The following is a 113,374-nucleotide window of genomic DNA, read 5'->3' as shown; positions in this document are numbered from 1 at the left end:
AACCGCTGCGCGGGACCCGCAACCACGTCAAGGAGCTGCTGGACCGCTGCCGCACGGCCGAGGACCTGCTCCGGGTGCTGTCCGGCGGGTAACTTTTCGATCACCATGGGTGAACGTCCGCCGAATGGGAATCATCCGGGGTGGCAGCGGGTGTTGGACAGGAAGCGCCACCGGCAAACCGGGAGCGGCAGTCGCACCTTGTGTATAGGGTCGGTGCAGCAAGCAACGACCCAACCGTGCCAGACGAATCGAGCGGGGTGAGGGAAATGGCGAGCAAGGACACCGGCGGCGGCCAGCAGCGGGCGAACCGCTCCTCCGAGGAGGTCGAGGAGCAGGCCGCGGAAAGCCAGAATTCCGAGGACCTCAAGGAGCGCCAGGAAAAGCTGAGCGACGACGTCGACGCGGTTCTGGACGAAATCGACGAGGTCCTCGAGTCGAATGCCGAGGATTTCGTTCGCGGATTCGTCCAGAAGGGCGGGCAATAGCCCGGTCCGGGCATTCCGAATTCACGGTCGCGACCGATCGGGGCGGCCGGGCGGCGAACACCGTCCGGCCGTCCGGCACCGGCCCCTCCACCCGTGGACAGTGATCGTCGGGCGGGTAGGGTGCGGGCAGCGCGCGCTTCAAGCTACCTGGAAGGAATCGTGTGGAAGCCAACACTCGTGGCACCGGGCGTCTACCGGCTGCCTTCCTGACCCCGGGGTCGTCCTCGTTCCTCGACTTCCTCGCCGAGCACAAGCCGGAGATGGTCCCCGGGCTCCGGGGGCTCCCCGAGGGCGTCGTGGTCGAGGCCCCGCACGGGACCACGCTGGTGGCCGCGATCTTCGACGGCGGCGTCGTGATCGCGGGTGACCGCCGGGCGACGATGGGCAACGTGATCGCCCAGCGGGACATGGAGAAGGTCTTCCCGGCCGACGAGTACAGCGCGGTCGGCATCGCCGGCACCGCCGGCCTCGCGGTCGAGATGGTCCGGCTGTTCCAGCTGGAGCTGGAGCACTACGAGAAGATCGAGGGCGCCACCCTCTCCCTGGAGGGCAAGGCCAACCGGCTCACCACCATGATCCGGGGCAACCTGGGCATGGCGATGCAGGGCCTCGCGGTGGTGCCGCTGTTCGCCGGCTACGACCTGGACCTCGGCCGCGGCCGGATCTTCAACTACGACGTCACCGGCGGGCGGTCCGAGGAGCGCGGCTTCGCCGCCACCGGCTCGGGCTCGGTCTTCGCCCGCGGCTCGCTGAAGAAGCTCTACCGCGACGGCCTGACGGCCGACCAGGCCGCCACCCTGGTCGTCCAGGCCCTGTACGACGCGGCGGACGACGACTCCGCCACCGGCGGCCCGGACCTCGCCCGGAAGATCTTCCCGATTGTCTCGCTGATCACCGAGGACGGCTTCCGCCGGCTCACCGACGCGGAGGTGACGGAGATCGTCGTCGCCATCACCGACGAGCGCCTGGACCGGCCCAACGGCCCGCAGGCCCCGCTGATCTAGCCATCACCTCACAGGAAAGGGGACGACCGCCGGTGTCGACACCGTTCTACGTCTCGCCCCAGCAGGCCATGGCGGACCGCGCGGAGTACGCCCGCAAGGGCATCGCGCGCGGCCGCAGCGTGGTCGTGCTCACCTACGCCGACGGCATCGTCTTCGTCGCGGAGAACACCTCCAGGGCGCTCCACAAGGTCTCCGAGATCTACGACAAGATCGCCTTCGCGGCGGTCGGCCGCTACAACGAGTTCGAGAACCTGCGCATCGGCGGCGTCCGCTACGCCGACCTGCGCGGCTACTCCTACGACCGGGCCGACGTCACGGCCCGCGGCCTGGCCAACGTGTACGCCCAGACCCTGGGCACCATCTTCTCCTCGGTCGGCGAGAAGCCGTACGAGGTCGAGCTGATCGTGGCCGAGGTCGGCCGCACCCCCGACAACGACCAGATCTACCGGCTCACGCCGGACGGTTCGGTCGTGGACGAGAAGAACTACGTGGTGGTCGGCGGCAACGCCGACTCGATCGGCAACTACCTGGGCCAGCGCCACCGCGCCGGCATCGGCCTCACCGAGGCGGTGAAGCTCGCCGTGGACTCGCTCGCCCGCGACCCCAACGGCGGCAGCCCGCGCGGCCTCACGCCGGAGCAGCTGGAGGTGGCGGTCCTCGACCGCCAGCGGTTCCAGCAGCGCAAGTTCAAGCGGATCCTGGGCAACCAGCTGGGCCGGCTGCTCGACGGGGACCAGTCCGCGGAAGCGGACGACGAGGACAACCCGGCGGACGGCACGCCGGTGTAGCAGTGCCTGTGGAGTCCCGGACGGCGGCCCCGCCGCCGTCGTCCGGGACTCCGGTGCCCCTGCGGCGGCCCAGTCGTCGTGGAGGCGGTTTCGGACAGCTCCGACAGAGAATGGAGTGCTCATGGACCGCCGGATTTTCGGGCTGGAGAACGAGTACGGCGTGACCTGCACGTTCCGCGGGCAGCGACGGCTGTCCCCGGACGAGGTGGCGCGGTACCTGTTCCGCCGGGTCGTCTCCTGGGGCCGCAGCAGCAACGTCTTCCTGCGCAACGGCGCCCGCCTCTACCTCGACGTCGGCTCCCACCCCGAGTACGCCACCCCCGAGTGCGACGACGTCGTCGAGCTGGTGACGCACGACAAGGCCGGTGAGCGCATCCTCGAGGGGCTCCTGGTGGACGCCGAGCGCCGGCTGCACGAGGAGGGCATCGCCGGGGACGTCTACCTCTTCAAGAACAACACCGACTCGGCCGGGAACTCCTACGGCTGCCACGAGAACTACTGCGTCGCCCGGCACGGGGAGTTCTCCCGGCTGGCCGACGTGCTGATCCCGTTCCTGGTCACCCGGCAGCTGATCTGCGGCGCGGGCAAGGTGCTCCAGACCCCGCGCGGCGCGGTGTTCTGCGTCAGCCAGCGGGCCGAGCACATCTGGGAGGGCGTCAGCTCCGCCACCACCCGCTCGCGCCCGATCATCAACACCCGGGACGAGCCGCACGCGGACGCCGAACGCTACCGCCGGCTGCACGTGATCGTCGGCGACTCCAACATGTCGGAGACCACGACGCTGCTCAAGGTCGGTTCCACCGACCTGGTGCTGCGGATGATCGAGGCCGGCGTGGTGATGCGCGACCTCACCCTGGAGAACCCGATCCGGGCGATCCGCGAGGTCAGCCACGACCTCACCGGCACCCACCAGGTGCGGCTCGCCAACGGCCGGGAGGCCAGCGCGCTGGACATCCAGGAGGAGTACTACACCAAGGCCCTGGAGTTCGCGGACCGCAAGGGCATCAACACCGGCACCGTCGCCCGGGTCCTCGACCTGTGGGGCCGCACCCTGGAGGCCGTCCGCAGCGAGCGGCTGGACGGGGTCGCCCAGGAGATCGACTGGATCATGAAGTACAAGCTCATCGAGCGCTACCGCGAGAAGCACCAGATGAGCATGTCCAACCCGCGGGTGGCGCAGATCGACCTCGCGTACCACGACATCCACCGCCGCCGCGGCCTGTTCTACCTGCTCCAGGGCAAGGGCCAGGCGCAGCGGGTGACCACCGACCTCAAGACCTTCGAGGCCAAGTCGATCCCGCCGCAGACCACCCGGGCCCGGCTGCGCGGGGACTTCATCCGGCGGGCCCAGGAGCAGCGCCGGGACTTCACGGTCGACTGGGTGCACCTGAAGCTGAACGACCAGGCGCAGCGCACGGTGCTGTGCAAGGACCCGTTCCGTTCGGTGGACGAGCGGGTGGAGAAGCTGATCGCGGGGATGTAGCCCCCGGCCGTGTGATCAAGGCGGCGACCGGCCCCGGTGGTGTCTACCGGGGCCGGACGCGTGCCGGGCATACGCTGTCCGTCGAGTCAGGAGAGCCGACTTCGACCGACAGTTAGGACCACCGTGCGCCGCACCGCCGGTTTGCTTCTCACCCTGCCGTTGCTGCTCGCGGTCGCCTGCAGCAGCTCGCCCAAGGCGGCGGGCCCGGTGACGCCGTCCGCGGCGAGCGCCGCCCCGACGGTGCCCGCGCCGGTCGGCGAGGCGTCACCGATGCCCACTCTTTCGGGTGGCGGGTTCGGCAGCAAGGCCACCATCACCATCCCCGAGGGCCAGCAGCCCGGCGGCCAGTTCGTGGTGAACACGGTCAGCGAGGGCGACCGGGCGACCGTCAACAAGGGCGACTGGGTGACGGTCAACTACACCGCCAGGGACTGGACCACCGCCAAGGACCTGCCCAGTTCGTACGACGCCAACGGCAAGCCGCAGCTCTACCAGGCCGGCAGCGGGCAGCTGGTGCCGGCGCTGGACCAGAGCGTGATCGGCAAGAAGGTGGGCAGCCGGCTGCTGGTGGTCGCGCCGCCGGCGGCGGCCTTCGGCGAGCAGGGCTCCACCCAGCTGGGCGTCAACAAGGGCGACACCGTGGTGTTCGTGCTGGACATCATGGAGAGCCTGCCGCCGGACTCCACGCTGACCGGGGCGATGGCCGAGCCGGCCGCGACGATGCCGCAGGTCAAGGACAACGGCAAGGCGCCGGCCACGATCACGATCCCGACCGGGCAGGCCGCGCCCACCGACCTCCAGCAGGCGGTGCTGGTCAAGGGCGAGGGCAAGCAGGTCAAGAGCGGGCAGACCCTGGTGGTGCAGTACACCGGGGTGCTCTGGGCCAACGGCCAGCAGTTCGACGCCTCCTGGACGCACGGCGGCGCGCAGGCGGTGCAGATCGGCACCGGCAGCGTGATCGAGGGCTGGGACAAGGGCCTGGTCGGGCAGAACGTCGGCAGCCGGGTCCTGCTGGTGGTGCCGCCGGCGCTCGGCTACCAGGACAAGGCGCAGGGCTCGGTTCCGGCGAACTCGACCCTGGTCTTCGTGATCGACATTCTCGAAGCGGTCTAGGAAGTCACCGGGGGGATTCCGTACGCTTGGGCGGACGCTCGTACAACGAAGCGTCCGCCCTCATCCTGAGCTGTCATACTGCCCACGCACTGTGGCAGGCGCCGCCCGGCGCCGAGGTCCGGGGCGGGCGGTGCGACGGCAGGCCGGCGTGCCCACGCCGGGCGCAGACCTGGAAGACCTCGTGGCGAGATGGATGGGGAGTCATGACTGAGAAGACGCCGAGCCCGGGCGGGGCCGGCACCGCGGCGAACGACAGCTCCGCGGGTGACCCGGCCGCCTCTCGTCCCGGCGGTCCGGTTGGCGGGGACCGCGAGTCGATCGTCGTCCCCCCGGCGATCCTGGCGCAGCAGGCGGGCTGGGCGCAGCCCGGCGAGGCGCCGCGCGCCGCGGGCGGGACCAAGACGGACGACGCCCCGCAGATCTTCGCCTCCAACGTGCGCAAGTCCGACACGTCGGAGGCCGGGTACGACGAGAACCCGCCCGGCGTCGGCAAGCTGGGCGTGATCCTCGGCACGGTGATCGCCCTGCTGCTGGTCGGCAGCGGCGTCACGCTGTACATGGTGAACAAGGACGGCTCCAAGGACAGCGCCGCGGCCAAGCCGGACGCGGCCAAGAGCGCGCCGCCCACGCCGACCGCCGACCCGGTGCCGCCGATCAAGGACAGCGCCAAGGTGCTGCCGACGGTCGCCGGCGACTTCGGCAAGAAGGCCGACATCCAGATCCCGGGCGAGGCCTCCGACGGCTCCTTCGTGGTGAAGGTGCTCACCGAGGGCACCGGCGCCAAGGTGGAGAAGAACTCCTGGGCCTCGGTGGACTACACCGCCAAGGACTGGAACACCGGCAAGGACATCCCGAGCTCGTACGACGCCAACGGGAAGCCGCAGATCTTCCAGGCCGGGACCGACTCGCTGATCCCGGCGCTGGACCAGGCCGTGATCGGCAAGAAGGCCGGCAGCCGGCTGCTGGTGGTGGCCCCGCCGGCCGCCGCGTTCGGCGCCCAGGGCAAGGCCGACATGTCGATCGGTCCCAAGGACGACCTGGTCTTCGTGATCGACATCCGCAACGCCAACGCGCCCGACGCCGTGGTGAGCGGTACCGTCACCCCGCCGCCCGCGGACTTCCCGCAGGTCAAGGACAACGGCAAGAAGCCGGCTGAGATCACCCCGGTCGCCGGGGCGAAGGACCCGACCGAGCTGAAGTCGCACGTCCTGATCAAGGGCACCGGGCCGAAGGTGGAGAAGGGCGAGAAGGTCGTCGTCCAGTACACCGGCGCGCTGTTCTCCAGCGGCAAGGTGTTCGACTCCTCGCTCAGCAAGGGCCAGGCGTTCACCTTCCCGGTCGGCGGCGGCCAGGTCATCCAGGGCTGGGACCAGGGCCTGGAGGGCCAGACCGTCGGCAGCCGGGTCGAGCTGGTGATCCCCGCCTCACTGGGCTACGGCGACAAGGGCCAGGGCGACATCCCGCCCGGTGCGACGCTGGTCTTCGTGGTGGACATCCTGGACGCCGGTCAGGGCTGATCCACTTTCGGGTGACAATGGTGCACGTGTGACCTTCGGGTCCGGCCGCGTGGCCGGTCCCCAACGGGCGGCGGGCGCCCGTACCGTGGTCCGGGACGAACGGACCGGGTGCGGGCGTCCGCCGCTTGGTCGTGACAGCAGAGCGAATGTGAGAAGAGGGACTGTGAGCGTCAACCTCAACGAGAAGCCCGAGATCGACTTCCCGATCGGCGACGCCCCGACGGAGCTGCAGATCCGCGACATCGTCGTGGGCGACGGCGCGGAGGCCAAGCCGGGCCAGAACGTCAGCGTCCGGTACGTCGGTGTGACCTTCGAGACCGGCGAGGAGTTCGACGCCAGCTGGAACCGGAGCCCCAACGAGTTCCGCTTCCCGCTGGGCGGCGGCCGGGTCATCAAGGGCTGGGACCAGGGCGTCGTCGGCATGAAGGTCGGCGGCCGCCGCGAGCTGACCATCCCGTCGCGTCTGGCGTACGGCGCCCAGTCGCCGACCTCGGCGATCCCGCCGCACTCGACCCTGATCTTCGTGGTCGACCTGCTGGCCGTCTGAGCCCGCTCGTGCCGTGGGCCGGACCCCTCCGGGGGCCCGGCCCACGGGCGTGTCCGGGGGCGTTCGGGGAGGCCGCTTTTGCCGTGCGTACCGCTACCGGTACGGTCGGTCCCGCCGGGTGGTGATCGCCCGGTTGGCGCACCCCGCGCGCGGCGCGGCACACCGGAAGGGTCAGCGATGGCGATCGCGAAGGCAGAGCGGCTGATGAATCTCGCCCTGTGCCTGATGAACACCAGACGTCCGCTCTCCAAGAAGGAGCTGCGGGAATCCATCGAGGCGTACCGCGAGGCCTGGCAGAACAGCAGCGAGGACGCCTTCAACCGGATGTTCGAGCGGGACAAGGACGACCTGCGCGAGCTCGGCCTGGTGATCGACGTGGACGAGAGCACCCTGGACGGCGAGCTCGGCTACCTGGCCCGCGCCGACCGCAACCGGCTGCCCGAGATCGCCCTGGACGCCGAGGAGGCGGCCGCGCTGACCCTGGCGGCCCGGGTCTGGCAGCAGGCCAAGATGTCCGGTGCGGCCAGCGGCGCCCTGCAGAAGCTGCGCGCGGCCGGGGTGCCGTTCGCCGAGGCCGAGGGCCGGACCGCCCTGGAGCCGCGCATCCCCGCCCGGGAGGCCGCGTTCGAGCCGCTGCTCACCGCCGCCCGGGACCGCCGTCCGGTCACCTTCGAGTACCGCAAGGCCGGTGCCGCCGCCGTCGAGCAGCGCAGCGTCGAGCCGTGGGCGCTGGAGTGCTGGCGCGGGCACTGGTACCTGGCCGGGTACGACCGCGACCGGGGCGACGCCCGGGTGTTCCGGCTCAGCCGGATCACCGGCCGGGTGAAGGCGAAGTCCGGGGCGTTCCTCGGCGCCGTGCCCGAGCACGTGGACGTCCGGGCCACCGTGGCGAAGTTCGCGGGCGAGGGGGCGACCGCCACCGCGACCGTCCGGGTCCGCCGGGGCGCCGGCTTCCCGCTGCGGACCAAGGCGCTGGGCAGCACCCGGGTGGACGAGCTGTGGGACGAGCTGGAGATCCCGTACGGCAACGGGCTCGGCGCGGACCTGGCCGAGTTCGGGCCGGACGTGCTGGTGCTCGGGCCGGAGGAGCTGCGGGCGGATGTGGTCGACCGGCTGCGGGCGGTCGCGGGTTTCGAAGGAGTGGGCGCGTGAGCAACGCCATCGACCAGACGCGACGGATGCTGTCGCTGGTCACCTACCTGCGCGAGCGGCCCGGGGCCGAGGTCGCCGAGGTGGCCCGGGCGTTCGGGATCAGCGAGCGCGAGCTGATCGCGGACCTCAACGTGCTGCCGATGTGCGGCACCAGCTTCCGCGGCGGCGACCTGCTCGACATCGACACCGACGGCGAGCGGATCTGGTGGCACAACGTCGACGACGTCGCCCAGCCGCTGCGGCTGGCCGCCGACGAGGCGACCGCGCTGCTGGTGGCCGCCCGCGCGGTGGCCGGACTGCCGGGCCTGCGGGCCGGGGACCGGGAGGCGCTCACCCGGGCCGTCGCCAAGATCGAGAACGCGGCGGGGGAGAGCGCCGAGGGCAGCGCCCGGGTCGGCGTGACCTTCGAGGCGGAGAGCCACGTCTTCGCCGACATCGACCGCGCGCTCAGCGAGGGCCGCCGGCTCTGGCTGCGCTACTACTCGCACGGGCGCGGCGGGATGACCGAGCGCGAGGTCGACCCGATCCGGCTGCTCACCGAGGGCCACACCTACCTCGAGGCCTGGTGCCGCACCTCCGAGGACCACCGGATGTTCCGGCTCGACCGGGTCGCCGAGATCCGCGTCCTGGACGTCCCGGCCGACCCGCCCCGGCGCGAGCCACGCGACCTGAGCGGCGGGCTGGTCAACCCGGCGGCGGACGACCCCGAGGTGGTCGTCGAGGTCTCCTCCGGCGGACGCTGGGTGGCCGAGTACTACACCCACGACCGGGCCGAGGAACTGCCCGACGGCGGGCTGCGGATCACCCTGCGCAGCGCCGACCCCTCCCAGCTGCGCCCGCTGGCGCTGCGGCTGGGCCGGGACGGCCGGATCGTCTCGCCGCCCGAGCTCGCCGAGCAGGCGCGCTCGGCCGCGCGGGAGGCGCTGGCCGCCTACGGGGAGGGGCGGGTCTGAGCGGTGGAACCCGGGACCAGATTCAAGGTGTACTGCTCCGAGTGCCGGGAGAAGGTGGAGCTCCCGGCCGAGGACTTCCGCCTGACCCTCGGTCGCACCCCGGCCCAGGCGCACTACAGCTTCGGCTGCCCGCGGTGCGGGGCGGCGGTGCGCAAGCCGGCCGGGGAGAAGATCGTCGAGGCGCTCACCGGGGCCGGGGTGCGCACCATGCGGCTCGTCCCGGCCGAGGGGTAGCACGCGTATAGGCTGGGGCGCATGTCCTGGATGCTCGTCGCCGCCGTCCTGCTCGCCACCGCGGGCCTGCTGGTCCTCGGGGTCCTCGCGATCCGGCTCTGGCTGGACGTGCGGGCGCTGGCCAAGGGCGTGGACGCGGCCTCGCGGGCGCTGGCCGCGGCGGCCGGGGACCTGGCGGACGCGGTGCCCGCCCAGGGCGCCCCGGCGGGGGAGCGGAGCGTCCCCGCCGCATAGCACGGTCGGGACCGCGGTGGTACGGGGGCTGCTGCGCGCGGGCGGGGGCGGGTTACGCTCTCAGTTGGCTCCTGAACCGTGTACCGGGGGCCGCTGTCCTGTTCGGGCGGCCGTCGTCGTGGCGTCATCCGCAGCGGTTACCATCCGCAGCGGACGGCCCGTCGGGCCGCCATGACTGAAGGTGGTCGCGCATGCGCATCTCGATGACCGCGATCGTGGTGATCGTGATCCTCGCCATCGTGCTGTTCGGAGCCAAGCGGCTCCCGGACCTGGCGCGCTCGCTGGGCAAGTCGATGCGGATCCTGAAGAGCGAGGCGCAGGCGATGCGCTCGGACGGCGAGTCCGAGCAGCCGTCCCGGCCCGCCCCGGCTCCGGCCCCGGTCGACGGTGCCGCGGCCAGGACCGTCCAGGCCGCTCCGGGAGCGTCGGCCACGGCCCGTCCGGTGACCGAGCCCGCCGCCGGGGCCTCCGCGCCCGACGGCGACCGCCCGCACTGAGCGCGGCGCACGTGAGGCACCTGACGCCCGCCGCGCACACCGTGTGCGCGGCGTTCGCGACCACGGAGGCCCGCCGACCGGCGGGCCCCGACGCACGAGTTGAGGACCGGGGTTGAGCAAGCTCTCCAAGGCGCCGAAGGCGTCAAAGGATCCTGAGGGGCGGATGGCCCTCGCCGACCACCTGAGGGAACTGCGCAACCGCGTGGTCAAGTCGGTCCTGGCGATCGTGCTGATCACCATCGTGGCGGCGGTCTACCACAAGCAGATCGAGGACTTCCTGCTGCAGCCGCTGCCGCGGTGCGAAACCCTGGAGCTGGCCAAGCACTACCACGGCAAGTGCGCCCAGGTCTCGAACATCGGTCTGACCGCCGGTTTCACCTGGATGCTGAAGGTGGCCCTGACGGCGGGCGTGGTCGGGACCGTGCCGATCTGGCTCTACCAGGTGTGGGCCTTCGTGGCGCCGGGCCTGCACAGGCACGAGAAGAAGTACACGGTCGTCTTCCTGATCTGCGGGACGCCGCTGTTCCTGGCCGGTGTGGCCGTGGCCATCCTGGTGCTGCCGACCACGGTCGACGTGCTGCTCTCGTTCACCCCGAACGACACCACGCCGATCCTGCCGCCCGAGGACTACTTCGACATCGCCACCCGGATGGTGCTGGTCTTCGGCCTGGCCTTCGAGTTCCCGCTGCTGCTGGTGATGCTGAACATGGTCGGCGTGGTCGGCGGCAAGCGGCTGCTGGGCTGGTGGCGCGGCATGGTCATGGGCATCACGGTGTTCGCGGCCTTCGCCACGCCGAGCGCCGACCCGCTGAGCATGCTGGCGCTGGCCGCGCCGATCTGGGCGCTGTACTTCATCGCGGTGGCGATCGCGATCTTCAACGACAAGCGCAAGGCGCGCCGCAACCCGGACGCCGGGCTGGACGACGAGGAGGCCTCGCACCTGGACCTCTCGGTGCAGCCGGTGGCCGGTGCGGAGTCCGTCCAGGCCTCGGCGGCCCCGGCGGCCGGTGCCTCGGTGCCGGCGTCCCGCCGCGAGGAGATGGACGACATCACCTGAGCCGGTAGGGCCTGAGGGAGCCCCGGTCCGCCGCTGCCGAGCGGTGGGCCGGGGCTTTCCGCTGGTCGGGGCGGTTCCGGGTTTCGGCGGGTGGTCTTGGCAGCTCGCATGGCATGTGACATATTACTGACGTGCTGAAGACCGAGACACCTCCCCTGGACGTGGTCGTGGTCGGCGCCGGTGTGGTCGGCGCCGCCTGCGCCTACTACGCCGCCCGCGCCGGGCTCGCCGTCGCCGTCGTGGACCGCGGGCCCGTGGCCGGCGGCACCACCGGCGCGGGCGAGGGCAACCTGCTGGTCTCCGACAAGGAGCCCGGCCCCGAACTCGACCTCGCCCTGCTCAGCACCCGGCTCTGGCGCGACCTCGCCGAGCGGCTCGGCCCGGCGATCGAGTACGAGCCCAAGGGCGGCGTGGTGGTCGCCTCCACCGCCGCCGGGCAGGACGCGCTGCGGGCCTTCGCCGACGGGCAGCGCGCCGTCGGGGTCGAGGCCGAGGAGGTGCCCGGCGAGCGGCTGCGCGAGCTGGAGCCGCACCTGGCCGAGGGCCTGGCCGGCGGCTTCCACTACCCGCAGGACGCCCAGGTCCAGCCCGCCCTCGCCGCCGCCCACCTGCTGCGCGAGGCCCGCCGGATGGGCGCCGAGCTGATCACCGGGGAGAGCGTCACCGCCGTCGACCGGGGCCCGGACGGCGCCGTGCGCGGCGTCCGGACCGACCGGCGGCACCTGGCCGCCCCCGCCGTGGTGAACGCGGCCGGCACCTGGGGCGGCGAGGTGGCCGCGCTGGCCGGGGTGCACCTGCCGGTGCTGCCCCGGCGCGGCTTCGTGCTGGTCACCGAGCCGCTGCCGCGGGTCGTGCGGCACAAGGTCTACGCCGCCGACTACGTGGCCAACGTGGCCAGCGGATCGGCCGGGCTGGAGACCTCCGCCGTGATCGAGGGCACCCCGGGCGGGCCGGTGCTGATCGGCGCCAGCCGGGAGCGGGTCGGCTTCGACCGCACGCTCTCCCAGGAGGTGCTGAGCCGGCTCGCCGCCCAGGCCGCCGCCCTCTTCCCGGTGCTCGCCGACGTCACCGTGCTGCGCGCCTACCGCGGCTTCCGCCCGTACCTGCCGGACCACCTGCCGGCCATCGGCGCGGACCCCCGGGTGCCCGGGCTGTACCACGCCTGCGGGCACGAGGGGGCCGGCATCGGGCTGGCCCCGGCGACCGGGCTGCTGATCAGCGAGCAGCTCACCGGCAAGCAGCCGGAGCTGGACCTCGCGCCGTTCCGGGCGGACCGCTTCCCGGCCGAGTGACGGCGTGACGGCCCGGCCGCCTGCGACCGAGGCCTGTGTGAGATTCCTTCCTGGACCCGTGAGATTGGAGAGGCCGCCGATGCGCCGCCGCACCCCCGCCGGGCTGGTCGAGGCCGAGCCCGGGCCCGCCCACCACATCGAGTTCGACGGGCGGCCCGTCCCCGCGCTGCCCGGGCAGTCGATCGCCGCCGCGCTCTGGGCCGACGGCGTGCTCGCCTGGCGCACCACCCGGGTCGGCGGGAAGCCGCGCGGGGCGTTCTGCGGGATCGGCGCCTGCTTCGACTGCCTGGCCACCGTGGACGGCCGCCCCAACCAGCGCACCTGCCTGCTCCCCGCCGAGCCCGGCACCACCGTCACCACCCAGGAGGGCCACGGCCGTGCCGACCTCGCCGTCTGAACCCCTCGACGCCCCGCCGTACGACCTCGTGGTGGTCGGCGCCGGCCCGGCCGGGCTGGCCGCCGCCGTCACCGCCGCCGACCTCGGGCTGCGCTGCGCCCTGCTGGACGGCGGGCAGAGCACCGGCGGGCAGTACTACCGCCACCCGGCGCCCGGCCTCGGCGCGGCCCGGCCGGACCGGCTGCACCACCACTGGTCCGCCTACACCGGGCTGGCCGACCGGCTCGACGCGCACGGGCGCGCCGGGCGGGCCGACTTCCGGGCCGGGCACCAGGTCTGGGCGCTGGAGCGCACCGGGGACGGCTTCGCGGTGCACGTCACCCGCGGACCGGAGAGCACCGACCGGGCCACCGTCCTGACCCGGTCGGTGCTGCTCGCCACCGGCGCGTACGAGCGGCAGCTGCCGTTCCCCGGCTGGACCCTGCCCGGGGTGGTCACCGCGGGCGGCGCCCAGGCCATGCTCAAGGCCGGCCTGGTGCTGCCCGGGAAGCGGATCGTGGTGGCCGGCAGCGGCCCGCTGCTGCTCGCGGCGGCCTCCTCGCTGGTCACCGCCGGGGCCGAGGTGCCCGCCGTGGTCGAGGCCACCGCCTACCTCGGGTACGCGCGGCGCCCCGGCGTGCTGGCGGCCGTCCCCGGCAAGCTGGTCGAGGGCGCCGGGCACGGCGGTGCGCTGCTGCGGCACGGCGTACGGCTGCGCCCGCGCAGCGCGGTGGTCGAGGCGCACGGGACGGACCGGGTCACCGGCGTCACGGTGGCCCGGCTGGACGCCGACTGGCGGCCGGTGCCCGGCACCGGGCGGCGGATCGACTGCGACGCGCTCGCCGTCGGCCACGGCCTGCTGCCGCAGATCGACCTGGCCACCGAGCTCGGCGCGCGGACCGTGACCGGGCCGGACGGCGCGGTCGCGCTGGAGGTCGACGCCCGGCTGCGCACCAGCGTGCCCGGCCTCTGGTCGGCGGGGGAGACCAACGGCGTCGGCGGCGCGGACCTCGCGCTCGCCGAGGGCGAGCTGGCCGCGCACGCGGTGGCCGGGGAGCGGCCCGAGGCCGCGCTGCTGCGCCGCCGCTCCCGGCTGCGGGCCTTCGCCGACCTGATGGCCGCCGCGCACCGGCCGGGCCCCGGCTGGACCGGCTGGCTGCGTCCGGACACCGACGTCTGCCGGTGCGAGGAGGTGCCGGTGGCGGCGATCCGGGAGGCCGTCGAGGACCTGGGCGCGGGCGATCCGCGCACCGTGAAGCTGCTCACCCGGGCCGGAATGGGCTGGTGCCAGGGCCGGATGTGCGGTCCGGCCGTGGCCTGCCTGGCCGGCCCGGGTGAGCCGGGGCCGGACCGGCGGCCGCTGGGCTGCCCGGTGCCGCTCTCCCAGCTGGCGGCGGGGCCGAACCCGGAGGCGTAGGGCGTGCCCGACCGCTCGCGTCGGGCGGGAACGGTCGGGCACGCCCCCGGGGTCCGTCGTCGAAGGACGGGCCGGGGACCTTGTCTCCGGCCCGTCCACTCTAGTAAAATGTCACACCTCATCAAGGAGCTCATGTGTCCATCACCCAGCACGACAGCACCCGTCCCTGGCGCGGCATCATGGTCGCCACCACGCTTCCGCTGCGCCCGGACCACTCCGTCGACTACGACGCCTACGCCGAGCACGTCCGCTGGCTGATCGACTCCGGCTGCGAGGGCGTCGTCCCCAACGGCTCGCTGGGCGAGTACCAGACGCTCACCGCCGAGGAGCGCGCCAAGGTCGTCGAGGTCGCCATCGAGGCGGCCGGCGACGGCTCCCGGGTGATGCCCGGCGTGGCCGCCTACGGCAGCGCCGAGTCCCGCCGCTGGGCCGAGCAGGCCGCCGAGGCCGGCGCCGGCTCCGTCCTGCTGCTGCCGCCGAACGCCTACCGGGCCGACCACGCCTCGGTGCGCGCCCACTACGCCGAGGTCGCCAAGGCCGGGCTGCCGATCGTGGCGTACAACAACCCGATCGACACCAAGGTCGACCTCGTCCCCACGCTGCTCGCCCAGCTGCACGCCGAGGGCTCGATCGTCGCGGTCAAGGAGTTCAGCGGCGACGTCCGCCGGGCGTACGAGATCGCCGAGCTGGCCCCCGGGCTGGACCTGCTGATCGGCGCCGACGACGTGCTGCTGGAGCTGGCGCTCGCGGGCGCGGTCGGCTGGATCGCCGGCTACCCGAACGCCCTGCCGGCCGCCTCGGTCGCGCTCTACGACGCCGCCGTCTCCAAGGACCTGGAGAACGCGCTGCCGCTGTACAAGTCGCTGCACTCGCTGCTGCGCTGGGACTCCAAGACCGAGTTCGTCCAGGCCATCAAGCTCTCGATGGACATCGCCGGGCGCCCCGGCGGCCCGGTGCGCGCCCCGCGCCTGCCGCTCGTCCCGGAGATCGAGGAGGCCGTCCGCGCGGCCACCGAGAAGGCGCTGGCCGACGGCCTGGTCTGACACCGGCGCGATCCCGGGCCTCCGGGCCGGCTGCGGCGGCAGTCGGCCCGGCCAACCCACCAACCATCCGAACCTGTACGGGAGTTGTGACCCATGCGCAGCCGCCACGTGTTCCACGCCGTCGACTCGCACACCGAGGGCATGCCGACCCGGGTGATCACCGGCGGCTTCGGCGTCATCCCCGGCGCCACCATGGCCGAGCGCCGGGTGCACTTCCAGGAGCACCTGGACCACTTCCGCACCCTGCTGATGTACGAGCCGCGCGGCCACGCCGCGATGAGCGGCGCGATCCTCCAGCCGCCGACCCGGCCGGACGCCGACTTCGGCGTGCTCTACATCGAGGTCTCCGGACTGCTGCCGATGTGCGGGCACGGCACCATCGGGGTCGCCACCGTACTGGTCGAGACCGGGATGGTCCCGGTGGTAGAGCCGGTCACCACCGTACGGCTGGACACCCCGGCCGGACTCGTGGTCGCCGAGGTGAAGGTCGAGGACGGCGCCGCCAAGGCGGTGACCATCCGCAACGTGCCCTCCTACTCCGTCGCCCTGGACCGCAAGATCGAGGTGCCCGGCTACGGCACGGTGACCTACGACCTCGCGTACGGCGGCAACTACTACGCCATCCTGCCGCTCGCCGAGTTCGGGCTGCCCTTCGAGCGCGAGCGCAAGCAGGAGATCCTGGACGCCGGCCTGGCCATGATGGACGCGATCAACGCGGGCCCGGACCGGCCGGTGCACCCGGAGAACCCGTCCATCCACAGCTGCCACCACGTCCAGCTGCTCGCCCCCGGCTCCACCGCCGAGCACTCCCGGCACGCGATGGCCATCCACCCCGGCTGGTTCGACCGCTCGCCCTGCGGCACCGGCACCTCGGCGCGGATGGCCCAGCTGCACGCGCGCGGCGAACTGCCGCTCGGGCGGGACTTCCGCAACGACTCCTTCATCGGGACCACCTTCACCGGGCGGCTGGTCGAGGAGACCGAGGTGGCCGGGCTGCCCGCGGTGGTGCCCACCGTCACCGGGCGGGCCTGGGTCACCGGCACCGCCCAGTACTTCCTCGACCCGAGCGACCCGTTCCCGGCGGGCTTCCTGCTCTGACCCCTCCTTCCTCCCCGTACCTCCCCCCGAAGGGCTGCTGGCCGTGACCATCACCTCGTACAACCCCGCCGACCCCGACGACCTCGTGGTCGCCGTCGAGGAGCCCGGCGCCGAGGCCGTGCGGGCCGCCGTCGGGCGGGCCCGGGCGGCGCAGGGCGACTGGCTCGCCGCCGGGGCGGGCGCCCGGTCGGCGGCGCTCGGCCGGATCGCGGACGCCGTGGAGGCGCACGCCCACGAGCTGGCCGCGCTGATCGTGCGCGAGGTCGGCAAGCCGCTGGCCGAGGCGCTCGGCGAGGTCGCCCGCACGGCGGCGATCTGGCGCTACTACGCGCAGGCGCCGTACGCGCCCTCCGGGGCGGTGCACGAGACCGCCGCCGGCCCCGGGCTGCTGTTCACCCGCCGCCGCCCGTACGGGGTCGCCGGGCTGATCGCGCCGTGGAACTTCCCGCTGGCGATCCCGACCTGGAAGGCCGCGCCGGCCCTCGCCGTCGGCAACGCGGTGGTGCTCAAGCCGGCCCCCGAGGCGACGGCCTGCGCGCTGCGGCTGGCGGAGCTGGCCGGGCTGCCCGAGGACGTGTTCACGGTGCTGCCCGGCGGGGCGGAGGAGGGCGCGGCGCTGGTCGACGCCGCCGACGTGGTCTCCTTCACCGGCTCGACCGGCGTCGGCCGGGCCGTGGTGCGGGCCGCGACCGACCGCGGGGTGCCGGTGCAGGCCGAACTCGGCGGGCTGAACGCCGCGCTGGTGCTGCCGGACGCCGACATCGCGCAGGCCGCCGGGCACATCGCCGCGGCCATCGCCGGGTACGCCGGGCAGAAGTGCACCGCCACCAGCCGGGTGATCGCGGTCGGCGCCGCGTACGAGCCGCTGCGCGAGGCGCTGGTCAAGGCGCTGGCGGCGGTCGACGACGCGGTCTGCGGGCCGGTGATCAACGCCGGTGCGCGGGAGCGGCTGACCGGGGCCGTCTCCTCGGCCGTCGAGGCCGGGGCGAGCGTGCTCACCGGCGGCGGGGTGCCCGAGCGGACCGGCTGGTACGTCGAGCCGACCCTGCTCGCCGAGGTGCCGGCCGAACACCCGCTGGCCCGCGAGGAGTTCTTCGGCCCGATCGCGGTGCTGCACGCCGCGGCCGACCTGGACGAGGCCATCGCGCTCGCCAACGACACCCCGCACAGCCTCTCCACCTCGGTGCACACCCGCAGCCTGGACGTGGCGCTGGCCGCCGCCGACCGGCTGGACGCGGGCATGATCCGGGTCAACGCGCCGTCCAGCGGCGTCGACTTCCACCTGCCCTTCGGCGGGGCCAAGGGCGCGAGCCACGGCGACCGCGAACAGGGCCAGGCCGCCCTGGACTTCTACACCGTCAGCCGGACCGTCAGCGTGCTGCCGGGCGGAGGTGCGCTCTGATGTTCGTACGGACGGTCGACTACCACACGGCCGGCGAGCCGTTCCGGATCGTGCTGGACGGCGTGCCCCCGATCCCCGGCGACACCGTCGCCGAGCGCCGGGCCATCGCGCTCGGCGCGGGCGGCAGCGCGACCGCGCCCCGGCCCAGCGCGCTGGACGAGGTCCGGCAGCTGCTCAGCCGGGAACCGCGCGGCCACGCCGGGATGTACGGCGGCTTCCTGGTCCCGCCGGACGACGACGAGGCGCACCTGGGTGTGCTGTTCTGGCACAAGGACGGCTACTCCACCGCCTGCGGACACGGCACCATCGCGCTCGGCGCCTGGGCGGTGGACTCCGGACTGGTGGCCGCCCCCGCGGACGGCGTGGCGCGGGTGCGGATCGACGTGCCGTCCGGCCGGGTCACCGCCCTGGTGCACCGCTCCGGCGGGCGGACCACCGGGGTGACCTTCCGCAACGTGCCCAGCCGGGTCACCGCGCTGAAGCTCCCGGTGGAGACCTCGCGCGGCACCGTGGAGGTCGCCGTGGCGCACTCCGGCGCCTGCTACGCCTCGGTGCCCGCGGCCGCCCTCGGGCTCGCCGTGGAGAAGCAGCAGCTGCCCGAACTCACCGCCGTGGGGCGGGAGATCAGGGCCGCGCTGGCCGGCTCGGAGGCGGTCGCGCACCCGACGGACGCCCGGCTGTCGGGCGTCTACGGGGTCATCCTCCACGACGAACTCCCCCCGGTGGACGGGGTGCTGAACCAGCGCAACGTCACCGTCTTCGCGGACGGCCAGATCGACCGTTCGCCCTGCGGCTCCGGCACCTCCGCCCGGCTCGCGGTGCTCGCCGCTGAGGGGCGGCTGGCCCCGGGCGAGCCGCTGCGGCACGAGTCGATCATCGGGACGGTCTTCAGCGGGCAGGTCCTCCCGGGCGGCGACCCGCAGGGCGAGGGCGTGGTCACCGAGGTCGGCGGGACGGCTTTCCGCACCGGCGAGCACGGCTTCGTGCTGGAGCCGGACGACGACCTGGGAGCGGGGTTCCTGCTGTGACCACCGTGCGTGCGACCGAAGCCGTGAAGCCAACCGAAGTGCCCGGCGCGGCGGTTGTGCCGCTCCAGTACGCCGTGCCGGGCACCGGCGGGGTCGGGCCCGCCGGGGCGGTGGGGGCGATCGAGCGGGTGCTGCTGGACGGGTTCGACCCGGAGGCGGCACCCGCCCGGTCGGCCGTACCGGTGCCCGCCGGCGAACTGCTGATGATGCCGGCCGCCGCCGGGCCGTACGCCGGCGTGAAGATCGCCGGGGTCGCGCCCGCCAACCCGTCGGCCGGACTGCCCCGGATCACCGGCAGCTACCTGCTGCTGGACGGGCCCACCCTCCAGCCGCTCGCCCTGCTGGACGGCGCCGCGCTCACCGCGCTGCGCACGCCCGCCGTCACCGCGGCCGCGCTGCGGCGGCTGGCCGTGCCGGAGGCCGAGCACCTGGTGCTGTTCGGCTCCGGGCCGCAGGCGTACGGGCACCTGGACGCCCTGCTCGCCGTCCGGCCGCTGCGCCGGCTCACCGTGGTGGCGCGCAACGCCGAACGGGCCGGGGCGCTGGCCGATTACGGGCGGAAGCTCGGGCTGGCGGCCGAGGTCGGCGACCCGCGCGCGGTCCGCGAGGCGGACCTGGTGGTCTGCTGCACCACCGCGCGCACCCCGCTGTTCGACGGCGCCCTGGTGCCCGCCCACGCGGCGGTGGCGGCGGTCGGCTCGCACGAGCCGGACGCCCGGGAGGTGGACGAACTGCTCGTCCAGCGCGCCGAGTTGTACGTCGAGGCGCGTACCGTCGCGGAGCGCGAGGCCGGGGACCTGCTGATGGCGGGCGTGGCCGGGCGGCAGCTGTGGAACCTCGCCGAACTGGTGCGCGGCGACGCGCTGGTGCCCGACGGGCGGCCGCGGTTCTTCAAGAGCGTCGGGATGGCCTGGCAGGACCTGGCCGTCGCGGCGGAGGTGTACCGGGCCGCTTCCTAGCGGTTCAGTCGCCCAGGAAGACGAGCCAACTGCCCGGGGTGGCGGCGCAGTTGGCGAGCAGGTTGCGCAGTTCGCGGACGGCCGCCCGCTGCTCCCCGGTGGTGCAGCGGGCGAGCAGGGCGGTGGCCTCCTCGAAGGCGGCGCCGGCGTCCTGCTCGTTGAACGGGGTGTCCCCGTACGGGTCGATCCGGCCGAGCCGGTGGCGGGTCGGATCGGTGTGCCGGGCCAGGGCGATGGTGAGGGCCTCGCCGGGGCTCGACAGGTGCAGCAACCTGGCGCTGGTGCGGCGGCCGCCGTTCGGGCGGCCGTCGTACAGCGCGATGTCGATCGACACGGCGTTACTCCTGGTGGTGGTCGGGAGTTGTGGAGCCGGAGCCGGTGCAGCGGGATGGGATCCCCCGCTGCACCGGCTCCTCACGTTTTCCGGACGTTTTCCGGCGGGCTCCCGGGCGGGCGGGCGGTTCGGTTCGGCGCGTCAGGTCCGGTTCCGCGCGTCAGGCCCGGTCGTCGGCGTAGGCGGTGAGCAGGCGGGCCAGGTGCTTGCCGGTGACCAGCAGCGGCTCCTCGCTGCGGGCGACCTGGGCGGCGAGCTCGGCGCCCTCCAGGGTGCTGATCACGGTGCCGGCCAGCTCGCGGGCGTCCTGCTCGCCGATGCCGGCGGCGAGCAGCCGTTCCGTCACGACGGCGCGCCAGTGGGCGAAGGCCTCGGCCACCGCCTCCTCGATCACCGGCACCCGGCCGATCGTCTCCAGGGCGGTGCTGGTGATCGGGCAGCCGTCCTGCCAGTCGGACGCGCGCAGTTCGGTGGCGAGCAGCCGGGTGCAGGCGGTCATCGCCTCGCCCAGGTCCGGTGAGGAGCCGAGCCCGGCGTGCAGCATGACGGCGAACTCCTCGTCCCCGTGCCGGATCGCCTCGGCGGCCAACTCCTGCTTGCCGCCCGGGAAGAAGTGGTAGACGGAGCCGAGGGTGGCCTCGGCCTCGCGGGAGATCTGCTTGATCCCGGTGCCCTCGTACCCCTGGCGCTGCAGCAGCCGGGAGGTGGCCCGGACGATCCGCTCCCGGGTGCCGGGCTTCGCTTCGGCCCGCGCGCCGTCCTTCGGTGCGGCCTTCGCCGGGGCCTTCACCGGGGCCTTCGCCGCGACCCTCGCGGCGGCCTTCGGGTCGGCCTGCGCGGGGGTCTTCTCGGGCGTCTTCACGGCGTGATCCTAGCCGAGATTCTGAGTAGAGCGTTCGTTCCAGTCCTGTGCTAGCGTCGGCTCCGGCGCTCTGGATAGAGCGTTCGTTCTAGGCATTCGTCCAGTGGAGGGGAACACGCATGTCCGTGGAGCAGCAGGCGAAGCGATCCGTGACGGTGATCGGGCTCGGCCCGATGGGGCAGGCCATGGCCCGGGCGTTCCTGGACGCCGGGTACGCCGTCACGGTGTGGAACCGCACGGCCGCACGGGCCGACGAACTCGTCGCCCGGGGCGCGCAGGCGGCGCCCAGCGCGGAGGCGGCGGTGGCGGCGAACGAACTGGTGGTGCTCAGCCTCACCGACTACGACGCCGTGTTCACCGTGCTGGAGTCGGTCGAGCCGGCGCTGAAGGGGAAGGTGGTCGCGAACCTCAGCTCGGACACCCCCGGGCGGGCCCGCGAGGCCGCCCGCTGGCTGGCCGAGCGCGGCGCCGGACACCTGACCGGCGGGGTGCAGGTGCCGCCGTCGGGCATCGGCAGCCCCGAGTCGTCCACCTTCTACAGCGGCCCGGTCGAGCTGTTCCGGCGGCACCGGGCCACCCTGGAGGTGCTCACCGCGGCCGACTACCGGGGCGACGACCCCGGGCTGGCCCAGCTGTACTACCAGATCCAGATGGACCTGTTCTGGTCCTCGATGGTCGGCTACCTGCACGCCACGGCGGTCGCCGAGGCCAACGGCATCACCGCCGAGGAGTTCCTGCCGTACGCCCTGCCCACCGCCGCGCTGCTGCCGCGGATGATCGAGTTCTACGCGCCGCGGATCACCGCCGGGGACCACCGCGGGGACGTCGACCGGCTGACGATGGCACTCGCGAGCATCGAGCACGTCCAGCACACCGCGGAGGACTCCGGGGTGGACGGCGCCCTGCCGGCCCTCCTCGCGGAGGCGGTCCGGCGGGGTGTGGCGGACGGGGACGGCGCGGCCAGCCTGAGCACCCTGGTGGGGCGGTTCCGCCGGGCGTAGCCCTCCGCAGGGGCCTCCGGGCGGACCTCCGTGCGGATCTTCGTACGGACCTCCCGGGCGGACCGGAAGATCGTGTGCCGTCGGCCGTTGTCACGGCCGACGGCCGCTGTCACCATGGCGTTCGGCAGGAAGAGGGGCCGGTGCGGCGGGTCGGTGACGGGTGTTCGAATCACTGGCTGTTGCGCACGCAACGTAACGTGACATTGTACGCTGGTGTTCTGCACCCACCCGGAGGAACACCATGGCCGACCTCAAGTCCCGCACCCTGATCTCCGTACAGGAGCGGCTTCGCGACCAGGTCGCGCACGCACTCCGGGCAGCCCTGATCTCCGGCGAACTGCGCCCCGGCGTCGTCTACTCCGCCCCCGCGCTCGCCGCCGACTTCGGCGTCTCCGCGACGCCCGTCCGCGAGGCCATGCTCGACCTCGCCCGCGAGGGCCTGGTCGAAGCCGTCCGCAACAAGGGCTTCCGGGTCACCGAGTTGACCGACCGCGACCTCGACGACTTCACCGAGATCCGCGCCCTGATCGAGGTCCCGACCGTCGGCCGGGTGGCGCGCACCGCCACCAAGGAGCAGCTGGAGCGGCTGCGCCCGCAGGCCGAGGCGATCGTCGCGGCGGCCCGCAAGCACGACCTGATCGGCTACCTGGAGGCCGACCGCCAGTTCCACCTCGACCTGCTGGGCCTGGCCGGCAACTCGCGGCTGGTCGAGGTCGTCGGCGACCTGCGCAAGCGCTCGCGGCTCTACGGCCTCAACCGGCTCGACGAGCGCGGCGAGCTGGTCTCCTCGGCGGAGGAGCACCTGGAGCTGCTCGACCTGCTGCTCGCCGGCGACGCGGCCGGGGCCGAGGCCTGCATGACCCGCCACCTCAGCCACGTCCGCTCCCTCTGGGCCGGCGAGGAGAAGCCCGCCGAACCGGAGCCCTCGGCGCTGCGCCTGCGGTCCCGCTAGGGGACTCGGCAGGAGTCAAACCGCCCGTTCGGGTGAAGAGTCCGGGTATGGACGGCGGCTTGGGGCCGACGGGCGGAGGATTCGCCTGTGCGGAACAGGGTGCTCGACATGGCAGAGGTCCTCTTCGATCGGTTTCCCGGGCACCGGGTCGAGGTGCTCGGCGGTGAGGTGGCCGTCGAGCCGCTGCCCGACGGGCGCCACGGCGAGATCCTCTCCGACGTGATGAAGGCCTGCTTCGAGGCCGGGCTGGAAGGCGGGGACACGGAAGTCCTCCAGCGGCTCGCGATCTGGCTGCCGACCGGGCCGGACGACTTCGCGATGCCGGATCTGTCGATCGTCGAGGCGGTGAGCGACGACCGGATGGTCACGTACAACTGCTACGACCCGAAGATCTTCCGCCTCGTCCTCGAAGTGACATCGGCGGCGTTGTGCAGTGACGTCACCAGGAAGCCCGCCGCCTACGCGCTGGCCGGGGTGCCGACCTACGTGGTCGTGGACCGGGTCGAGCAGCAGGTGCTGGTGCTGACCGATCCCGTGCGGGGCGAGTACCGGGAGCGGGTCGTACGCCGTCCCGGGCAGGTGGTCGGGTTGCCCGGGACGGCGGTGACGCTGCCGGTGTCGGAGCTGATCGCCTAGACCGCCGCCGGGAGGGTCAGCCGTCCGTCGTGGACCTCGGCGATCTGGTCGACGGCCGTCAGGTGGGTGCGGTCGTGGGTGACCAGGACGGTGGCGGTGGCCCGGCGGTGGGTGAGGTCGGTGATCAGGTCGAGGACGGCGGCGCCGCGTTCGTGGTCGAGGGCGCTGGTGGGTTCGTCGACCAGCAGGACGGTGGGGTCGTTCATCAGCGCGCGGGCGATGTTGACCCGCTGGCGCTGCCCGCCGGAGAGCTGGTGCGGCCGGCGGGCGGCCTGGTCGCGCAGGCCGACGGCGTCGAGGAGTTCCAGGGCGCGGGGGAGCGCGCCGCGCGGGGGGCGGCCGTCGAGGTGGGCCATCACCTGCAACTGCTCCACCGCGGTGAGCGAGGGCAGCAGGTTGGCCTGCTGGAAGACGATGCCGATCCTGGTGCGGCGCAGCGCGGTGAGGTCGGCCCGGCTGAGGCCCGCGGTGTCGGTGCCGTCGACGACGACCTGCCCGGAGTCCGGGGTGATCAGGGTGGCGGCGACCGCGAGCAGGCTGGACTTGCCGGAGCCGGAGGGGCCGACGACGGCGGTGAGCGTGCCCTTGGGGACGGTCAGCGAGACCTCGTCGAGTGCCGTGAGCCGGCCGTCGCCGTCAGGGTAGGTGAGGGTGATGCGGTCGAGGACGAGACTCATCGGGCGCTCCCGAGGGCGGTCAGCGGGTCGACGGAGGTGATCCGGCGGATGGACAGGGCCGCGCCGATCGCGCCGAGGGCGATCATGACGGCGGCGGGCAGCAGGACGGTCGGGGCGTCCAGGACGAAGGGGACGGCGGAGCCGATCAGCGCGCCGAAGCCGGACGCGATCGCGGTGCCGACGACCGTGCCGAGCAGCAGCAGGAGGACGGCCTGGCCGAGGGCGTCGCGCAGCAGGTAGCGGGTGGAGGCGCCGAGGGCCTTGAGGACGGCGATGTCGCCGCTGCGCTGGATCGTCCAGACGGTGAAGAACGCGCCGATCACCAGGGCCGAGATGGCGAACAGGAAGCCGCGCATCAGCTGGAGGGAGCCGTTCTCGGAGGTGTAGGAGCCGATCGCGGCGAGGGCGTCGTCGCGGGTGCGGGTCTCGGTGCCGTGGCGGGCGTCGGCGGCGGCCAGGTCGGCGCCCTTGGCGGTGTCGAGCGCGATGACGGTGGCGTGGCCGGCGCCGCCGGGGGCGGCCTGCTGCCAGTCGCCGAGGCTGGTCCAGATCACCGGGGTGTGGCTGTACGCGGCGTCGCCCTCGACGGCGGCGACCCGCAGCGGGTGGCCGGCCAGGGTGAAGTCGGCGCCGGGGGTGAGGCCGCCCAGGTTCTCGGCGGCGGTCTTGGACAGTACGGCCTGGCCGGGGGCGATCCGGCTGCCCTGCGGGGCGAGTGCGGAGCCGTCCGGGACGCCGAAGGCGGAGAGCGCGGCGGTGCGCTGTCCGGCGGCGGCCTTGGTGGTGGTGATGCCGATCGGCTGGGCGGAGGTGACGCCGGGCTCGCGGGCCCAGGCCTGCCACTGGTCGGGGGTGACCTGGGAGTCGGTGAAGGAGAGCTTCTGCCCGTCGGCCGGCTTGCCGAAGACCAGGTGGTCGGCGGGCAGGCCGGTGATCGCGGAGATGTTCTGCCGGCCGAGCCCGGCGGTCAGCCCGGACAGCAGGCCGACCAGCACGGTGATCAGCACGATGACGGTTCCCATCAGGGCGAACCGCCCCTTGGCGAACCTCAGGTCCCTCCAGGCGACGAACACGACGGGGCCTTCCTCTGGGCAGGTGGTTTCGACACTTCCACCGTCCTGGACGGGAGGGGTCCGGGGCATCGCGCCGGGGATTGCATCCTGGGCATCAAAGGGGAGAGCCCGAGTTCAACCTTTTGATTGATGCCGGGTGCCGGGCTAGGAACTTAGGCTGGACGGATGGCGACCGAACGATCCAGAACCACCCCCGTCGCCCGCGTCCTCCAGGTCTGCCTGCACCTGCTCGTGGCGGGCCTGCTCGCGCTCGCCGTCGCCCGGGCCGTCCTCGTCGACCGGGGCGGCGATCCGGCCGCCGTCGCCGCCGCGGCCACCGCGATGGCCGCCGTCTACACCGTCGGACCGCAGCTGGCCGCCGTGCGCCGCTCCCGGCGGGCGGCCGCGCTCTGGCTGGCGCTGCTCGGCGTCACCTGGGCGGGCGTACTGATCACCACCCAGGACGGCGTCTGGCTGGCCTTCCCGCTGTACTTCCTGGAGCTGCACCTGCTGGGGCGGCGCGGCGGGCTGGTCGCCGTCGGGCTGACCGCCGCCGCGTCGATCGCCGCGTGGTCCTGGCACCAGCACAGCTTCAGCTTCGCCGCCTCGATCGGGCCCGCGCTCGGCGCGGCCGTCGCCACCGCCACCGTGCTCGGCTACCAGGCGCTGTACCGGGAGAGCGAGGAGCGCCGCCGGCTGATCGACGAGCTGACCGCCGCCCGCGCCGACGCCGCCGCCGCCCACCACGCCGCCGGGGTGCTGGCCGAGCGGGAGCGGCTCGCCCGGGAGATCCACGACACCCTCGCACAGGGCCTCAGCTCCATCCAGCTGCTGCTGCGGGCCGCCCAGCGGGCCCTGCCGGAGCGCACCGAGACCGCCGCCGGGTACGTCGAGCAGGCGCGGCAGGCCGCCCAGGACAACCTGGACGAGGCCCGCCGGTTCGTCCGGGCGCTCACCCCGCCCGCGCTGGACGGCGACCCGCTGCCGGTCGCGCTGGAGCGGCTGTGCGCGACGACGACGGCGCAGAGCGGCCTGCCGGTGAAGCTGCACGTCTCCGGCGCCCCGGTCCGGCTGCCGGCCGCGGAGGAGGTCGCGCTGCTGCGGATCGCGCAGTCGGCGCTCGGCAACACCGTCCGGCACGCGGGGGCCGCGCGGGCCGAGGTGACACTCAGCTACATGGAGGGTGAGGTGGCACTGGACGTGTACGACGACGGGGCCGGGTTCGACCCGGCGGCGGTCGCCGGCCGCACCGGCGGGGACGGCGGCTTCGGGCTGCCGTCGATGCGGGCCCGGGCCCGGGCGCTCGGCGGCGGCTTCACGGTGGAGTCGGCGCCCGGGCAGGGCACGACGGTGGCGGTGCAGCTGCCGGTCACCCCGGAGGCCGGCCAGTGATCCGGCTGCTCATCGCCGACGACCACCCGGTGGTGCGGGCCGGGCTGCGGGCCGTGCTGGAGTGCGAACCGGACTTCGCCATCGTGGCGGAGGCGGCCACCGCCGAGCGGGCCGTCGAACTGGCGGCGGAGCCGGGCGTGGACGTGGTGCTGATGGACCTCCAGTTCGGGCCGGGATCGGCCATGAACGGGGCGCAGGCCACCGCGGCGATCACCGCCCGGGCGGGCGCGCCGCGGGTCCTGGTGGTCACCACGTACGACACCGACGCGGACACCCTGCCCGCCCTGGAGGCGGGCGCCACCGGCTACCTGCTGAAGGACGCGCCGCCGGAGGAGCTGGCCCAGGCCGTCCGGGCTGCCGCGGCGGGGCGCAGCGCGCTGGCGCCCAGCGTGGCGGACCGGCTGCTGGAGCGGATGCGGACGCCCGCGGCGGCGCTCAGCGCCCGGGAGACCGAGGTGCTGGGGCTGGTCGCGGACGGGCTGACCAACCAGCAGGTCAGTCAGCGGCTGCACCTGAGTCAGGCCACGGTGAAGTCCCATCTGGTGCACATCTACACCAAGTTGGGCGTGGACTCGCGCACGGCGGCGGTGCGCGAGGCACGGCGGCTGGGGCTGATCCGCTGAGCGTAGGGTGGGGGTGTTCCGTGCCCGTGGCAGTGTGAGGAGCGCCTGATGACCGTCCGTCTCGACGAGCTCGCCGTACCGGTGATCGCCGCCCCGATGGCGGGCGGGCCCTCGACGCCCGAACTGGCGGCGGCGGTGAACCGGGCCGGCGGGCTCGGATTCCTGGCCGGCGCCCTCAAGACCGCCCAGGCGATGGCCGAGCAGATCGCGGCGGTACGGAAGTCGACCGACCGGCCGTACGGGGTGAACCTCTTCGTGCCGGGCACGCCCGGGGACGCGGCGGCCGTCGCGGCGTACCGGGAGCGGCTGCGCCCCGAGGCCGAGCAGTGGGGCGTGAGCCTGCCGGAGGAGATCGGGCCGGACCGCGACGACTGGGAGGCCAAGCTCGCCCTCCTGCTCGCCGACCCGGTGCCGGTGCTCTCGTACACCTTCGGGCTGCCCACGGCCGAGGAGGCGGCGGCGGTGCGGGCGGTCGGCACGACCCAGGTCGCCACCGTCACCACGCCCGAGGAGGCGCGGGCGGCGCAGGCCCTCGGGATGGACGCGCTGTGCGTGCAGGGCCCGGAGGCGGGCGGCCACCGGGGCACCCACCGGGTGACGGACCGGCCCGGGGAGCAGCCGCTGCTCGAACTGCTGGCCGCCGTACGGGAGGTGACGGCGCTGCCGCTGATCGCCGCGGGCGGGCTCGGCGACGGCGCGGCCGTCGCGGCCGCGCTGTGGGCGGGGGCGGTGGCGGTGCAGTTGGGCACGGCGCTGCTGCGCTCGGACGAGTCCGGCGCCTCGGCCGCCCACCGGGCGGCGCTCGTCGAACTCCCGGAGACGGCCGTCACCCGCGCCTTCACCGGCCGCCCGGCCCGCGGCCTGCGCAACGGCTTCATCGACCGCCACGACCCGTACGCCCCGCCCGCCTACCCCGAGGTCCACCACCTCACCGCCCCCCTCCGCGCCGCCGCCGCCCGCCGCGGCGACACCGACGCCATGCACCTCTGGGCCGGCACCGCCCACCACCTGGCCCGCACCGGCCCGGCGGAGAGGATCGTCGCCGACCTGTGGCAGGCAGCGCGCGGGTAGCCGGTCGGGGGCGCGCAGGACTCGGCGTGTTGTCCCTCGCAGGGGTGGATTGAGCGGGAAAGCGCGCGGTAACGTATAAGGGCAAACTTAATTTGGTTCCATGTGGGAGATCACACTCATCGGTCCGGTGAACGACTGGTTCCTGGACATCGCTGTCAAGGACCCGGACACGGCCGACCAGATCGCCGACGCGATCGAGTTGCTCGCCAGGAGGGGGCCACTGCTCGGGCGCCCGCTGGTGGACCGGATTCATGGAAGCAGGTTGCACAACCTGAAGGAGCTCCGGCCCGGCTCGGCGGGGCGCTCCGAGGTTCGAATGCTCTTCGTCTTCGATGTCGAACGGGAGGCCGTCATCCTGGTCGCCGGCGACAAGAACGGGGAGTGGTCCCGGTGGTACGACATCAACATCCCGCTGGCGGAGGCTCGCTATGAGCAGTACGTCGAGGAGAAGGACAAGGGAGCGTGAGCATGACGAGCCGTAGTTGGACCGAGGTGTGGGCTGAGGCGCAGCGGATCAACCCCTGGTTGGCTTCGCCGGAGGCGGAGGCCGATCGGGCGCGGATCCGAAAGGAGAACCTGGCCCGGATCCGCGGCTACGAGCTGGCAGAGATGCGGAAGTCGGCCGACCTCACCCAGAAGGAGGTGGCGGAGCTGATGGGCGTGAGCCAGGCGCGGGTGTCGCAGATCGAGCACGGGCAGGTGGACAGCCTGGACAACCTGCGGGCGTATTCGGCGGCGATCGGCGGCGAGGTCGAGGTGATGATCCGGCGGGGGGAGCGGACGATCAAGGTGGCTTGACCGTCCGCTCCTGGCGGCCTCCTCAGGACAGCAGGGTCGCCATCCAGGACTCGACGTCGGTGGCGGTGCGGGGGAGGGCGCCGGACATCAGGTGGGCGCCGTCGGGGGTGATGACGAGGTCGTCCTCGATGCGGATGCCGAGGCCGCGGAGTTCGGCGGGGAGGGTCTCGTCGTCGGGCTGGAGGTAGAGGCCGGGTTCGACGGTGAGGACCATGCCCTCCTCCAGGGTGGCGTCGAGGTAGCGGTCGGCGCGGGACTTGGCGCAGTCGTGGTAGTCGAGGCCGAGCATGTGGCCGCTGCCGCAGAGGGTGTAGCGGCGGTAGAGGCCGTTGTCCTCGGCGAGGGCCTCTTCGGCGGAGACGGGCAGGACGCCCCAGTCGGCGAGGCCTTCGGCGATGACCCGCATGGCGGCGCGGTGGAAGTCGCGGAACCGCGCGCCCGGGCGGAGGGTGGCGATGCCGGCGCTCTGGGCGGCGAGGACGAGGTCGTAGGCCTGGCGCTGGATCGGGGTGAAGGTGCCGCTGAGCGGCAGGGTGCGGGTGATGTCGGCGGCGTAGAGGGTGTCGGTCTCGACGCCGGCGTCCAGCAGGAGGAGGGAGTTCGGGTCGAGGGCGCCGTCGTTGCGGATCCAGTGCAGGACGCAGGCGTGGGCGCCGGAGGCGGCGATGGTGGTGTAGGAGGTGCCGTTGCCCTCGGCGCGGGCGCGCAGGTCGAAGACGCCCTCGATCCAGCGTTCGCCGCGGTGGTGGCGCAGTGCGGTGGGCAGGGCCCGGACGACGTCCTCGAAGCCGGTGGTGGTGTGGTCGACGGCCAGTTGCAGCTGTCCGATCTCCCATTCGTCCTTGACCAGGCGCAACTCGGAGAGGACGGCGGCGAGTTCGCCGTCCCGCCGGCCGTCGGCGGGCCGTCCGGTGGCCTCGTCGACGAGCGGGTCGGTGCCGGCCAGGACCCGGGTGGGGGGCTGGGGGCCGGTGAGCAGTTTGCCGAGGTCGTCGAGGTGTTCGGTGCGTACGCCGGTGAGTCGGGCGGCTTCGGCGAGGTCGGGCCGGGAGCCGACCCAGAACTCGCCGTAGCGGCGGTCGCGGTAGAACTCGCCGCCGTCGCGCGGTGAGCGCGGGCGCAGGTAGAGGACGGGCTCGTGGCCTTCGGGGCCGGCCGGTTCGAGGACGAGGACGTGGTCGGCCTGGTCCTCGCCGGTGAGGCCGGTGAGCCAGACGTACGCGCTGTGCGGGCGGAAGCGGTAGTCGAGGTCGTTGCAGCGGACCTTGAGCCGGCCGGCCGGGACGATCAGCCGTTCGCCGGGGAAGGCGGCGGAGAGCCGGGCGCGGCGGCCGGGGAAGCGGTCGTGGCCGGGGACGCGCCGGTCGGCGGGGAGCGGGGTGGCGGCCCAGCTGGTGGCCATGAAGGAGGCGAGGGCGGGGGAGACCGGGAGGTCGTGGCTCCCGGTGTTGAGGCCGGTCGGGGGAAGGGTCACCGGTGAACTCCTTGGCGGGGCGGGGGAGATGCTGGCACGGACACAGCTCGGTAACGGGAGCCGTCACCTCTTGTGCAGTGCAATTTCACATTACTATGTTACGGGTCACACAGCGCAGCGGCCAGATCCGGCGGATCGGGCCCCCCACAGCGGAGTTGCAACATGACCAGGCGCACCCACGCCGCCCTCGCGGCGGCCCTCGCGGCGACCCTCACCCTCGGCCTCGGGGCCTGCTCCAACGACAAGAGTGACGGCGGCAGCGACGCCGCCCCCTCCGACGGCAAGGGCCCGGGCGCCGCGTCCGGCTCGGTCATCGGCGGCACCCCTGCCAAGGGCGGCACCCTCACCGTCCTGACCAACCAGGACTTCGCCCACCTCGACCCGGCCCGCAGCTGGGTGGTGCCGCACATGGACTTCGGCACCCGGCTGATCTACCGCACCCTGACCACCTTCAAGGCCGAGCCGGGCGCGGCGGGCAGCGAGATCGTCCCGGACCTCGCCACCGACCTCGGCAAGTCCTCCGACGGTGGCAAGGTGTGGACCTTCACCCTCAAGGACGGCCTCAAGTACGAGGACGGCTCGCCGATCAAAGCCGCCGACATCAAGTACAACGTCGAGCGGTCCTTCTCCCCGGACCTCACCGGCGGCCCCGACTACGCGATCCAGTACCTGGCCGGCGGCGAGAACTACAAGGGCCCGCTGAACGGCGAGCACCTGGCGAGCATCGAGACCCCGGACGACAAGACGATCGTCTTCCACCTGAAGCGCCCGGTCGCCGAGTTCTCCTCCACCGTCTCGCTGCCGACCTTCTCCCCGGTGCCGCAGTCCCAGGAGAAGGGCACCCAGTACGACGCCCGGCCGTTCTCCTCCGGCCCGTACAAGATCGAGACCTACGACCGCGGCAAGCAGCTGGTGCTGGTCCGCAACACCAACTGGGACCCGGCCACCGACACTGTCCGCAAGGCCTACCCGGACAAGGTCGTGGTCACCGAGGGCATCAAGGGCGGCCAGGCCGACGACCGGATCATCGCCAGCGACGGCGCCGACGCCAACGCGATCAACATGCCGTGGATGGCGCACGAGACCGTCGCCAAGGTGCTGCCCAAGCCGGACGTCAAGTCCCGCATGGCCGCCGAGGTCACCGGCTGTACCGACATGCTGTACATGAACACCTCCAAGGCCCCCTTTGACGACCCGAAGGTGCGCGAGGCGATGATGTGGGCGGTCGACCGCGAGGGGCAGGTGACGGCCTTCGGCGGCCCGGCGATGGCCGACGTGGCGACCTCCTACCTGCCGCCCTCGCTGACCGGCGGCGTCAAGTCCGACCCGCTGAAGGTCCCGGCGGCCGGTGACCCGGAGAAGGCCAAGAAGCTGCTCCAGGAGGCGGGCAAGAGCGACCTCAAGGTATCGCTCACCGTGTCGCTCGGCGACAAGAGCCGTGCCGAGGCGATCCAGCAGTCGCTGTCCAAGGCCGGCGTCCAGGTCACCATCAACACCACCGACCCGTCCGCCTTCCAGGACACCGTCGGCGACATCAAGAACGCCCCCGATCTGACCATCAGCGGCTGGTGCCCCGACTACCCCTCCGGTGCGACCTTCCTGCCGTTCCAGTTCGACGGCCGCACCATCAAGGAGAAGGGCAACCAGGGCAACCTGAGCCAGTTCAAGGACCAGGCCACGATGGACCGGATGGACCAGATCGCGGCCATGACGGACGTCAACGAGGCCAACAAGGCCTGGCAGCAGCTGGACCAGGACCTGGCGAAGAAGGCCCCGGCCGTCCCGCTGATCTGGCAGCGCCGCCCCCTGCTGGTCGGCACCAACGTGGCCGGCGCCTTCGGCAACCAGGGCTACGCCGGGATGCTCGACCTGGGTGCCATCGGCCTCAAGGACCCCGCCAAGGGCAAGTGAGGGGCCGGCAGCGATGAGTACCACCACTGAGCCCGCCGCCGTGGCCGACGCCACGGCGGGGGGCGCCAAGAAGAGTGCCGGGCGCGGGCCCTGGCGGCTGGTCTGGGACCAGCTGTGGGCCAAGGGCTCGGCCCGGTTCGGGCTGATCACCGTCGGCGTGCTGATCCTGGTCACGGCGCTGGCCGGACCGCTCAGCGCCCTCGGCGGCTGGACCCCGGAGGAGTTCGACAAGCGCGCCGTCGACCCGTACCTGGGCGGCGTGCCCCGGGGCGACTTCGGCGGCATCAGCGCCCGGCACTGGCTGGGCGTCGAGCCGGGCAGCGGCCGCGACCTGTTCGCCCGGGTGCTGCACGGCGGTCAGGTGTCCCTGCTGATCGCGTTCACCGCGACCGCCGTGGTCGTGATCGCCGGCACCCTGGCCGGCATCGCGGCGGGCTACTTCGGCGGGCGCGTCGACACCCTGCTGTCCCGGCTGATGGACCTCACGATGTCCTTCCCCTCGCTGATCTTCATGATCGCGATGATGTCGGTGGCCAAGGACGTCAACCGGATCCTGCTGATCACCCTGGTGATCGGGCTGTTCACCTGGCCCGGCATCGCCCGGGTGGTGCGCGGCCAGACCCTCTCGCTCAAGCACCGCGAGTACGTCGAGGCCGCCAAGGTCGGCGGGGCGCGCTCCTGGCGCATCCTCACCCGCGAGATCCTGCCGAACGTCTCCGGCCCGATCATCGCCTACACCACCCTGCTCGTCCCCGGCATGATCGCCACCGAGGCCGCGCTCAGCTACCTCGGCGTGGGCGTCCGCCCGCCGACCGCGTCCTGGGGCCAGATGATCGCCGAGAGCATCGTGCACTACGAGACCGACCCGACCTACTTCCTGATCCCGACCGCCTTCCTGTTCGTCGCCGTGCTCGCCTTCACCCTGCTCGGCGACGCGCTGCGCGACATCCTCGACCCCCGGGGAGGCCGGTCGTGATCCTCTACCTCGGCCGCCGGCTGCTCGGCGTGGCGGGCATCCTGCTCGCCATCTGCGCCATCACCTTCACCATCTTCTACCTGCTGCCCAACGACCCGGCAGCGGCCGCCTGCGGCAAGACCTGCAGCCCCGAGCGGCTCGCCGACGTCAAGTCGGCGATGGGCCTGGACAAGCCGGTCTGGGACCAGTTCCTCGCCTACCTCGGCGGCATCTTCGCCGGCCGCGACTACGGCTCCGGCCCCAGCGCGGTGCACTGCGGCTTCCCCTGCCTCGGCTACTCCTACGAGTACGGGCTGCCGGTCTGGGACCTGCTCACCGACCGGCTGCCGGTCTCCATCTCGCTGGCCCTCGGCGCGGCCGTGCTCTGGCTGGTCCTCGGCCTCGGCGCGGGCGTCACCTCGGCGCTGCGCAAGGGCAGGCCGATCGACAAGACCCTGATGGTGCTGTCCGTCGGCACCGCCTCGCTGCCGGTCTACTTCACCTCGATCATGCTGATCTGGGGCCTGGTCAGGACGGCCGGTGTGCTGCCCTACCCCTCGTACCACAAGTTCACCGAGAACCCCTTCGAATGGGGCTCCAACCTGCTGCTGCCGTGGATCGCGCTGGCCCTGCTGTACGCGGCCATGTACGCCCGGCAGAGCCGCAACTCGATGATCGAGGCGATGGCCGAGCCGTACATCCGCACCGCCCGGGCCAAGGGCCTGCCGCCGCGGACGGTCACCGTCAAGCACGGGCTGCGCTCCGGGATGACGCCGATCCTGACCATCTTCGGCATGGACCTCGGCGGCCTGCTGGCCGGCGCGGTCATCACCGAGTCGATCTTCGGTCTGCCCGGCGTCGGCCGGCTGTTCTACGACGGGCTGGCCCGTTCCGACCAGCCCGTGATCCTCGGCGTCACCCTGCTCGCGGCCTTCTTCATCGTCGCGGCGAACCTGCTGGTCGACCTGCTCTACGCGTTCGTCGACCCGAGAGTGAGGTACTGATGACCAGGCTGTTGGAGGTCGAGGACCTCAAGGTCGCCTTCGACACCCCGCGCGGCACCGTCCGCGCGGTGGACGGGATCTCCTTCGCCGTCGAGGCCGGTCGCACTCTCGGGCTGGTCGGCGAGTCGGGCAGCGGGAAGTCCGTCACCTCGCTCGCCGTCATGGGCCTGCACCGCGGCGCCGCCGTCACCGGCTCGATCCGGCTGAACGGGCAGGAGCTGAACGGGCTCGGGGAGCGGGAGCTGGGCACCGTCCGGGGCCGCCGGATCGCGATGATCTTCCAGGACCCGCTGTCCAGCCTGCACCCCTTCTACACCGTCGGGGAGCAGATCGCCGAGCACTACCGGGTGCACTTCAAGGCCAACCGCAAGGCCGGGCGGGCCAAGGCGGTGGAGATGCTGGCCGAGGTCGGCATCCCGGAGCCGGCCCGCCGGGTCGACGAGTACCCGCACCAGTTCTCCGGCGGCATGCGCCAGCGCGTCATGATCGCCATGGCGCTCGCCTGCGAGCCCGAGCTGCTGATCGCCGACGAGCCCACCACGGCGCTCGACGTCACCGTCCAGGCGCAGATCCTCGACCTGATCGCCCGGATCCAGCAGGAGCGCGGCCTCGGCGTCGTGATGATCACCCACGACCTCGGCGTGGTCGCCCGGGTCGCCCACGAGGTGCTGGTCATGTACGGCGGCCGGGCCGCCGAACAGGCCCCGGTGGACCGGCTGTTCGCGCAGCCCGCGCACCCGTACACGCGCGGCCTGCTGGACTCGCTGCCGCGCCTGGACGACACCGACGACGCCCCGCTGCGCGCCATCCCCGGCAGCCCGCCGTCGCTGATCGCCCCCGCCCCCGGCTGCTCCTTCGCCCCGCGCTGCGCCCGCACCACCGCGGCGTCCGCCGAGGAGCACTCCCGCTGCCTGGCCGAGCGCCCCGTGCTCGACCGGCTCGCCCCCGGCCACCAGGCCGCCTGCCACCTGCCGCTGGTGCCGGAAGGGGTGCTGTGATGACCACACCGTCGACGAAGGACGCGGCCGGACCGCTGCTGTCCGTACGGGACCTGGTGAAGACCTTCCCCGGCCGGCGGAGCCGCACCGGGCGCCCCGGTGCGCCGGTCCGGGCGGTGGACGGGGTGAGCTTCGACGTCGGGGCGGGCGAGACGCTCGGCCTGGTCGGCGAGTCCGGCTGCGGCAAGTCCACCACCGGGCGGATGATCGTCCGGCTGCTCGACCCGACCTCGGGCACCGTCACCTTCGACGGCACCGAGATCGGCGGGCTCTCCCAGGCCCGGCTGCGGCCGCACCGGCGCGACCTCCAGATGGTCTTCCAGGACCCGTACTCCTCGCTCAACCCCCGGCAGACGGTGGCCCGGATCATCTCCGAGCCGCTGCTCGTCCAGGGCGAGAGCGCGGCGGCCGCGCGCAAGCGGGCCGCCGAGCTGATGGAGCTGGTCGGGCTGATCCCCGAGCACCTGGACCGCTACCCGCACGAGTTCTCCGGCGGCCAGGCCCAGCGCATCGGCATCGCCCGCTCGCTGGCCACCTCGCCGCGGCTGGTGATCGCCGACGAGCCGGTGTCCGCGCTGGACGTCTCCATCCAGGCCCAGGTGGTCAACCTGATGGAGCGGCTCCAGCAGGAGCTCGGGCTGGCGTACGTGTTCATCGCGCACGACCTCTCGGTGGTCAAGCGGGTCTGCGACCGGGTCGCGGTGATGTACCTGGGCCGGATCGTGGAGATCGGCGACAAGGCCGAGGTGTACGGCAGCCCCGCGCACCCGTACACCAGGGCGCTGCTGTCCGCCGTCCCGCTGCCCGACCCGGAGGCGGAGCGCACCCGGGAGCGGATCGTGCTGCTCGGCGACCCGCCGAGCCCGGCCGACCCGCCGCCCGGCTGCACCTTCCACCCGCGCTGCCCGAAGGCCCAGGACCTGTGCCGGACCGAGCGGCCGCTGCTGCGGATCGCCGGGCCCGGCGAGCGGCAGGCGGCCTGCCACTTCCCGGAGGTCTGAGCCGCACAAGCCCCCGGTCGGACGCGGCGGGGAACCCTGCGAGGGCCGCGTCCGGCCGGGTTCCAACCCCTTCCCCGCCTACTCGTCGACGGCGTCCCACGCGTCGGCGGCGCCTCACTCATCGACGGCGTCTCACCCGTCGACGGCGTTTCACTCCTCGACGGGCAGCAGGCCCTCCTCCGGCAGCAGCCGGCGGGGGCCCGGCCCCTCGGCGGCCAGCTCGTCCCCCGGGTTGAGCACCCGGCAGCGGCGCAGCGACACGCAGCCGCAGCCGATGCAGCCGGTCAGCTCGTCCTCCAGCCGCTCCAGCTCGGCCCGGCGGGCGCGCAGCTGCTCGGCCCAGCGCCGGGAGATGCGCTCCCAGTCGTGCTTGCCGGGCATCCGGTCCTCGGGCAGGCCGGTGAAGACCTCGGCGACCTCGGAGAGCGGGATGCCGAGCCGCTTGGCGACCAGGATGAGCGAGATCCGGCGCAGCACGTGCCGCCGGTAGCGCCGCTGATTGCCGGCCGTGCGCTCGGAGGAGATCAGCCCCTGGTCCTCGTAGAAGCGCACCGCCGAGGTGGCGATCCCGGCCCGCCGGGCCACCTCCCCGACGCTCAGCAGGTCGACCGGCGCGGTGGTCATGGCGACTCCTCGGTTCCTTCGGCTTCCTTGACTTCAAGTTCCCTTGAAGTCCTAGCGTACCGGACGTGACCGAATCATCTGCTGTAGTGACCGACACCTCCCCTGCTGAGCAGGGCAGTTACGCACCGGAGTCGCAGTCCACCGGGGCCGCCGCCGGGTGGCGCGAACTCTTCTCCCGCCGGTACGCCGCCCCCGCCTCGATCCTGGCCGGCGGCGTCGCGCTGTACGCGATGAACCTCTACTTCACCGCCGCGCTGATGCCCTCGATCGTCGCCGACATCGGCGGCGAGCGGTACTACGCGTGGGTGGCCACCGGCTTCCTGATGGCCGCCGTGATCGCCTCGATGCTGGTAAGCCGGCTGCTGGAGCGCCTCGGCGCCGCCCGGGCCTACGTCCTGGGCTTCCTGGTCTTCGGCGCCGGCGCCGTGGTCAACGCGCTCAGCCCGTCGATGGCGGCGCTGATCCTCGGCCGGGTGGTGCAGGGCCTCGGCGGCGGTCTGGTGGCCGGGCTCGGCTACGCGGTGATCCGCAGCGCCCTGCCCGAGCGGCTGTGGACCCGCGCGGCCGGACTGGTCTCCGCGATGTGGGGCGTCGGCACCCTGGTCGGGCCGTCGCTGGGCGGGCTCTTCGCCCAGCTCGGCGCCTGGCGCGGGGCGTACGTCCTGCTGCTGGCCGCCGCGCTGGTGCTGGCGGTGCTGGCCCGCCGGGTGCTGCCCGGGCGCTCCGGCACGGGTCGGGGCGGCGGCCCGGTGCCGCTGCCCTCGCTGCTGCTGCTCACCCTGGCGGCGGCCGTCTTCAGCGTCAGCTCGACCGTGCCGTCCGGCTGGCCGACGGCGCTCTGCCTGCTCGCCGGACTGGCGCTGCTGGTGGGCTTCGCGGTGGTCGAGCGGCGCTCGGCGGCGACGGTGCTGCCGCGGCAGACCTACCGGCCCGGCAACCCCCTGAAGTGGCTCTACCTGACCGTCGCGGTGCTCTGCGCGGGCGTGGTGACGGAGAACTTCATCCCGCTGTTCGGCCAGCAGCTGGGCGGCCTCGGCCCGCTGGTGGCCGGCTTCCTCGGCGCCGCCACCTCGGCCGGCTGGACCGCCGCCCAGCTGTTCAGCGTCGGCATCGAGTCGGCCCGCGGCCGGGCCCTGGCGATCCGGGTCGCCCCGCTGGTGCTGGTCGGCGGCCTGCTGGCGTACGGGCTGTCGCAGACCGGGCACGCCTCCGGGCTCCGGGTGCTGCTCTGGGCGGTGGCGCTGTTCGCCGCCGGCACCGGGATAGGCCTGGCCTTCCCGCACCTGAGCGTGGCCGCGATGCGCAGCAGCAGCGACCCGGCCGAGGGCGGAAAGGCGGCCGCGGCGATCAACACCACCCAGCTGATCGCCTTCTCGGTGACCTCGGCGCTGGCCGGCACCCTGGTCAACCTGGGCGGGGACAGCCCGGTCGACTCGGCCCGGTACATGACCTTCGGGATCGCCGCGATCACCGTCCTGGGGGTGGTCACCGCCGCGCGCACCGCGCGCAGCCTGGGGCGCTGACCCCGGGTGCCCGGCCGGCCTCGGGCGCATGAGCAGGCCCCGGATCCCTTTTCGTCGGGGGGATCCGGGGCCCTTCACGTACCGGTCAGGAGGCCGGGCCCACCCGGACGGTGGTGATCCTGCCGCCCTGGGACTCCCGGACGACCTCGATCTTCGTGTTGGTGTCCGGCACCTTCACCGTCAGCTGCGGCGTGGCCGGGTCGCCGTACACCCCGGTGCGGTCGTTGAAGACCGGGACGGCCGGCTTCGACGGGATGCGCACCGCGACGCCGCCCTTGTGCAGGGTGAACGCCGTGGTCGGCTTGAGCGAGAAGGTCGCGTCGTAGGTCTGCGCCCGCCCGTTGACCAGCGTCCCGTCGGCGAAGCGGATCGGCGCCGGACGGGCGTCGATCGGCAGGATCAGCCCGCCGCCGGGGTGGTCCTTGGTGTTGTTGTCACCGTACGAGGTGTCCCACAGCCAGATCAGGACGCCCTCCTGGTACGGGTAGTTGTCCACCACGTTGGCCTTGCCCGCGACGCCGCTGTAGCCGAAGTTGTACGGGCCGGTCTTCAGGAACTCGCCGTAGCCGGTGTAGCGGCGGTTCTCGGCGAGGTACGCGCGCGGGTGCTGCTTGACGGCGGTGCGGCCGTCGATGACCGTGAAGCCGCCGGCCGTCCAGCCGTTCGCGCCGTTCTCGGCGCCGTCGGCGAACAGCACGGCGGCGCCGGCGGTGGCCTTGACGGCGTCCACCAGCACGCCCCGGCCGTGGGTGTTGCCGTCCGAGGTGACGTGGAAGCGCAGCCGGACCTGCTGGCCGAGGTAGCCGTCCAGCGGGATGTGCAGCTGCTTGTAGCTGCCGGAACTGCCGCTCAGGCCGGGGGTGTTGGCGCTGGTGTTGCCGATCGGGGCGCCGTCCACGGTGCCGCCGAGGGAGGTCCAGTGCTTGCCCTGGTCGGTGGAGGCCTCGACGGTCAGGAAGTCGTAGTCCTGCTCGGTGTCGTACCAGACCGCCGCGTCCAGGGCGGCCGGGCCGGCGGCGGTGCGCAGGTCGACGTCCCGGGCCAGGGAGTTGTCGAGGTTGTCGCCGGTGTCGCTCCACCACTGCCGGCCGCCCTCGTACGGGTCGGCGAGGTCGGTGCGGGTGGTGCCGTCCGGCAGGTGGACCAGGACGGCCTGGGCCTGGTCGGTGTTGTAGCTGCTCACCCCGAGCGCGTGGGTGGAGCGGGTGGCGGCCTGCGCCTCGTCGTAGTCGAGCCAGCCGAACTGCAGCTTGCTCCAGGCGTCGAGGTCGCCGGGGTAGCCGCCGGTGGTGTTCGGACCCTTGCCCAGGTAGGAGCCGGAGGACATCAGCGACCAGAAGTTGACGCTGTTGTCACCGCCGTTGGTGGGGTACAGGTCGGGCAGGCCGAGGTTGTGGCCGAACTCGTGGGCGAACAGGCCGACGCCGCTGTTCTCGCCCGCCTGGACGTAGTCGTAGACGTACAGGCCGGTGTCGCCGACGGGGGCGCCGCCGATCTTGTTGCCCTCCGGGCCGGTCTGCCCGGTCGCGTCCGGGAAGGTCCAACTGCGGTGCGCCCACAGCGCGTCGGCGCCCTGGGCGCCGCCGCCCCAGGTCTCGTCCACGCCCGCGTGCACCACGACGACGTTGTCCAGGTAGCCGTCCGGCTGGGCGAACTCGCCGTTCTTGTCGTGGTCGTAGCGGTCGTAGACGTCGTACTGGGCGAGCTGCGCCTTGATGTCGGCGGCGGAGCGGCCCTTGGCGACCTCGCCGTCGTACCAGGCCTTCACGGCGTCCCGGATGAACTCCTGGCCCTGGGTCCAGGCGCCGGAGCCCTGCGGGCCCTTGTTGCTGCCGTAGCGGGCCTCGTTGTACGGGACGGTGACCCAGTCGCTGACGGTGCCCTCGACGTCGTACCGGCCGGAGGACTGGGTGCGGTAGTAGTTGCGCATCGACACCGCGCCGGGCGTGTCGTCGAAGAACATCTTCTGGTAGTAGCCGCGGTCGAAGTCCTGTGACCACAGGGTGTGGTTGTCGTCCTTGCCCGGCTTGGGGATCTGGTTGTGGGCCGGGCCGGGGGTGCCGCCGTAGCGGGGCTGGCCGTTCCACTGGGTGGTGTTGTCGACCTGGTCGCCGAACTGGGCGAGGATCACGAAGACCTTGTCCGTGCGCTGGTGCGCGAGCTGGACGTAGTCGTTGCCGACCTTCACCTTCGCCGGGGCCCGCTTGCCGGCGGCCTTGGCGACGGTGCCCTTGTTGAGCTGCTCCAGGGCCTTGCCGCGCAGCGCCTGGCGCTCGCGCTCCTGGGGCGCGAGCGGGGCGGGCGGGGCCTCGGCGCCCTGTTGGGCGTCGGCGGACGCGGCGGCGAGGGTGGCGGGGGTCGGGGGTGCGGCCTGGGCGGGGGTGCCCAGCAGGGTGGCCGCTATCGCACTCGTGGTGAGTGCGGCGGCGAGGGCCGCGGACAGTCTGCGCAACTGACCGGTCCTTTCCGGGGGATGGGGGTGCCTCGGTCATCGGTAGGTGAAGCGCAGGTAATATTTCACATGTCACGGGTTACGTGAAAGAGGTGTGCGGCAAGCGGAAGGGCGCCGCACCCGGGGGTGCGGCGCCCTTCGACTGCCGGACCGGCGGCCGGCGGCCCGCCCGGACCGGGCGGAGGTCGCGCGGAGTGCCGCGATCCGGCCCCGACGCTGCTGCGGATCAGCCCAAGGAGGCCCGCAGGAAGGCGAGTTCGGCCTGGGCCAGCTGCTCCAGCAGCCCGCCCGGGGTCATGTGGGTGGCGCCGGGCAGCGGCAGCACGTTGTGCGGGCGGCCGGCCCGGGTGAGCGCCTGGGAGAGCAGCAGGGTGTGCGAGGGGTGGACGTTGTCGTCGGCCAGCCCGTGGATCAGCAGCAGCGGCCTGCTCAGACCGGGCGCGTCGGGGAGCAGGCAGTCGTCGGCGTACCCCTCCGGGTTCTCCTGCGGCAGGCCGAGGTAGCGCTCGGTGTACGCGGTGTCGTAGAGCCGGAAGTCGGTGGGCGGGGCGCCCGCGCAGGCGGCGTGGAAGACGTCCGGGCGGCGCAGCACGGCGAGCGCCGCGAAGTAGCCGCCGTACGACCAGCCGCGCACGCCGACCCGGCCGAGGTCGAGGTCCGGGTGCCGCTCGGCGAGCGCGTGCAGCGCGTCGACCTGGTCGTCCAGCGCCACCTGGGACATCCGCCGGAAGATGGTGCGGGAGAAGTCCGGGGAGACGAACGGGGTGCCGCCGTTGTCGACGGTGACCACCGCGAAGCCCTGGTCGGCCCACCACTGCTTGAGCTGCCAGCGGCGCGGCTCGGCGGCCACCGCCTGGTAGCCGGGCCCGCCGTAGACGTCCAGCAGGACGGGCAGCCGGGTGCCGGGGACGTGGCCGCGCGGGTACACCACGGCGCTGGGCAGGGCGCGTTCGGTGACCCGGGCGAGCCGCGGCTCCACCCGGTGGGGCAGCGGCTCGCTGAGGTCGGTGAGCGCCAGCTCGTGGCCGTCGCGGCTGATGACGCGCCGGACGCCGTCGGCGGTGGCCGAGGTGAGCAGCAGGGTGTCGGCGGCGGCGAGCGCCGAGTGCAGGCCGGGGCCGGAGGCAAGCGGCTCGGGTGCGCCGCCGTCCGGGTCGACCAGGTGGACGTACTGGTCGAACGGGTCGCCCTCGCCGGTCTCGCAGAGCAGCCGGCCGTGCAGCCGGCCGACGACCCGGCGGATCTGCAGGCCGGTGGTGTCCAGCGGCTTGCCGTCGAGCGCGAGGCCGCGGGCCTGCGGGGTGTCGTGGACGGTGAGCAGCCGGCCGTCGGCCAGCCGGGCGGGGGTGCCGGGCAGGTCGTCCACCCAGAACTCGTCGGTGGTGCGGGAGAGTTCGGCGGTGTCACCGGTGGCCGGGTCGGCGCTCAGCAGCAGCACGTTCTGCTGCAGGCGGTCGGCGACGGTGAGCAGCACCTCGTCGGTGGAGGCCCAGGAGGCGGCGCAGAGGTACGGGAACTCCTCGGTGTCCCAGCGCAGTCGGACCCGGGTGCCGTCGAGGCCGAGCACCCAGAGCTGGACGTCCGCGTTGGGGCCGCCGGCCTGCGGGTAGGCGAAGTCCTCGGGGGCCTCGCCGGGGTGCGCCGGGTCGGCGAAGTACCGCCGGGGGACGGCGGATTCGTCGACCCGGGCGGCCAGCAGCGCGCCGCCGTCCGGGCGCCACCAGTGGCCCCGGTGGCGGCCGAGCTCCTCGGCGGCGGCGAACTCGGCGACGCCCCAGCGGGCGCCGTCGGCGGGGGAGAGCGGTTCGAGGCCGGGGGTGACGTACAGGGCGTCCTCGGCGACGTAGGCGACGCGCTGTCCGGTGGCGTCCGGCCGGGGGTCGAACGCGGGCCCGGCGACCGGGAGTTCGTCGCTGGTGCCGGCGGTGGTGTCGGTGCGGAACAGCCGGCCGTCCAGGGTGAAGACGGCCGTGGCGAGGTCGGCGGTGGCGGCGTACGTGCCGATCCCGGCGGCGACCAGCCGGCTGCGCTCGCGCAGGCGGCGCTCGACGACGGGCAGGTCGTCGCGCCGGCCGGTGCGGCCGGGCAGCAGCGCGGCCGGGTCGGCGACCAGCCGCTCCTCGCCGGTGGCGGTGTCGAGCAGGTGGAGGCGGTCGACCGGATCCTCCGGACCGCTGGAGCGGAGGAGCAGCAGCCGGGTACCGTCCTCGGCGAAGGTGTACGCACGCGGCGCGCCGAAGGTGAACCGACCGGTACGGGCGCTGAGGGCAAGGAAGGCGTCGGTGATGGTCACGGCCCGATGGTGGTCGCGCGGTGTGTGTCCCGACCAGTAGTCTGTCATGTGAAATGTCACACACCAGTGTGCGCCAGTGAGCGGAGGAAACCGTGATCGAGGACCTGCGGACCGTCGAACCCCCGGCGCCACTGCCCGCCGCCGACGGGCTGTTCAGCGTGTCGCCGCGGACCGCGCACCTGAACCACGGCTCCTTCGGCGCCGTGCCCGTCCCCGTCCAGCGGGCGCAGGACCGGCTGCGCACCGAGCACGAGCAGGACCCGGACGGCTTCTTCGCCGACCTCCCGGCCCGGATCGCCGCCGCCCGCGCCCTGATCGCCGCCGAACTCGACACCGACCCGGACCGGCTCGCGCTCGTCTCCAACGTCACCGAGGCGGTCGCGATCGCCCTCGACAGCATCCCGTTCGCGCCCGGCGACCGGATCCTGGTCACCGACCACGGCTACGGCGCGGTGACCCAGGCCGCCGCCCGCAAGGCCGCCGAGACCGGCGCCGAACTCGTGGTGGCCCCCGTCCCGCTGGACGCCCCCGACGAGCAGGCCGTCCGGGAGGCGGTGCTCGCCGCCGTGGACGGCCGCACCACCGTCGCCGTCCTGGACCAGCTCACCTCGCCCACCGCCCGCCTGGTCGCCGGCCCGGCCCTGCTCGCCGACCTGCGCGCCCGCGGCGTGACCACCGTGGTGGACGGCGCCCACGCCCCCGGCATGCTGCCCGCCCCGATCGACCCGAACGCCGACTTCTGGTTCGGCAACCTGCACAAGTGGGCCTTCGCCCCGCGCGCCACCGGGGTGCTCGCCGTCCGCCCCGAGTGGACCGGCCGGGTGCGCCCGCTGGCACTGTCCTGGGAGCACGACAAGGGCTTCCCGGGCAACGTCGAGTGGCGCGGCACCTGCGACTACACGCCCTGGCTGGCCGCCCCGGCCGGCTTCGAGCTGCTGCGCGGCCTCGGCCACCCGGCGGTGGCCGCCCACAACACCGCCCTCGCCGCGTACGGCCGCCATGCGCTGACCGAGCGGGCCGGCCTGGCGCCGCTGCCCGCGACGCCCGGGGTGTGGATGCGCACCGTCCGGCTGCCGGCCGGGTACGGCGAGACCGAGCCGCAGGTGAAGGCGCTGATGGCCGAGGTGTGGCACCGGTTCGGCACCCGGATCGCCGTCCGCCCCTGGGCCGGCGGCGGGGTGCTGCGGGTCAGCGCGCAGCTGTACAACCGGCCGGAGGAGTACGAGCGGCTGGCGGACGGGCTGGCGGAGCTGCTGAAGGGCTAGGCGCGGCGGGTCTCCCCGGGCCGGTCCGGTCTTTCCCGGGCTTCCCCGGGTCGGTCCGGGCTCTCCTGGGTCGGCCCGGGGTCAGACCTCCAGCGCGAGTGCGATCTGGGTGAGCCGGTGGCGGGCCATCGCCAGGTTGGAGCGGCTGCGGTGGAGCGCGAGGAAGAGGAAGAGTCCGCGTGCCCCGGGCGCCGTGAGCGGCCGGACCAGGTGGTACTGGTGGGTCAGCGTGGTCAGGATGTCCTCGATCTCGACGTCGTGCAGGTTGAGCATCTCCATCGTGCGCATCTTGGCGCGGACCACGTCGGTGTTGCCCGCCGCGGCGACGTTCAGGTCCAGCTCGGCGCCGTCCCCCAGGGTGCCGAGGGCCATGCCGCTGCCGCAGTCGACCAGGGCGACGCCGATCGCGCCCTCGATCGCCATGGACTCCTTGAGGGACGTCTCCAGGTTCGCCATCGTGGCGGTCCTCCCGTGTCGTGGTGGCTGGGACGACGACGGTAGGGAGCCGTCACCGGCCTCCACCAGGAATGACCGGAGACGATCGGGCCTGACTCCGTCCCGATCACTTGAAGACATTTGCAACTATGGATCTGAGAGGGAACTGATCCCGGGAGTGTGCCGAGGGAGTGAATCCGTCGCACGGAAAAACGGTGCTATCGATGTCAGTCCACCCGGGTAACCTCTCGCTGAGATGCGAGATCACACCAATCACACCCGGACGGCGATGAACACCCCCGATCCAGAGCCCCAGGACGACCAGGAGCTCAGCCCCGCCGAGGCGTACGCGGCCAGCCGTCGCCGGGCGCAGGAGCAGGCCACCGCCCTGTACGGCTTCCAGCAGCTGTACGACTTCCCGCTGGACGACTTCCAGCTGGAGGCCTGCGAGACGCTGGAGGCCGGCTCCGGCGTCCTCGTCGCCGCCCCCACCGGCTCCGGGAAGACGATCGTCGGCGAGTTCGCCGTGCACCTGGCCCTGGCCGCGGGCCGCAAGTGCTTCTACACCACGCCGATCAAGGCGCTCTCCAACCAGAAGTACGGCGACCTGGTCAAGCGCTACGGCGCCGCCAAGGTCGGCCTGCTCACCGGCGACAACACCGTCAACGGCGACGCACCCGTGGTGGTCATGACCACCGAGGTGCTGCGCAACATGCTCTACGCGGGCTCCAGCACCCTCGACGGCCTCGGCTACGTCGTGATGGACGAGGTGCACTACCTCGCCGACCGCTTCCGCGGCGCCGTCTGGGAGGAGGTCATCATCCACCTCCCCGAGTCGGTCACCCTCGTCTCGCTCTCCGCGACCGTCTCCAACGCCGAGGAGTTCGGCGACTGGCTGGACACCGTGCGCGGCGGCACCAAGGTGATCGTCTCCGAGACCCGCCCCGTGCCGCTGTGGCAGCACGTGATGGCCGGCAACCGGATGTACGACCTGTTCGCCGACCCGGACCGCGACGGCCGCCCCAAGCACAGCCTGAAGAACCCCGGCAAGGCCGTCAACCCCGAACTGGTCCGGCTCGCCCGCTCCGAACTCGACCGCAACCCGCGCGACCGCTTCGGCCGCGGCCGGGGCCGCTCGATGCCCAACGGCCGTCCCGGCCGGGTCTGGACGCCGGGCCGGGTGGACGTCATCGACCGGCTCGACGCCGAGGGCCTGCTGCCCGCGATCACCTTCATCTTCAGCCGGGCCGGCTGCGAGGCCGCCGTCCAGCAGTGCCTCAGCTCCGGCCTGCGGCTCAACAAGGACTCCGACCGCGCCCTCGTCCGGGCGTTCGTCGAGGAGCGCTGCGCCGACATCCCCGACGAGGACCTGCACGTCCTCGGCTACTTCGAGTGGCTGGACGGGCTGGAGCGCGGCATCGCCGCCCACCACGCCGGGATGCTGCCCCGGTTCAAGGAGGTGGTCGAGGAGCTCTTCGTGAAGGGCCTGGTCAAGGCCGTCTTCGCGACCGAGACCCTGGCGCTCGGCATCAACATGCCCGCCCGCTCGGTGGTCATGGAGAAGCTGGTCAAGTGGAACGGCGAGACCCACGCCGACATCACCCCCGGCGAGTACACCCAGCTCACCGGCCGGGCCGGGCGGCGCGGCATCGACGTCGAGGGCCACGCCGTGGTCCTCTGGCAGCGCGGCCTCGACCCGGAGGCGCTGGCCGGCCTGGCCGGCACCCGCACCTACCCGCTGAAGTCCTCGTTCCGGCCCTCGTACAACATGGCCGTCAACCTGGTCTCCCAGTTCGGCCGGCACCGCTCGCGCGAGCTGCTGGAGACGTCCTTCGCCCAGTTCCAGGCGGACCGCTCGGTGGTCGGCATCGCCCGCCAGGTGCAGCGCAACGAGGAGGGGCTGGAGGGCTACCGCGAGTCGATGACCTGCCACCTCGGCGACTTCGACGCGTACATGGAGCTGCGCCGCAAGCTCAAGGACCGCGAGAACGAGATGGCCCGCGAGGGCAGCAGCCAGCGCCGCGCGGCCGCCGTCGAGTCCATCGAGCAGCTCAAGCCGGGCGACGTCATCCACGTGCCCACCGGCAAGTTCGCCGGCCTCGCCCTGGTCCTCGACCCGGGCCTGCCGCCGGTCAACCGCTCCGGCCGGGGCGGCCCGCGCCACCCCGACTACCAGGACGGCCCGCGCCCGGTGGTGCTCACCGCCGAGCGGCAGGTCAAGCGGCTCGCCATGATCGACTTCCCGCACCCGGTCGTCGCCGTCGACCGGCTGCGCATCCCCAAGTCCTTCAACCCGCGCAGCCCGCAGTCCCGGCGCGACCTCGCCTCGGCGCTGCGCACCAAGGCCGGCCACCTGGAGCCCGAGCGGTTCCGGCGCGGCCGCGCGGCCGCCGCCGACGACCCGGAGATCACCCGGCTGCGCACCGAACTGCGCCAGCACCCCTGCCACGGCTGCTCCGACCGCGAGGACCACGCCCGCTGGGCCGAGCGCTACCACCGGCTGCACCGCGACACCGAACTGCTGGAACGCCGGATGCGCTCGCGCACCCACACCATCGCCCGCACCTTCGACCGGGTCTGCGGGCTGCTCACCGACCTCGGCTACCTCAGCGGGGACACCGTCACCGACGACGGCAAGCGGCTCGGCCGGCTCTACGGCGAACTCGACCTGCTCGCCTCCGAGTGCATCCGCGAAGGCGTCTGGAGCGGCCTGGCCGCCGCCGAACTCGCCGCCTGCGCCTCGGCGCTGGTGTACGAGGCCCGCCAGGCCGACGACGCCGGCGCCCCCCGGGTGCCGGAGGGCGCGGCCAAGGAGGCGCTCGGCAAGATGGTCCGGATCTGGGGCCACCTCGACGCCCTGGAGGAGCAGCACCGGATCAACACCGCCGAGGGCGTCGGCCAGCGCGAGCCCGACCTGGGCTTCGCCTGGGTCGCCTACCGCTGGGCGCTCGGCCACAACCTCGACCAGGTCCTGCGCGACGCCGACATGCCGGCCGGCGACTTCGTCCGCTGGACCAAGCAGCTGATCGACGTCCTGGGCCAGATCCAGGACGCCGCGGGCGAGGACGTCGAACTCCGCAAGACCGCCCGCAAGGCCGTCGACGGCCTCCGCCGCGGCATCATCGCCTACTCCTCCGTCGGCTGACCGCAGCACCCCCGCAAGGGCCCGCCCGCTCACCCACCCGAGCGCGCGGGCCCTTCCGCTTTCCACCTCCCTGACGACGGGGGTGGGGAAGCGCCAGGCCGTCGGCCACCCCCACGCTCGCGCCGCTTCGGCGCCGCCGAAGCGGCAAGGAACCTGTGAGGGGTGCGTAGGAAATCGATACGGTCGACTTCCCGTGGAGACGAGGAACTCGACTGCCACGCTGAACCCCGGCGCCCCTCGCTCCACCCGAGCGAGGGCGCCGAACACCTCTCATGCCATTTCGAGGGCCGCTTTCACCGGGGGAGGCAGTTGGGTTGGTGGACAGCGCACACCAGCCCGGAGGGCGGCGCCGCGTCAGTTGAGCGTCTTGCTGTCGAATCCGTCGGCCAGGAGCCGCTGGTACGCATCATGAACCGTCTCCGGAACCTCCTGGGCAACGGCGAACCCGCGCCTCGGGTACTCGATCACCCGCTGGAGGTCGCCCACGAGGCTGTCGATCACGAGCTTGTCGTCGCCGATGCTCTTCACGTAGTCGTTCAGGCTCATCGGGGTCGAGGCGCACACCACCTCGGCCTCCGGCCACACCTTGCGGCATGTCGCGAACGCCCGGCGCTCCATGTACGGCATGGTCACGAGCAGCACCGACCGTGCCTCGATGCCGGCGGCCTCCAGGACGTCACGGGAGAACTGGATGTTCTGCCCGGTGTTGCGGGCGCGGGGCTCCTGGTGGATCGCATGCTCGGGGACCCCGAGGGCGATGGCGTGCTCAGTGAAGTGCACGGCCTCACCTCGGGGGAAGAGCTCCGGCCGGGACGGATTCGGCCCGCCCGTGAACACGATCCTCCGCACCAGGCCGTCCAGGTACAGGGCTGCCGTCTGGGCCGCCACTCCGAGGTCGTGGCAGCCCAGACCGATCGCCACATCGCACAGCCGCCGCTCGTGCCCCATCTGGTGGTATTCCCAGATCAGCGTGGCGTCCGCCCACTGTCGGTCGGTGATCTCGCGCTGCTGAGTGTCCGCCACGTTCTTCTCCTGCTCACTGAAGGCACCGTTCCCGCCGGAATCCGGACCGGATGCCTCGGATGCTCCTTCGCTGGTGGGTCGTACCGTACGTGTCCGCCAGCACCTCGGCCCTGTCCAGCAGGGCGAGCCCCTCCCCGGCAGTCGCGTGGTCGGTCAGACGGTGAAGGTGGGTGAAGCGCCAAGCCTTCGGCCATGGCGCTTCACCCGTCACCTTCCACCTCCTGTGCGGCTTCGGCTTCGCCTCGCCGCTGGGCCTCAACAGCGTTGCGCAGGAAGTCGGCCCAGTCGACTTCTCGTGGAGAAGAGACAGCCGACGCGAACGAGCCAATGCCGCCGGTCAGACCGTGGGCGGCGCCGGGGCGAAGTAGTCGCGGAGCATCTCGCTGGTCCACGTGGGTTGGCGGACTTCTCCCCGCGGGCCGAACTCCTCGAACCAGAGCTTCACTTCGAGGACCGGGGTGCCGTCGATGGCGTCCAGGTCCTCGACGTGCAGGTCCAGGCCGTCGACCTTCACGAGCCGACAGCGGGAGGAGCCGAGCCAGTTGATGCGCCGCATGTTCCGGTGGCCGAACACGCCGACCTCGGGCCATTCCGGATTGTCCCGGGGGCGGCGCGCACCGAAGTTCAGATCGGTCGGGTCGGTCCTGTGGAACCGGAAGATCACGTCGAGGTGGGAGAACTCCTCCAGCCCCTTCGTCGCGTCGAACGGAAACCTGTCGCCGTCGAGCCGGATGATGGCGCGCGTCCCTCCCCAGAAGTCGTCGGTCGGTTCCGTTCGACCTCCTACAACGTGCCCGAGCGCTTCCACGCTGAAGACGTCACTCATGTGTTTCCTCTCCTTGGAACGGACCGCGCTTGGGCGGCGGGTCAGATGGTGGCTGCCAAGTACTCGGCAGCGCGCCTGTCGACGGCGTCGATCGGTTTGCATGGCGTCGAGTGACTGGGATGAGATAGTGCGACCCTGGAGCGCTGCCCGGCCTTCACGAGGCTGAGGTGACCGAGAATGAGGAAGTTTTCCAGGGCGCGAGGCTGCGCTCGAAGCTCCTTGCCGCCCCTGAGGCGTGCAGTCCGGCAAGGATGATTCGCCAAGAGGCAGAGGGCGGAGGCATGTGATCCGGGCGAAGTGGTTGCGTCGGAACTCGTTGGCCCGAACCGGGGCCTGGTCAGAGGATGTTCCATTCGAGCCGGTCGTGTCCGGACCGCAGCCCTTGGATGCGGTGTCGTACCTCCGCGATCGTCGGGCTTCCGGCTGAGGCCCGCTTGGCGTTCGTGGTGATCATCCGCAGTTCACGGAGCGAGCACAGGGCGGGGTAGCCCTGCCACGACGTCACGTCGAATCCGTAGGCATCGGCGAACTCCTGATAGTGGGCGCGGCCGTAGCCGAAGCGGCGACAGTGGATCTCGACGGTGACGAGGTCGAGTTCCGGCTGCCCGAAGCAGGCGGTGTCCCAATCGCACAGGACTGCGGAATCCTCGTGGTGGAGCGCGTTCCGGTGCTGAGGGTCCCCCTGTGACAACCCCGGCGGCAGGACGTAGCGGACCTGGCGAAGCGCGTCCTCCAGCTCGGTCAGCCGCCGTTCGAGGTAGGCGACATCGTTCGCCGGCAATGCGGTGGTCTTCGCGATCGACCGCCTGATGGCACCGGCTGTGTCGACGGGACGGACATCGAAGGGAGGTAGTGGAAGCTCATGAAGCATGCGGAGGGGAACAGCAAGATGCGCCGCCGGGACGGGACGGTCGGGCTGGGGCAGGTGGTGCCAGAACGTCACGGCATGCCCGTCGACCACAACCGGTTGCTTCATCGGCAGCAGTTCGACGGTGGGGAAGTTCTTGCTGGTGAGCCACTGAACGAGCCGGACGGTACGGCGGACGCTCTCCAAGGGTGTGCCCGCCCTCGCGATCTTGGCGACCGCCCCGGCGGCCGGCAGCGTGTAGACGGCGTTGGTATGGCCGCGCAGCATCACGGCTCCGGTCGGGTCGAGCCCGACCTGGTCGCACGCGGCGTTGAGGATTGTGACGACCTCGGCTTCGGCGAACCCGCCGACCCGGACAACCGGAACACTCATACCTGTCAGGCTGACGGGCAGGGGAAGCATCTGTCACGTCCCGCCGGACGGAAGCGCCAGGAGTTCGCCGAGTTCCCGGGCTGCGCGAGGCCTCGCCTCCTTCGGCGTTATCTTGATGACATCCGCCGCGCGGGTGCCGAGGATCTGCGTACGGTGGTCACCGGGCACCGCCAGGTAGGTGTCCCGGGCCAACTAGCAGGCCTCGGACACGCTCCGCTGCCGAACCAGACACATGGCCTGCTCCAAGCGCAGCAGCGCCGGGTCGATACCGGTGTGGTCGGGGTAGAGGCGCAGAGCCTCCTCCTGGGCACGGCCGGCCTGCACCGTGTCGCCGAGCGCGGTGAAGGCGCCCGACAAATAGAGCTGGAGCCGCCGATAGGGGAACGCCCAGGCATCGTCCTCCAGGGCTGCCTGCCGACTGCGTTCGAACAGCCCGCGGGCTTGTGCGATCGACGCGCGGGCGCCGTCCTCGTCTCCCTGGCGAGCCTTGATCCGGGCTTCCGCGGCGGCGGCGAACGCTCCTGTCGCGGACGGCCGCCCGCGGTTGAGGAGCACAGCCTCGTGGGCAAGGGCTGCTGCCTCGGTCAGAGGCCCGTAGTAGAACGGCAGCATTGCTGCTTGCACTCGCACTCGTGTGCGCAGTTCGCGGTTGCCGCTGTCGTCGGCTGCTGACTTCCCGGTCCCGTACCAGTCCCGGGCCTGCTCCTTTCGTCCCAGCTTCATCAGGGCGTCCGCGGTCAGAGTGGACAGCACGGCGATCATCTCGGACAGACGCACCTGGACGAGCGCCGGCTGCCGCTCTTCGGAGTACTGCCGGACTTCCTCCAGGGTTGTCAGCAGCCGTGCCAGCATCACCATCGGGGGGTCGGACACGTAGTCCCGTCGCAGCGTGAGGAGCTTCCCGTCCAGGGACTCCAGCTCCCCGGTGGTGAGCGTCGTGCTCGCCAGCGTGCGTTCGATGGCGCGCCGGTGTGCGCGGGCCACAGCATCGAACGGGTCGCTCACGTCAGGCGACCCGGGTGCGGCCGCACGTTCGGTCACCGGAACATCGGGTGCGACGGGCGGCGTGAACACGGTCACAGGCGAGCACACATCCGCCCGGTAGCCACCGGAAAGTCCCAGTCCTTGCGCATCGGTCCGGTAGAGGCGACACAGAAGGTCGATGGTCTGAGCCCGCGGCATCCGAGCGCTCCGCTCCCACGCGCCCAGCTGCTCGGCGTCCGGATTCGGACGGTCGAGCGCCAACCCATCGCACAGGGCGATCAGTTCGCTGACGGCACGAGCTCGTGTCCACCCCCGGGCGAAGCGGTGAGCACGGAGGCGCGTAACGCCACAGCACTCAACGATCGCAGCCACCGCCATGTCGATCGTCCAGCCGTTCACCAAGGCACGGGCCCTGGTACTCGCTGCGCAGGACGGCTTGTGACCCACGCCCCACCTCCACTATCGCCGAGCGACAGCCTAGTCGCCCGGGGTCACTGACTGACCGTCAAAACCAGTAACTCATTGCCGGTTTGCATCACCGCTGGCGTCAAAGCAGTGAGTCCGGCTCGTAACGGCAACTTCTTCCGCTTGCCCCTCGACTCTGACGCGGCGAGTCTCTGTGGACACGCGATGGCCACCACTCGCCACCCCCGCCAATGACCCGGGAACACTTGCCCATGTCCAGCCAGGAGGAACAGCCATGCACCGTGTCCTGGAGGTCAAAGCCAAGGTCACAACCGCGTCCCTCGGCGCGATCCGCAACCTGTTGTCCGAGGAGGTCGCGAGAGCCGGCATCGTCCTCGACGAGTCCCGGGCGTACGCGCTCCGCGTGTGTTCGTCGGAGTTCGTCGACAACGCGATCAAGCACGCCGCCGGTCAAGGCCCTGACCGTGAAGCCGTGTTGTTGATCGAAGTGGGCGTCGACCGGGAGCGCGGCCGTTTGCGGACCACAGTGACGGACCCGAGCGTGGTCGAAGCGGCGATGAACAGCAGCGTCGACGACCTCGAGGCGACCAGTGGCCGCGGACTGGTGGTCGTCGACGGTTACGCGGACGACATCGGATGGCACCAGCGGATCGACCTTCAGGGGCGGCCCACCGGCTGGTCCGTCTGGTTCGAACTCGACGTGGAACCGGCGACCTTCGGCCAGGCCACCGCCGCTGAGGCGGAAGTGCAGCCGAAGGCCGTCGTGCGGCCCCCCGAGCGTTGCCTGATGGTCGGCCCCGGGCACGCACCCGGGAATACGCCGAGGCCGAACCGACCGGCACAACGGCCTGGGGAACGCACCGTCGTGCCGACGGCCGCGAGCCGACGTCTCCACGGGCCGGGCCGGGCCGCCACTCCCGTCCACCCTTCCACTCCGTACCCGAGGACTGCTCCATGAGCGTCGGAACGCGAACCAGAAAGCTGCTCAAGACCATCAGCCCCGCCCGCAGACTGGACATCGCGGCCTCCTACGAGGCCCTGACGCAGGCCTGCGTGGCCACCGGCGACGACCCCGCGAAAGCCGAACTGCTCAGCGACAGCCCGAACCACCTGTGGTCGCTCGGCTCGCGCTCGCGCGCACTCGCCATCGTCCACCCGGACGTGGACGAGGCCTGGGCGCTCATCAAGGGCGCGCAGTTCCTCCGGGAGCACCTGCTCCCCGTCACCTCCGCCTACTACACCGAGGTCCGCGCGGCCGTCGACGGCCAGGCCGTGACCTTCTGGCAGGACCCAGGGAAGCCGAGCACCGACACGTCCCTCTCCGCGTGGGTGACCGCCCTCACCCACCGCATCGACCCCGGGACGGCTCCGTGGCTGCGGGAGCACGACCCGTTCGCCCACCTGCTGGACGGCTTGGACGACGCGCCGCTGGACGAGTCCGCCCGCCGGTTCCTGCGCGAACGCGCCGCCCAACTGCGAGAAGAGTGGGACTACCTCGACTGGCCGACACCGGAAACCGTCGTCCTCGGCGCCCTCGGCATGGTCCCCTGCCATGACGACGGAGTCCACGTCGGACTCCTGCTGCGCCGCCCGCTCCGACGCGGCCACCGCGAGTGGGACCTGGTCGCCGCCCGCTGGCGCTCCGAACTGCTCACCGGCCCGCGTCAGGACCACCGGACCTACGCCGACACCTACCTCTCCTACGAGCGGGAGGATCGGCTCCCGGACCACCCCTACATCGGAGCCTGGTCCGGCTACCAGGTCGTACGCGACATCGTTGTCCTCACCGCGGCGATGAACACGGTCCGCCGCGCCCATCTCGACGCCAACATCCGCCAGGAGGCCGCCCACCGCCTCGCGTGCCTGCGCGGCGCCCACTCGGTCCCGTGGAACTGGGGGCCGCGATGAGGACGCTGCGGCCCCTGCGCCGCCACCGACCTGATCCCGCAGGTCTCCGCCTGGCCGGCACCCCTCAGCGGAGAGGCGCCGGTGCACTCATGCCGGATGACCGACACCGAGCACCACACGCTCTATCGAAACTTCCCCGCCACCGGCGTGATCGGTCTCCTGTCCGAGCGCCGCTGAAATGTGCCGGGCCCCACGCCCCGGCGCCGACGGGATCCCGGTCGAACCGGCCCCGGCACCCGCCCGGAGTTGGCAAGCTGGGGCGGCCACTTCGGCACCCGAGGCAAGGAGCGTCCCGTGCACACCGTCCTGACGACCGACCACCCCGCCTGGCAGGAGAACCCCACCACCGGCCACCGGCAGCGCCCCCTGCGCACCGCCGACGGCCGCTGGCTGGCCACCCTCACCCCCGACGGCCTCGACCTGGCCTGCGTGGACGGCACGGAGGACACCAAGCCCGCCCTCGTCACCACCGACCCGGCGTCGCTGCCCGGCACGGTCCCGGCCGCCCTCCTCACCGGCCTGCACGGTCTCGGGCCGAGCGTGCGCGTGGCCAACCCGTGGCTGTGGGACGCGATCACCACCGCCGTCCTGCGCCAGGTCGTCCGCGCTGACCAGGCCCGCCGCCTCTACCGCGGCTGGTGCGCGACCCACGGCACCGCTCTGCCGGGCACCGACCCAGCCCTCCGCACCGCCCCGACGCCCGAAACCGTCCTCGCCCTGACCGACGAGCAGTTCGCCGCCGTCGGCACCACGTTCCACCGCACCGCCCTGCGCGCGGCCGCCGGCGCCTACCAGGAGCACCGCACCCGCTGGGAGCAGCTGGACGCCCCGGCCCTCGCCGCCGCGCTCGTCACCGTGCCGCGGATCGGGCCCTGGACGGCAGCCGCAGCGGCCGCCGACTTCACCGGCGACTTCTCCGTGTACCCGCACGCCGACCTCGCGGTCCGCACCTGGGCCGCCCGCATCGCCCCCGACCACCCCTGGCCCGCCGCCGACAAGCCGAAGAGGACCGAGGCCCTGTTCGGCGCGCACTGGCACCACCTGGCCGACGGAGAACCGCGCCACCTGCACACCCTCACCCTGTCGACACTCACCTGGGGGGCCCATGCCCGCACCGATCAGCTCGGAGGAACAGACCCGCACCGCCCGTGACCTGGTCGCCGGAGCCGACCCGCACCGCTCCCTCGACTGCCTGTTCGTCAACGCCCCGCTGCGCGACTACGGCCTGCGCCCGCGCGTCAACGACTACACACTGCCGGTCCTCGGCATGGGCTACATCGCCACCCACGCCGCCGCGCACGGCTTCAACGTCGGGATCCTGGACGCCGAGGCCCACGGACTCGGCGTCCGGCGCACCATCGACACCGTCAACGCGCTGCGGCCGCGCTGGGCCGCGTTCAACCTCCTCGCCCCGACCTACGAACTGACGGCGCGGATCGCCGCCGCCCTGGACCCGGTGATCGCGCTGATGGCCGGCGGCCACCACGCCAAGGCCGACCCGCGGCGCGTCCTGGACGACCCGCGCTTCGCCCGCCTGGAGGCCTTGGTGATCGGCGAGGGCGAGACCCGGGTCACCGCCCTGCTCGGCGACCTCCACCGGCGCCGCGAACTGCCGAAGGTGATGTGGCGCGACCGCCTGCTCGGCACCACCGCCCGCGGCATCCCGCAACGCGGCGACACCGCCCGCTGGCTCGCCCCCGACATCAACGCCCTCGCCCTCGACCGCCGCTTCCTCACCCAGGACCCGCACCGGGCAGCCGACGGCCGCATCGAGGCCAACCTGGTGTGCTCGCGCGGCTGCCCCTACGAATGCGGGTTCTGCGGCGCCGCCGCCTCCATGAACCCCGAGGTCAGCATCCGCACCCGCACCCCCGAGAACATCGTCGCCGAGATGCACCGGCTCCACGCCGACCTCGGCTGCACCGCCTTCCGCGCGGTGGACGACCTCTTCCTCGGCGCCCGCCGCGTCATCCACCCCGCCCTGGACGCCTTCGCCGCCGAACGCGTCGGCGAGAGGTACGTGTGGGACGCCACCGGCCGCATCAACGTCCTCGACCGCGAAAGCGACACCGTCCTGGAACGGCTGCGCGCCAACGGACTGCGCGAGGTCGCACTCGGCATCGAATCCGGCTCCGCCCGGGTCCTGGAGGCCATGGACAAGCGGATCACCCCCGCGATGACCCTCACCGTCGCCCGCCGCCTGCTGGAGAAGGGCATCGGCGTGAAGGGGTACTTCATCCTCGGCTACCCCGGCGAGACCAGGGACGACGCCCTCGCCACCCTCGCCCACATCCGCGCACTCTGGGCCCTGTCCGACCGCCTGCCCGGCACCTTCCGCGCCTCCGCGTTCACCTTCCGCCCCTACCCCGGATCACCCGTCTTCGCCGACCTCGTCCGCCAGGGCTGGGACCCCGAGGCCCTGCAGACCTACCAGGACGTCGACCTCACCGGACACGGCGCCGACGAGGCCATGCGCGACCGCGACGAGTTCAACTTCGCCACCGGCCAACAGTTCGGCCACGTCCCCCTCACCCAGCTGTACGACTGGCTCGCCGACATCTCCCGCGAACAGCACCACCGCAACACCGCCACCGCGGCCCGCCGGGAGGTGACCGCGTGAACGGCCTGCTGCTCACCGTGGACGGGCCCAGCGGCCTGGGCAAGTCCACCGCCGTCGCCGCCACCGCCCGCGCCCTGCGGGAGGCCGGACACACCGTCCACACCGCCACCGGCCCCTCCGCCACCCCCTACGGCCAGGCCGTGCGCGCGAGCGCCGCGACGATGCGCGGCCGCGCCCTCGCCCTGGCCGTCGCCGCCGACCGCCTCCACCAGCTCGACACCGACGTCCGCCCCCGCCGCGCCGCCGGCACCACCGTGCTGCTGGACCGCTACCTGCCCTCCACCCTCGTCCTCCAGCGCGCCGACGGTGTCGACACCGACTTCCTCCTCACCGTCAACCAGGGCGCCGACGTCCCCGACCTCGCCGTCCTCCTCACCGCCGACCCCGACACCGTGCAGCGCCGCCTCGCCCACCGCGGCACCCGCCACCGCTTCGAACTCGACGCCGCCGCCACCGCCCGCGAACTGCTGCTCTACCAGGAGGCCGTCCCCGTCCTCGAACGGCTCGGCTACCACCTCCACACCGTGGACACCACCCACCTGTCCCCCGAGCAGACCGCACAGGCCATCCTGGAAGCGGTACCGCACCGGACGATCAACACCAAAACCCCGTACGGCAGTTAGAGAGAACATGAGCACCAGCGACACCAGCCCCGCCACCGCGTCCGCCCCGCTCCCGATCGTGGACGTGCACGTCGTCCTGCGCACCCCGGACGGCAAGATCCTGCTCTCCCAGCGCGGCGGCCCCTACGGCTACGGCCAGTGGCACGCCCCCAGCGGCAAGCTTGACCCCGGCGAGAAGCCCGCCCACGGCGCCGCCCGCGAGCTGGCGGAGGAGACCGGCATCACGACCGACCCGGCCCGCCTCCGCCTCGCCTACACCGTCCTGCACCACCAGGACTCCGCGCCCCTGCGCCTCGGCCTGTTCTACCTCGCCACCGCGTGGCAGGGGGAGCCCGTCAACCGCGAGCCCGAGAAGTGCCTGGACCTGCGCTGGTTCGCCGAGGACGACCTGCCCGACGACCTGATCCCGTACCCCGCCGCAGGCATCCGCGGCGCCCTCACCGATCCCGGCGGCCTGGCGTACCACGGCTGGCCGGCCGCGTAGCGGTCGGCCGGTAGGGCAGGGGCCCGCGCGTTCGAGGCGAACGTGCGGGCCCCGGGGTGGAATCGGGGTCAGCGGGTGGCGAGGGATTCCAGGAGGCGGTCGAGGGAGGTGCCGAGGCCCCAGCGGGTGGAGAGTTCCTCCAGGGTCATGGGGTAGAGGGGTTCGCGGGGGAGGACCGGGTCGAAGTCCGGGAGGGGGGCGTCGGGGGCGACGCGGACGACGGTGGGGGCGACGTCGAGGTAGGCGGCGCCTTCGACGATGTTGCGGCGGCGGGCCGGGGTGAGCTTGGAGCCGAGGTCGAGGGCGGCGGCGCGGATGGCCGGGAGGTCGCCGTACTCGTTGATCAGTTGGGCGGCGGTCTTCTCGCCGATGCCCTTGACGCCGGGCAGGCCGTCGGACGGGTCCCCGCGCAGGGCGGCCATGTCGGCGTACTGGGCGCCGCGTACGCCGTACTTCTCCTGGAGCAGCGCGTCGTCGGTGACCTGGAGGTTGCCCATGCCCTTGACCGGGTAGAGCACGGTGATCCCGCGGGCGTCGTCGACCAGTTGGAAGAGGTCGCGGTCGCCGGTGACGATCTGCACCGGGCCGGTGGCGCGGGCGGTGAGGGTGCCGATCACGTCGTCCGCCTCGTAACCGGGGGAGCCGACCCGGGCGATGCCGAGGGCGTCCAGCACCTGCTCGATCACCGGGACCTGCGGGGCCAGGGTGTCGGGCACCTCCTCCTCGCCGTCCTCGGCGGCCTCGGCGACCCGGTGGGTCTTGTAGGAGGGGACGAGGTCGACCCGCCACTGCGGGCGCCAGTCGGCGTCCATGCAGGCGACCAGCTGGTCGGGCCGGTGGTCGTGGACCAGCCGGGCGATGAAGTCCAGCAGGCCGCGGACGGCGTTGACCGGCTCACCCTGCGGCGAGCGCAGGGTGTCCGGTACGCCGTAGTAGGCCCGGAAGTACAGGCTGGCGGAGTCGAGCAGCATCAGTCGCGGTGCGGTCACGTCTCAGATCATGCCGTACGGCGGTGACGGACCGCCGGTTCTCAGTGCTCGTGCGGTCCGGCGCGGTGGACCGGGCCGTGGGAGTCGGCGCAGTGCTCGGCGGCGGAGGAGGCGGCGGAGGCGCCGTTGGGGGCGGCGGTGGAGTCGGGCGGGGTGGCGATCTGCAGCAGCGCGCCGGCCTCGTCCTCGCCGACGTGGTCGACCTGGAGGGTGGAGTGGGTGATGCCGTACTCGTCCGAGAGCCGGCGCTGCAGGGAGCGCCGCACCGCGTGGCAGTCGCCGCCGGGGGTGACGAGGATGTGCGCGGACAGGGCGGGCTGGCCGGAGGTGATCTCCCAGATGTGCAGGTCGTGGATCTCCTCGACCAGCGGTTCCGTGACCATCCGGTCGGCGACGGCGTCCGGGTCGATCCCGGCCGGGGCGGCCTCCAGGAAGATCCGTCCGGAGTCCCGGACCAGCGCGATGCCGGCCTTGAGCATCAGTGCGACGACGATCAGCGAGGCGATGGCGTCGGCCCGGGCGAAGCCGGTGGTCAGTACGATCGCGCCGGCGACGGCGGTGGCGATGAAGGCGTACAGGTCGGTCAGGACGTGCTGGAAGGCGCCTTCGACGTTCAGCGAGCTGCGGTTGGCCTTGGACATGCACCAGGTGGCCGCGAGGTTGACGACGATCCCGATCAGCGCGGTGATCAGCACCAGCGAGCCGGTGACCTGCGGCGGCTCGAGCAGCCGGGTGACCGCCTCGTAGCCCAGCCAGGCCGACAGCACCAGCAGGGTGACCCCGTTGGCCTGCGCGGAGAGGATCTCGGCGCGCTTGAGGCCGTAGGTGTAGCCGCCCCGGGCCGGGCGGGCGGCGAGCCGCATGGCGATCAGCGCGAGCACGATCGAGGCGGCGTCGGTGAGCATGTGCGCCGCGTCCGAGATCAGGGCCAGGGACTGGGCGGCGAAGCCGACCACGACCTCGCCGGCCATGAAGACGACGATCAGGGCGAGGGCGCTGAGCAGCCAGCGGCGGTCCGCGTCGGCGGCGACGCCGTGCGAGTGGCCGCCGTGCCCTCCGGAGCCGTGGGAGTGCCCCCCGGAACCGTGCGCGTGCCCGCCCGAACCATGCGCGTGCCCCCCGGAGCCGTGCGAGTGGGAGGGCGAGTGCCTCTGGTCATGCGCATGATCATCGTGCGAGTGCTCGTGCCCGGCCATGGAAGTCCTCTCTGGGCGCACGGGTGGGAAAGGGGGCGCGATACGACCGCCCCGCAACCGAAGTGAACCGCAGAATCGACAAAGATCCAAAGGTTGTACTGGTGACCGTTGTCGTTCCCGTCCGGGCGGCCGGATCCGGCTCACTCCGCACCCGGCCGGTCTCCCGAACTCCCGTTCCCCCGCGCCCAGTTGATCTACCCCAGCGCCATCGCGTCGAGGACCGCCGCGGTGGCCGCCCGGACCAGGGCCCGCATCAGCCGCAGGTCGTCCCCCTGCTCCGGGTGCCACTGCACCCCGAGCGCGAACCCCGGCCCCTCCACCGCCTCCACCGTCCCGTCCGGTGCGTGGGCGCTCACCCGCAGGCCCGCCCCCACCCGGTCGACGGCCTGGTGGTGGAAGGTCGGCACCTCCAGCTCGCTCTCCGGCAGCAGCCCGCCCAGCAGCGTCCCCGGCACCGGCCGCACCAGGTGCGAGCCGTAGCACCCGGGCGAGCCGCCGTGCACGTCCACCGGCACCACGTCCGGCAGGTGCTGCACCAGCGTCCCGCCGCACACCACGTTCAGGACCTGCATCCCCCGGCAGACCGCCAGCAGCGGCATCCCCGCCGCCAGCGCCGACCGCAGCAGCGCGACCTCCCAGGCGTCCCGCTCCGGCGAGTCCACCTCCGTCGCCGGGTGGGCCGGCTCCCCGTAGTACGCCGGGTCGATGTCCGGCCCGCCCGCGATCACCAGGCCGTCCAGCCGGGCCAGCACCTCCGGGGCGCGCTCCGGGACGTCCGGCGGCAGCAGGACCGCGATCCCGCCGGAGTCCCGGACCTGCGCGGTGTACCGCTCGGGCAGCAGGGCCACCCGGCGGCCCCGCCAATCGCTCCAACTCGCGTCCACCAGGTAGGTGCTGACGCCGATCAAAGGCCTGCGATCCATGGCGCGCATTCTCCCCCCGGAGCACCTGATCCACCGTCAGCCACGCGCGTCGGCGCGCCACGGGCGCCCGACACCCACCCGCCCTCTTCCGCCCCGCGAGTCGCAGGCCGTACGGTTCGCTGTGACCGTTTGATCTCGAAGAGTGATCGAGGAGGAGGGTTCGGTATGTCCGAAACGCCCGAACGGGCCGCCGCGGGCTCGCCGCCCCGGCCGCCGCTGACCCTGGACCGGCTGCGCGCCCTGGTGGACACCGGCGAGGTGCACACCGTCGCGCTCGCCTTCACCGACATGCAGGGGCGCCTCCAGGGCAAGCGCTTCGCCGCCCGGTTCTTCCTCGACGAGGTGGCCGAGCACGGCGCCGAGGCCTGCGACTACCTGCTGGCCGTCGACGTCGACCTGAACACCGTGGACGGCTACGCCTTCTCCTCCTGGGCCACCGGCTACGGCGACTTCGCGATGCGCCCCGACCTCGGCACCCTGCGGCTGACCCCCTGGCAGCCCGGCACCGCCCAGGTCACCGCCGACCTCGCCCGGCACGGCGGCCACCCGGTGGACGCCGCCCCGCGCCAGCTGCTGCGCCGCCAGATCGCCCGGCTCGCCGAGTACGGTCTGGCCGCCGACATCGGCACCGAGCTGGAGTTCCTGGTCTTCCGCGACACCTACGAGCAGGCCTGGCTGGGCGGCTACCGCGGCCTGACCCCGGCGAACCTCTACAACGTGGACTACTCGATGCTGGGCACCGCCCGGGTCGAGCCGCTGCTGTCCCGGATCCGCACCGAGATGGCCGGCGCCGGCCTGGTGGTGGAGTCCGCCAAGGGCGAGTGCAACCTCGGCCAGCACGAGATCGCCTTCCGCTACGCCGACGCCCTCACCACCTGCGACCAGCACAGCGTCTACAAGACCGGCGCGAAGGAGATCGCCGCCCAACTCGGCTGCGCGCTCACCTTCATGGCCAAGTACGACGAGCGCGAGGGCAACAGCTGCCACATCCACCTCTCGCTGCGCGACGCCGTCGGCGCCCCCGCCTTCGCCGATCGGGACGGCCGGATGACCGACACCATGCGGCACTTCCTGGCCGGCCAGCTGGTCGCGCTGCGCGAGTTCAGCCTGCTGTACGCGCCGAACATCAACTCCTACAAGCGCTACCGCCCGGGCTCCTTCGCCCCGACCGCCGTCGCCTGGGGCCGGGACAACCGCACCTGCGCCTACCGGGTGGTCGGCCACGGCCCCGGCCTGCGGATGGAGAACCGGGTGCCGGGCGGCGACGTCAACCCGTACCTCGCGGTGGCCGGGATGATCGCGGCCGGCCTGCACGGGCTGCAGCGCAAGCTGGACCTGCCCGCGCCCTGCCTCGGCAACGCCTACGCGGTGGAGGAGTACGCGCGGGTGCCCGGCTCGCTGCGCGAGGCCGCCGGGCTCTGGGCGGACAGTGCACTGGCCCGCGAGGCCTTCGGCGACGACGTGGTCGAGCACTACCTGAACATGGCCCGGGTCGAGCAGTCCGCCTACGACGGGGCGGTCACCGACTGGGAGCGCTACCGATCCTTCGAACGGATGTGAGCCGTGACCGAGCCGAACGCGACCGCCGGGAGCAGCACGGTCCGCAACCCCGCCACCGGCGAGGTGCTCGCCACCGTCCCCGACACCACCCCCGAGCAGCTGGACGCGGCCGTCCGGCGGGCGGTGAAGGCCCAGGCCGGCTGGGCGGCGCTGGCCCCCGGTGAACGCGCCCGGCTGCTGCGCCGGTTCGCCGACCAGGTCGAGGTGCACGTCCCGGAGCTGGCCGCCCTGGAGGTGGCGGAGGCCGGCCACCTCCAGGCCAATGCCCGCTGGGAGGCCGGCAACGTCCGGGACCTGCTGGAGTACGCCGCCGGGGGAGTGGAACGGCTGACCGGCCGGCAGATCCCGGTCCCCGGCGGCCTGGACGTGACCTTCCACGAGCCGGTCGGCCTGGTCGGGGTGATCGCGCCGTGGAACTTCCCGATGCCGATCGCCGCCTGGGGCTTCGCCCCCGCCCTGGCGGCCGGCAACGCCGTCCTGCTCAAGCCCGCCGAGGCCACCCCGCTGACCGCTCTGCGGCTGGCCGAACTCGCCCTCGCGGCGGGCCTGCCCGAGGGCCTGTTCCAGACCGTCCCCGGCGCGGGCGCCACCACCGGACGGGCCCTGGTGGACCACCCGGCCGTCCGCAAGATCGTCTTCACCGGCTCGACCCTCGTCGGCAAGGAGGTCGCCGCCCGCTGCGCCGCCCGCGCCAAGCGGGTCACCCTGGAGCTCGGCGGCAAGAGCCCCAACATCGTCTTCGCCGACGCCGACCTGGCCCGCGCCGCCGACCCGCTCTCCTTCGCCGACAACAGCGGCCAGGACTGCTGCGCCCGCAGCCGGATCCTGGTCCAGCGCGAGGTGTACGAGGACTTCCTCGCCCTGCTGCTGCCCGCCGTCGACACCCTGCGCACCGGCGACCCGACCGACCCGCAGACCCAGCTCGGCCCGCTGATCTCGGCCGCCCAGGTCCGCCGGGTGGCCTCCTACCTCACCCCCGACCTGCCGGTGCTGGCCCGCGGCAAGGTCCCGGACGGGCCCGGCTACTGGTACCCGCCGACGGTGGTCGCCCCCGAGGACCCGGAGGTCCCGGCCGTCACCGAGGAGATCTTCGGACCGGTCGCCGCCGTCCTGCCGTTCACCGACGAGGCCGACGCGCTGCGGCTGGCCAACGCCACCCGCTACGGCCTGTCCGGCTCGATCTGGACCAGGGACGTCGGCCGCGCGCTGCGCCTGGCCCGGGGCGTACGGGCGGGCAACCTGTCGGTCAACTCGCACTCCTCGGTGCGCTACTGGACGCCCTTCGGCGGCTTCGGCGAGTCCGGGGTGGGCCGCGAGCTGGGGCCGGACGCGCTGCGTCACTTCACCGAGACCAAGAACGTCTTCATCCACAGCGAGGAGTGACAGCCCGATGAGCGAGAAGCACGCCGCGCCGGACGAGCCCGTCTGCCGACGGCTGGTCGGCCGCACCGCCGTGGTCACCGGCGCGGGCAGCGGGATCGGCCTGGCCGCCGCCCGCCGGCTCGCCTCGGAGGGCGCGAAGGTGGTCTGCGCCGACCTCGACGAGGAGACCGGGCGGGCCGCCGCCAAGGAGGTCGGCGGGCTGTTCGTGCACACCGACGTCACCGACCCGTACATGGTCGAGGCGCTGTTCGACGAGGCGTACGAGACCTGCGGCAGCGTGGACGTCGCGTTCAACAACGCGGGCATCTCGCCGCCCGAGGACGACTCGATCCTGACCACCGGCCTGGACGCCTGGCGCAGGGTCCAGGAGGTCAACCTGACCTCGGTCTACCTGTGCTGCAAGGCCGCGCTGCCGTACATGCGCCGGCACGGGCGGGGCTCGATCATCAACACCGCCAGCTTCGTGGCCCGGATGGGCGCGGCCACCTCGCAGATCTCCTACACCGCCTCCAAGGGCGGGGTGCTGGCGATGTCCCGCGAGCTGGGCGTGCAGTTCGCCCGGGAGGGCATCCGGGTCAACGCGCTCTCGCCGGGGCCGGTGGACACCCCGCTGCTGCGCGAGCTGTTCGCCAAGGACCCGGAGCGGGCCGCCCGCCGGCTGGTGCACATCCCGCTCGGCCGGTTCGCCCGGGCCGAGGAGATCGCCGCCGCGGTGGCCTTCCTGGCCAGCGACGACTCCTCGTTCATCACGGCGAGCGAGTTCCTGGTGGACGGCGGCATCTCCGGGGCGTACGTCACACCGCTGTAGCCGCCCGCGGGCTCGGCGGTCGGGCCGCACAAGGGCCGCACAAGGGCCGCAGCCGGGGTTCTCACCGGAATCTCATCGAAAACGGCGGGAATTCCGGGCCGCGCTGATTTCGCGTTTATCCGGCTGCCTTTAGATTCTCTACCGTGAGCGAGCAGATTCCCGCCGGGTGGTACCCGGACCCCAAGAACACCACCGGCGACCCGAGGCCGCAGCGGTGGTGGGACGGCAAGGGCTGGACGGCCGACACCCGGCCCGCACCCTCGGACGCCCCGGCACCGCAGGCTCCGGAGGCGGAGCCGACGGCCGCCGCGGCCCCGGGGCCGGGAGCGGCCGGGCAGACCACGGTGCTGGAGGGCGAGGTGCTGGAGAGCGGCCCGACCGTCCGCTACCCGGAGCCGCCGCCCTTCGGCGCCGCCTACGGCTCGCCCGCCGGGCCGCCGCGCAAGGCCCGGCGCAAGCCCTCGAAGCTGGTGCTGGCGACCACCGTCGCCGCCCTGCTCGGCCTGGCCGTCGGCGCGGGGGTCACCTACCTCGCGGTGGACGGCCACAGCGACCGCGCCCCGCGCAGCGCCCGCCCGGCGCCGCAGGGCGGCGGCTACGGCCCGTGGGGCGGCCTCCCGGGCTTCGGCGACCCCGGCAACGGCGGGGGCGGGGACAGCAAGGGCGGCAACGGGGGCAACGGCGGGAACGGCGGGAAGGGCGGCGGCGGGAACGGCAACGGCGGCGGCAAGACCCGCCCGAGCGCCGACCAGGCGATCGACGTGGTCAACAAGCTCACCCTGCCGGTCCCGGACGGCTGGGAGGCCGGCACCACCACCGACGGCTACGCCATGCTCAGCGTCGGCTCGTACACCTGCGTGGACGGCAAGAGCACCTGCTCCCTCGGCGGGGCCAACACCGGCCGGATCGACGGCGGCGGCACCGACGCCCAGGCGGCGGCCAAGGCCGACATCGCGGCGGCCGCCAAGGCCGCGTACGGCGACGTCACCGGGCACCAGGAGCTCAAGTCCGAGGCCGTGAAGGTCAACGGCCAGGACGGCTACCTGGTCCGCTGGAAGGTGGACGCGCCCAAGGGCAACAACGGCTACGTGCAGACCGTGGTCTTCCCGTCCGCCGACGGGAAGTCGCTGGTCTCGGTGCACTTCGGCTTCGACATCGCCGACAAGTCGCCGGACGTCGCGGTGATGGACACCATCGTCAAGGGCATCACCGACTACAAGGGCAAGCTGCCGACCATCCCGGGGCTGCCCGGCTCCGGCGGGTCCGGTGCGGGCGCCGGCGGCGCCGGGGGCACCACCACCTGAGCACCGCGCTCCTCACACGGCGGCGGCCCACCCGGGAGGGACCCCTCCCGGGTGGGCCGCCGCCGTTCGCTCGTACGCGGGGTGGTGCCGCGGGAACCGGGCCGGACGGGGGTGTGGCCGGCCCGGTCCCGCGCCCGGCGTCAGGAGTCGCGTCGAACAGCCTCGACGCGACGGCGCCGGAGCACCATGCCGGCCCAGCCGACGCTGATCGCGGCGGCACCCGCGAGCAGCAGCGGACCGGTGGCCGAGGTACCGCCCACGGCCGCCGAGGCGGTCGGGATCACCTGGCCGGCCGGGGAGTCCGGGTCCCCGCCGTGGCCGTGGTGGGCGACCGTGGACTTGGAGGCGTCGGCCGCGATCTGGGCGTCGCTGGGCGCGGCCGGGGCCTGGGCGGTGAGCGCCGACGCGGCGGTGGCGGAGGCGCCGAAGTCGACGTCGGAGCAGGCGTAGAAGGCCTCCGGGCTGTCGCTGCGCTGCCACACCGTGTACAGCACCTGGCGGCCGGTGCGCTGCGGCAGGGTGCCGGAGTAGCTGTAGGAGCCGTTGACGGCGTTGCGGTCGACCTGCACCTTGGCCACCGGGGTCGGGTCGAGGTCCGACCACTTCAGCGGCTTGGTGGGGTCGTAGCCCGCCTTGGTGATGTAGACGGTCTGGGTGCCGACGTGCGGCGCGGTGGTGCGGAACTGGAAGGTGAAGGCGCCGGACTTCACCGCGGTGGCCGGCCAGTCGGTGCGCGGCCAGTCCAGCGCCGCGTACTTGTCGCGGTTGGCCGAGCAGAGCTTGCCGTCCGGGATCAGCGCCTGGTGGTTGCCGTTGGCGTTGGCGATGTTGACCTCGTTCCAGTCGTACAGCGGCTGGGTGCCGCTCGCGGCGACGAGGTCCTTGCAGATCTGGGACACCGGGTGCTCGGGGCCCTCGGCGTAGCAGGCGGCGACCCGGCTCACGGGGTTGGTCATCGTGCCGTGGGCGCTGGCGGTGCCGGCGGTGGCACCGGCCACCGCGACGACCGCGGCGCCGATCACGCCGACGGACAGGGCACTTCGCTTGATGGACATGGGGTGGGGACTCCTTGACCGTCGTTCCGGGCGTGCGTGGGGGAACGGGCACGCCTGCCCGTTCGGGAGCCGCCGGCCCGGCGCGCGGCTCCCGGCCAGAGCGTAGGATTGGTCTGGACCAGAAGGCAATAGCCGCGCGTACTGTGCTTGTTGACGGACTGTAGGCCCCGGAGCAGGAGAAAGGCCCGACGGACGGCCGTGGTTAGCCGTTCCATCGGGCCCCGTTAAGGCTCCGGAAAGGTCAGTGCCGCATGTCGTGGATGATGCCGGCCTGGATCACGAGATCGCTGTTGACGGTCGAGCTGCCGCTGATGGTGTTGATGATGTAGGTCCCGCCGGGCGCCTTCTCGAACTGCCCGGGCAGGAACTCCCGGAGGATGTCGAAGAGTTCCTCGGCCGCCTGCGGGTTCGTCCGGAACAGCGCGCGCAGCCGGTTGCGAAGGGCGGCGGCCTGGTCGGCCAGGACCTCCTCGTCGCCGTCGGCCTCCAGCACCTCGGCGCGGATCACCTCCAGCTCGGCGCTCGCCTCCTCGTCCCGCTCGCCGCGCCCGAACAGCCGGGCGATCCGCGAACTGGCCTGGTTCCAGGCGGCCGTGGCCATCAGTCCGGCCACCGAGGTCGCCCCGGACCTCACCATCTCCTGCACGAGCTCGGCGTCCATGCCGCCCCCTTCACGTTCGCAGTGTCGCCACCACGGTAGGGCAAAGGCGGACGAAGCGTCAGAGGAACGTCTTCCCCTCGCCCCGGTACGTCGGCACCGTCCGCACGACCCGGTCGCCCTCGACCAGGTGCAGCTCGGCGAAGCGCTCGCACAGCTCGCCCGCCTTGGCGTGCCGGAACCAGACCCGGTCGCCGATCAGCAGGTCGTCCGCGGCCGAGCCGAGCAGCGGGGTCTGCACCTCCCCGGCGCCCTCCATCGGGTCGTAGCGCAGCCCGGCCGGCAGGTACGGCACCGGCGAGCGGTCCGGGCCGGCCGCGCCGGAGGCCGGGTAGCCGCCGCCGAGCACGGTCACCACGCCGAGGCCGGGGCGGCGCACCACCGGCTGGCCGAACAGCGCGGCCGGGCGGCCCCGGAAGGAGCGGTAGTTGTCGAACAACCGCGGCTGGTACAGCCCGGAGCCGGCCGCCACCTCGGTGACGGCGCGTTCGGCCACGGTGGACTCCACGCTGCCGGTGCCGCCGCCGTTGACGAACTCCAGGTCGGCCACCCGCCGCAGCCGTCGGACCGCCGCCGCGCGCCGCTCGGCCAGTTCGGTCCGGGACCTGGCCTGCATCAGCCGGATCAGCTGCGAGCGCACCGGCCGGCCGGGCACCCGGTCGCCCACCCCGGCGACGTGTCCCTCGTACGCCATCAGGCCGACGACCCGGAAGCCCCGGCGGCGCTGGACGAGTTCGGCGAAGGCGCCGAGGTCCTCGGGGGTGCGCAGCGGCGAGCGCCGGGCGCCGACCCGGACCCGGCCGCCGAGCAGTTGCAGCGAGGTGTCCAGCTCCAGGCAGACCCGCACCTCGGCGTCGCCGCCGCGGGCCGCGTCGATCAGGTCCAGCTGGGCCGGGTCGTCCAGGACGACGGTGATCTCGCGGGCGGCCTCCGGGTCGGCGGTCAGTTCGGCGTAGCCGGCCCGGTCGGCGGAGGGGTAGGCGAGCAGGATGTCGCGGACGCCGGTGCGGGCCAGCCAGAGCGACTCGTCCAGGGTGAAGCTCATCACCCCGAGGAAGCCGTCCACGGCGAGGGCCCGTTCCAGCAGCGCCCGGCAGCGGATCGACTTGCTGGCCAGCCGGATCGGCTTGCCGCCGGCCCGGCGGACCAGGTCGGCGGCGTTCGCGTCGAACGCGGCGAGGTCCACGACGGCCACCGGCCCGTCCAGGTGGGCGGTGGCGCGGTCGTACCGGAGGCGGTCGGAGACCGGGGCGGGTGCGGTCGCGGGCGCGTCGAGGATCACCATGGCCGCAGGGTGCCACACCGCGCTACCGGTGGGTAGGCCCCGTGCGCGGGGAGCGTGCAGGGAAATGGGGCCGCTCGCGCGCGGTGGCATAGGGTCGGGCGGGTGGACCGCAAAGACTTCTCCAACCCGGCGTTCGTCGGCAAGAGCATCCCGAATCCCGGCTTCTCCGACGACGACGGCACCGCCGACCAGGCGCTCACCGAGGCCCTCGCCCGCTGGTCGCAGGACCGCGCGGCCGAGCCGGAGGTGCTGGCGGCGCTGACCCCCACCCGGCTGATGGTCCCGATCGTCGCGATCCTCGGCGAGGTCGAGGTGGACGCGAACGGGCACCGGCACGAGAAGACCAGCGACATGGCCGTCCCGGTGCTGGAGGCCCCGGACGGGCGCCGCGCGCTGCCGGCGTTCACCTCGCTCGACTCGCTCGCCCGCTGGCGCGCCGACGCCCGCCCGGCGCCGACCGCGGCCCCGCAGGCCGCGATGGTGGCCTTCTCGGAGCGCGCCGACACCCTGCTGATCGACCCGGCCGGGCCGGTGCCGTTCCTGCTGAGCGGTGCCCGGCTGCGGGCGCTGGCGGAGAACCGCGCGTTCCTGCCGCCGGTCCGGGACCCGGAGGTGCGCGAGGCGGTCCGCGGGCTGCTGGCGGCCGAGCCGCAGGTGGTCACCGGGCTGCTGGCGGCCTCGGAGGACTCGGACGGGGTGCTCGCGGTGGTCTTCGACCCGGCGCTGGACCAGGCCGGGCTGCAGGCGGCCGCCCAGCGGGTCGGACAGGCCGTGGCCGCCGACCCGGTGCTGCGGGTGCGGCTGGACCGGGGGCTGGACCTCGCGGTGCTGCCGGCCGGTGCGGAGCTGCCGGGGGAGCCGCTCTACAAGCGGTAGGAAGCGAAAAGGGGGAGGTCAGCCTACTAGACTAGTAGGCTGACCTCCCCCTTTTCGCGGTCCGGACGTCAGGAGTAGACCGGCCCGGTGAACTTCTCGCCCGGCCCCGCGCCCGGCGCGTCCGGGACGACGGACGCCTCGCGGAACGCGAGCTGGAGCGAGCGCAGCCCGTCCCGCAGCGGCGCGGCGTGGAAGTTGCTGATCTCCGGGGCGCCGGCGGTGACCAGCCCGGCGAGCGCGGTGATCAGCTTGCGGGCCTCGTCCAGGTCCTTGTCCTTGTCGCCGCCCTCGGCGAGACCGCACTTGACCGCGGCGGCGCTCATCAGGTGCACGGCGACGGTGGTGATCACCTCGACGGCCGGGACCTCGGCGATGTCGCGGGTGAGGTCGTCGAAGCCGATCGCGTCGTCGTCCGCGCCGGGGTTCTGGGTGGGCTCGCTGCTCAAGGGTGGCTCGTTCCGTTGTGCCGTGTGGGTACACGTGGAGCGTACAAGGGGGTCCGTGCCGGGGCGGAATAGCGTTCGACCGCGTGACGCTGTAAGCTTCGAGACTGACCGGCCGGGATCCCGTATGGGCACTCGGCCAGCAAGTGGAGGCTCCACTGAGGAGGCCCGAGAGGGCAACCGCGAAAGTCTCCCACCTTGTCGGCCTCGCGGCCGACGGGTCCCGGTCCGCGATGGGCGCCCCTGGCGCCGAGTCGCCGCAGCGCCCCTCACCGGGCGCAGCCCCCGGTTGTGTGGAGCCCCGCTTGTACCGAGCGGGGCTTTTTTCGTGTGGCGGTGTACGTAGCCGGACAGCGCAGCACGAATGAAGCCCCGCCCAGTGGTCGAGTCCACTACGTGCGACCGCCGTCCGACGGCCGCATCGCAGAAGGTGCAACCGAGGAGGCCCCATCAGCACCGAGCCCCGCATCAACGACCGGATTCGCGTCCCCGAGGTGCGACTCGTCGGTCCCAGCGGCGAGCAGGTCGGCATCGTGCCGCTTGCCAAGGCGCTGGAGCTCGCGCAGGAGTACGACCTCGACCTGGTCGAGGTCGCGGCGACCGCCCGGCCGCCGGTGTGCAAGCTCATGGACTACGGCAAGTTCAAGTACGAGTCGGCCATGAAGGCCCGTGAGGCGCGCAAGAACCAGGCGCACACGGTCATCAAGGAGATGAAGCTCCGGCCGAAGATCGACCCGCACGACTATGACACCAAGAAGGGTCACGTCGTCCGGTTCCTCAAGCAGGGCGACAAGGTCAAGATCACGATCATGTTCCGCGGTCGTGAGCAGTCCCGCCCCGAGCTGGGCTTCCGTCTGCTCCAGCGGCTCGCCGACGACGTCCAGGACCTGGGCTTCGTCGAGTCCTCGCCCAAGCAGGACGGCCGTAACATGATCATGGTTCTTGGCCCGCACAAGAAGAAGACCGAGGCGATGGCCGAGGCCCGCGCCCTCGCGGACGCCCGCAAGGCCGAGCGTCAGGGCCGCACCGGCGGCCCCGACGCCGCTGCGGACATCGAGGACGAGGACGTCGTGACCGACGTCGAGGACGTCGTGACCGAGGCCGAGGACGCCCCGGCCGAGGCGCCGGCCGTCGAGGCCGACGCTCCGGTCGAGCAGCCGGCCGCCTCCCAGGGCGCCTGAGCCCTCACCGGCCAGGAGGCCCGGGAGACCGGCCCCCAGGGTGACGGGGCGTCCCGCCCGGTCACCGCAGATCCATCCAGTTCACGCCCGCGCGGCGCACGTCGCGCGGGCGCGGACGGGACTGACGAGGAGATACGGCGAAATGCCGAAGCAGAAGACGCACAGTGGCGCCAGCAAGCGCTTCAAGATCAGTGGCTCTGGCAAGGTGCTGCGCGAGCGCGCCGGCCGCCGCCACCTCCTGGAGCACAAGCCCTCGACGCTGACCCGCAAGCTGGCCGGGACCGTCGAGCTGGCCCCCGCTGACGCCAAGAAGATCAAGAAGCTTCTCGGCAAGTGATCGCCCTCCCGCCCGGCGCGAGCCGTGAGCGGGGCAGCTGATCCTTCCCGACCCATTCGAATGACGGACCACGTGAAGTAGTCCGTGGTCCAACCCAAGGAGTAATCAAGTGGCACGCGTCAAGCGGGCAGTCAACGCCCACAAGAAGCGCCGGGTCATCCTGGAGCGCGCCAGCGGCTACCGTGGCCAGCGTTCGCGCCTGTACCGCAAGGCCAAGGAGCAGGTCACCCACTCGCTGGTCTACAACTTCAACGACCGCAAGAAGCGCAAGGGCGACTTCCGTCAGCTGTGGATCCAGCGCATCAACGCTGCGGCCCGTGCCAACGGCATCACCTACAACCGCTTCGTGCAGGGCCTGAAGGCCGCCAGCGTCGAGATCGACCGCAAGATGCTGGCCGACCTGGCCGTCAACGACCCGGGTGCGTTCGCCTCCCTGGTCGAGGTCGCCCAGAAGGCGCTGCCGGCCGACGTGAACGCCCCGAAGGCCGCCGCGGACGCCGCCTGATCTTCCGAGATCGGTTGAGCTCTGACCGGACCCGCAGGCTCGCCTGCGGGTCCGGTCCTGCTTTCGCCCCCCTCCTTCAGCGCCCTCAGAGATCGAGACCATGCCGAGCACCGACACCCCCCTGCTGACCTCCCTGCGCTCGCCGCGCGTCGTCGCCGCCCGCCGGCTGGCCAAGCGAAGCCAGCGCGGCAAGGAGCGCCGCTTCCTGGTCGAGGGCCCGCAGGCCGTCCGGGAGGCCGTCGCCTTCGGCAGGCTGCCGGGCAGCGGCGAGCACGCCGTGGTCGAGGTCTACACGACCCAGGAGGCCGCCGAGCGGCACGCCGGCATCGTCGGGGCGGCCCTGGCGGAGGGGCTGCCGGTGCTGACCGCCACCGACGAGGTGATCGCCGACATCTGCGACACCGTGACCCCGCAGGGCATCGTGGCGCTCTGCCGCTTCATCGACACCCCGTTCGACGAGGTGCTCAGGGCCCGCCCCAAGCTGGTCGCGGTCCTCGCCCACGTGCGCGACCCCGGGAACGCCGGCACGGTGCTGCGCACCGCCGACGCGGCCGGCGCGGACGCCGTGGTGCTGACCGACGCCTCGGTGGACCTCTACAACCCGAAGGCCGTCCGGGCCTCCGTGGGCAGCCTGTTCCACCTGCCGGTGGCGGTCGGCGTGCCGGTCGAGGAGGCCGTCGGGAGGCTGCGCGAGGCCGGTGTCCGGGTGCTCGCCGCGGACGGCGCGGGGGAGCGGGACCTGGACCAGGAGCTGGACGAGGGCACGCTGGGCGCGCCCGGCGCATGGGTGTTCGGCAACGAGGCGTGGGGGCTTCCGGAGGAGACCCGCGCGCTCACCGACGAGGTCGTGCGCGTTCCGATCCACGGCCACGCCGAGAGCCTCAACCTGGCCACGGCCGCGGCCGTCTGCCTGTACGCCTCGGCCCGGGCGCAGCGTTCGCCCGGCGGCTGCCGCTCGAACACCTGACGCACCCGGGGGCGCACCGGGATCTCCCCGTTGCAAGCCCTACTACACCCGCCTGGGAGACGCTAGGGTCTGCCTCTGTGGGGGGAACGGCACGGTGGGTAATCGGGGAGGCAACCCATGGTCGGCAGCGGGCCAGAGCTCGACCCGGACGACCTGCCGGACGGCCTGGTGGTCGCCGACGCGCTGGGCCGGGTGGTCTGCTTCAACCGGGCCGCGGCCCGGCTCACCGGCGTGCTCCCGCAGGCCGCGCTCGGCAGCGGGCTGGAGGACGCCCTCCCGCTGGAGGACCTGGACGGCCGCCGCTGGTGGCAGCTGACCGACCCGTACGGCGGCCTGGCCATCCGCACCGGCCAGCCGGAGCGCAACCTGCTGCTGCCCGGCGGGCGTGAGGTGCTGGTCTCCGCCCGGTACGTGCGCGGCGCCCCGGGCGGGCCGCTGGAGCGCCTGGTGATCGCGCTGCGCGGCACCGAGGCCCGGCGCCGCACCGAGCGCAGCCACGCCGAGCTGATCGCCACCGTGGCGCACGAGCTGCGCTCCCCGCTGACGAGCGTCAAGGGCTTCACGGCGACGCTGCTGGCCAAGTGGGAGCGGTTCACCGACGGGCAGAAGCGGCTGATGCTGGAGACCGTGGACGCCGACGCCGACCGGGTCACCCGGCTGATCGCCGAGCTGCTGGACATCTCCCGGATCGACGCCGGTCGGCTGGAGCTGCGCAAGCAGGTGGTGGACCTGGCGGCGGCGGTGCGCCGGCACGTCGAGCGCAAGGTCGCCACCGGCATCCCCGAGGACCGCTTCGACATCCGGATCAGCGAGCCGCTGACCGTCCTGTGGGCCGACCCGGACAAGGTCGACCAGGTGCTGGCCAACCTGCTGGAAAATGCGGTGCGGCACGGTGAGGGAACTGTCACGATCGAGGTGGCACCGGCCAAGGAGGTCGTCGAGGCGCCCGTCTGGGAGCGCAACGGCACCCCGCCCCGCATCGTGGAAGGTACGGCGGTCACCGTGAGCGACGAAGGCAGCGGCATCCCCGAGGAGGCGGTGCCGCGCGTCTTCACCCGCTTCTGGCGCGGCTCCAAGCGCGGCGGTACGGGCCTGGGCCTCTACATCGTCAAGGGCATCGTGGAGGCCCACGGCGGCTCGATTCGCGTCGACCGCGCGCCCGGCGGCGGCGCCCGGTTCCGATTTATCCTGCCCGCCGGGGTGCCCGACTTCATGCTCTGAGAAAGTGCGTGAACGCCAAGCACAGCCTGCTTCGGGATCCCGAGCAGGTCGGACGTCGTTCCCCCCGGACGGGCTTCGCGGCAGCGGTGATACACGCTGCGACTACACTCGACCTTTGGCGTTGGCCCAAAGACCTTGAGCACGGACGAGCAGGAGCACGGGAAAGATAGAGATGTCGGCACCCAACAAGTCGTACGACCCGGTCGAGGTCGAGGCCCTCAAGCCCGAGGTGGTGGAGCAGGCGCGGGACGAGGCGGTCGCCGCGTTCGCCGCCGCCGGCTCCCTGGACGAGCTGAAGCAGGCCAAGGTCGCCCACACCGGCGACCGCTCCGCGCTCTCGCTCGCCAATCGCGAGATCGGGGCCCTGCCCCCGCACGCCAAGGCGGCCGCCGGAAAGCTGATCGGTCAGGCCCGCGGGGCGGTCAACAAGGCCCTCGCCCAGCGGCAGGCCGAGCTGGAGGCGGAGCGGGACGCCCGCGTGCTGGTCGAGGAGGCGGTGGATGTCACGCTGCCGTACGACCGCGCCCCGCGCGGCGCCCGGCACCCGCTGACCACCATGGCCGAGCGCATCGAGGACACCTTCGTCGCGATGGGCTACCAGGTCGCGGAGGGCCCCGAGGTCGAGGCCGAGTGGCTCAACTTCGACGCCCTCAACCTGGGCCCGGACCACCCGGCCCGCTCGATGCAGGACACGTTCTGGGTCCAGGCCCCGGACGGCTCCGCCGACTCCGGCGTGGTGCTGCGCACCCAGACCTCCCCGGTCCAGGCCCGCACCATGCTCGACCGCGAGCCCCCGCTCTACGTGGTCTGCCCCGGCCGGGTCTACCGGACGGACGAGCTGGACGCCACCCACACCCCGGTCTTCCGCCAGGTCGAGGGCCTCGCGGTGGACGAGGGCATCACCTTCGCGGACCTCAAGGGCACCATCGAGGTGCTGGTCGAGAAGCTGATCGGCGGCGGCCTGGAGCTGCGCTGGCGCCCGTCGTACTTCCCGTTCACCGAGCCGAGCGCGGAGATCGACCTCCAGTGCTTCGTGTGCCGCGGCGAGAGCGTCGGCAACCCGGACCGCCCCTGCCGGACCTGCTCCTCCGAGGGCTGGATCGAGCTCGGCGGCTGCGGCGTGGTCAACCCGCGGGTGCTGGTCGCCTGCGGTGTCGACCCGAACCGCTACAGCGGGTTCGCCTTCGGCCTGGGCCTGGAGCGGATCCTGATGAATCGTCACAACGTCGCCGACATGCGCGACATGGTCGAGGGTGACGTCCGCTTCACCCTCCCGTTCGGGATGGAGATCTGATGCGCGTCCCGCTTTCCTGGCTGCGCGAGTACGTCGACCTGCCGGCCGGCGAGACCGGCCGTGACGTCGCGGAGCGCCTGGTCCGGGCCGGCCTGGAGGTCGAGACCGTCGAGCAGATCGGCGCGGACTTCAAGGGCCCGCTGGTGGTCGGCGAGGTGCTCTCCATCGAGGAGCTGTCCGGCTTCAAGAAGCCGATCCGGCACTGCTTCGTGAACGTCGGCGACGCCAACGGCACCGGCGACCCGCAGGAGATCGTCTGCGGTGCGACCAACTTCGCCGTCGGCGACAAGGTCGTGGTCGTGCTCCCGGGCGCCGTCCTGCCCGGCCCGTTCCCGATCGCGGCCCGCAAGACCTACGGCCACACCTCGGCCGGCATGATCTGCTCCGCCCGCGAGCTGGGCATGGGCGACGACCACAACGGCATCATCGTGCTCCCGCCGGAGTACGAGCCCGGCACCGACGCCATCGAGCTGCTCCAGCTCGTCGACGAGGTGCTCGACATCGCCGTCACCCCGGACCGCGGCTACTGCCTGTCCATGCGCGGTGTGGCCCGTGAGGCCGCCGCCGCGTACGGGCTGCCGCTGGCCGACCCGGCGCTGCTCGACGTGCCGCCGGCGAACTCCTTCGGCTACCTGGTGAAGGTCAACGACCAGACCGGCTGCGACCGCTTCGTGGCCCGTACGGTCGTCGGCGTCGACCCGAACGCCAAGTCCCCGATCTGGCTGCAGCGCCGGCTCCAGAAGTCGGGCATCCGCCCGATCTCGCTGACCGTCGACATCACCAACTACGTGATGCTGGAGGTCGGCCAGCCGCTGCACGCCTACGACAAGCAGCGCGTGGACGGCCCGATCACGGTCCGCCGGGCGGCGCAGGGCGAGACCCTGACCACCCTCGACGGGGTCGAGCGCAAGCTCTCCGCCGAGGACCTGCTGATCTGCGACAACAGCGGCCCGATCGGCCTGGCCGGCGTGATGGGCGGCGCCTCCACCGAGATCCTCGACCCGGCCGCAGGCCCGGGCACCACCGAGGTGATCATCGAGGCGGCGCACTTCGACGCGGTCGCCATCGCCCGCAGCGCCAAGCGGCACAAGCTGCCCTCCGAGGCGTCCAAGCGCTTCGAGCGCGGCGTCGACCCGGAGGCCACCCGCGCCGCCGCGCAGCGCGCCGTCGACCTGCTGGTCCTGATCGCCGGCGGCACCGCCGAGGCCGGGGTCACCGACATCGCGGCCCCGCACCCGGTGCGGACCATCACCATCGCCGCCGACCTGCCCGACCGGGTCGCCGGCACCGGGTACGGCCGCGAGACCGTCACCCGGCGCCTGCAGGAGATCGGCTGCTCGGTCTCCGGCGCCGACGTCCTGGAGGTCACCCCGCCGACCTGGCGGCCCGACCTCACGGACCCGTACGACCTCGCCGAGGAGGTCATCCGGCTGGAGGGCTACGACAACGTCCCCGCCCGGATGCCCAACGTCCCCCCGGGCAAGGGTCTGACCGAGGCCCAGCGGGTGCACCGTCGGATCGGCGTCGCGCTGGCCGCGGCCGGCTACGTCGAGGTCAACAACTACCCGTTCCTCGGCGAGCCCGCCTTCGAGGCGCTCGGCCTGGAGGCGGACGACCGGCGCCGCCGCACGGTGAAGCTGGTCAACCCGCTGAACGACGAGGAGCCGGCGCTGCGCACCACGCTGCTGCCGGGCCTGCTCGGCGCGCTGCGCCGCAACGTCGGCCGGGGCAACACCGACCTGGCGGTCTTCGAGACCGGCACGGTCTTCCTGCCCAAGGACGAGCTGAGCGTGGCCCCGCGTCCGGCGGTCGACCACCGGCCCAGCGACGAGGAGCTGGCCGCGCTGGACGCCGCGCTGCCGGACCAGCCGCGCCGGATCGCCGTCGCCCTCGCGGGCGAGCGGCTGCCGTCGGGCTGGTGGGGCAAGGGCTCCCAGGCCTCCTGGGCGGACGCCGTCGAGGCGGCCCGCACGGTGGCCCGTGCGGCCGGCGTCGAACTGACCGTCCGCCAGGGCCAGTTGGCGCCGTGGCACCCGGGCCGCTGCGCCGAGCTGCTGGTGGCCGGCACCGACCGGGTGGTCGGCCACGCCGGTGAGCTGCACCCGCGGGTGGTCAAGGCGCTCGGGCTGCCGGCCCGTACCGCCGCGATGGAGATCGACATCGACCTGCTGACGGCGGACGGCGCCGAGCGCGTCAACGGCCCGGCGGTCTCCGGCTTCCCGGTGGCCACCCAGGACGTCGCGCTGATCGTCGACACCGCCGTCCCGGCGGCCGAGGTCGAGGCCGCGCTGCGGGCCGGCGCGGGCGAACTGCTGGAGGCCATCCGGCTGTTCGACGTGTTCACCGGCGAGCAGGTCGGCGAGGGCCGGAAGTCGCTGGCGTACGCGCTGCGCTTCCGCGCGGTCGACCGCACCCTGACCGCCGACGAGGCCACCGCCGCCCGTGAGGCGGCCGTCGCCGAGGCCGTCGCCCGCACCGGCGCGGTGCTGCGCGGCGCCTGACGCGGCAGCGCCCGAGGAGGGCCCCGCCCCCGGACCACGAGTCCGGGGGCGGGGCCCTCTCCGTTTCCCCGGTGTTGTCCCGGCCGTTTCCCCGGCTCGACCGGACGGTCGCCCGGGCGTCGCGAACCGGCCGCCGGCCTTCAAGATCTCTTGAAGAGGTTCGGTCAAAACCCTTGCGGGAGCCGGGCCGAGAGCGTTTCCTTTTTCTCGTTAGGAAAGTTTCCTAACCCCACGAGGAATCGGAGCGTCCCATGCGCCCTCAGCCCCGTCGTGCCCTCCGCATCGCCCTCGCCGCCGCCCTGGTGGCCGCGCCGCTGACCCTCGCGGCCACCTCGGCGGCCCAGGCCGCCCCGTCGCCCGCCGCCGCCGTCCAGCTCAAGGGCGTCGGGCTGGACGACCCGCACAAGAAGGACATCGCCATGCAGCTGGTGTCCAGCGCGGAGAACTCGTCGCTGGACTGGAAGGCCCAGTACAAGTACATCGAGGACATCAAGGACGGCCGCGGCTACACCGCCGGCATCATCGGCTTCTGCTCCGGCACCGGTGACATGCTGGACCTGGTCCAGCACTACACCGACCTCAAGCCCGGCAACATCCTGGCCAAGTACCTGCCGGCCCTGAAGAAGGTCAACGGCAGCGAGTCGCACGCCGGGCTGGGCTCCGCGTTCGAGAAGGACTGGGCCACCGCCGCCAAGGACACCGTCTTCCAGCAGGCCCAGAACGACGAGCGCGACCGGGTGTACTTCAACCCCGCCGTCAACCAGGCCAAGAGCGACGGCCTGCGCGCGCTCGGCCAGTTCGCCTACTACGACGCCATCGTCATGCACGGCCCGGGCAACAGCTCGGACAGCTTCGGCGGCATCCGCGCCGCCGCCCTGAAGAAGGCCAAGACCCCCGCCCAGGGCGGCGACGAGGCCACCTACCTCAAGGCCTTCCTGGACGCCCGCAAGGTGGTCATGAAGAAGGAGGAGGCGCACTCCGACACCAGCCGGGTCGACACCGAGCAGCTGGTCTTCCTCAACGCCAAGAACTTCGACCTCAACCCGCCGCTGAAGTGGAAGGTCTACGGCGACAGCTACGCCATCAACAGCTGACGCCGGCACGGCGAAAGGGCCCGGCGGCTGGTTCACAGCCGCCGGGCCCCGCCGTTCGCGCGCGCCGGGGTGTCAGGCGCTCGCGGTGTAGTCGTAGAAGCCCCGGCCGGACTTGCGGCCCAGCAGGCCCGCGTCGACCATCCGGGAGAGCAGCGGGGGAGCGGCGTACAGCGGCTCCTTGTACTCGTCGTACATCGACTCGGCGATCGAGACGATGGTGTCCAGGCCGATCAGGTCGCACAGCCGCAGCGGGCCCATCGGGTGGGCGCAGCCGGCCTCCATGCCCTTGTCGATGTCGGAGGCGGTGGCCACGCCCGTCTCGAACATCCGCACCGCGGACAGCAGGTACGGCACCAGCAGCGCGTTGACCACGAAGCCGGCCCGGTCGCGGGCGCGGATCGGCTCCTTGCCGAGCACCTGGGAGGCGAAGGCCTCGACCCGCTCGGTGGTGGTCGCCGAGGTGGTCAGGGTCGGGATGACCTCGACCAGCTTCTGCACCGGCGCCGGGTTGAAGAAGTGCAGGCCGATCACCTGCTCCGGGCGGGTGGTGGCGGCGGCCAGCTTCACGATCGGGATCGAGGAGGTGTTGGAGGCGAGGATCGCGTCGCGGCGCTCGACCACCCGGTCCAGGGTCTCGAAGATCTTGACCTTGATGTCCTCGCGCTCGGCGACGGCCTCGACCACCAGGTCGCGGTCGGCGAAGTCGGAGAGCTCGACGGTGAAGGACAGCCGGGCCAGCGCCTCGTCCCGCTGCTCGGGGCTCAGCTTGCCCCGCTTGACCGCCGTCTCCAGGGAGTTGGTCAGCCGGGTGCGGCCGAACTCCAGCGCCTCACCGCTGGCCTCCGACACCAGGACGTCCAGCCCGGCCCGGGCGAAGACCTCGGCGATGCCCGACCCCATCAGACCGCAGCCGATCACTCCGACGCGCGCGATGTCACTCACTCAGTTGCCCTTCGACGGTGCTGGGGGTCGCCCAGCTTTCGGGTGGCCCAGCGAGCTGCTGGACGACGGGCCGGTGTGCCGGAATGGGTGCACCGGTCACCGCCCCGACGACGTTACTACTCCGTACCGGCCAGTAGGTCACCCCCTCCCCGGCGTAGTGCCAGGGTCGGGCTTCACCCGAACGAGTGAGGCAGCGGCCCCGGACCCGTGTGCCCGGGGCCCGCTCCGCCCGGCTGCCGACAGAATGCCGCAGACGGGGCCGGGGGCGGACGCGGACAGGGCCGGGGACGTGAAGGGAGCACAGGGTGTCGACGGGATCGCTCGCAGGACAGGTCGCCCTGATCACCGGCGCGGGCCGGGGCATCGGCCGGGAGCTCGCCATCGGCCTGGCCGCCGAGGGGATGTCCGTCGGCCTGGTCGGCCGCACCCACGAGACGCTGACCGACACGCTCAAGGAGTGCGTCAAGCGCGGCTCCCGGGGCGTCGCCGTGACCGCTGACGTCACCCGCCCCGGCTCGGTGCGCGAGGCCGTCCGGCTGGTCGAGCGCGACCTCGGGCCGATCGACCTGCTGGTCAACAACGCCGGCCTGGTCGACCGCGCCGAGGTGCCGATCTGGGAGACCGACGCGAACCAGTGGTGGCAGGTGATCGAGACCAACCTGCGCGGCCCCTACAACCTGCTGCGCTGCGTGCTCCCCGGCATGGTCGCCCGCCGGAGCGGCCGGGTGGTCAACCTCAACTCCGGCTTCGCGCTGCGCCCGGACGGCAACTACACCGCGTACGCCACGTCCAAGGGCGCGCTGCTCCAGCTCTCCGACAACATGGCGGACTCGCTCGCCCGCAACGGCGTCGTGGTCCTCGACGTCAGCCCGGGCGCGGTGGCCACCGACATGACCGCCGGGATGCCGATGTTCAAGGAGACGACGACCTGGGGCTCCATCCCGTACATGGTCGCGGTCACCGTGGACGCCGCCCGGGGCCGCTTCGACGGACTGCACGGGCGGTTCATCCACGCCGGCCGGGACGACCTGGAGGAGCTGGTCAACCGGGCGGACGCGATCCGCGCCGCGGACGCCCGTACGCTGCGGCTGCGCCCGTACAAGGACGACGATCCGATGGTCTGACCTGGGGCGTTCCCCGGGGTCCGTCAGACCGGTCCCGGCCGCTCAGGCGCAGAGCTGGCTGGCGGTCACCGGCTTGAGCCCCGCCTTGGCCAGGCCGTCCAGGACACCGGGCATCGCGTCCACCGTGCACTGGTGCCCCATGTGCAGCGCCACCACCGAGCCGCCGCGCACCGAGTTCAGCACCCGGCGCTGCAGCTCGGCGGCCGAGGGGTCGTTGTAGTCGCGCGGGTCGACGTCGAAGGACAGCACGTGCTCGTACCCGACCGCCTTGGCCTGCTCGCGCACCATCGGGGTGGCGTACTGCGCGGCGGAGGGCCGGAACCAGCGGCCGATCGAGCCGGTGAGCCGCTGCAGGCGCTCCGCGCACTGGGCGATCTCGGCGCGCGCCTGGTCCGGTGTCATGGCGGAGATGTTGAGGTGGTTCTGGGTGTGGTTGCCCAGCTCGTGGCCGCCGTCCAGGATCCGCCGGGCCATCTGCGGCTGCTGGTCGAGCCAGCTGCCGACGACCATCACGGTCAGCTTGGCGCCGCGCTGCTCGGCGATCTCCAGCAGGGCGGTGGCCAGCTTCGGGTCGCCGCTGCCGTGGACGGTGAGCGCCACGTTCTTCCCGGTGCGCGGCCCGTACGCGACCTCGACCGGGGTGCCGGGCGCGAGCGGCGGCAGCGCGGGCGGGGCCGGCGGGGCGCTGGGCTGGGCGGCGGCCGCGGCGGCGGTCGGCTCGGCGTCGGGCCGGGGCTCCGCCGGGGCGGTGGGCTCGGGGGAGGCCGGGCCCTCGCCGCCGTTCCAGGCCGGGTCGGTGGTGTGCTGCGGGTCCACCGTGCCGGGGTGCGCGGCGAGCGCCCCCGGGTCGGCCCGGCGGAGCGTGCCGGTGCCGCAGGCAGCCAGCAGCCCCCCGGTGGCGGCGAGGGCGGCGAGTCGGGCGGTGGTGCGCAGCACGCTGCGGCGGTCGGCAGTCATCGGCAGCCAGCATAGAGAGGACGGCTCGGGCGGGCGATCCGGGCCGAGCGTCCGGACCCTTCTTGACGTGCACACACTCCGTCACCGGGTGTTGCGTAAACCTGAACTCCCGCTGTTTCCACGGCGTGTCCTTGGATACGATCACCGCGCACCGCGTGAGGACGGGCGGTGGCCGAACTCTTCCGGCATGGCGCATTGGGGGCGGACAGGATGTACGAGGACAGCGCGGCGACCGGCCGGAGCACGGACACCGAGTGGGACTGGGGCAGGACCGGCGACTGGCAGCCGCCGAGCGAGCTGGACACCGGCGTCCCGCACACCGCCCGGATGTACGACTACTACCTCGGCGGCAAGGACAACTTCGAGGCCGACCGCAAGGCCGCCCAGGCCGCGATAGCCGCCTACCCCGCGCTGCCGCTGCTGGCCCGCACCAACCGGCAGTTCCTCGGCCGCGCGGTGGAGTACGTGGCCGGCCGGGGCGTGCGCCAGTTCGTCGACATCGGCACCGGCATCCCGGCGGTCGGCTCCACCAGCGAGGTCGCCCAGCGGGTCGCCCCGGACGCCCGGGTGGTGTACGTGGACAACGACCCGATCGTCGCCACCCACGCCCGCGCCCTGCTGGCCGGCCACCCCGCCGGGCACACCTCGGTGATCGAGGCCGACCTGCGCGACCCGGCCACGATCCTCGGCCACCCCGGGCTGGCCGGCGCCGTCGACCTCTCCCAGCCGGTCGCGCTGATGCTGGTCGCCGTCCTGCACTTCATCCGCGACGAGGAGGGCGCCCAGCAGATCGTCCGCACCCTGCGCGACGCGCTCGCCCCCGGCAGCGCGCTGATCCTCTCCCACGGCAGCCCCGACTTCGCCTCCCGCGAGAGCGCCGCCGAGGGCACCCGCATCTACCGCAGCGCCAGCGCCCCGCTCGTGCTGCGCCCGCGCTCCGGCGTCGAGCCCTTCTTCGGCGACTTCGACTTCGTCGGCCCCGGGCTCGTCCAGCTCCCGCTCTGGCGCCCCGTCGCGGGCCACGTGCCGACCTCCGAACTCCCCGAGGGCTGGCAGGACGTCTCGGCGTACGCCGGCGTCGCCTTCAAGCGGTAGCCGTCCGCTTGGAACGGCAGCCGTCCGCTTCGAACGGCAGCCGTTCGCGCGCCCGGTCCCGGCGCCTCCCTCCTACGCCGGGACCGGACCGTCGAAGGCTACGGAACCCCACTGACAACCCCTCACCCCCGCGGCTACCCTGCGGCGTGACCACCACCGCCCTGCCGCCGCTGCCCGCCGACGTCGCCGAACTGCTGCGGGCCGTCGACGCCCCGCCCCGCCTGGTCGCCCACCTCGCGCTGGTGCACCGGGTGGCCGAGGAGATCGCCGGGTTCTGCGCCCGGGAAGGCCTGGCCTTCGACCGCACGGCCGTCCTCTACGGCGCCGCCACCCACGACATCGGCAAGACCGTCCACCCCGAGGAGCTCTCCGCCCCCGGCTCCCGGCACGAGCCCGCCGGGCACGCCCTGCTGCTCGCCCACGGCGTCCCCGAGCACCTCGCCCGCTTCGCCCGCACCCACGCGAGCTGGGACGAGCCCGGCACCACCGTCGAGGACCTGCTGGTCGGCCTGGCCGACAAGGCCTGGAAGAACAAGCGGGTCCAGGACCTGGAGGACCTGGTCGTCGACCGCCTCGCCGCCGCCGGCGGGAAGGAGCGCTGGGAGGCCTTCCTCGCCCTGGACGACCTGCTCACCCGGATCGGCGAGGACGCCCCGCGCCGGCTCGCCGTCCAGGCCGCCCACCCGGTACGGACCGGGTGAAAACGGCGCGACAGGCCCGGCCGGCCGGTGTTAGCGTCCGCGGCATGGAACCCCTGAGCGAGAACGAGATCCGCGCGTCCTTCGTCAACTGCTCCAAGGGCGAGGCCCGCCGGCTCCACCTGCCCCGGGGTCTGGCCGAACTGCCCTGGGAGCAGCTGGACTTCCTCGGCTGGCGGGACCAGGGCGCGCCCGACCGGGCGTACCTGGTGGCGCCGTACGAGGGCGAGCCGGTCGGCGTGACGCTGCGCTCCTCGGTGATCCGGCGCAGCCTGACCAAGACCAACGTGTGCTCGCTGTGCATCACCGCGCACGCCGGGTCGGGGGTCGCGCTGCTCGCCGCCCGCCGGGCCGGGGCGGCCGGGCGCGAGGGCAACACGGTCGGCACGTACATCTGCGCCGACCTGGCCTGCTCGCTCTACGTGCGCGGGCTGAAGAAGTCCACGCTGGTCACCCGGCCCGACGAGTCGCTGCCGCTGGAGCTGCAGATCGACCGTACGGTGGGCAACCTCGGCGGCTTCCTCGCCAAGGTGCTCGCCACCGCGGACGTCGCGTAGCGGCTCCGCGCCGCTCAGTGCCCGCGCAGCTGGTCCAGGTCGCGGCGCTCCCGCTTGGTCGGCCGCCCGGCCCCGCGGTCCCGCGTCCCGGCCGCCGCGACGAACTCGCGCGGCGGCCGCGGCGGGCTGTTGTCGATCAGGCACTCCGCCGCGACGACGGCGCCGACCCGCTTGCGGATCAGCTTGCTCACCACCACGACCCGTTCGTGGCCCTCCTCGCGGAGCCGCACCTCGTCCCCGGGCTTCAGCGCCTGGGCGGGCTTGGCCCGCTCGCCGTTCACCCGGACGTGCCCGGCCCGGCAGGCGGCCGCCGCCAGCGCCCGCGTCTTGACCAGCCGGACCGACCAGATCCAGCTGTCCACCCGCACGCTTCCCTCGTGTTCAGCCATCCTGGGAGCCTACCCAAGGACGGCCTGCCCGCCCGCGGGCGGCGCCTCCTGGATCGCCCAGCCGTTCCCGTCCGGGTCGTTGAAGAACAGGAAGTTGTTCCACGCCTCGCCGTGCCCGTCCACCCGGGCCCCGGCCACGAAGTGCTGGACCGGGCTGACCTCCACACCGCGGGCCACCAGTTCGGCGTGCGCCTTCTCGATGTCCGGCACCACCAGCTGGAGTCCCTTGACCGATCCGGGCGGCGAGTCGATCACCCCCTTGCCCACCACGATGGAGCAGGCCGAACCCGGGGGCGTCAGCTGGATCACCCGGATCCCGTCCCGCAACAGGGTGTCGTGGTCGACGGTGAACCCGGCCTGCTCCTCGTAGAAGAGCTTCGAGCGGTCCACATCGGAGACCGGGACCACCACGACTTCGAGTTTCCACTCCATCGCCCTCACCTCTCTCGGCCGGGCCCTTCCAGTATCCGTCCGTAACCGCCCCCGGGACCGTCGGATAGCCTGAGAACACGATGAATCCCCAGACCACGCCCGCCGCGACCCCGCCGGACAGCTCCTTCGCCACCCCGTGGGGCGCCTTCGCGCTCACCCGCTTCCCCGAGGACCCGCGCGAGCGGCTGCGGGCCTGGGACGCCGCCGACGAGTACCTGCTGCGCCACCTCGCGGGCGAGGCCGACAGCGCGGCCGGCACCGCGACGGAGCTGGCCGGCCGGACGGTCGCCGTCCTCGGCGACCGCTGGGGCGCGCTGACCACCGCGCTCGCCGAGTACCGGCCGGTCCAGATCACCGACTCCCACCTCGGCCGGCAGGCCACCCTGGCCAACCTGGCCCGGGCCGGCGCCGCCGTCGACGAGTCCCGGCTGCTCACCACCCGTGACGCCCCGCCGGAGCGGATCGACGTGCTGCTGGTGCGCGTGCCCAAGAGCCTGGCCCTGCTGGAGGACCAGCTGCACCGGCTCGCCCCCGCCGTCCACGAGGGCACCGTGGTGATCGGCACCGGCATGGTCACCGAGATCCACACCTCCACGCTCCGGCTCTTCGAGCGGATCCTCGGCCCGACCCGCACCTCGCTGGCCGCCCGCAAGGCCCGGCTGGTCTTCTGCACCCCGGACCGGGCGCTGGACCCCGGCCCCAACCCGTGGCCGCACCGCTACGCGCTGCCGCAGGACATCGGCCCCGCCTCCGGCCGTACGGTCGTCAACCACGCGGGCACCTTCTGCGCCGACCGGCTCGACATCGGCACCCGCTTCCTCCTCGCCCACCTGCCCGTCCCCGCCCCCGGCGCCCGGGTGGTGGACCTCGGCTGCGGCAACGGCGTGGTCGGCACGGCCGCCGCGTTGGCCGGGCCCGGCGCGGAGCTGGTGTTCGTGGACGAGTCGCACCAGGCGGTGGCTTCCGCCGAGGAGACCTTCCGCGCCAACCTGGGCCCGGACGCCCCGGCCGAGTTCCTGGCCGCCGACGCCCTGGCCCGGGACGTGGTCGCCCCCGGTTCGGTGGACCTGGTGCTCAACAACCCGCCGTTCCACTCCCACCAGGCCACCACCGACGCCACCGCCTGGCGGATGTTCACCGGTGCCAAGCGGGCGCTGCGCCCCGGGGGCGAGCTCTGGGTGGTCGGCAACCGCCACCTCGGCTACCACGTCAAGCTGCGCCGCCTCTTCGGCAACTGCCAACTCGTCGCCGGGAACCCCAAGTTCGTGGTGCTGCGGGCCGTCAAGCGCTGACCCGGGCACCCCGCCCAGGCGGGGGTCCGGCACAACCTCCTTGCATGAATTTTCCGTCACGCGTATATTCATGCCAAGACTAAGGAGGAACGCCATGGCATTGCGAGTCGCCGTCGCCGGCGCGAGCGGTTACGCGGGCGGCGAGGTGCTGCGCCTGCTGCTCGGCCACCCGGAGATGGAGATCGGGGCGCTGACCGGCGGCTCGAACGCGGGCACCAGGCTGGGCCAGCTCCAGCCGCACCTCCGCCCGCTCGCCGACCGCGTCCTCGAAGCCACCACCCCCGAGGTGCTGGCCGACCACGACGTGGTGTTCCTGGCCCTGCCGCACGGTCAGTCCGCCGCCGTCGCCGAGGAGCTCGGCCCGAACGTCCTGGTGATCGACTGCGGCGCCGACTTCCGGCTCAAGGCCGCCGCCGACTGGGAGCAGTTCTACGGCACCGCGCACGCCGGCACCTGGCCCTACGGCCTGCCCGAACTCCCCGGCCACCGCGCCGCGTTGAAGGGCAGCAACCGGATCGCCGTACCCGGCTGCTACCCGACGGCCGTCTCCCTGGCGCTGTTCCCCGCCTACGCCGCGCAGCTCGCCGAGCCGGAGGCCGTGGTGGTCGCCGCCTCCGGCACCTCCGGCGCCGGCAAGGCCGCCAAGCCGCACCTGCTGGGCAGCGAGGTGATGGGCAGCGTCAGCCCGTACGGCGTCGGCGGCGTCCACCGGCACACCCCGGAGATGGCGCAGAACCTCTCCCCGGTCGCGGGCGAGCCGGTCACCGTCTCCTTCACCCCCACCCTCGTCCCGATGCCGCGCGGCATCCTCGCCACCTGCTCGGCCAAGGCCAGGCCCGGGGTGACGGCCCGGAGCCTGCGCGCCGCCTACACCGAGGCGTTCGCGGACGAGCCCTTCGTCCACCTGCTGCCCGAGGGGCAGTGGCCGCAGACCAGCAGCGTCTACGGCGCCAACACCGCCCTGGTCCAGGTCGCCCTGGACGCCGCCGCCGGGCGGATCATCGCGATCAGCGCGATCGACAACCTGGTCAAGGGCACCGCCGGCGGCGCGGTGCAGAGCATGAACATCGCCCTGGGCCTGCCCGAGGAGCTCGGCCTGCCCGTGAACGGAGTCGCACCGTGAGCAAGAGCACCAACGTCGGAGTGACCGCCGCCAAGGGCTTCCGGGCCGCCGGTGTGACTGCCGGCATCAAGGCCTCCGGCACCCCCGACCTCGCCCTGGTGGTCAACGACGGCCCCTCGCTCGCCGCGGCCGGCGTCTTCACCGCCAACCGGGTCAAGGCCGCGCCGGTGCTCTGGTCCGAGCAGGTCCTCAAGGGCGGCCAGGTCTCCGCCGTCGTCCTCAACTCCGGTGGCGCCAACGCCTGCACCGGCCCGCTCGGCTTCCAGGACACCCACGCCACCGCGGAGAAGGCCGCCGCGGAGCTGGGCCTCAACGCGGGCGAGGTCGCCGTCGCCTCCACCGGCCTGATCGGCGTCCGGCTGCCGATGGACCTCCTGCTGCCCGGCGTCGCCCTGGCCGCCGGCGCGCTCGGCGAGGACGGCGGCGAGGCCGCCGCGATCGCCATCAAGACCACCGACACCGTGCACAAGACCGCCGAGTACACCAGCCCGGCCGGCTGGACGGTCGGCGGCATGGCCAAGGGCGCGGGCATGCTCGCCCCGAGCCTCGCCACCATGCTGGTCGTCCTCACCACCGACGCCGACCTGGACAGCGCCGCCCTGGACGACGCGCTGCGCGGCGCCACCCGCACCACCTTCGACCGGATCGACTCCGACGGCTGCATGTCGACCAACGACACCGTGCTGCTGCTCGCCTCCGCCGCCTCCGGCACCGTCCCGGACCGGGCCGAGTTCGCCGAGGCCGTCCGCACGGTCAGTGCCGACCTGGCCCGCCAGCTGATCGGCGACGCCGAGGGCGCGAGCAAGGAGATCCGGATCGACGTCACCGGCGCCGCAACCGAGGACGACGCGGTCGAGGTCGCCCGGACGATCAGCCGCAACAACCTGCTCAAGTGCGCCATCCACGGCGAGGACCCCAACTGGGGCCGGGTGCTGGCCGCGATCGGCACCACCTCCGCCGCCTTCGACCCGGACGGGCTGGACGTCGCCATCAACGGCGTCTGGGTCTGCAAGTCCGGCGGCGTCGGCGAGGACCGCGACCTGGTCGACATGAAGGGCCGCGAGGTCGTCATCACCGCGAACCTCAACGCCGGTACGGCGGGCGCCACGCTGTGGACCAACGACCTGACGGCCGACTACGTCCACGAGAACAGCGCCTACTCGACCTGATCCGCGCCGCTCCACCCGAGCCCGCCTGATCCGCGACATCCCCCCGGCCCGCGGCCGGGGGGACCCCCATCGACGAGGGAAACCCGTGCAGATCGCACCCAAGGGCGAACAGGCCCGCAACAACACCGCGTTGCCCAAGGCCATGACGCTGATCGAGGCGCTGCCATGGCTGGAGCGCTTCCACGGCAAGACCGTCGTGATCAAGTTCGGCGGCAACGCCATGGTGGACGACAGCCTCAAGTCCGCCTTCGCCCAGGACGTCGTCTTCCTGCGCTACGCCGGGCTGCACCCCGTCGTGGTGCACGGCGGTGGCCCCCAGATCAGTGCCCAACTCGACCGGCTGGGCCTGGAGTCGAGCTTCACCAACGGCCTGCGGGTCACCACCCCGGAGACCATGGACGTGGTCCGGATGGTGCTGGCCGGCCAGGTGCAGCGCGAGCTGGTCGGCCTGCTCAACGAGCACGGCCCGTTCGCGGTCGGCATGACCGGCGAGGACGCCCACACCATGACGGCGGTCAAGCGCTACGCCGTGGTGGACGGCGAGCAGGTCGACATCGGCCTGGTCGGCGACATCGTCAACATCGAGGCCGGCGCCGTGAAGGCGATGATCGCCGACGGCCGCATCCCGGTCATCTCCTCGATCGCCCGCGGCACCGACGGCCACGTCTACAACATCAACGCCGACACCGCCGCCTCCGCCCTCGCGGTCGCGCTCGGCGCCGAGATGCTCGTCGTCCTCACCGACGTCGAGGGCCTCTACAAGGACTGGCCGGAATCCGACGACGTGATCAGCCAGCTCAGCGCGAGCGAGCTGGAGGAGCTGCTGCCCGAGCTGGCCAGCGGCATGCTCCCCAAGATGGAGGGCTGCCTGCGGGCCGTCCGCTCCGGCGTGGGCACCGCCCGCGTCCTGGACGGCCGGGTCCAGCACAGCCTGCTGCTGGAGATCTTCACCGACGAGGGCATCGGCACGATGGTCGTGCCGGACGACGAAACGACCGTGACCGGGGGACTGGCATGAGCGGCACGACTGGCACCGACAGCACGACCGGCGCGACTGGCGCGACTGGCGCGACTGGCGCGACTGGCGCGACGGGTACGACGGGTACGACGGGTACGACCCACAACGAGCAGCTCGCCGAGCGCTGGCAGCACGCCTTCACCGACAACTACGGCACCCCCCGCATCCCGCTGGTGCGCGGCGAGGGCAGCAAGCTCTGGGACGCCGACGGCAAGGAGTACACCGACCTGCTCGGCGGCATCGCCGTCAACGCTCTCGGCACCGCCCACCCGGCCGTCGTCGAGGCGGTGAGCCGGCAGATCGCCACCCTGGGCCACGTCTCCAACCTCTTCATGGCCGAGCCCACCATCGCGCTCGCCGAGCGGCTGCTGGAGCTGGACGGCCGTCCGGGCGGCCGGGTGTTCTTCTGCAACTCCGGCGCCGAGGCCAACGAGGCCGCCTTCAAGATCAGCCGGCGGACCGGCCGCACCCACCTGGTCGCCCTCCAGGGCGCCTTCCACGGCCGCACCATGGGCGCCCTCGCGCTCACCGGCCAGCCCGCCAAGCAGGACCCGTTCCGCCCGCTGCCCGGTGACGTCACCCACGTCCCGTTCGGCGACGTCGAGGCGCTGCGCGCGGCCGTCACCACCGAGACGGCCGCCGTCTTCCTGGAGCCCGTCCAGGGCGAGAACGGCGCGATCCCGCTGCCCGAGGGCTACCTGAAGGCGGCCCGCGAGATCACCCGGGCCACCGGCACCCTGCTGGTCCTGGACGAGATCCAGACCGGCGTCGGCCGCACCGGCCACTGGTTCGCCCACCAGGCGGACGAGGGCGTGGAGCCGGACGTGGTCACCCTGGCCAAGGCGCTCGGCGGCGGCCTGCCGATGGGCGCGGTGCTGGCCTTCGGGCCGGCCGCCGAGCTGCTCACCCCGGGCCAGCACGGCACCACCTTCGGCGGCAACCCGGTGGCCGCCGCGGCCGGGCTCGCGGTGCTGGACACCATCGAGTCCGAGGGCCTGCTGGAGCACGTCCGCAAGCTCGGCGAGCGGCTGCGGCAGGGCGTCGAGGCGCTCGGCGACCCGCTGGTCTCGCACGTGCGCGGGGCGGGCCTGCTGCTCGGCATCGTGCTCACCGAGCCGGTCTCGGCGCAGGTCCAGGCCGTCGCGCAGGAGGCGGGCTTCCTGGTCAACGCGGCCGTCCCGGACGCCGTCCGGCTGGCCCCGCCGCTGGTGCTGACCGAGCAGGAGGCGGACGCCTTCCTGGCCGCGCTGCCGGGCATCCTCCGGACGGTGCGCGAGGGCGCCCCGGCCGATGCGAATTGACCGTCGTCCGGGAGAATAATCACATGACCGCTTCCCACTCCGGCCCGTCCGCCGCAGGCCCGACGCCGCAGGTCCCGCAGACCCGCACCGCGCGCCACCGGCGGATCGTGGACCTGCTCACCCGCCAGCCCGTGCGTTCGCAGAGCCAGCTCGCCAAGCTGCTCGCCGACGACGGACTCGTGGTCACCCAGGCCACCCTCTCCCGGGACCTGGACGAGCTGGGCGCGGTCAAGATCCGCAACCGGGACGGCGCGCTGATCTACGCCGTCCCGGCCGAGGGCGGCGACCGCACGCCGCGCGCGCCGATGGGCGAGTCGGCCAGCGAGGGCCGGATGGCCCGGCTGGCCGGCGAGCTCATGGTCTCCGCGACGGCCTCCGGCAACCTGGTGGTGCTGCGCACCCCGCCGGGCGCCGCCCAGTTCCTGGCCTCGGCGATCGACCAGGCCGAGGTGTTCGAGATCATCGGCACCATCGCCGGCGACGACACCGTCCTGCTGATCAGCCGGGACCCGGCCGGCGGGCAGGCGCTCGCCGACCACCTCATGCAACTCGCCCAGGCGAAGGCGCAGTAGCACCTCGAACGCGCGAAACCCCGGCCGACGGAGACCGTCCGGCCGGGGTTTTGTGTTTCATACGGCGTCGTGCATACTTATGCCACCCACTGCACATGCATGAAGGAGCCACCGCGATGACCGCCGAGCAGTCCTCCGACGTCCGCCTCTGGGGTGCGCGCTTCGCCGACGGCCCGTCCGAGGCGCTGGCCAGGCTCTCGGCCTCGGTCCACTTCGACTGGCGCCTCGCGCCGTACGACATCGCCGGCTCCAAGGCCCACGCCCGGGTCCTGCACAAGGCCGGCCTGCTCTCCGAGGCGGAGCTGGCCGGCATGCTGGCCGGCCTGGACGAGCTGCTCGCCGACGTCGAGGCGGGCACCTTCACCGGCACCGTCGCCGACGAGGACGTGCACACCGCCCTGGAGCGCGGCCTGCTGGAGCGCCTCGGCCCCGACCTCGGCGGCAAGCTGCGGGCCGGACGCTCGCGCAACGACCAGATCGCCACTTTGTTCCGGATGTACCTGCGGGACCACGCGAAGACCATCGGCGGCCTGCTGCTCGACCTCCAGCAGGCCCTGGTCGGCCTCGCCGAGGCGCACCCGGACACCGCGATGCCCGGCCGCACCCACCTCCAGCACGCCCAGCCGGTGCTCTTCGCCCACCACGTCCTCGCGCACGTGCAGGCCCTCGGCCGGGACGCCGAGCGGCTGCGCCAGTGGGACGCCCGCACCGCCGTCTCGCCGTACGGCTCCGGCGCGCTGGCCGGCTCCTCGCTCGGCCTCGACCCGCAGGCCGTCGCCGCCGACCTCGGCTTCGAGGGCGGCTCGGTCGGCAACTCCATCGACGGCACCGCCTCGCGCGACTTCGTCGCCGAGTTCGCCTTCGTGACCGCGATGGTCGGCATCAACCTCTCCCGGATCGCGGAGGAGGTGATCATCTGGAACACCAAGGAGTTCGGCTTCATCACGCTGCACGACGCCTTCTCCACCGGCTCCTCGATCATGCCGCAGAAGAAGAACCCGGACATCGCCGAGCTCGCCCGGGGCAAGTCCGGCCGGCTGATCGGCAACCTGACCGGCCTGCTGGCCACCCTCAAGGCGCTGCCGCTCGCCTACAACCGGGACCTCCAGGAGGACAAGGAGCCGGTCTTCGACTCCTGCGACACGCTGGAGGTGCTGCTGCCCGCGTTCACCGGGATGATGGCCACCCTCACCGTGCACCGGGAGCGGCTGGAGGAGCTGGCCCCGGCCGGCTTCTCGCTCGCCACCGACATCGCCGAGTGGCTGGTCAAGCAGGGCGTGCCGTTCCGGGTCGCGCACGAGGTGGCCGGCGCCTGCGTCAAGGTCTGCGAGGCCGAGGGCATCGAGCTGTCCGACCTGACGGACGAGCAGTTCGCCGCGATCTCCGGGCACCTGACGCCCGAGGTGCGCTCGGTGCTCAGCGTCCACGGCGCCATCGCCTCCCGCGACGGGCGCGGCGGAACGGCCCCCTCGGCGGTCGCGGTCCAGCTCGCCGAGGTGAAGGCGGACCTGGCGCGGCAGCAGGAGTGGGCGCGGGGCTGATCCCGGACGGCGGGGCCGGTCCCGGACGAGGGGCCGAGCCCCCGCGACGGGGCCGATCCCCGGCGCGACGGGGGAGGGGCGCGGCGGTCCGACCGGCGCGCCCCTCCCGCGTCCGTGCCCCGGCCCGGGCGTAACCGGCCCCGCCCCGGGCCGTCATGCACGGTGTGTGCACCGCCCTCCCCTTCGCCCCCTCCGCCGAGGACGTCTACCTCGACGAGTGTCGCCGCCGCGCGGTCCGCGAGACCGTCGCCGCCCTGCCCGGCCGCTGTCCGCAGCTGATGGCCGCGCTCGCCGAGGATCCGCCGCCCACCTACCGTGAGCTCTCCGAGCGGCTCGGCATGCCGCGCGGCTCGATCGGCCCCACCCGCTCCCGCTGCCTGGCCTGCCTGCGGATGCTGCTCCACACCGAGCGCTACCCCTGAGCGCAAGCCCGTGCGACCGGGCGGAACGTGTGCGGCACGGGAGGTGACCCTCCTCACGTCCGCCCCCGCGAAGGTTGAGGGAAGCTGACACCCGGGTAGAGCGCTGGCGAACGCAGCCCTTGACGGTGGCGCGATCACTCGGATACTGAGCGTGAGCGCGCCTACCCTCCGCGCGCCGCGCACGACGACTGGGGAGGCCCCTCCACATGGGCATGAGCGTGATCATCTCGGCCGCGGAGGCCGAGGACGCGGAGCAGATCCTCAAGCTCCAGTACCTCGGCTACCAGCCCGAGGCCGAGCTGTACGGCGACTGGGCGATCGAGCCCCTGACGCAGAGCCTGGAGAGCCTGCGCGCCGAACTGTCCGAGCAGCACTTCCTGGTCGCCCGGCTGGGCGACGAGGTGGTCGGCACCGTCCGCGGCCACGTCGGTGCCGACGGCGTCGGCCGGATAGGGCGCCTGGTGGTCCATCCGCGGATGCAGCGCCACGGCCTCGGCGGCCGCCTGCTGGACGCGCTGGAGCGCCGCCTGGCCCAGGACGGCCGGGTGAGCGCCTACCGGCTGTTCACCGGCCACCGCAGCCTGGGCAACCTGCGGCTGTACGCTCGGCAGGGGTACCGTCAGACCCGGGTCGAGCAGGTCAGCACCCGGCTGAGCTTCGTCCACCTGGAGAAGGCGGCCGCCGAGCCGCTCGCCGCGACGGCCTGAGCCCGCCGCCCCCGCGCTTTCCCGGCGCCGCCACCATCCGGACCACCGGTGGCGGCGCCGAGCCGTATCCGCGCTGGTCAACGGTGGTGAGTGTCCGCAATGCGGACAGCTTCGGGAAACAATTGGGCAGGAATCAACCCATCTGTTTTACTGGCTCACATGACTGCGACGACGAACTGGACCCCCACCGGCACCCTGCCGGCAGGTGAGCGTGCCATGTGTCGTCGAATGTGTCACTGCTGAGGGCCACCGCCCCCGGCGCCCCGCTGAGGGCGCCTCCTCCTCGCGCCCCGAAGCGAGACTCCGGCGCCGCTCCCGCCCGTGCGAGCGCGCCCCTCCTCCCGGACCCCTCCCTTTGCCGTGCCCGCCGACCCGCGGGCCCGGGTGACTCGTTAGGGCCACGCCGTCGCGCGGCCCGGCCGTCCAGCGGCCACGATCAAGGGGCGGCAGGTCCGGACCCTCCCGGCGCAGCGCCGTAACGCCGCCGCCGGCCGCAAGCCGGTCGGGCGGTCGGACCACGCCGCCCGCCCCCGACCCACGGAAAGCCGCTGTGATCACCACCACGGACCTGACGAAGGTCTACCGTTCCCGAGGCCGCGAGGTGACCGCCCTCGCCGGTGTCGACCTGCACGTCCGCCCGGGCGAGGTCTACGGAGTCGTCGGCACCAGCGGTGCCGGCAAGTCCACCCTCATCCGCTGCGTGAACATGCTGGAGCGCCCGACCTCCGGCACGGTCACCGTGGACGGGGTCGAGCTGACCGCGCTGTCCGGCGGCGAGAACCGGGCCGGCCGCGAACTGCGCGAGGCCCGCCGCCGGATCGGCATGGTCTTCCAGCACTTCAACCTGCTCTCCTCGCGGACGGTGCAGCAGAACGTCGAGCTCCCGCTGGAGATCGTCGGCCTGGACCGCACCGAGCGCCGCCGCAAGGCCGCCGAGCTGCTGGAGCTGGTCGGCCTCGGCGACAAGGCCCGCAGCTACCCCAACCAGCTCTCCGGCGGCCAGAAGCAGCGCGTCGGTATCGCCCGCGCACTGGCCGGCGACCCGAAGGTGCTGCTCTCCGACGAGGCCACCTCGGCGCTCGACCCGGAGACCACCCGCTCGATCCTCAAGCTGCTGCGCGACCTCAACCAGCAGCTGGGCCTCACCGTCCTGCTGATCACCCACGAGATGGACGTCATCAAGTCCGTCTGCGACTCCGCCGCCCTGATGCGCGGCGGCCGGGTGGTGGAGTCCGGCGAGCTGACCGACCTGCTGGCCAAGCCCGGCTCGGAGCTGGCCCGTGAGCTGTTCCCGCTCAGCGAGTTCGGCACCGGCCACCCCGGCTCGACCGTGCTGGAGATCACCTTCCAGGGCGACAGCTCGGCCCAGCCGTTCGTCTCCCAGCTCGCCCGCACGTACCAGATCGACATCAACATCCTCGGCGCCGCGGTGGAGACCATCGCCGGCCGGATGGTCGGCCGGATGCGGGTCGAGCTGCCGGGCGGCCACCAGGACAACGTGGTGCCGATCGGCTACCTGCGCGAGCAGGGCCTGCAGGTGGACGTGATCGGTACGGCGAACGGAGCGGTGGCATGACCTGGGACCAGATGTGGGAGCTGATGTGGCCCGCCACCCAGGAGACCTTCCAGATGGTCGGGGTGTCCGCGCTCGTCACCGTGCTGCTCGGCCTGCCGCTGGGCGTGCTCCTGGTGCTCACCGACAAGGGCGGCCTGCTGGCCAACCGGGCCGTCAACAAGGCCATCGGCTTCGTCGTGAACATCGCCCGTTCGGTGCCGTTCATCATCCTGATGATCGCGCTGATCTCCTTCACCCGCTGGCTGGTCGGCACCTCCATCGGCTGGCAGGCGGCGACGGTGCCGCTGACCATCGGCGCCATCCCGTTCTTCGCCCGCCTGGTCGAGACCTCCGTCCGCGAGGTCGACAAGGGGCTGGTCGAGGCGGTCCAGTCGATGGGCGGCAGCACCTGGACGATCGTCCGCAAGACCCTGCTGCCCGAGGCCCTGCCCGGCATCGTGGCCTCGGTCACCACCACGGTCATCACCCTGGTCAGCTACTCCGCGATGGCCGGCACCGTCGGCGGCGGCGGCCTCGGCACCCTCGCCGTCAACTACGGCTACCAGCGCTTCGAGACCGCCTTCATGTGGGTCATCGTGGCCGAGCTGGTGATCATCGTCACCGCCGTCCAGCTGATCGGCGACTTCGCCGTCCGGCGGCTCTCCCACCGCGGCCGCACCGGCGGCCGGACGCGGCTGCTCGGCCGCACCCCGGCGGCTCCCGACAAGGACCTCGCCGCCTCCTAGACCTCCCTCGTCCGACCCCGGACGCGGCTCCCCGTTCCACGCAGAAAGGCACTTTTCGTGCGCAACGCCCTGAAGTTCACCAGCATCCTCGCCACCGCCGGCGTCGCCCTCTCGCTCGCCGCCTGCGGCAGCTCGGGCTCCTCCTCTTCCTCGGACGCGAACGCGCCGCTGAAGGTCGTGGCCAGCCCCACCCCGCACGGCCAGATCCTGAAGTACGTCAAGGACAACCTCGCGGAGAAGGCGGGCCTCAAGCTCGACATCAAGGAGGTCACCGACTACGTGACCCCCAACACGGCGGTGCAGGACGGTTCGGCCGACGCCAACTACTTCCAGCACGTCCCGTACCTGGAGGACTTCAACAAGAAGCACGGCACGAACATCGTGTCGGTCGAGCCCGTGCACCTGGAGCCGCTGGGCCTCTACTCCAAGAAGGTCAAGGCGATCGGCGACCTCGCGGACGGCGCCACCATCGGCCTGCCGAACGACGCCACCAACGAGGGCCGGGCGCTCAAGCTGCTCGCCGACAACAAGCTGATCACCCTCAAGGACGGCGTCACCACCACCGCCACCCCGGCGGACGTGACCGGCAACCCGAAGAACTTCAAGTGGAAGGAGCTGGAGGCCGCCCAGCTGCCCCGCTCCGTCGCCGACCTCGACGCCGCCGTCATCAACGGCAACTACGCGATCGACTCCGGCCTGAAGCCGGCCACCGACGCCCTGGTGCTGGAGAAGGCCGAGGGCAACCCGTACGCCAACATCCTCGCCGTCAAGAAGGGCAAGGAGAACGACCCGCGGGTCAAGAAGCTGGCCGAGCTGCTGCACTCCGACGAGGTCAAGAAGTACATCGACGACACCTTCCAGGGCTCGGTCATCCCGGCCTTCTGATCGTCGTACGGTCATACCTCGTAACGCCCGACCGGGCCCCCACCGCACCGCGACGGGGGCCCGGTCGGGCAGTATGCAGCAGGGACACTCCGACCGACCGCGTTCTGACGTACCGTCGTGCGGGCAGCGCACCGCGTGGCACCCGGGGCACGCCGGAGGCGTACGGTGTTGTGTTCACGACCCGGCGAGGAGAGACGGCATGGCAGCGAGCTTCCCCGAGACCGCCATCAGCACCGAACGGCTGCTGCTGCGACCCCTTGCGGAGGACGACGCCCCCGGCCTGGCCACGATGATGGCCGACGACCTCGTGCTCGCCTGGACGGACCTGCCGCACCCCTTCACCGAGGAGTACGCGGCCGAGCTCGCCCGCACCCTCGCCCCCGCCCACCGGGCCGCCGGCCGCGGCATCGTCTTCGCCGTCACCGAGCACCTCACCCAGCGCCTGGTCGGCCTGGTCGAGCTGCGCAACACCGACTGGCGGCTGCGCAGCACCGAGATCTCCTACGTCACCGCCGTCTGGGCGCGCGGCGAGGGCTACGCCCCGGAGGCCGTCCTCGGTGTCGCCCAGTGGCTGTTCGAGGACCGCGGCTTCCTGCGCCTGGAACTGCGCACCGCCGCCGGGAACACCGCCGCCCAGCAGGTCGCCCAGAAGATCGGCGGCATCAGCGAGGGCGTGCTGCGCAGCGCCTGGATAGTCCGCGGGGAGTCCGGCGAGGTGCTTCAGGACAGCCGCAGCGACCTCATCCTGTGGAGCCTGCTCCCGGAGGACCTGGAGTCCCCCGAGCTGCACCGCGAGGGCTGGCACGGCGACCACCGCTACGTGCTGCGCGACTGAGACACGCCGCCTGTTCACCCGGCGCGGACATGTGTGCGAGATGTCGGGCTCCGGCCGACCGCACCCGGTAGCCTCTGGACCGGTGCCGCACGACGGCGGATCGAGTGGCGCACCGAGTCGAGGGAGAACGGCCGCAGATGGCTGACCGGATCACGGTCATCGGGTGGGACGGCACACCGCTGACCGAGGCCGCCGGCGCGGCCCTGGCCGCGGCGACCCTGGTCGCCGGCGCCCCCTACCAACTGAACGCCCTCCCGGTGCCGGAGGCCGCCGAACGGATCGCCCTCGGCAACGTCCGGCAGGCCGCCCGCAGGATCGCCGAGCACCGCGGCGCCGCCGTCGTGGTCGCCGAGGGCGACCCGGGGTTCTTCGGGGTGGTGCGCACCCTGCGCCGCCCCGAGTACGGCCTCGAACTGGAAGTGCTGCCCGCCGTCTCCTCGGTGGCCGCCGCCTTCGCCCGGGCCGGCATGCCCTGGGAGGACGCCCAGGTGGTCAGCGCGCACGGCGGACGGCTGCGCCGCGCGGCCAACATCTGCCGGGCCCACCCCAAGGTCGCGGTGCTCACCGCGCCGGGCGCCGGGCCCGCCGAACTCGCCCTGATGCTGCGCGGGGTGCACCGGACCTTCGTGGTCTGCGAGGCCCTCGGCACCCCCGACGAGGACGTCACCGTCCTCACCTCCGACCGGATCGCCGACCACGTGTGGCGCGACCCCAACGTGGTGCTGGTGATCGGCGGCGGCGCCCGGACGGGGGCGGTGGACGAGGCGGCCGGCTGGCTCGCCGGGCGCCCGGTCGGCTACCCCGGCGTGGAACGCGGCTGGGCGCTCCCCGGTGACGCCTACGCGGGCGCCGGGCGCACGGAAGGCGAGCCGGGCGCACCGGAGGCGCTCCCCGCCCACGTGCGCGCCCTGGTGCTGGCCCGGCTCGGTGCCCGCCCCGGGGACCTGGTCTGGTCGGTCGGCGCCGGCAGCGGCGCCCTCGCGGTGGAGGCGGCCCGGTTCGGCGCCGCCGTCGTCGCGGTCGAGGGCTCCCGCTCGGCCTGCGCCCGGCTGACCGTCAACGCCCGCCGCTACGGCGTCGAGGTGGAGGCGGTGTACGGGAGCGGCCCCGAGGTGCTGGGCGGCCTGCCGGAACCGGACGCGGCGGTGGTGGAGTCCGGCGGCCTCGACGTGGTGCGCGCGGTGCTGGCCCGCCGGCCCGAACGGTTCGTCGCGCTGCCCCGGACCCTCACCGAGGCCGAGGAGGTCCACCGGGCGATCGCCGGGGCCGGCTACCGGGCGGACGGCGCGCTGCTCCAGGCGAGCCCGTTGCGGCCGGTGGGGGAGGGCGACGGACTGGCGCTGGGAGCGGGCGGAACCGGCGCGCTGGTCCTCTGGGGTGAGCAGATCGTGTGAAGGCCGTGGGCCCGTCCGGGGCCCGCGCCGGGATCGTCCGGTGGCGCCGACGGTGATCCAGGTCGCATCCGGACACCGATTCGAGAGGTGACCGCGCGGTGCCGGTAGTGTGACGTCCTGGGCGACTGCAAGGGTAGGCGACCCACCCGATTCAGTCGGTTTGTCACCTTTTTGACGCGGTGCAATCCGGTTCCGCTCGAAGTGTGGGCAATTCGACGGGCCTCGTGCCGGACCTGGAGAATGCCGTAGGGTCCGGTGCGGTCGTGCCGGTTGCTCCGGGTTGTCGTTGTTTCAGACGATGCGCCGCCCCCTACGGGCGGTGCGCCGGACCGGGGTGCCGCAGCGCGCCGGATGGACTTGGGCCGCAGCGCCACGGCGCGGCGGCCGCGTGTGGTTAGGGGCGGGCCGGTGCTGGTTCGGCCCGTGCGGATGGGCGCTGCGATCGGTGATCGTGTCGCCGAGGGCGCGGCAGCGGCCTGGAAGGAGCTTTGACAATGACCGATGGCGGCCACGTTCCGGGCGAGGGAATGCCGGAGCACCTGCACGGCGGGCCGGACCCGCTCGGCGGACCGGAGGGCGTCGCGGGCGTTGCACCCCTCCAGGGCGTCGCGACGGACGGCGGGGCGATCCCCAACCCGGCGGCCCCGATCGGCGGTGTCCCCGGCGCGGTGCCCCCGGGCGCGGGCGGCATCCCGCCGCAGGGCCAGTACGGCTACGGCGTTCCCGGCGTGCCGCAGCCAGGCCAGCCCGGCGAGGGCTGGGGCGTCGACCAGGGCGCCCCGCGCCCGGCCTTCCACTTCCTCGACCAGCCCGACACGCCGGACGGCCTGGACGACGAGGACGACGTGCTGCTGATGCCCGGTCCGCAGGGCTCCTGGGGCGAGCCGCTCGCGGCCGTCCCGGCCGAGCAGGTGCCGCTCGCGCCGCAGCACGACGGCACGCCGGTCGAGCCGTCCTGGCCGCCGGTGGACCCGCCGGTGCTCGGCGCCGAGCACGGCGTCCAGCAGCACCCCGTCCAGCAGGCGCAGCAGCCGATGACGCAGGCTCAGCAGCCGCGCCGGCCGCTGCACGCCGGTCCGCCGATCCCGGACCCGTCGCTGATGACCGGCCAGGTGCCGGTCCGCTCGCTGGCCGACCGCGGCCCCTCGCAGGGCGGCACGCCGGCGCACGGCATCCCGGTGGTCGGCCGCCCGCCGATGGCCGAGGCTGCGGCTCCGGCCGTCGCGCCGCAGGCCGTCCCGGCCGCTCCGGCGGCCCCGGTCGTGGAGGGGCAGCAGCTGCCGCAGGCGCAGGACTTCCCGCAGGCCCAGCAGGTCCAGCAGGCTCCGCAGGCCCACGGGGCCCAGCAGGTGCCGCTCGGCGTGCCGCCGGTCGAGACCGTGCTGGCCGTCGAGACGGTCGGGGCGATCGAGGTGATCGAGGTCGTCGAGACGCCGGAGGCCGTCCCGGCGCAGCCCGTGCAGGACGTGACGGCTCCCCAGGCCCCGCAGGCCCCTCAGGCCGCCGAGGTCGTGGAGACCGCCGTCGCGGCCGCGCCGCAGGCCCCCGCGGCCGAGCCGGCTCCGGCCGAGGCCGCCCAGCCGGTGGCCGAGGCGGCCGACGCACCCGTCGCCGAGCCCGTGGCCGCCGAGACCGCCGTCGCTCCCGCCGCTCCTGAGGCCGTCGCCGCCGAGGGCGCTGCCGCCGACGGCGCCGCCGTGCCCGCCGAGCAGCCCGAGGCCGCGGCCCCGGCCGGTCAGCCGCGCCGGATCTCCGCCTTCCTCGCCGCGCCCACCCCGCACGGCCTGCCCAAGGTCGGGGCGGCCGGGCAGGCTCCGGTGGTCGAGGAGACGGCCCCGCAGCAGCCCGCGCCCATAGCGGCCGCCGACGCGCCGCAGGCCGTCGAGGTCGTCGAGGCCGTTGAGGCTGCTCACGTCGCCGAGGCCGTGGCGGGCGCCGAGTCCGCCCCGGTTGCCGAAGCCGCCGAGGTCGCCGAGGCCGCGCAGCAGGCCGAGGTTCCGGCCGAGGCCGTGTCGGAGGCCGTCGCCGAGCCGGTGGCGGAGACCGCCGCGGGCACCGGTGAGATGCCCTCCGGCCAGGCCGTCACCGAGCCCGCGGCCGAGGGCGAGCAGCCGCAGCAGCAGGCCGAGGTCCCGGCCGAGGCCGTCGCCGAGCCGGTCGCGGAGCAGCCCGTGGAGGCGCCGGCGGAGGCCGACGCCGCCGCAGCTGTCGAGCCGGCCGCCGAGGTTCCGGTCGAGGCCGCCCCCGAGGCGGAGGCGGCGCAGCCCGCCGAAGCCGTCGAGGAGCCCGCCGCCGAGGCCGCCGAGGTTGCCGCGCCCGCCGAGGCCGTCGCCGAGCAGCCCGTCGCCGCCGCTCCGGAGTCCGAGGCCCCCGCGGAGCCGGCCGCCGAGCAGGCGCAGGCCCCGGCCGAGCCCGAGGCCGCCGCTGAGCAGCCCGTCGCCGTCGAGGAGCCCGCCGCCGAGGCGGAGCCCGTCCAGGAGCAGGCCGCCGAGGCCCCCGCCGAAGCCGCCGAGCAGCCCCAGGCCGAGCAGCCCGCCGCCGGGACCGTCGAGTCCGGCGAGGTCGCCGAAGCCGGCGAGGCCACGGAGCCCGCCGAAGCCGCCGAGGCCACCGAGGAGCAGCCCGCCGCCGAGGAGCCGCAGGAGCAGCCGGAGCCGCAGCCCGAGGAGCCCGCCGAGCCGCGCGGCCCGGCCGCCCCCGGCTACGACGAGGCCGGCCGCGAGGCCGTCCACCAGGTGATCCGCGAGCGCCGCGACGTACGCAACGGCTTCCGCCCGGACCCGATCCCGCACGAGGTGCTGATCCGCGTCCTGGAGGCCGCCCACACCGCGCCCAGCGTCGGCTACTCGCAGCCCTGGGACTTCGTGGTGATCCGCTCGGCGAAGACCCGCAGGCGGATGCACGCCCTGGCCGAGCGCCAGCGCGAGGCGTTCGCGGACTCGCTGCCCAAGGGCCGGGCCAAGCAGTTCAAGGAAATCAAGATCGAGGCCATCCTCGACACCCCGGTCAACATCGTGGTGACCGCCGACCGCACCCGCGGCGGCCGGCACACCCTGGGCCGGCACACCCAGCCGCAGATGGCCCCGTACTCGGCCGCCCTGGCCGTCGAGAACCTCTGGCTGGCCGCCCGCGCCGAGGGCCTGGGCGTCGGCTGGGTGAGCTTCTTCGACGACGAGGAGCTGGTCCGCGAGCTCGGCCTGCCCGAGCACCTGGAGGTCGTCGCCTACCTGTGCGTCGGCTTCGTCGACGAGTTCCCGGACGAGCCCGAGCTGGAGCAGCAGGGCTGGGCCAAGAAGCGCCCGCTGTCCTGGGTCGTCCACGAGGAGCAGTACGGCAACCGCGCGCTGCCCGGCGAGGAGCCGCAGAGCCTGCTCGCCGACACCCTGCGCGGCATCCGCCCGCTGGACGCCAAGGCGCTCGGCGAGGCCTGGGACCGGCAGAAGCGGATGACCAAGCCGGCCGGCTCGCTCGGCATGCTGGAGATCATCTCCGCCCAGCTGTGCGGCCTGTCCCGCAAGTGCCCGCCGCCGCTCCCGGAGCCCGCCTGCGTGGCGATCTTCGCCGGCGACCACGGCGTGCACGCCCAGGGCGTCAGCCCCTGGCCGCAGGAGGTGACCGCCCAGATGGTCGGCAACTTCCTGGCCGGGGGAGCGGTGATCAACTCCTTCGCCAAGCAGATCGGCACCGAGGTCTGCGTCGTCGACGTCGGCGTCGCCGCCGAACTGCCGGACGCCGTCCAGCAGGGCCGCGCCACCGGCCTGCTGCCGCGCAAGGTCCGCCCCGGCACCGCCGACATGACCCAGGGCCCGGCGATGACCCGCGAGGAGGCCCTCAAGGCCATCGAGGTCGGCATCGAGACCGCCCGCGACCTGGTCGCGGCGGGCAACAAGGCACTGGTCACCGGCGACATGGGGATCGCCAACACCACCGCCTCGGCCGCCCTAATCTCGGTGTTCACCGGCCTCGACCCGGCCGAGGTCACCGGCCGCGGCACCGGCATCGACGACGAGACCCACGCCCGCAAGGTCGAGGTCATCCGCGCCGCGCTGGCCCTGCACCAGCCCGACCCGAGCGACCCGATCGGCGTCCTCGCCGCCGTCGGCGGCCTGGAGCACGCCGCCCTGGCCGGCTTCCTGCTGGGCGCCGCCTCGCTGCGCACCCCGGTGATCCTGGACGGCGTCATCGCCGGTTCCGCCGCGCTGGCCGCCAAGGCCATCGCCCCCGAGGTGCTGGCCGCCTGCATCGCCGGCCACCGCTCCGCCGAGCCCGGCCACCAGGCCGCGCTGGCGAAGCTCGGCCTGCGCCCGCTGATCGACCTGGACCTGCGGCTGGGCGAGGGCACCGGTGCCCTGCTGGCCCTGCCGCTGGTGCAGAGCGCGGCCCGGGCGATGCACGATGTAGCGACCTTCGACTCCGCCGGGGTCACCGAGAAGGCCTGACGCACCCCGTCACCGCTCCGCGGTCCGGCCCGAGGGCGCGCCGGACCGCGGAGCGGTGACGTGCCGTACCGTCCCCACACCCTCATCCCCGATCAGGAGCACCGCCGATGACCGCGCCCACCCCGCACCCGAGCACCGAGGGCCGTACCCCCTACCCGGTGGGCCTGCTGCTGGCCGGCCGCCGCGTCGTCGTGGTCGGCGGCGGCCAGGTCGCCCAGCGGCGGCTGCCCGCCCTGATCGCCTCCGGCGCCGACCTGCACCTGGTGGCGCCCGCCACCACCCCGGCCGTCCAGGCCATGGCCGACGCCGGCGAGCTCACCTGGCACGCCCGCCCGTACCGGGACGGCGACCTCGCCGACACCTGGTACGCCCTGGTGGCCACCGACGACCCGGCCGTCAACGCGGCGGTCAGCGCCGAGGCCGAGCGCGAGCGGGTGTTCTGCTCCCGCAGCGACGACGCCGCCGCGGCCACCGCCTGGACCCCGGCCAGCGGCCGCGACGCGGGCGCCACCGTGGCCGTCCTCACCGGCGACCCGCGCCACTCCGCCGCCCTGCGCGACGCCATCGTGGACGGCCTGCGGGACGGCTCGCTGGCCGCCCGTCAGTACCGCTCGCACGGGGCCGGCGTGGCCCTGGTCGGCGGCGGCCCCGGCGACCCGGACCTGATCACCGTGCGCGGCCGCCGGCTGCTCGCCGACGCCGACGTGGTCGTCACCGACCGCCTCGCCCCGCGCGAGCTGCTCGCCGAACTGCCCGAGCACGTCGAGGTGATCGACGCCTCCAAGATCCCGTACGGCCGGTTCATGGCCCAGGAGGCGATCAACCGCACCCTGGTCGAGCACGCCAAGGCCGGCAAGTTCGTGGTCCGGCTCAAGGGCGGCGACCCGTACGTCTTCGGCCGCGGCGGCGAGGAGCTGCTGGCCTGCGCGGAGGCCGGGCTGCCGGTCACCGTGGTGCCCGGGATCTCCAGCTCGATCAGCGTCCCCGCCGCGGCCGGCGTGCCCGTCACCCACCGCGGCATGACCCACGAGTTCACCGTCATCTCCGGCCACGTCGGCCCGGACGACGAGCGCTCGCTCACCAACTGGGAGGCCGCCGCGCGGATGAGCGGCACCCTGGTGCTGCTGATGGCCGTGGACAAGATCGGCGCGATCGCCGCCCGGCTGGTCGAGTACGGCCGGCCGGAGGACACCCCCGTCGCGATCGTCCAGGAGGGCACCACCGCCGCCCAGCGCCGGGTGGACGCCACCCTCGGAACCGTCGCCGCGGTGGTCGAGGCCGAGGGGGTCAAGCCCCCGGCGGTCATCGTCATCGGCGACGTCGTCAACGTGCTGGCGGCCGCCTTCCAGCAGTAGGCCCGCGGGGGAGTGGGAAGTCGGCCCGGCCGACTTCCTACTCCAGCGGCTGCTCCGTCCAGATGACCTTCCCGGTCGCCGTGTAACGCGTCCCCCAGCGGTCCGCGAACTGCGCGACCAGGAACAGCCCGCGCCCGCCCTCGTCCTCGGTCGCCGCGTACCGCAGGTGCGGCGAGGTGCTGCTGCCGTCCGACACCTCGCAGATCAGCGAACGGTCCCGCAGCAGCCGCACCCGGATCGGCCCTGAGCCGTACCGGATCGCGTTGGTCACCAGCTCGCTCAGGATCAGCTCGGTGACGAACGCCGCCTCCGCCAGCCCCCAGGCCGTCAGCCGCTCCGCCACCGCGGCCCGGACCTCGCGCACCGCCGCCGGGTCGGAGGGCACCTCCCACTGCGCCACCTGCTCCGGCGCCAGCACCCTGGTCCGCGCCACCAGCAGCGCGATGTCGTCCTGCGGGTGCTCCGGCAGCATCGCCCCGAGCACGTCCGCGCAGGTCTGCTCGGGCGTGCGCGGCGGGCCGGCCAGCGCCGCCCGCAGCAGCTCCAGCCCCTCGTCGATGTCCCGCTGCCGGTCCTCCACCAGCCCGTCCGTGTACAGCACCAGCCGGCTGCCCTCGGCCAGCTCCAGCTCGGCGGTCTCGAACGGCAGCACCCCCAGCCCCAGCGGCGGCCCGGTCGGCAGCTCCGGGAACACCACCCGGCCCTGCGGGTCCACCACCGCCGGCGGCGGGTGCCCGGCGGTGGCCAGGGTGCAGCGCCGCGACACCGGGTCGTAGATCGCGTACAGGCAGGTCGCCCCGGCCACCCCGGCGCGCTCGCCGCCCGCCGCCTCGTCCTGGTCGATCCGGCTCACCAGCTCGTCCAGGTGCCCCAGCAGCTCGTCCGGCGGCAGGTCCAGGGTCGAGAAGTTGTGGATCGCCGTCCGCAGCCGGCCCATCGTCGCCGCCGCGTGCAGCCCCTGCCCCACCACGTCCCCGACCACCAGCGCCACCCGCGCGCCCGGCAGCGGGATCACGTCGAACCAGTCCCCGCCCACCCCGGCCTGGGCTGGCAGGTAACGGTGCGCCACGTCCAGCGCCGTCTGCTCCGGCAGCTTGCGCGGCAGCAGGCTGTGCTGGAGCGTCACCGCCATCGCGTGCTCCCGGGTGTAGCGGCGGGCGTTGTCGATGCACACCGCCGCGTGCGCCACCAGCTCCTCGGCCAGCGCCAGGTCCTCCGCCTCGAACGGCTCCGCCCGCTGCGCCCGCCAGAACCGGGCCACCCCCAGCAGCACCCCGCGCGCCCGCAGCGGCACCCGCACCAGCGAGTGCACCCCGTACGCCAGCACCCGCGCCGACCGCTCCGGGTCCTGCTCCCGCCACCGGCCGGCCTCCGCCAGCCGCGGCTCGATGGCCGGCTCCCCGCTGTGCAGCGCCCCGGCCAGCGGGGTCTCGGGCACCACGTCCAGCACCGTGCCGACCGGGTAGAACGGCGCGTCGTCCCGTACCCCCGTCACCGCCGTACGGCGCATCCGCCCCAGCGAGGGGCCCGGCGGCGGCTCCTCGCCGGTCAGCACCTGGTCCGCCAGGTCCACCGTGACGAAGTCCGCGAACCGCGGCACCGTGACCTGCGCCAGCTCCTCCGCCGTCCGCGTCACGTCCAGCGTGCTGCCCACCGTCACCCCGGCGTCGTACAGCAGCCGCAGCCGCCGCTGCGCGCCCTCCGCCCGGCCGGACAGCGCCGCCAGCTCCGTGGAGTCGCGCAGCGTGGCGACCCGGCCGGGCGGGCCGCCCGGCTGGTCGATCAGCCGGACGTTCACCGCCAGCAGCCGCTCCCCGGACAGCACCACCTCGTCGGTCACCGGGCGCTCGGCGGTCAGCAGGTCCAGCGGCCGCTGCTCCAGGCCCAGCCCGGCCACCGGGCGGCCCTCGGCGTCCGGCGGCAGGTCCAGCAGCCGGCGCGCCTCGTCGTTGCAGAGCAGCAGCCGGCCGTCCCCGCCGAGGATCATCACGCCCTCGCGCACCGCGTGCAGCACCGCCGCGTGGTGCTCGTACATCCTGGTCATCTCGACCGGGCCCAGCCCGTGCGTCTGGCGCCGCAGCCTGCGGCTGACCAGCGCCGTCCCGAGCGTGGCCAGCCCCACCGCGGCCGCCGCCGCGCCCAGCACCACCGGAAGCTGGCGCTCGCTGGCGCTGCTGACGCTCTTCAGCGTCACACCCGCCGAGACCAGCCCGACCACCGAACCGTCCGGCGCGTACACCGGGACCACCGCCTGCACCAGCGAGCCGAGCGTGCCCGAGACGCGCTGGGTCACCACCTGCCCGTGCAGCGCGGGCTCGTAGGTGCCGACGAACTTCCGGCCGATCAGCGCCGGGTTCGGGTGGGTGTAGCGGATGCCCTGGTTGTTCAGCACGACGATGAAGTCCACGCCCGCGGCGACCCGCGCGGACTGCGCCCTCGGCTGCAGGACGGCCGTCGGGTCGGGGGAGCGCAGCGCGTCGACGATGCCCGGCGAACTGGCGAAGGTCTGCGCCACCGCCACCGAACGGTTGCGCGCCTCGTGCTCGGCGTCGTTGCGCGACTGCACCACCAGCGCCACCGCGGCCGCCACCACCAGCAGCAGCACGACCAGGATCTGGAGCGCGAACACCTGCCCCGCCACCGACCGGTGCCACACGGGCCACCGCGGCTTCGCGTGCGGCAGCTGCGGCCGACCGTGTGGGCGCCCACCGGGGGAGCCGGCGGAGCCAGTGGCGCCAGAGGCCGACGGAGCCCAGGATCGGCCCGGATTTCGGGCCATACGGTCATATTTGCACTACGGCCAGCCGGGGACCACCCGCCCCCTCCGCCGTTTGGCCTTCCCCGCCCGGGCTTGGCAAGATCGCAGGGTGTCCGAACCCCGCACCATCACCGACCCGGCCGACCCCCGCCTCGCCGACTACACCGGCCTCACCGACGTCGAGCTGCGCCGCCGCCGCGAACCCGCCGAGGGCCTCTTCATCGCCGAGGGGGAGAAGGTCATCCGCCGCGCCCTCGCCGCCGGCTACCGGATGCGGTCGATGCTGCTCACCTCCAAGTGGCTGGAGGTGATGGGCGACGTCATCGCCGAGGCCGACGCCCCCGTCCACGTGGTCGAGCCCGCCCTCGCCGAAGCCGTCACCGGCTACCACGTGCACCGCGGCGCCCTCGCCTCGATGGAGCGCAAGCCCCTTCCGGACGCCGCCGAGGTGCTCGCCGGCGCCCGCCGGGTCGCCGTCCTGGAAGGCCTGGTCGACCACACCAACCTCGGCGCCATCTTCCGCAGCGCCGCCGCCCTCGGCATGGACGCCGTCCTGCTCTCGCCCGACTGCGCCGACCCGCTCTACCGGCGCGCCGTCAAGGTCTCCATGGGCGCGGTCTTCGCCGTCCCGTACGCCCGCCTCGACCCCTGGCCCGCCGCCCTCGACACCGTCCGCGAGGCCGGCTTCACCCTGCTCGCCCTCACCCCCGCCGACACCGCCGTCGACCTCCACACCCTCGCCCCGCACAGCCTCCCCAAGGCCGCCCTCATGCTCGGCGCCGAGGGCGACGGCCTCACCCCCCGCGCCATCGCCGCCGCCCACCACCCCGTCCGCATCCCGATGGCCCACGGCATCGACTCCCTCAACGTCGGCGCCGCCGCCGCCGTCGCCTTCTACGCCGTCACCACCCCCTGACTCCCTCACCGGCGCGCGAGAAGTCGCCCCACCCGACTTCCCACGCGCTGCCCGGCCCCTGACACCGCAACCACGGCCCCACCCCCAAAAGCCGGCCCACCCGACTTCCCACGCCGCGCCCCGCCCACTCGACGCCTCGCCAGGTGCCGCCGCACCACCAGAAGTCGGCCCGCCCGACTTTTCGCGCATGCCCGCTCTTGCCGGGGCCACCTGCCGGGCACCTGGCCACAGCGAGGCCCGGGGATCACCCGACACCGGAAGTCGGTCCGCTCGACTTTTCGCGCAATGCCCCCGCCCGCGCATGCCTTCGCAGCGGCCGCCGCACAACCGGGAGCCGGCCCGGAGGCTTCAGCCGGTGGGGGAGGTGGGCGGGGCCGGGGCGGCGGCGGGGGGCGGGGTGGTGGCGGCGCCGGTCCAGGATTCGTCGAGGGTGCCGTCGGGACGGACGGCGTAGCGGGTGGAGGTGACGGTGCCGGTGGCGGCCGCACGTTCCTCGCGGACGACCGTGCTGCCGTCCAGTCGCCAGCTGGCCGTCGCCTGCGGGTCCGCCACCGAGGTGCGGGAGGTGGTGGCGGCCGGGGCGTCCCCGGTGAAGGTGTAGAGCTGGACGAGGTCGACCGGGGCCGAGCCCTCCACCCGTCGCAGGACGACCACCGCGGCCGGCAGGCCCTTGTACCGGGCCGGCAGCACCGCGCTCAGCGCGACCTGGGGCCCGGCGCCGACCGAGTGCCCGTTCTGCAGGGCGATGGCTGGCCCGCCGGCCCCGTCGAGGTAGCTGCGGTTGGGCCAGTCCACGGCCGGCAGCGGCGCCTGGGGGGCCGTCAGCCCGCCGTCCGTACCGCCGCGTGCCGCTGCCGGGAGGGGGGTGGTCGAGGCCTGCGGCGCGACGTCCGCCGATGTCCCGGGCACGGCCTGCTCGCCGCCGGAGCCGGTGTTGGTCACCACCGCGGCCGGTGGCCGCACGCTCCGGTTGTCCCGGTTCTCGCACCCCTGGGCCGCCGCGATGGCCAGCGCCACCCCGATGGTCACGGTGACGAAGACGACCAGCCGCTGCCGGAGCAGCCGTTGCCGCGCGGCGCCGGGCCGCCCGCCGGGGGCGGGGGTGTGCTGGCGGTCCCGGGGACGCACCCGCTCGCGGGCGTCGCGGGGGTCACGGGCGTCGCGGGGCCCGGGCCGGGCCGGGGGTGGGGTCTGCGGTCGGTCCGGGCGTGCCCGCAGCGGCCGGGTGACCGGTGTCGGCTCGGGCCGGGGGAGTGGGGCGCCCGGTCCCTGGGGGCGCCGTCCGGCGGCCCCGGCGGCCTGCGCGCCGGGGCGGCCCGCCGCCGCTCGGGCCCGGGCCGCGGCGGGTGGTTCGGGCGAGCGCCCGGGGGCGGGCACGCCCGGCCGGCCGTTCTCCTGCGGGGCCTGGGCCGGGGCGGGGACCGGCGCGGGGCCGCCCCGTCCGGCTCGCGCCGCGCGGGTGGTGCCGGAGGCCCCGGCCGCGGTCCCGCGCGCGGCCAGTTCGCTGAGCCGCTCGTGCAGTGCGGCGGCCCCGGGCCGTTCGGCGGGTTCCTTGGCCAGGCAGGCCCGGATCAGCGGCGCCAGTTGCGGCGGTACGGCGGCGAGGTCGGGCTCCTCGTGGACGACCCGGTACAGCATCACTTCGGAGGACGCCCCGGAGCCGAACGGGGTGTCCCCGGTGAGCGCGTAGGCGAGGGTGGCCCCGAAGGCGAAGACGTCGGTGGCGGGGGTGACGGCGGCCCCGCGCACCTGCTCGGGCGCGAGGAAGCCGGGGGAGCCGACGGCGGTGCCGACGTGGGTGAGGGTGCTGGCGCCGCGCGACCACGCGATGCCGAAGTCGATGATGCGCGGGCCCCGGGGCGAGAGCAGGATGTTGGAGGGCTTGAGGTCCCGGTGGACCACTCCGGCCTCGTGCACCTTGACCAGTCCGTCGGCCAGCGCGGCCCCGATCCGGGCGGCCTCGGGCCAGTTCAGCGGTCCTTCGTCGCCGACCCGCTTGTACAGCGAGGGCCCGGGGACGTACGCGGTGGCGAGCCAGGGCCGTTCGGTCTCGATGTCCGAGCCGACCACGCGCGCGGTGCAGCCGCCCCGGATCCGGGAGGCGGCGGCGATCTCGCGGGCGAAGCGGGTGCGGAACTCCTGGTCCTCGGCGAGTTCGGCGCGGATCAGCTTGAGGGCGACGCGCTGCCCGCGGCGGTCGGAGCCGAGGTAGACCACGCCCATGCCGCCGGCGCCCAGTCGCCGGTGCAGGCGGTACGGCCCGACGATGCGGGGGTCCTCACGCCTCAGCCGCATCATCGCCATGTTTCGTTCCCCGTCAGCCGGTGGGTGAGGCCCCGTCGGTTGGGCCATCGTCAGTTTCTGTCTGGCACAGCTTACGGACTGCCCGCTGCGGTGTGCTGATACGCAACACCCGTAGCCACCGTGCGATTGTCGGATCTTGCGCTGACCTGCAGGTCACAGGGCCGTCGGAGGGCCTCTCGGGGTTGCCCCTCAGGGTTCCCCCGGGGGTCGGATGAGCCCGCTGTCCCCCTGCGGTAGTAGGCCTCAAGTCCGATCGTCATCCTCCGGGACGTCCGAGGAACAGTACGACGGCATGACGCCCGGAGGGGCCCCCGACCAATAGCGTTGTGCTCAGCGGTGGACGGGGAGCTCGTCCCCCGAGGTAAGCCGTCCACCGCGCCAACTCGACCGGATCAGGAGCCAGGACATGCCACCGCAGCTCACGGGAACCCCCCGCCGCCGTCGGCAGGCCTCCCTCCGGACGGGGTCCGCCGAGCAGCCCACGCGGCACCCCGCCGTGGCGTTGGCCATGGCCCTGCCGTGCGCCGTGCTGCTGGTGCTGCTCTTCGGAGGGTGGGAGCAGATGGCGAACCAGGCCCAGGCCGTCGCCGATCTGATCGCCCGCTGAGCAGGGGAAAGAAGGACACCGGCCCCGAGGCCGGTCGAAGACGGGCACCGAACCCCTGGGGACGGGGAGCGGTGCCGCCGGGGAGGCCGCGGCCGCGATGACACGCGGACGGGCGTGGGCGGTGCGCAGAGCGCCCCGGCAGGCGGAGACGCCGCGTACGGACGTCGGTGAGGGCGTCCGTACGCGGCTCTTCTCTTTTCCCGGCGCTTCCCCGCCGGAGGCCCGGCGCCCGGAACCACCCGAACGGGACGACAAAAGGCCGGGGCCGCGACCCTTACGGATCGCGGCCCCGGCCGTTACTGTGCGCGATACTGGGATTGAACCAGTGACCCCTACCGTGTCAAGGTAGTGCTCTCCCGCTGAGCTAATC

General features: G+C 73.4%; 104 protein-coding genes and 2 pseudogenes (1 of these 106 cut by a window edge). 80 read left to right on the top strand and 26 right to left on the bottom strand.

Going from position 1 to position 113,374, the window contains the following annotated elements:
• The 23 genes and pseudogenes from dop to ACLWS4_RS24165 all read left to right on the top strand — a co-directional run.
• Positions 1-92, top strand: the final stretch of a protein-coding gene (gene dop / locus ACLWS4_RS24275) for a depupylase/deamidase Dop (RefSeq protein ID WP_049651998.1). The gene continues 1,420 nt to the left of window position 1, outside the view; only the last 92 of its 1,512 coding nucleotides appear in the window; its start codon lies beyond the left edge, outside the window; its stop codon occupies positions 90-92.
• Between the two features lie 174 nt (positions 93-266).
• Positions 267-485, top strand: a complete 219-nt coding sequence (locus ACLWS4_RS24270) for a ubiquitin-like protein Pup (RefSeq protein WP_049652012.1) — start codon at positions 267-269, stop codon at positions 483-485.
• Between the two features lie 132 nt (positions 486-617).
• A pseudogene (locus ACLWS4_RS24265) lies at positions 618-695 on the top strand (recombination endonuclease VII); the annotation flags it as partial.
• Positions 692-1,489 carry a proteasome subunit beta gene (gene prcB, locus ACLWS4_RS24260; protein WP_369808298.1) on the top strand — a complete coding sequence of 266 codons (798 nt, stop codon included), beginning with the start codon at positions 692-694 and terminating at the stop codon, positions 1,487-1,489. The pseudogene ACLWS4_RS24265 and the gene prcB, both read left to right, overlap by 4 nt.
• Positions 1,490-1,521: 32 nt before the next feature.
• Complete coding sequence (gene prcA, locus ACLWS4_RS24255) at positions 1,522-2,277, top strand: proteasome subunit alpha (protein WP_049652000.1); 756 nt, start codon at positions 1,522-1,524, stop codon at positions 2,275-2,277.
• Between the two features lie 121 nt (positions 2,278-2,398).
• On the top strand, positions 2,399-3,760 hold the full coding sequence (pafA, locus tag ACLWS4_RS24250; protein ID WP_049652001.1) for a Pup--protein ligase: 1,362 nt from the start codon (positions 2,399-2,401) through the stop codon (positions 3,758-3,760).
• A gap of 123 nt (positions 3,761-3,883) precedes the next feature.
• Positions 3,884-4,873, top strand: a complete 990-nt coding sequence (locus ACLWS4_RS24245; RefSeq protein ID WP_416875207.1) for an FKBP-type peptidyl-prolyl cis-trans isomerase — start codon at positions 3,884-3,886, stop codon at positions 4,871-4,873.
• A 203-nt stretch (positions 4,874-5,076) separates the two neighbouring features.
• Positions 5,077-6,390, top strand: a complete 1,314-nt coding sequence (locus ACLWS4_RS24240) for an FKBP-type peptidyl-prolyl cis-trans isomerase (protein ID WP_049652002.1) — start codon at positions 5,077-5,079, stop codon at positions 6,388-6,390.
• Positions 6,391-6,553: 163 nt separating this feature from the next.
• Positions 6,554-6,937: an FKBP-type peptidyl-prolyl cis-trans isomerase gene (locus ACLWS4_RS24235; protein ID WP_049652003.1), complete on the top strand. Its 384-nt coding sequence runs from the start codon at positions 6,554-6,556 to the stop codon at positions 6,935-6,937.
• A 177-nt stretch (positions 6,938-7,114) separates the two neighbouring features.
• On the top strand, positions 7,115-8,089 hold the full coding sequence (locus ACLWS4_RS24230) for a helix-turn-helix transcriptional regulator (protein ID WP_049652004.1): 975 nt from the start codon (positions 7,115-7,117) through the stop codon (positions 8,087-8,089).
• A 26-nt stretch (positions 8,090-8,115) separates the two neighbouring features.
• On the top strand, positions 8,116-9,042 hold the full coding sequence (locus ACLWS4_RS24225) for a helix-turn-helix transcriptional regulator (RefSeq protein WP_181970795.1): 927 nt from the start codon (positions 8,116-8,118) through the stop codon (positions 9,040-9,042).
• Positions 9,043-9,045: 3 nt separating this feature from the next.
• Positions 9,046-9,276 (top strand): hypothetical protein, encoded by a 231-nt coding sequence (locus tag ACLWS4_RS24220; RefSeq protein WP_049652006.1) that lies wholly within the window; start codon positions 9,046-9,048, stop codon positions 9,274-9,276.
• Between the two features lie 21 nt (positions 9,277-9,297).
• Positions 9,298-9,510, top strand: coding sequence for a hypothetical protein (locus tag ACLWS4_RS24215; protein ID WP_049652007.1), 213 nt, complete (start codon positions 9,298-9,300; stop codon positions 9,508-9,510).
• Positions 9,511-9,701: 191 nt separating this feature from the next.
• On the top strand, positions 9,702-10,007 hold the full coding sequence (gene tatA, locus ACLWS4_RS24210; protein ID WP_049652008.1) for a Sec-independent protein translocase subunit TatA: 306 nt from the start codon (positions 9,702-9,704) through the stop codon (positions 10,005-10,007).
• Positions 10,008-10,170: 163 nt separating this feature from the next.
• Positions 10,171-11,064, top strand: coding sequence for a twin-arginine translocase subunit TatC (tatC, locus tag ACLWS4_RS24205; protein ID WP_117487214.1), 894 nt, complete (start codon positions 10,171-10,173; stop codon positions 11,062-11,064).
• A 131-nt stretch (positions 11,065-11,195) separates the two neighbouring features.
• Positions 11,196-12,356 (top strand): NAD(P)/FAD-dependent oxidoreductase, encoded by a 1,161-nt coding sequence (locus ACLWS4_RS24200; protein ID WP_049652010.1) that lies wholly within the window; start codon positions 11,196-11,198, stop codon positions 12,354-12,356.
• A 79-nt stretch (positions 12,357-12,435) separates the two neighbouring features.
• Positions 12,436-12,753 carry a (2Fe-2S)-binding protein gene (locus ACLWS4_RS24195; RefSeq protein ID WP_049652011.1) on the top strand — a complete coding sequence of 106 codons (318 nt, stop codon included), beginning with the start codon at positions 12,436-12,438 and terminating at the stop codon, positions 12,751-12,753.
• On the top strand, positions 12,734-14,149 hold the full coding sequence (locus ACLWS4_RS24190) for an NAD(P)/FAD-dependent oxidoreductase (protein ID WP_416875206.1): 1,416 nt from the start codon (positions 12,734-12,736) through the stop codon (positions 14,147-14,149). Before ACLWS4_RS24195 ends, ACLWS4_RS24190 begins: the two co-directional genes overlap by 20 nt.
• A 179-nt stretch (positions 14,150-14,328) precedes the next feature.
• Positions 14,329-15,192 carry a dihydrodipicolinate synthase family protein gene (locus ACLWS4_RS24185; RefSeq protein WP_369808372.1) on the top strand — a complete coding sequence of 288 codons (864 nt, stop codon included), beginning with the start codon at positions 14,329-14,331 and terminating at the stop codon, positions 15,190-15,192.
• Between the two features lie 93 nt (positions 15,193-15,285).
• On the top strand, positions 15,286-16,290 hold the full coding sequence (locus ACLWS4_RS24180; RefSeq protein WP_380745473.1) for a proline racemase family protein: 1,005 nt from the start codon (positions 15,286-15,288) through the stop codon (positions 16,288-16,290).
• 43 nt (positions 16,291-16,333) lie between these two features.
• Positions 16,334-17,692 carry an aldehyde dehydrogenase family protein gene (locus tag ACLWS4_RS24175; RefSeq protein WP_079272090.1) on the top strand — a complete coding sequence of 453 codons (1,359 nt, stop codon included), beginning with the start codon at positions 16,334-16,336 and terminating at the stop codon, positions 17,690-17,692.
• A complete protein-coding gene (locus ACLWS4_RS24170) occupies positions 17,692-18,720 on the top strand; it encodes a proline racemase family protein (RefSeq protein WP_375876044.1) in 1,029 nt (342 codons plus the stop codon). Before ACLWS4_RS24175 ends, ACLWS4_RS24170 begins: the two co-directional genes overlap by 1 nt.
• A 23-nt stretch (positions 18,721-18,743) precedes the next feature.
• Positions 18,744-19,679, top strand: coding sequence for an ornithine cyclodeaminase family protein (locus ACLWS4_RS24165; RefSeq protein WP_338016276.1), 936 nt, complete (start codon positions 18,744-18,746; stop codon positions 19,677-19,679).
• A 4-nt stretch (positions 19,680-19,683) separates the two neighbouring features.
• Here the strand turns inward: ACLWS4_RS24165 and ACLWS4_RS24160 are convergent, their stop codons facing one another.
• Together ACLWS4_RS24160 and ACLWS4_RS24155 are read right to left on the bottom strand one after the other, a co-directional pair.
• Positions 19,684-20,013, bottom strand: a complete 330-nt coding sequence (locus tag ACLWS4_RS24160; RefSeq protein ID WP_117487209.1) for a hypothetical protein — start codon at positions 20,011-20,013, stop codon at positions 19,684-19,686.
• 160 nt (positions 20,014-20,173) lie between these two features.
• The gene (locus ACLWS4_RS24155; protein ID WP_416875214.1) at positions 20,174-20,803 is read right to left on the bottom strand and encodes a TetR/AcrR family transcriptional regulator; all 630 of its coding nucleotides are present in this window, start codon (positions 20,801-20,803) and stop codon (positions 20,174-20,176) included.
• A 191-nt stretch (positions 20,804-20,994) separates the two neighbouring features.
• Between ACLWS4_RS24155 and ACLWS4_RS24150 the strand changes: the two genes are divergently transcribed.
• The 3 genes from ACLWS4_RS24150 to ACLWS4_RS24140 all read left to right on the top strand — a co-directional run bounded on the left by ACLWS4_RS24150 (position 20,995) and on the right by ACLWS4_RS24140 (position 23,464).
• Entirely contained in the window at positions 20,995-21,876 is an 882-nt protein-coding gene (locus tag ACLWS4_RS24150; protein WP_416875205.1) for an NAD(P)-dependent oxidoreductase, read from the top strand.
• A gap of 241 nt (positions 21,877-22,117) precedes the next feature.
• Positions 22,118-22,828, top strand: a complete 711-nt coding sequence (locus tag ACLWS4_RS24145) for a GntR family transcriptional regulator (RefSeq protein WP_117487207.1) — start codon at positions 22,118-22,120, stop codon at positions 22,826-22,828.
• A gap of 108 nt (positions 22,829-22,936) precedes the next feature.
• Positions 22,937-23,464, top strand: a complete 528-nt coding sequence (locus ACLWS4_RS24140) for a Uma2 family endonuclease (RefSeq protein WP_416875204.1) — start codon at positions 22,937-22,939, stop codon at positions 23,462-23,464.
• Here the strand turns inward: ACLWS4_RS24140 and ACLWS4_RS24135 are convergent.
• Both ACLWS4_RS24135 and ACLWS4_RS24130 read right to left on the bottom strand, forming a co-directional pair.
• The gene (locus ACLWS4_RS24135) at positions 23,461-24,141 is read right to left on the bottom strand and encodes an ABC transporter ATP-binding protein (RefSeq protein ID WP_117487205.1); all 681 of its coding nucleotides are present in this window, start codon (positions 24,139-24,141) and stop codon (positions 23,461-23,463) included. The genes ACLWS4_RS24140 and ACLWS4_RS24135 overlap by 4 nt on opposite strands.
• Complete coding sequence (locus tag ACLWS4_RS24130; protein WP_387966329.1) at positions 24,138-25,214, bottom strand: ABC transporter permease; 1,077 nt, start codon at positions 25,212-25,214, stop codon at positions 24,138-24,140. Before ACLWS4_RS24130 ends, ACLWS4_RS24135 begins: the two co-directional genes overlap by 4 nt.
• 165 nt (positions 25,215-25,379) lie before the next feature.
• On the opposite strand from ACLWS4_RS24130, the gene ACLWS4_RS24125 reads away from it, so the two are divergent.
• From ACLWS4_RS24125 to ACLWS4_RS24105, 5 genes are all read left to right on the top strand, one after another.
• The gene (locus ACLWS4_RS24125; RefSeq protein WP_049656461.1) at positions 25,380-26,585 is read left to right on the top strand and encodes a sensor histidine kinase; all 1,206 of its coding nucleotides are present in this window, start codon (positions 25,380-25,382) and stop codon (positions 26,583-26,585) included.
• On the top strand, positions 26,582-27,208 hold the full coding sequence (locus ACLWS4_RS24120) for a response regulator transcription factor (protein ID WP_049656462.1): 627 nt from the start codon (positions 26,582-26,584) through the stop codon (positions 27,206-27,208). The genes ACLWS4_RS24125 and ACLWS4_RS24120 overlap by 4 nt, the downstream gene beginning before the upstream one ends.
• Before the next feature lie 48 nt (positions 27,209-27,256).
• Complete coding sequence (locus ACLWS4_RS24115) at positions 27,257-28,279, top strand: nitronate monooxygenase (protein WP_416875203.1); 1,023 nt, start codon at positions 27,257-27,259, stop codon at positions 28,277-28,279.
• Between the two features lie 100 nt (positions 28,280-28,379).
• Positions 28,380-28,745 (top strand): type II toxin-antitoxin system RelE/ParE family toxin, encoded by a 366-nt coding sequence (locus ACLWS4_RS24110; RefSeq protein WP_074002325.1) that lies wholly within the window; start codon positions 28,380-28,382, stop codon positions 28,743-28,745.
• A gap of 2 nt (positions 28,746-28,747) precedes the next feature.
• Positions 28,748-29,077 (top strand): XRE family transcriptional regulator, encoded by a 330-nt coding sequence (locus tag ACLWS4_RS24105; protein WP_387966327.1) that lies wholly within the window; start codon positions 28,748-28,750, stop codon positions 29,075-29,077.
• Positions 29,078-29,099: 22 nt separating this feature from the next.
• Here the strand turns inward: ACLWS4_RS24105 and ACLWS4_RS24100 are convergent, their stop codons facing one another.
• Positions 29,100-30,551: an aminopeptidase P family protein gene (locus ACLWS4_RS24100; RefSeq protein ID WP_375876049.1), complete on the bottom strand. Its 1,452-nt coding sequence runs from the start codon at positions 30,549-30,551 to the stop codon at positions 29,100-29,102.
• Positions 30,552-30,713: 162 nt separating this feature from the next.
• Here ACLWS4_RS24100 and ACLWS4_RS24095 point away from each other — a divergent pair, with 162 nt between their 5' ends.
• The 5 genes from ACLWS4_RS24095 to ACLWS4_RS24075 are packed head-to-tail and all read left to right on the top strand — an operon-like array spanning position 30,714 to position 36,420.
• Entirely contained in the window at positions 30,714-32,462 is a 1,749-nt protein-coding gene (locus ACLWS4_RS24095) for an ABC transporter substrate-binding protein (RefSeq protein ID WP_049651592.1), read from the top strand.
• A 13-nt stretch (positions 32,463-32,475) separates the two neighbouring features.
• Positions 32,476-33,438, top strand: coding sequence for an ABC transporter permease (locus tag ACLWS4_RS24090; protein WP_074002328.1), 963 nt, complete (start codon positions 32,476-32,478; stop codon positions 33,436-33,438).
• Positions 33,435-34,421, top strand: coding sequence for an ABC transporter permease (locus tag ACLWS4_RS24085; protein ID WP_049651590.1), 987 nt, complete (start codon positions 33,435-33,437; stop codon positions 34,419-34,421). Before ACLWS4_RS24090 ends, ACLWS4_RS24085 begins: the two co-directional genes overlap by 4 nt.
• Complete coding sequence (locus tag ACLWS4_RS24080; protein ID WP_049651589.1) at positions 34,421-35,419, top strand: ABC transporter ATP-binding protein; 999 nt, start codon at positions 34,421-34,423, stop codon at positions 35,417-35,419. Before ACLWS4_RS24085 ends, ACLWS4_RS24080 begins: the two co-directional genes overlap by 1 nt.
• The gene (locus tag ACLWS4_RS24075) at positions 35,419-36,420 is read left to right on the top strand and encodes an ABC transporter ATP-binding protein (protein WP_049651588.1); all 1,002 of its coding nucleotides are present in this window, start codon (positions 35,419-35,421) and stop codon (positions 36,418-36,420) included. The genes ACLWS4_RS24080 and ACLWS4_RS24075 overlap by 1 nt, the downstream gene beginning before the upstream one ends.
• A gap of 150 nt (positions 36,421-36,570) precedes the next feature.
• Here the strand turns inward: ACLWS4_RS24075 and soxR are convergent, their stop codons facing one another.
• Positions 36,571-37,044, bottom strand: coding sequence for a redox-sensitive transcriptional activator SoxR (gene soxR / locus ACLWS4_RS24070; protein WP_049651587.1), 474 nt, complete (start codon positions 37,042-37,044; stop codon positions 36,571-36,573).
• An 86-nt stretch (positions 37,045-37,130) separates the two neighbouring features.
• Between soxR and ACLWS4_RS24065 the strand changes: the two genes are divergently transcribed.
• Entirely contained in the window at positions 37,131-38,567 is a 1,437-nt protein-coding gene (locus ACLWS4_RS24065) for an MFS transporter (RefSeq protein ID WP_416875202.1), read from the top strand.
• Between the two features lie 85 nt (positions 38,568-38,652).
• On the opposite strand, the gene ACLWS4_RS24060 is transcribed toward ACLWS4_RS24065, so the two are convergent.
• Positions 38,653-41,019 (bottom strand): immune inhibitor A domain-containing protein, encoded by a 2,367-nt coding sequence (locus ACLWS4_RS24060; protein WP_416875201.1) that lies wholly within the window; start codon positions 41,017-41,019, stop codon positions 38,653-38,655.
• Between the two features lie 226 nt (positions 41,020-41,245).
• Positions 41,246-43,312: a S9 family peptidase gene (locus ACLWS4_RS24055; RefSeq protein ID WP_220450036.1), complete on the bottom strand. Its 2,067-nt coding sequence runs from the start codon at positions 43,310-43,312 to the stop codon at positions 41,246-41,248.
• Between the two features lie 92 nt (positions 43,313-43,404).
• Here ACLWS4_RS24055 and ACLWS4_RS24050 point away from each other — a divergent pair, with 92 nt between their 5' ends.
• Entirely contained in the window at positions 43,405-44,577 is a 1,173-nt protein-coding gene (locus tag ACLWS4_RS24050; RefSeq protein ID WP_241852864.1) for an aminotransferase class V-fold PLP-dependent enzyme, read from the top strand.
• Positions 44,578-44,658: 81 nt separating this feature from the next.
• On the opposite strand, the gene ACLWS4_RS24045 is transcribed toward ACLWS4_RS24050, so the two are convergent.
• On the bottom strand, positions 44,659-45,033 hold the full coding sequence (locus ACLWS4_RS24045) for a hypothetical protein (protein ID WP_074002332.1): 375 nt from the start codon (positions 45,031-45,033) through the stop codon (positions 44,659-44,661).
• Between the two features lie 268 nt (positions 45,034-45,301).
• Between ACLWS4_RS24045 and ACLWS4_RS24040 the strand changes: the two genes are divergently transcribed.
• Positions 45,302-48,157, top strand: a complete 2,856-nt coding sequence (locus tag ACLWS4_RS24040; RefSeq protein WP_049651584.1) for a DEAD/DEAH box helicase — start codon at positions 45,302-45,304, stop codon at positions 48,155-48,157.
• Between the two features lie 354 nt (positions 48,158-48,511).
• On the opposite strand, the gene ACLWS4_RS24035 is transcribed toward ACLWS4_RS24040, so the two are convergent.
• From ACLWS4_RS24035 to ACLWS4_RS24020, 4 genes are all read right to left on the bottom strand, one after another.
• Positions 48,512-49,180, bottom strand: a complete 669-nt coding sequence (locus tag ACLWS4_RS24035) for a YdcF family protein (RefSeq protein ID WP_416875200.1) — start codon at positions 49,178-49,180, stop codon at positions 48,512-48,514.
• Between the two features lie 337 nt (positions 49,181-49,517).
• Complete coding sequence (locus ACLWS4_RS24030; RefSeq protein WP_416875199.1) at positions 49,518-50,006, bottom strand: TrmO family methyltransferase domain-containing protein; 489 nt, start codon at positions 50,004-50,006, stop codon at positions 49,518-49,520.
• 337 nt (positions 50,007-50,343) lie between these two features.
• On the bottom strand, positions 50,344-51,246 hold the full coding sequence (locus tag ACLWS4_RS24025; protein ID WP_049649896.1) for a phosphotransferase: 903 nt from the start codon (positions 51,244-51,246) through the stop codon (positions 50,344-50,346).
• A gap of 192 nt (positions 51,247-51,438) precedes the next feature.
• Complete coding sequence (locus ACLWS4_RS24020) at positions 51,439-52,629, bottom strand: tetratricopeptide repeat protein (protein ID WP_416875198.1); 1,191 nt, start codon at positions 52,627-52,629, stop codon at positions 51,439-51,441.
• Positions 52,630-52,930: 301 nt separating this feature from the next.
• Here ACLWS4_RS24020 and ACLWS4_RS24015 point away from each other — a divergent pair, with 301 nt between their 5' ends.
• The 6 genes from ACLWS4_RS24015 (at position 52,931) to ACLWS4_RS23990 (ending at position 58,291) form a co-directional block, all read left to right on the top strand.
• A complete protein-coding gene (locus ACLWS4_RS24015; protein ID WP_416875197.1) occupies positions 52,931-53,614 on the top strand; it encodes an ATP-binding protein in 684 nt (227 codons plus the stop codon).
• Positions 53,611-54,564, top strand: a complete 954-nt coding sequence (locus ACLWS4_RS24010) for a hypothetical protein (RefSeq protein ID WP_416875196.1) — start codon at positions 53,611-53,613, stop codon at positions 54,562-54,564. The genes ACLWS4_RS24015 and ACLWS4_RS24010 overlap by 4 nt, the downstream gene beginning before the upstream one ends.
• A 294-nt stretch (positions 54,565-54,858) precedes the next feature.
• Positions 54,859-55,716 (top strand): hypothetical protein, encoded by an 858-nt coding sequence (locus ACLWS4_RS24005; RefSeq protein WP_416875195.1) that lies wholly within the window; start codon positions 54,859-54,861, stop codon positions 55,714-55,716.
• Positions 55,670-57,184 carry a B12-binding domain-containing radical SAM protein gene (locus tag ACLWS4_RS24000; protein ID WP_416875194.1) on the top strand — a complete coding sequence of 505 codons (1,515 nt, stop codon included), beginning with the start codon at positions 55,670-55,672 and terminating at the stop codon, positions 57,182-57,184. Before ACLWS4_RS24005 ends, ACLWS4_RS24000 begins: the two co-directional genes overlap by 47 nt.
• Positions 57,181-57,807 (top strand): dTMP kinase, encoded by a 627-nt coding sequence (locus ACLWS4_RS23995; protein ID WP_416875193.1) that lies wholly within the window; start codon positions 57,181-57,183, stop codon positions 57,805-57,807. Before ACLWS4_RS24000 ends, ACLWS4_RS23995 begins: the two co-directional genes overlap by 4 nt.
• 7 nt (positions 57,808-57,814) lie before the next feature.
• Positions 57,815-58,291 carry an NUDIX hydrolase gene (locus ACLWS4_RS23990; RefSeq protein ID WP_416875192.1) on the top strand — a complete coding sequence of 159 codons (477 nt, stop codon included), beginning with the start codon at positions 57,815-57,817 and terminating at the stop codon, positions 58,289-58,291.
• A gap of 68 nt (positions 58,292-58,359) precedes the next feature.
• Here the strand turns inward: ACLWS4_RS23990 and ACLWS4_RS23985 are convergent, their stop codons facing one another.
• From ACLWS4_RS23985 to ACLWS4_RS23975, 3 genes are all read right to left on the bottom strand, one after another.
• Positions 58,360-59,262, bottom strand: coding sequence for a 5'-3' exonuclease (locus ACLWS4_RS23985; RefSeq protein WP_117491547.1), 903 nt, complete (start codon positions 59,260-59,262; stop codon positions 58,360-58,362).
• A 59-nt stretch (positions 59,263-59,321) separates the two neighbouring features.
• Positions 59,322-60,476, bottom strand: a complete 1,155-nt coding sequence (locus ACLWS4_RS23980; RefSeq protein WP_117487189.1) for a cation diffusion facilitator family transporter — start codon at positions 60,474-60,476, stop codon at positions 59,322-59,324.
• A 194-nt stretch (positions 60,477-60,670) separates the two neighbouring features.
• Positions 60,671-61,399: a gamma-glutamyl-gamma-aminobutyrate hydrolase family protein gene (locus tag ACLWS4_RS23975; protein WP_049649881.1), complete on the bottom strand. Its 729-nt coding sequence runs from the start codon at positions 61,397-61,399 to the stop codon at positions 60,671-60,673.
• A 165-nt stretch (positions 61,400-61,564) separates the two neighbouring features.
• On the opposite strand from ACLWS4_RS23975, the gene ACLWS4_RS23970 reads away from it, so the two are divergent.
• From ACLWS4_RS23970 to ACLWS4_RS23955, 4 genes are all read left to right on the top strand, one after another.
• Positions 61,565-62,959 (top strand): glutamine synthetase family protein, encoded by a 1,395-nt coding sequence (locus ACLWS4_RS23970; RefSeq protein WP_074002342.1) that lies wholly within the window; start codon positions 61,565-61,567, stop codon positions 62,957-62,959.
• Positions 62,960-62,962: 3 nt separating this feature from the next.
• On the top strand, positions 62,963-64,342 hold the full coding sequence (locus tag ACLWS4_RS23965) for an aldehyde dehydrogenase family protein (protein ID WP_117487187.1): 1,380 nt from the start codon (positions 62,963-62,965) through the stop codon (positions 64,340-64,342).
• A 7-nt stretch (positions 64,343-64,349) separates the two neighbouring features.
• On the top strand, positions 64,350-65,150 hold the full coding sequence (locus tag ACLWS4_RS23960) for a 3-oxoacyl-ACP reductase (RefSeq protein ID WP_049649878.1): 801 nt from the start codon (positions 64,350-64,352) through the stop codon (positions 65,148-65,150).
• Between the two features lie 143 nt (positions 65,151-65,293).
• Entirely contained in the window at positions 65,294-66,454 is a 1,161-nt protein-coding gene (locus tag ACLWS4_RS23955) for a DUF2510 domain-containing protein (RefSeq protein ID WP_416875191.1), read from the top strand.
• Positions 66,455-66,594: 140 nt separating this feature from the next.
• On the opposite strand, the gene ACLWS4_RS23950 is transcribed toward ACLWS4_RS23955, so the two are convergent.
• The 3 genes from ACLWS4_RS23950 to ACLWS4_RS23940 all read right to left on the bottom strand — a co-directional run bounded on the left by ACLWS4_RS23950 (position 66,595) and on the right by ACLWS4_RS23940 (position 69,452).
• Positions 66,595-67,509 (bottom strand): lytic polysaccharide monooxygenase auxiliary activity family 9 protein, encoded by a 915-nt coding sequence (locus ACLWS4_RS23950; RefSeq protein WP_049649876.1) that lies wholly within the window; start codon positions 67,507-67,509, stop codon positions 66,595-66,597.
• A 241-nt stretch (positions 67,510-67,750) separates the two neighbouring features.
• On the bottom strand, positions 67,751-68,170 hold the full coding sequence (locus ACLWS4_RS23945) for a hypothetical protein (RefSeq protein WP_049649875.1): 420 nt from the start codon (positions 68,168-68,170) through the stop codon (positions 67,751-67,753).
• Positions 68,171-68,228: 58 nt separating this feature from the next.
• Positions 68,229-69,452, bottom strand: coding sequence for an amino acid deaminase/aldolase (locus tag ACLWS4_RS23940; RefSeq protein ID WP_074002345.1), 1,224 nt, complete (start codon positions 69,450-69,452; stop codon positions 68,229-68,231).
• A gap of 102 nt (positions 69,453-69,554) precedes the next feature.
• Between ACLWS4_RS23940 and ACLWS4_RS23935 the strand changes: the two genes are divergently transcribed.
• Positions 69,555-70,328: an SseB family protein gene (locus ACLWS4_RS23935; protein ID WP_074002346.1), complete on the top strand. Its 774-nt coding sequence runs from the start codon at positions 69,555-69,557 to the stop codon at positions 70,326-70,328.
• 68 nt (positions 70,329-70,396) lie between these two features.
• On the opposite strand, the gene ACLWS4_RS23930 is transcribed toward ACLWS4_RS23935, so the two are convergent.
• Complete coding sequence (locus ACLWS4_RS23930; protein WP_049649872.1) at positions 70,397-70,774, bottom strand: DUF1844 domain-containing protein; 378 nt, start codon at positions 70,772-70,774, stop codon at positions 70,397-70,399.
• Between the two features lie 446 nt (positions 70,775-71,220).
• Between ACLWS4_RS23930 and infC the strand changes: the two genes are divergently transcribed.
• The 8 genes from infC to ACLWS4_RS23890 all read left to right on the top strand — a co-directional run bounded on the left by infC (position 71,221) and on the right by ACLWS4_RS23890 (position 79,871).
• Positions 71,221-71,952 (top strand): translation initiation factor IF-3, encoded by a 732-nt coding sequence (infC, locus tag ACLWS4_RS23925; RefSeq protein ID WP_074002347.1) that lies wholly within the window; start codon positions 71,221-71,223, stop codon positions 71,950-71,952.
• A gap of 142 nt (positions 71,953-72,094) precedes the next feature.
• On the top strand, positions 72,095-72,289 hold the full coding sequence (rpmI, locus tag ACLWS4_RS23920) for a 50S ribosomal protein L35 (protein ID WP_030055648.1): 195 nt from the start codon (positions 72,095-72,097) through the stop codon (positions 72,287-72,289).
• A 109-nt stretch (positions 72,290-72,398) separates the two neighbouring features.
• Positions 72,399-72,794 (top strand): 50S ribosomal protein L20, encoded by a 396-nt coding sequence (gene rplT, locus ACLWS4_RS23915; RefSeq protein WP_030055649.1) that lies wholly within the window; start codon positions 72,399-72,401, stop codon positions 72,792-72,794.
• A 100-nt stretch (positions 72,795-72,894) separates the two neighbouring features.
• Complete coding sequence (locus tag ACLWS4_RS23910; RefSeq protein ID WP_416875190.1) at positions 72,895-73,761, top strand: TrmH family RNA methyltransferase; 867 nt, start codon at positions 72,895-72,897, stop codon at positions 73,759-73,761.
• A 117-nt stretch (positions 73,762-73,878) separates the two neighbouring features.
• Positions 73,879-74,982 (top strand): sensor histidine kinase, encoded by a 1,104-nt coding sequence (locus ACLWS4_RS23905; RefSeq protein WP_049649869.1) that lies wholly within the window; start codon positions 73,879-73,881, stop codon positions 74,980-74,982.
• A gap of 172 nt (positions 74,983-75,154) precedes the next feature.
• Positions 75,155-76,276 (top strand): phenylalanine--tRNA ligase subunit alpha, encoded by a 1,122-nt coding sequence (gene pheS / locus ACLWS4_RS23900; RefSeq protein WP_049649868.1) that lies wholly within the window; start codon positions 75,155-75,157, stop codon positions 76,274-76,276.
• Positions 76,276-78,777 (top strand): phenylalanine--tRNA ligase subunit beta, encoded by a 2,502-nt coding sequence (gene pheT / locus ACLWS4_RS23895; RefSeq protein ID WP_380741460.1) that lies wholly within the window; start codon positions 76,276-76,278, stop codon positions 78,775-78,777. Before pheS ends, pheT begins: the two co-directional genes overlap by 1 nt.
• 251 nt (positions 78,778-79,028) lie before the next feature.
• The gene (locus tag ACLWS4_RS23890) at positions 79,029-79,871 is read left to right on the top strand and encodes a chitosanase (protein ID WP_388045007.1); all 843 of its coding nucleotides are present in this window, start codon (positions 79,029-79,031) and stop codon (positions 79,869-79,871) included.
• A gap of 72 nt (positions 79,872-79,943) precedes the next feature.
• On the opposite strand, the gene ACLWS4_RS23885 is transcribed toward ACLWS4_RS23890, so the two are convergent.
• Positions 79,944-80,813 carry a 3-hydroxybutyryl-CoA dehydrogenase gene (locus ACLWS4_RS23885; RefSeq protein WP_074002349.1) on the bottom strand — a complete coding sequence of 290 codons (870 nt, stop codon included), beginning with the start codon at positions 80,811-80,813 and terminating at the stop codon, positions 79,944-79,946.
• Between the two features lie 305 nt (positions 80,814-81,118).
• Between ACLWS4_RS23885 and ACLWS4_RS23880 the strand changes: the two genes are divergently transcribed.
• Positions 81,119-81,937 carry an SDR family NAD(P)-dependent oxidoreductase gene (locus tag ACLWS4_RS23880; RefSeq protein WP_074002350.1) on the top strand — a complete coding sequence of 273 codons (819 nt, stop codon included), beginning with the start codon at positions 81,119-81,121 and terminating at the stop codon, positions 81,935-81,937.
• A gap of 42 nt (positions 81,938-81,979) precedes the next feature.
• Here ACLWS4_RS23880 and ACLWS4_RS23875 read toward each other — a convergent pair whose 3' ends face one another.
• Positions 81,980-82,894 carry a polysaccharide deacetylase family protein gene (locus ACLWS4_RS23875; protein ID WP_380779388.1) on the bottom strand — a complete coding sequence of 305 codons (915 nt, stop codon included), beginning with the start codon at positions 82,892-82,894 and terminating at the stop codon, positions 81,980-81,982.
• A 210-nt stretch (positions 82,895-83,104) separates the two neighbouring features.
• On the opposite strand from ACLWS4_RS23875, the gene ACLWS4_RS23870 reads away from it, so the two are divergent.
• The 3 genes from ACLWS4_RS23870 (at position 83,105) to ACLWS4_RS23860 (ending at position 85,244) form a co-directional block, all read left to right on the top strand.
• Positions 83,105-83,989, top strand: a complete 885-nt coding sequence (locus tag ACLWS4_RS23870) for an SAM-dependent methyltransferase (protein ID WP_079272094.1) — start codon at positions 83,105-83,107, stop codon at positions 83,987-83,989.
• A 146-nt stretch (positions 83,990-84,135) separates the two neighbouring features.
• Positions 84,136-84,690, top strand: coding sequence for a phosphohydrolase (locus tag ACLWS4_RS23865; RefSeq protein ID WP_387831179.1), 555 nt, complete (start codon positions 84,136-84,138; stop codon positions 84,688-84,690).
• 44 nt (positions 84,691-84,734) lie between these two features.
• On the top strand, positions 84,735-85,244 hold the full coding sequence (locus ACLWS4_RS23860; protein ID WP_049652075.1) for an FBP domain-containing protein: 510 nt from the start codon (positions 84,735-84,737) through the stop codon (positions 85,242-85,244).
• A 14-nt stretch (positions 85,245-85,258) separates the two neighbouring features.
• On the opposite strand, the gene ACLWS4_RS23855 is transcribed toward ACLWS4_RS23860, so the two are convergent.
• A complete protein-coding gene (locus ACLWS4_RS23855; protein ID WP_416875189.1) occupies positions 85,259-85,633 on the bottom strand; it encodes an RNA-binding S4 domain-containing protein in 375 nt (124 codons plus the stop codon).
• Between the two features lie 9 nt (positions 85,634-85,642).
• On the bottom strand, positions 85,643-86,065 hold the full coding sequence (locus ACLWS4_RS23850) for a VOC family protein (protein WP_117487181.1): 423 nt from the start codon (positions 86,063-86,065) through the stop codon (positions 85,643-85,645).
• Positions 86,066-86,145: 80 nt separating this feature from the next.
• Between ACLWS4_RS23850 and ACLWS4_RS23845 the strand changes: the two genes are divergently transcribed.
• The 16 genes from ACLWS4_RS23845 (at position 86,146) to cobA (ending at position 106,419) form a co-directional block, all read left to right on the top strand.
• Positions 86,146-87,357 (top strand): methyltransferase, encoded by a 1,212-nt coding sequence (locus ACLWS4_RS23845; RefSeq protein ID WP_416875188.1) that lies wholly within the window; start codon positions 86,146-86,148, stop codon positions 87,355-87,357.
• Between the two features lie 94 nt (positions 87,358-87,451).
• Entirely contained in the window at positions 87,452-88,480 is a 1,029-nt protein-coding gene (argC, locus tag ACLWS4_RS23840) for an N-acetyl-gamma-glutamyl-phosphate reductase (RefSeq protein WP_380741456.1), read from the top strand.
• Positions 88,477-89,649, top strand: coding sequence for a bifunctional glutamate N-acetyltransferase/amino-acid acetyltransferase ArgJ (gene argJ / locus ACLWS4_RS23835; protein WP_117487178.1), 1,173 nt, complete (start codon positions 88,477-88,479; stop codon positions 89,647-89,649). The genes argC and argJ overlap by 4 nt, the downstream gene beginning before the upstream one ends.
• A gap of 142 nt (positions 89,650-89,791) precedes the next feature.
• Positions 89,792-90,667, top strand: coding sequence for an acetylglutamate kinase (argB, locus tag ACLWS4_RS23830; protein ID WP_049652078.1), 876 nt, complete (start codon positions 89,792-89,794; stop codon positions 90,665-90,667).
• Positions 90,664-91,968, top strand: a complete 1,305-nt coding sequence (locus ACLWS4_RS23825) for an acetylornithine transaminase (protein WP_416875187.1) — start codon at positions 90,664-90,666, stop codon at positions 91,966-91,968. The genes argB and ACLWS4_RS23825 overlap by 4 nt, the downstream gene beginning before the upstream one ends.
• 23 nt (positions 91,969-91,991) lie before the next feature.
• Complete coding sequence (locus ACLWS4_RS23820) at positions 91,992-92,540, top strand: arginine repressor (protein WP_049652068.1); 549 nt, start codon at positions 91,992-91,994, stop codon at positions 92,538-92,540.
• A 116-nt stretch (positions 92,541-92,656) separates the two neighbouring features.
• Positions 92,657-94,081 (top strand): argininosuccinate lyase, encoded by a 1,425-nt coding sequence (gene argH, locus ACLWS4_RS23815; protein ID WP_416875186.1) that lies wholly within the window; start codon positions 92,657-92,659, stop codon positions 94,079-94,081.
• 164 nt (positions 94,082-94,245) lie between these two features.
• Complete coding sequence (locus ACLWS4_RS23810; protein WP_053112078.1) at positions 94,246-94,503, top strand: sigma-70 family RNA polymerase sigma factor; 258 nt, start codon at positions 94,246-94,248, stop codon at positions 94,501-94,503.
• Between the two features lie 206 nt (positions 94,504-94,709).
• A complete protein-coding gene (locus ACLWS4_RS23805; protein WP_049652066.1) occupies positions 94,710-95,210 on the top strand; it encodes a GNAT family N-acetyltransferase in 501 nt (166 codons plus the stop codon).
• Between the two features lie 550 nt (positions 95,211-95,760).
• The gene (locus ACLWS4_RS23800; protein ID WP_074002359.1) at positions 95,761-96,786 is read left to right on the top strand and encodes a methionine ABC transporter ATP-binding protein; all 1,026 of its coding nucleotides are present in this window, start codon (positions 95,761-95,763) and stop codon (positions 96,784-96,786) included.
• Positions 96,783-97,511: a methionine ABC transporter permease gene (locus ACLWS4_RS23795; RefSeq protein WP_049652064.1), complete on the top strand. Its 729-nt coding sequence runs from the start codon at positions 96,783-96,785 to the stop codon at positions 97,509-97,511. The genes ACLWS4_RS23800 and ACLWS4_RS23795 overlap by 4 nt, the downstream gene beginning before the upstream one ends.
• 57 nt (positions 97,512-97,568) lie before the next feature.
• Positions 97,569-98,396: a MetQ/NlpA family ABC transporter substrate-binding protein gene (locus ACLWS4_RS23790; protein WP_074002360.1), complete on the top strand. Its 828-nt coding sequence runs from the start codon at positions 97,569-97,571 to the stop codon at positions 98,394-98,396.
• Positions 98,397-98,595: 199 nt separating this feature from the next.
• Complete coding sequence (locus ACLWS4_RS23785; protein ID WP_049652062.1) at positions 98,596-99,231, top strand: GNAT family N-acetyltransferase; 636 nt, start codon at positions 98,596-98,598, stop codon at positions 99,229-99,231.
• 137 nt (positions 99,232-99,368) lie between these two features.
• Positions 99,369-100,625, top strand: a complete 1,257-nt coding sequence (cbiE, locus tag ACLWS4_RS23780) for a precorrin-6y C5,15-methyltransferase (decarboxylating) subunit CbiE (protein WP_107418731.1) — start codon at positions 99,369-99,371, stop codon at positions 100,623-100,625.
• A 494-nt stretch (positions 100,626-101,119) separates the two neighbouring features.
• Positions 101,120-105,064, top strand: a complete 3,945-nt coding sequence (cobT, locus tag ACLWS4_RS23775) for a nicotinate-nucleotide--dimethylbenzimidazole phosphoribosyltransferase (protein WP_416875185.1) — start codon at positions 101,120-101,122, stop codon at positions 105,062-105,064.
• A 107-nt stretch (positions 105,065-105,171) separates the two neighbouring features.
• The gene (cobA, locus tag ACLWS4_RS23770) at positions 105,172-106,419 is read left to right on the top strand and encodes a uroporphyrinogen-III C-methyltransferase (RefSeq protein WP_416875184.1); all 1,248 of its coding nucleotides are present in this window, start codon (positions 105,172-105,174) and stop codon (positions 106,417-106,419) included.
• 37 nt (positions 106,420-106,456) lie between these two features.
• On the opposite strand, the gene ACLWS4_RS23765 is transcribed toward cobA, so the two are convergent.
• Positions 106,457-109,198 (bottom strand): SpoIIE family protein phosphatase, encoded by a 2,742-nt coding sequence (locus ACLWS4_RS23765; protein ID WP_387966757.1) that lies wholly within the window; start codon positions 109,196-109,198, stop codon positions 106,457-106,459.
• An 88-nt stretch (positions 109,199-109,286) separates the two neighbouring features.
• On the opposite strand from ACLWS4_RS23765, the gene ACLWS4_RS23760 reads away from it, so the two are divergent.
• The gene (locus ACLWS4_RS23760; protein ID WP_049658657.1) at positions 109,287-110,093 is read left to right on the top strand and encodes a TrmH family RNA methyltransferase; all 807 of its coding nucleotides are present in this window, start codon (positions 109,287-109,289) and stop codon (positions 110,091-110,093) included.
• 981 nt (positions 110,094-111,074) lie between these two features.
• Here ACLWS4_RS23760 and ACLWS4_RS23755 read toward each other — a convergent pair.
• A pseudogene (locus tag ACLWS4_RS23755) lies at positions 111,075-112,397 on the bottom strand (protein kinase domain-containing protein); the annotation flags it as partial.
• A 406-nt stretch (positions 112,398-112,803) separates the two neighbouring features.
• On the opposite strand from ACLWS4_RS23755, the gene ACLWS4_RS23750 reads away from it, so the two are divergent.
• Positions 112,804-113,004 (top strand): hypothetical protein, encoded by a 201-nt coding sequence (locus ACLWS4_RS23750; RefSeq protein ID WP_049656200.1) that lies wholly within the window; start codon positions 112,804-112,806, stop codon positions 113,002-113,004.
• The last annotated feature ends 370 nt before the right edge of the window (positions 113,005-113,374 follow it).

It is taken from the genome of Kitasatospora sp. SC0581, assembly GCF_048159585.1.
In the GTDB taxonomy this organism is placed as follows: domain Bacteria; phylum Actinomycetota; class Actinomycetes; order Streptomycetales; family Streptomycetaceae; genus Kitasatospora.
The sequence above is the reverse complement of the archived record's forward strand: the minus strand, read 5'-3'. Positions and strand labels throughout refer to the sequence as shown.

Excerpts from the sequence above, each read along its gene's own strand:
- ACLWS4_RS24170 (WP_375876044.1), top strand. The coding sequence starts at position 17,692 with ATGTTCGTACGGACGGTCGACTACCACACGGCCGGCGAGCCGTTCCGG.
- ACLWS4_RS24215 (WP_049652007.1), top strand. The coding sequence starts at position 9,298 with ATGTCCTGGATGCTCGTCGCCGCCGTCCTGCTCGCCACCGCGGGCCTG.
- argH (WP_416875186.1), top strand. The coding sequence starts at position 92,657 with ATGACCGCCGAGCAGTCCTCCGACGTCCGCCTCTGGGGTGCGCGCTTC.
- ACLWS4_RS24105 (WP_387966327.1), top strand. The coding sequence starts at position 28,748 with ATGACGAGCCGTAGTTGGACCGAGGTGTGGGCTGAGGCGCAGCGGATC.
- ACLWS4_RS24150 (WP_416875205.1), top strand. The coding sequence starts at position 20,995 with ATGTCCGTGGAGCAGCAGGCGAAGCGATCCGTGACGGTGATCGGGCTC.
- ACLWS4_RS24045 (WP_074002332.1), bottom strand. The coding sequence starts at position 45,033 with ATGGCGAACCTGGAGACGTCCCTCAAGGAGTCCATGGCGATCGAGGGC.
- ACLWS4_RS24015 (WP_416875197.1), top strand. The coding sequence starts at position 52,931 with ATGCACCGTGTCCTGGAGGTCAAAGCCAAGGTCACAACCGCGTCCCTC.
- ACLWS4_RS23765 (WP_387966757.1), bottom strand. The coding sequence starts at position 109,198 with ATGGCCCGAAATCCGGGCCGATCCTGGGCTCCGTCGGCCTCTGGCGCC.
- ACLWS4_RS23910 (WP_416875190.1), top strand. The coding sequence starts at position 72,895 with ATGCCGAGCACCGACACCCCCCTGCTGACCTCCCTGCGCTCGCCGCGC.
- ACLWS4_RS24180 (WP_380745473.1), top strand. The coding sequence starts at position 15,286 with ATGCGCAGCCGCCACGTGTTCCACGCCGTCGACTCGCACACCGAGGGC.
- ACLWS4_RS24140 (WP_416875204.1), top strand. The coding sequence starts at position 22,937 with ATGGCAGAGGTCCTCTTCGATCGGTTTCCCGGGCACCGGGTCGAGGTG.
- ACLWS4_RS24270 (WP_049652012.1), top strand. The coding sequence starts at position 267 with ATGGCGAGCAAGGACACCGGCGGCGGCCAGCAGCGGGCGAACCGCTCC.
- ACLWS4_RS23820 (WP_049652068.1), top strand. The coding sequence starts at position 91,992 with ATGACCGCTTCCCACTCCGGCCCGTCCGCCGCAGGCCCGACGCCGCAG.
- ACLWS4_RS23940 (WP_074002345.1), bottom strand. The coding sequence starts at position 69,452 with ATGGTGATCCTCGACGCGCCCGCGACCGCACCCGCCCCGGTCTCCGAC.
- ACLWS4_RS24030 (WP_416875199.1), bottom strand. The coding sequence starts at position 50,006 with ATGAGTGACGTCTTCAGCGTGGAAGCGCTCGGGCACGTTGTAGGAGGT.
- ACLWS4_RS23985 (WP_117491547.1), bottom strand. The coding sequence starts at position 59,262 with ATGCTGCTCGACTCCGCCAGCCTGTACTTCCGGGCCTACTACGGCGTA.
- ACLWS4_RS23805 (WP_049652066.1), top strand. The coding sequence starts at position 94,710 with ATGGGCATGAGCGTGATCATCTCGGCCGCGGAGGCCGAGGACGCGGAG.
- ACLWS4_RS24110 (WP_074002325.1), top strand. The coding sequence starts at position 28,380 with ATGTGGGAGATCACACTCATCGGTCCGGTGAACGACTGGTTCCTGGAC.
- ACLWS4_RS23890 (WP_388045007.1), top strand. The coding sequence starts at position 79,029 with ATGCGCCCTCAGCCCCGTCGTGCCCTCCGCATCGCCCTCGCCGCCGCC.
- pheT (WP_380741460.1), top strand. The coding sequence starts at position 76,276 with ATGCGCGTCCCGCTTTCCTGGCTGCGCGAGTACGTCGACCTGCCGGCC.
- ACLWS4_RS24145 (WP_117487207.1), top strand. The coding sequence starts at position 22,118 with ATGGCCGACCTCAAGTCCCGCACCCTGATCTCCGTACAGGAGCGGCTT.
- ACLWS4_RS23990 (WP_416875192.1), top strand. The coding sequence starts at position 57,815 with ATGAGCACCAGCGACACCAGCCCCGCCACCGCGTCCGCCCCGCTCCCG.
- pheS (WP_049649868.1), top strand. The coding sequence starts at position 75,155 with ATGTCGGCACCCAACAAGTCGTACGACCCGGTCGAGGTCGAGGCCCTC.
- ACLWS4_RS23850 (WP_117487181.1), bottom strand. The coding sequence starts at position 86,065 with ATGGAGTGGAAACTCGAAGTCGTGGTGGTCCCGGTCTCCGATGTGGAC.
- ACLWS4_RS23860 (WP_049652075.1), top strand. The coding sequence starts at position 84,735 with ATGGAACCCCTGAGCGAGAACGAGATCCGCGCGTCCTTCGTCAACTGC.
- ACLWS4_RS23750 (WP_049656200.1), top strand. The coding sequence starts at position 112,804 with ATGCCACCGCAGCTCACGGGAACCCCCCGCCGCCGTCGGCAGGCCTCC.
- ACLWS4_RS23975 (WP_049649881.1), bottom strand. The coding sequence starts at position 61,399 with ATGGATCGCAGGCCTTTGATCGGCGTCAGCACCTACCTGGTGGACGCG.
- ACLWS4_RS24025 (WP_049649896.1), bottom strand. The coding sequence starts at position 51,246 with ATGAGTGTTCCGGTTGTCCGGGTCGGCGGGTTCGCCGAAGCCGAGGTC.
- ACLWS4_RS23960 (WP_049649878.1), top strand. The coding sequence starts at position 64,350 with ATGAGCGAGAAGCACGCCGCGCCGGACGAGCCCGTCTGCCGACGGCTG.
- ACLWS4_RS23855 (WP_416875189.1), bottom strand. The coding sequence starts at position 85,633 with ATGGCTGAACACGAGGGAAGCGTGCGGGTGGACAGCTGGATCTGGTCG.
- ACLWS4_RS23970 (WP_074002342.1), top strand. The coding sequence starts at position 61,565 with ATGTCCGAAACGCCCGAACGGGCCGCCGCGGGCTCGCCGCCCCGGCCG.
- ACLWS4_RS24185 (WP_369808372.1), top strand. The coding sequence starts at position 14,329 with ATGGTCGCCACCACGCTTCCGCTGCGCCCGGACCACTCCGTCGACTAC.
- ACLWS4_RS24090 (WP_074002328.1), top strand. The coding sequence starts at position 32,476 with ATGAGTACCACCACTGAGCCCGCCGCCGTGGCCGACGCCACGGCGGGG.
- ACLWS4_RS23905 (WP_049649869.1), top strand. The coding sequence starts at position 73,879 with ATGGTCGGCAGCGGGCCAGAGCTCGACCCGGACGACCTGCCGGACGGC.
- ACLWS4_RS24010 (WP_416875196.1), top strand. The coding sequence starts at position 53,611 with ATGAGCGTCGGAACGCGAACCAGAAAGCTGCTCAAGACCATCAGCCCC.
- ACLWS4_RS24230 (WP_049652004.1), top strand. The coding sequence starts at position 7,115 with ATGGCGATCGCGAAGGCAGAGCGGCTGATGAATCTCGCCCTGTGCCTG.
- ACLWS4_RS24075 (WP_049651588.1), top strand. The coding sequence starts at position 35,419 with ATGACCACACCGTCGACGAAGGACGCGGCCGGACCGCTGCTGTCCGTA.
- ACLWS4_RS24125 (WP_049656461.1), top strand. The coding sequence starts at position 25,380 with ATGGCGACCGAACGATCCAGAACCACCCCCGTCGCCCGCGTCCTCCAG.
- ACLWS4_RS24195 (WP_049652011.1), top strand. The coding sequence starts at position 12,436 with ATGCGCCGCCGCACCCCCGCCGGGCTGGTCGAGGCCGAGCCCGGGCCC.
- ACLWS4_RS24240 (WP_049652002.1), top strand. The coding sequence starts at position 5,077 with ATGACTGAGAAGACGCCGAGCCCGGGCGGGGCCGGCACCGCGGCGAAC.
- ACLWS4_RS23785 (WP_049652062.1), top strand. The coding sequence starts at position 98,596 with ATGGCAGCGAGCTTCCCCGAGACCGCCATCAGCACCGAACGGCTGCTG.
- cobT (WP_416875185.1), top strand. The coding sequence starts at position 101,120 with ATGACCGATGGCGGCCACGTTCCGGGCGAGGGAATGCCGGAGCACCTG.
- soxR (WP_049651587.1), bottom strand. The coding sequence starts at position 37,044 with ATGACCACCGCGCCGGTCGACCTGCTGAGCGTCGGGGAGGTGGCCCGG.
- ACLWS4_RS23870 (WP_079272094.1), top strand. The coding sequence starts at position 83,105 with ATGTACGAGGACAGCGCGGCGACCGGCCGGAGCACGGACACCGAGTGG.
- ACLWS4_RS24040 (WP_049651584.1), top strand. The coding sequence starts at position 45,302 with ATGAACACCCCCGATCCAGAGCCCCAGGACGACCAGGAGCTCAGCCCC.
- ACLWS4_RS24080 (WP_049651589.1), top strand. The coding sequence starts at position 34,421 with ATGACCAGGCTGTTGGAGGTCGAGGACCTCAAGGTCGCCTTCGACACC.
- ACLWS4_RS24135 (WP_117487205.1), bottom strand. The coding sequence starts at position 24,141 with ATGAGTCTCGTCCTCGACCGCATCACCCTCACCTACCCTGACGGCGAC.
- tatC (WP_117487214.1), top strand. The coding sequence starts at position 10,171 with ATGGCCCTCGCCGACCACCTGAGGGAACTGCGCAACCGCGTGGTCAAG.
- ACLWS4_RS23950 (WP_049649876.1), bottom strand. The coding sequence starts at position 67,509 with ATGTCCATCAAGCGAAGTGCCCTGTCCGTCGGCGTGATCGGCGCCGCG.
- ACLWS4_RS24000 (WP_416875194.1), top strand. The coding sequence starts at position 55,670 with ATGCCCGCACCGATCAGCTCGGAGGAACAGACCCGCACCGCCCGTGAC.
- ACLWS4_RS23825 (WP_416875187.1), top strand. The coding sequence starts at position 90,664 with ATGAGCGGCACGACTGGCACCGACAGCACGACCGGCGCGACTGGCGCG.
- ACLWS4_RS23980 (WP_117487189.1), bottom strand. The coding sequence starts at position 60,476 with ATGGCCGGGCACGAGCACTCGCACGATGATCATGCGCATGACCAGAGG.
- argB (WP_049652078.1), top strand. The coding sequence starts at position 89,792 with ATGACGCTGATCGAGGCGCTGCCATGGCTGGAGCGCTTCCACGGCAAG.
- ACLWS4_RS23875 (WP_380779388.1), bottom strand. The coding sequence starts at position 82,894 with ATGACTGCCGACCGCCGCAGCGTGCTGCGCACCACCGCCCGACTCGCC.
- tatA (WP_049652008.1), top strand. The coding sequence starts at position 9,702 with ATGCGCATCTCGATGACCGCGATCGTGGTGATCGTGATCCTCGCCATC.
- ACLWS4_RS24115 (WP_416875203.1), top strand. The coding sequence starts at position 27,257 with ATGACCGTCCGTCTCGACGAGCTCGCCGTACCGGTGATCGCCGCCCCG.
- ACLWS4_RS23945 (WP_049649875.1), bottom strand. The coding sequence starts at position 68,170 with ATGGACGCCGAGCTCGTGCAGGAGATGGTGAGGTCCGGGGCGACCTCG.
- argC (WP_380741456.1), top strand. The coding sequence starts at position 87,452 with ATGGCATTGCGAGTCGCCGTCGCCGGCGCGAGCGGTTACGCGGGCGGC.
- cobA (WP_416875184.1), top strand. The coding sequence starts at position 105,172 with ATGACCGCGCCCACCCCGCACCCGAGCACCGAGGGCCGTACCCCCTAC.
- ACLWS4_RS24095 (WP_049651592.1), top strand. The coding sequence starts at position 30,714 with ATGACCAGGCGCACCCACGCCGCCCTCGCGGCGGCCCTCGCGGCGACC.
- ACLWS4_RS24225 (WP_181970795.1), top strand. The coding sequence starts at position 8,116 with ATGCTGTCGCTGGTCACCTACCTGCGCGAGCGGCCCGGGGCCGAGGTC.
- pafA (WP_049652001.1), top strand. The coding sequence starts at position 2,399 with ATGGACCGCCGGATTTTCGGGCTGGAGAACGAGTACGGCGTGACCTGC.
- cbiE (WP_107418731.1), top strand. The coding sequence starts at position 99,369 with ATGGCTGACCGGATCACGGTCATCGGGTGGGACGGCACACCGCTGACC.
- rpmI (WP_030055648.1), top strand. The coding sequence starts at position 72,095 with ATGCCGAAGCAGAAGACGCACAGTGGCGCCAGCAAGCGCTTCAAGATC.
- ACLWS4_RS23845 (WP_416875188.1), top strand. The coding sequence starts at position 86,146 with ATGAATCCCCAGACCACGCCCGCCGCGACCCCGCCGGACAGCTCCTTC.
- ACLWS4_RS23795 (WP_049652064.1), top strand. The coding sequence starts at position 96,783 with ATGACCTGGGACCAGATGTGGGAGCTGATGTGGCCCGCCACCCAGGAG.